The 115343-nt window shown below is 49.8% G+C and carries 113 protein-coding genes, 1 pseudogene, 1 riboswitch and 1 other annotated feature (2 of these 116 running past the window's edge); of the genes and pseudogenes, 107 read left to right on the top strand and 7 right to left on the bottom strand.

What is annotated here, in order from left to right; genetic code table 11:
* Positions 1 to 211: the 5' portion of a DUF362 domain-containing protein gene (locus NQ502_RS01650; protein WP_028528926.1), read on the bottom strand. Its footprint begins 899 nt before the window's first position; the window shows 211 of its 1110 coding nt (coding positions 1-211); it begins with the start codon at positions 209 to 211; the stop codon falls past the left edge of the window.
* Between the two features lie 127 nt (positions 212 to 338).
* Here NQ502_RS01650 and larB point away from each other — a divergent pair, with 127 nt between their 5' ends.
* The 17 genes from larB (at position 339) to pgeF (ending at position 13422) form a co-directional block, all read left to right on the top strand.
* A complete protein-coding gene (gene larB, locus NQ502_RS01645) occupies positions 339 to 1088 on the top strand; it encodes a nickel pincer cofactor biosynthesis protein LarB (protein ID WP_028528927.1) in 750 nt (249 codons plus the stop codon).
* Between the two features lie 17 nt (positions 1089 to 1105).
* On the top strand, positions 1106 to 2287 hold the full coding sequence (gene larC / locus NQ502_RS01640) for a nickel pincer cofactor biosynthesis protein LarC (protein WP_044983306.1): 1182 nt from the start codon (positions 1106 to 1108) through the stop codon (positions 2285 to 2287).
* Positions 2274 to 3077, top strand: coding sequence for an ATP-dependent sacrificial sulfur transferase LarE (gene larE, locus NQ502_RS01635; RefSeq protein ID WP_242830273.1), 804 nt, complete (start codon positions 2274 to 2276; stop codon positions 3075 to 3077). The genes larC and larE overlap by 14 nt, the downstream gene beginning before the upstream one ends.
* 129 nt (positions 3078 to 3206) lie before the next feature.
* Positions 3207 to 3551, top strand: coding sequence for a YlxM family DNA-binding protein (ylxM, locus tag NQ502_RS01630; protein ID WP_028528929.1), 345 nt, complete (start codon positions 3207 to 3209; stop codon positions 3549 to 3551).
* Positions 3552 to 3554: 3 nt separating this feature from the next.
* Entirely contained in the window at positions 3555 to 4901 is a 1347-nt protein-coding gene (ffh, locus tag NQ502_RS01625) for a signal recognition particle protein (RefSeq protein ID WP_028528930.1), read from the top strand.
* A gap of 37 nt (positions 4902 to 4938) precedes the next feature.
* On the top strand, positions 4939 to 5184 hold the full coding sequence (rpsP, locus tag NQ502_RS01620) for a 30S ribosomal protein S16 (protein ID WP_028528931.1): 246 nt from the start codon (positions 4939 to 4941) through the stop codon (positions 5182 to 5184).
* 52 nt (positions 5185 to 5236) lie between these two features.
* Positions 5237 to 5464: a KH domain-containing protein gene (locus tag NQ502_RS01615; RefSeq protein ID WP_028528932.1), complete on the top strand. Its 228-nt coding sequence runs from the start codon at positions 5237 to 5239 to the stop codon at positions 5462 to 5464.
* Positions 5465 to 5578: 114 nt separating this feature from the next.
* Positions 5579 to 6085, top strand: a complete 507-nt coding sequence (gene rimM / locus NQ502_RS01610) for a ribosome maturation factor RimM (protein WP_028528933.1) — start codon at positions 5579 to 5581, stop codon at positions 6083 to 6085.
* Positions 6086 to 6094: 9 nt separating this feature from the next.
* Positions 6095 to 6784 carry a tRNA (guanosine(37)-N1)-methyltransferase TrmD gene (gene trmD / locus NQ502_RS01605; RefSeq protein ID WP_044983307.1) on the top strand — a complete coding sequence of 230 codons (690 nt, stop codon included), beginning with the start codon at positions 6095 to 6097 and terminating at the stop codon, positions 6782 to 6784.
* Between the two features lie 181 nt (positions 6785 to 6965).
* Positions 6966 to 7334: a LytR/AlgR family response regulator transcription factor gene (locus NQ502_RS01600; RefSeq protein ID WP_028528934.1), complete on the top strand. Its 369-nt coding sequence runs from the start codon at positions 6966 to 6968 to the stop codon at positions 7332 to 7334.
* Positions 7335 to 7484: 150 nt separating this feature from the next.
* A complete protein-coding gene (locus NQ502_RS01595; protein ID WP_028528935.1) occupies positions 7485 to 9410 on the top strand; it encodes a chitobiase/beta-hexosaminidase C-terminal domain-containing protein in 1926 nt (641 codons plus the stop codon).
* Positions 9411 to 9548: 138 nt separating this feature from the next.
* The gene (rplS, locus tag NQ502_RS01590) at positions 9549 to 9896 is read left to right on the top strand and encodes a 50S ribosomal protein L19 (RefSeq protein WP_028528936.1); all 348 of its coding nucleotides are present in this window, start codon (positions 9549 to 9551) and stop codon (positions 9894 to 9896) included.
* Positions 9897 to 9965: 69 nt separating this feature from the next.
* Positions 9966 to 10532: a signal peptidase I gene (gene lepB, locus NQ502_RS01585; RefSeq protein ID WP_028528937.1), complete on the top strand. Its 567-nt coding sequence runs from the start codon at positions 9966 to 9968 to the stop codon at positions 10530 to 10532.
* A gap of 15 nt (positions 10533 to 10547) precedes the next feature.
* On the top strand, positions 10548 to 11414 hold the full coding sequence (gene ylqF, locus NQ502_RS01580; protein WP_028528938.1) for a ribosome biogenesis GTPase YlqF: 867 nt from the start codon (positions 10548 to 10550) through the stop codon (positions 11412 to 11414).
* Positions 11386 to 12153, top strand: coding sequence for a ribonuclease HII (locus NQ502_RS01575; RefSeq protein ID WP_456115052.1), 768 nt, complete (start codon positions 11386 to 11388; stop codon positions 12151 to 12153). Before ylqF ends, NQ502_RS01575 begins: the two co-directional genes overlap by 29 nt.
* 40 nt (positions 12154 to 12193) lie before the next feature.
* On the top strand, positions 12194 to 12547 hold the full coding sequence (locus NQ502_RS01570; protein WP_028528940.1) for a YraN family protein: 354 nt from the start codon (positions 12194 to 12196) through the stop codon (positions 12545 to 12547).
* A 5-nt stretch (positions 12548 to 12552) separates the two neighbouring features.
* Positions 12553 to 13422 (top strand): peptidoglycan editing factor PgeF, encoded by an 870-nt coding sequence (gene pgeF / locus NQ502_RS01565; protein ID WP_044983308.1) that lies wholly within the window; start codon positions 12553 to 12555, stop codon positions 13420 to 13422.
* A 48-nt stretch (positions 13423 to 13470) separates the two neighbouring features.
* On the opposite strand, the gene NQ502_RS01560 is transcribed toward pgeF, so the two are convergent.
* Positions 13471 to 14643: a ribose-phosphate pyrophosphokinase gene (locus NQ502_RS01560; RefSeq protein ID WP_028528942.1), complete on the bottom strand. Its 1173-nt coding sequence runs from the start codon at positions 14641 to 14643 to the stop codon at positions 13471 to 13473.
* A 295-nt stretch (positions 14644 to 14938) separates the two neighbouring features.
* On the opposite strand from NQ502_RS01560, the gene NQ502_RS01555 reads away from it, so the two are divergent.
* The 4 genes from NQ502_RS01555 to NQ502_RS01540 are packed head-to-tail and all read left to right on the top strand — an operon-like array spanning position 14939 to position 19313.
* Positions 14939 to 16345, top strand: a complete 1407-nt coding sequence (locus NQ502_RS01555; RefSeq protein ID WP_028528943.1) for a DUF512 domain-containing protein — start codon at positions 14939 to 14941, stop codon at positions 16343 to 16345.
* Complete coding sequence (gene der, locus NQ502_RS01550) at positions 16284 to 17609, top strand: ribosome biogenesis GTPase Der (RefSeq protein WP_028528944.1); 1326 nt, start codon at positions 16284 to 16286, stop codon at positions 17607 to 17609. The genes NQ502_RS01555 and der overlap by 62 nt, the downstream gene beginning before the upstream one ends.
* A 5-nt stretch (positions 17610 to 17614) precedes the next feature.
* Entirely contained in the window at positions 17615 to 18262 is a 648-nt protein-coding gene (gene plsY / locus NQ502_RS01545) for a glycerol-3-phosphate 1-O-acyltransferase PlsY (RefSeq protein ID WP_028528945.1), read from the top strand.
* Between the two features lie 40 nt (positions 18263 to 18302).
* On the top strand, positions 18303 to 19313 hold the full coding sequence (locus tag NQ502_RS01540) for an NAD(P)H-dependent glycerol-3-phosphate dehydrogenase (protein WP_028528946.1): 1011 nt from the start codon (positions 18303 to 18305) through the stop codon (positions 19311 to 19313).
* Positions 19314 to 19420: 107 nt separating this feature from the next.
* On the opposite strand, the gene NQ502_RS01535 is transcribed toward NQ502_RS01540, so the two are convergent.
* A complete protein-coding gene (locus NQ502_RS01535) occupies positions 19421 to 20242 on the bottom strand; it encodes an aldo/keto reductase (protein ID WP_028528947.1) in 822 nt (273 codons plus the stop codon).
* Positions 20243 to 20554: 312 nt separating this feature from the next.
* Between NQ502_RS01535 and NQ502_RS01530 the strand changes: the two genes are divergently transcribed.
* The 42 genes from NQ502_RS01530 (at position 20555) to NQ502_RS01325 (ending at position 66982) form a co-directional block, all read left to right on the top strand.
* The gene (locus NQ502_RS01530; RefSeq protein WP_028528948.1) at positions 20555 to 20905 is read left to right on the top strand and encodes a cobalt transporter; all 351 of its coding nucleotides are present in this window, start codon (positions 20555 to 20557) and stop codon (positions 20903 to 20905) included.
* Positions 20906 to 20907: 2 nt separating this feature from the next.
* Positions 20908 to 21090 carry a CooT family nickel-binding protein gene (locus NQ502_RS01525; RefSeq protein WP_028528949.1) on the top strand — a complete coding sequence of 61 codons (183 nt, stop codon included), beginning with the start codon at positions 20908 to 20910 and terminating at the stop codon, positions 21088 to 21090.
* A 67-nt stretch (positions 21091 to 21157) separates the two neighbouring features.
* Complete coding sequence (locus NQ502_RS01520) at positions 21158 to 22087, top strand: methylenetetrahydrofolate reductase (RefSeq protein ID WP_028528950.1); 930 nt, start codon at positions 21158 to 21160, stop codon at positions 22085 to 22087.
* Positions 22088 to 22128: 41 nt separating this feature from the next.
* A complete protein-coding gene (locus tag NQ502_RS01515; protein ID WP_028528951.1) occupies positions 22129 to 22899 on the top strand; it encodes an ATP-binding protein in 771 nt (256 codons plus the stop codon).
* 166 nt (positions 22900 to 23065) lie between these two features.
* Positions 23066 to 24958, top strand: a complete 1893-nt coding sequence (gene cooS / locus NQ502_RS01510; RefSeq protein ID WP_028528952.1) for an anaerobic carbon-monoxide dehydrogenase catalytic subunit — start codon at positions 23066 to 23068, stop codon at positions 24956 to 24958.
* Positions 24959 to 24988: 30 nt separating this feature from the next.
* On the top strand, positions 24989 to 25759 hold the full coding sequence (locus NQ502_RS01505; RefSeq protein WP_028528953.1) for an ATP-binding protein: 771 nt from the start codon (positions 24989 to 24991) through the stop codon (positions 25757 to 25759).
* 14 nt (positions 25760 to 25773) lie between these two features.
* The gene (acsB, locus tag NQ502_RS01500) at positions 25774 to 27903 is read left to right on the top strand and encodes an acetyl-CoA decarbonylase/synthase complex subunit alpha/beta (protein ID WP_028528954.1); all 2130 of its coding nucleotides are present in this window, start codon (positions 25774 to 25776) and stop codon (positions 27901 to 27903) included.
* 75 nt (positions 27904 to 27978) lie between these two features.
* Positions 27979 to 28920 (top strand): acetyl-CoA decarbonylase/synthase complex subunit delta, encoded by a 942-nt coding sequence (gene acsD, locus NQ502_RS01495; protein ID WP_028528955.1) that lies wholly within the window; start codon positions 27979 to 27981, stop codon positions 28918 to 28920.
* A gap of 27 nt (positions 28921 to 28947) precedes the next feature.
* The gene (acsC, locus tag NQ502_RS01490; RefSeq protein ID WP_028528956.1) at positions 28948 to 30306 is read left to right on the top strand and encodes an acetyl-CoA decarbonylase/synthase complex subunit gamma; all 1359 of its coding nucleotides are present in this window, start codon (positions 28948 to 28950) and stop codon (positions 30304 to 30306) included.
* 79 nt (positions 30307 to 30385) lie between these two features.
* Positions 30386 to 31171, top strand: coding sequence for a carbon monoxide dehydrogenase/acetyl-CoA synthase methytransferase subunit (acsE, locus tag NQ502_RS01485; protein WP_028528957.1), 786 nt, complete (start codon positions 30386 to 30388; stop codon positions 31169 to 31171).
* A gap of 31 nt (positions 31172 to 31202) precedes the next feature.
* Positions 31203 to 33134, top strand: coding sequence for a corrinoid activation/regeneration protein AcsV (acsV, locus tag NQ502_RS01480; RefSeq protein WP_028528958.1), 1932 nt, complete (start codon positions 31203 to 31205; stop codon positions 33132 to 33134).
* A gap of 15 nt (positions 33135 to 33149) precedes the next feature.
* The gene (locus NQ502_RS01475) at positions 33150 to 33794 is read left to right on the top strand and encodes a DUF3786 domain-containing protein (RefSeq protein WP_028528959.1); all 645 of its coding nucleotides are present in this window, start codon (positions 33150 to 33152) and stop codon (positions 33792 to 33794) included.
* A gap of 228 nt (positions 33795 to 34022) precedes the next feature.
* Positions 34023 to 34652, top strand: a complete 630-nt coding sequence (locus NQ502_RS01470; RefSeq protein WP_028528960.1) for a cyclodeaminase/cyclohydrolase family protein — start codon at positions 34023 to 34025, stop codon at positions 34650 to 34652.
* Positions 34653 to 34697: 45 nt separating this feature from the next.
* Positions 34698 to 35549: a bifunctional 5,10-methylenetetrahydrofolate dehydrogenase/5,10-methenyltetrahydrofolate cyclohydrolase gene (locus NQ502_RS01465; RefSeq protein ID WP_028528961.1), complete on the top strand. Its 852-nt coding sequence runs from the start codon at positions 34698 to 34700 to the stop codon at positions 35547 to 35549.
* Positions 35550 to 35712: 163 nt separating this feature from the next.
* Positions 35713 to 36192 (top strand): complex I 24 kDa subunit family protein, encoded by a 480-nt coding sequence (locus NQ502_RS01460; protein ID WP_028528962.1) that lies wholly within the window; start codon positions 35713 to 35715, stop codon positions 36190 to 36192.
* A complete protein-coding gene (locus NQ502_RS01455; protein ID WP_028528963.1) occupies positions 36189 to 38069 on the top strand; it encodes an NADH-ubiquinone oxidoreductase-F iron-sulfur binding region domain-containing protein in 1881 nt (626 codons plus the stop codon). Before NQ502_RS01460 ends, NQ502_RS01455 begins: the two co-directional genes overlap by 4 nt.
* Before the next feature lie 12 nt (positions 38070 to 38081).
* On the top strand, positions 38082 to 40778 hold the full coding sequence (gene fdhF, locus NQ502_RS01450) for a formate dehydrogenase subunit alpha (protein WP_028528964.1): 2697 nt from the start codon (positions 38082 to 38084) through the stop codon (positions 40776 to 40778).
* A 15-nt stretch (positions 40779 to 40793) separates the two neighbouring features.
* Complete coding sequence (locus NQ502_RS01445; RefSeq protein WP_028528965.1) at positions 40794 to 42026, top strand: molybdopterin molybdotransferase MoeA; 1233 nt, start codon at positions 40794 to 40796, stop codon at positions 42024 to 42026.
* A gap of 100 nt (positions 42027 to 42126) precedes the next feature.
* Positions 42127 to 42717, top strand: coding sequence for a molybdenum cofactor guanylyltransferase (mobA, locus tag NQ502_RS01440; RefSeq protein ID WP_028528966.1), 591 nt, complete (start codon positions 42127 to 42129; stop codon positions 42715 to 42717).
* A 2-nt stretch (positions 42718 to 42719) separates the two neighbouring features.
* Complete coding sequence (locus NQ502_RS01435; RefSeq protein ID WP_044983309.1) at positions 42720 to 43385, top strand: alkaline phosphatase family protein; 666 nt, start codon at positions 42720 to 42722, stop codon at positions 43383 to 43385.
* Positions 43382 to 43738, top strand: coding sequence for a hypothetical protein (locus NQ502_RS01430; protein WP_148511932.1), 357 nt, complete (start codon positions 43382 to 43384; stop codon positions 43736 to 43738). The genes NQ502_RS01435 and NQ502_RS01430 overlap by 4 nt, the downstream gene beginning before the upstream one ends.
* Positions 43735 to 44889 carry a molybdopterin-guanine dinucleotide biosynthesis protein MobB gene (locus NQ502_RS01425; RefSeq protein ID WP_028528969.1) on the top strand — a complete coding sequence of 385 codons (1155 nt, stop codon included), beginning with the start codon at positions 43735 to 43737 and terminating at the stop codon, positions 44887 to 44889. Before NQ502_RS01430 ends, NQ502_RS01425 begins: the two co-directional genes overlap by 4 nt.
* 117 nt (positions 44890 to 45006) lie before the next feature.
* Positions 45007 to 46476 carry a stage IV sporulation protein A gene (gene spoIVA, locus NQ502_RS01420; protein WP_028528970.1) on the top strand — a complete coding sequence of 490 codons (1470 nt, stop codon included), beginning with the start codon at positions 45007 to 45009 and terminating at the stop codon, positions 46474 to 46476.
* Between the two features lie 230 nt (positions 46477 to 46706).
* Complete coding sequence (locus NQ502_RS01415; RefSeq protein WP_049898188.1) at positions 46707 to 48257, top strand: glucosaminidase domain-containing protein; 1551 nt, start codon at positions 46707 to 46709, stop codon at positions 48255 to 48257.
* Between the two features lie 84 nt (positions 48258 to 48341).
* Positions 48342 to 50528: a cell wall hydrolase gene (locus NQ502_RS01410; RefSeq protein WP_028528971.1), complete on the top strand. Its 2187-nt coding sequence runs from the start codon at positions 48342 to 48344 to the stop codon at positions 50526 to 50528.
* A gap of 254 nt (positions 50529 to 50782) precedes the next feature.
* Positions 50783 to 51940 (top strand): cobalt-precorrin-5B (C(1))-methyltransferase CbiD, encoded by a 1158-nt coding sequence (gene cbiD, locus NQ502_RS01405; protein WP_028528972.1) that lies wholly within the window; start codon positions 50783 to 50785, stop codon positions 51938 to 51940.
* A gap of 46 nt (positions 51941 to 51986) precedes the next feature.
* A complete protein-coding gene (cobI, locus tag NQ502_RS01400; protein ID WP_028528973.1) occupies positions 51987 to 52673 on the top strand; it encodes a precorrin-2 C(20)-methyltransferase in 687 nt (228 codons plus the stop codon).
* A gap of 4 nt (positions 52674 to 52677) precedes the next feature.
* Positions 52678 to 53436, top strand: a complete 759-nt coding sequence (gene cobM, locus NQ502_RS01395; protein ID WP_028528974.1) for a precorrin-4 C(11)-methyltransferase — start codon at positions 52678 to 52680, stop codon at positions 53434 to 53436.
* An 11-nt stretch (positions 53437 to 53447) separates the two neighbouring features.
* Positions 53448 to 54491 (top strand): cobalt-precorrin 5A hydrolase, encoded by a 1044-nt coding sequence (locus tag NQ502_RS01390; RefSeq protein ID WP_028528975.1) that lies wholly within the window; start codon positions 53448 to 53450, stop codon positions 54489 to 54491.
* Complete coding sequence (cobJ, locus tag NQ502_RS01385; protein WP_028528976.1) at positions 54484 to 55215, top strand: precorrin-3B C(17)-methyltransferase; 732 nt, start codon at positions 54484 to 54486, stop codon at positions 55213 to 55215. The genes NQ502_RS01390 and cobJ overlap by 8 nt, the downstream gene beginning before the upstream one ends.
* Positions 55208 to 57181, top strand: coding sequence for a bifunctional cobalt-precorrin-7 (C(5))-methyltransferase/cobalt-precorrin-6B (C(15))-methyltransferase (locus tag NQ502_RS01380; protein WP_028528977.1), 1974 nt, complete (start codon positions 55208 to 55210; stop codon positions 57179 to 57181). The genes cobJ and NQ502_RS01380 overlap by 8 nt, the downstream gene beginning before the upstream one ends.
* Positions 57178 to 58539 (top strand): cobyrinate a,c-diamide synthase, encoded by a 1362-nt coding sequence (locus NQ502_RS01375; protein ID WP_028528978.1) that lies wholly within the window; start codon positions 57178 to 57180, stop codon positions 58537 to 58539. The genes NQ502_RS01380 and NQ502_RS01375 overlap by 4 nt, the downstream gene beginning before the upstream one ends.
* Complete coding sequence (gene cobT / locus NQ502_RS01370; RefSeq protein ID WP_028528979.1) at positions 58536 to 59585, top strand: nicotinate-nucleotide--dimethylbenzimidazole phosphoribosyltransferase; 1050 nt, start codon at positions 58536 to 58538, stop codon at positions 59583 to 59585. Before NQ502_RS01375 ends, cobT begins: the two co-directional genes overlap by 4 nt.
* A 33-nt stretch (positions 59586 to 59618) precedes the next feature.
* On the top strand, positions 59619 to 60161 hold the full coding sequence (locus NQ502_RS01365; RefSeq protein ID WP_028528980.1) for a bifunctional adenosylcobinamide kinase/adenosylcobinamide-phosphate guanylyltransferase: 543 nt from the start codon (positions 59619 to 59621) through the stop codon (positions 60159 to 60161).
* Positions 60145 to 60921 carry an adenosylcobinamide-GDP ribazoletransferase gene (gene cobS / locus NQ502_RS01360; protein ID WP_028528981.1) on the top strand — a complete coding sequence of 259 codons (777 nt, stop codon included), beginning with the start codon at positions 60145 to 60147 and terminating at the stop codon, positions 60919 to 60921. The genes NQ502_RS01365 and cobS overlap by 17 nt, the downstream gene beginning before the upstream one ends.
* Positions 60918 to 61295 carry a bifunctional adenosylcobinamide kinase/adenosylcobinamide-phosphate guanylyltransferase gene (locus tag NQ502_RS01355; protein ID WP_028528982.1) on the top strand — a complete coding sequence of 126 codons (378 nt, stop codon included), beginning with the start codon at positions 60918 to 60920 and terminating at the stop codon, positions 61293 to 61295. The genes cobS and NQ502_RS01355 overlap by 4 nt, the downstream gene beginning before the upstream one ends.
* Positions 61292 to 61912 (top strand): histidine phosphatase family protein, encoded by a 621-nt coding sequence (locus NQ502_RS01350; RefSeq protein ID WP_044983310.1) that lies wholly within the window; start codon positions 61292 to 61294, stop codon positions 61910 to 61912. The genes NQ502_RS01355 and NQ502_RS01350 overlap by 4 nt, the downstream gene beginning before the upstream one ends.
* Positions 61909 to 62886: an adenosylcobinamide-phosphate synthase CbiB gene (gene cbiB, locus NQ502_RS01345; protein WP_028528984.1), complete on the top strand. Its 978-nt coding sequence runs from the start codon at positions 61909 to 61911 to the stop codon at positions 62884 to 62886. The genes NQ502_RS01350 and cbiB overlap by 4 nt, the downstream gene beginning before the upstream one ends.
* 13 nt (positions 62887 to 62899) lie before the next feature.
* Positions 62900 to 63925: a threonine-phosphate decarboxylase CobD gene (gene cobD, locus NQ502_RS01340; RefSeq protein WP_028528985.1), complete on the top strand. Its 1026-nt coding sequence runs from the start codon at positions 62900 to 62902 to the stop codon at positions 63923 to 63925.
* Positions 63926 to 63942: 17 nt separating this feature from the next.
* Entirely contained in the window at positions 63943 to 65454 is a 1512-nt protein-coding gene (locus NQ502_RS01335; protein ID WP_028528986.1) for a cobyric acid synthase, read from the top strand.
* Positions 65455 to 65464: 10 nt separating this feature from the next.
* Entirely contained in the window at positions 65465 to 66106 is a 642-nt protein-coding gene (locus NQ502_RS01330) for a precorrin-8X methylmutase (RefSeq protein WP_028528987.1), read from the top strand.
* Between the two features lie 6 nt (positions 66107 to 66112).
* Positions 66113 to 66982 carry an amidohydrolase family protein gene (locus tag NQ502_RS01325; protein WP_028528988.1) on the top strand — a complete coding sequence of 290 codons (870 nt, stop codon included), beginning with the start codon at positions 66113 to 66115 and terminating at the stop codon, positions 66980 to 66982.
* Positions 66983 to 67040: 58 nt separating this feature from the next.
* On the opposite strand, the gene NQ502_RS01320 is transcribed toward NQ502_RS01325, so the two are convergent.
* The 3 genes from NQ502_RS01320 to NQ502_RS01310 are packed head-to-tail and all read right to left on the bottom strand — an operon-like array spanning position 67041 to position 68938.
* A complete protein-coding gene (locus tag NQ502_RS01320) occupies positions 67041 to 67832 on the bottom strand; it encodes a sirohydrochlorin cobaltochelatase (protein ID WP_028528989.1) in 792 nt (263 codons plus the stop codon).
* 57 nt (positions 67833 to 67889) lie between these two features.
* Positions 67890 to 68186: an energy-coupling factor ABC transporter substrate-binding protein gene (locus NQ502_RS01315; RefSeq protein WP_028528990.1), complete on the bottom strand. Its 297-nt coding sequence runs from the start codon at positions 68184 to 68186 to the stop codon at positions 67890 to 67892.
* The gene (locus NQ502_RS01310) at positions 68186 to 68938 is read right to left on the bottom strand and encodes an energy-coupling factor ABC transporter permease (RefSeq protein ID WP_028528991.1); all 753 of its coding nucleotides are present in this window, start codon (positions 68936 to 68938) and stop codon (positions 68186 to 68188) included. Before NQ502_RS01310 ends, NQ502_RS01315 begins: the two co-directional genes overlap by 1 nt.
* 138 nt (positions 68939 to 69076) lie before the next feature.
* A riboswitch (cobalamin riboswitch) is annotated at positions 69077 to 69265 on the bottom strand.
* Between the two features lie 226 nt (positions 69266 to 69491).
* Here NQ502_RS01310 and hemA point away from each other — a divergent pair.
* The 35 genes and pseudogenes from hemA to rpsA all read left to right on the top strand — a co-directional run bounded on the left by hemA (position 69492) and on the right by rpsA (position 107015).
* A complete protein-coding gene (gene hemA / locus NQ502_RS01305; RefSeq protein WP_341349416.1) occupies positions 69492 to 70724 on the top strand; it encodes a glutamyl-tRNA reductase in 1233 nt (410 codons plus the stop codon).
* Positions 70714 to 71190: pseudogene (locus NQ502_RS01300) on the top strand (precorrin-2 dehydrogenase/sirohydrochlorin ferrochelatase family protein); the annotation flags it as partial. The gene hemA and the pseudogene NQ502_RS01300, both read left to right, overlap by 11 nt.
* Before the next feature lie 6 nt (positions 71191 to 71196).
* Entirely contained in the window at positions 71197 to 72090 is an 894-nt protein-coding gene (gene hemC, locus NQ502_RS01295) for a hydroxymethylbilane synthase (protein WP_044983314.1), read from the top strand.
* Positions 72091 to 72098: 8 nt separating this feature from the next.
* On the top strand, positions 72099 to 73622 hold the full coding sequence (cobA, locus tag NQ502_RS01290) for a uroporphyrinogen-III C-methyltransferase (RefSeq protein ID WP_028528994.1): 1524 nt from the start codon (positions 72099 to 72101) through the stop codon (positions 73620 to 73622).
* Positions 73613 to 74596 carry a porphobilinogen synthase gene (hemB, locus tag NQ502_RS01285; protein WP_028528995.1) on the top strand — a complete coding sequence of 328 codons (984 nt, stop codon included), beginning with the start codon at positions 73613 to 73615 and terminating at the stop codon, positions 74594 to 74596. The genes cobA and hemB overlap by 10 nt, the downstream gene beginning before the upstream one ends.
* Positions 74596 to 75879 carry a glutamate-1-semialdehyde 2,1-aminomutase gene (gene hemL, locus NQ502_RS01280; protein ID WP_028528996.1) on the top strand — a complete coding sequence of 428 codons (1284 nt, stop codon included), beginning with the start codon at positions 74596 to 74598 and terminating at the stop codon, positions 75877 to 75879. The genes hemB and hemL overlap by 1 nt, the downstream gene beginning before the upstream one ends.
* Before the next feature lie 3 nt (positions 75880 to 75882).
* Positions 75883 to 76362: a ribonuclease HI gene (gene rnhA / locus NQ502_RS01275; protein ID WP_028528997.1), complete on the top strand. Its 480-nt coding sequence runs from the start codon at positions 75883 to 75885 to the stop codon at positions 76360 to 76362.
* Between the two features lie 88 nt (positions 76363 to 76450).
* Positions 76451 to 76696, top strand: a binding site (T-box leader).
* Positions 76697 to 77081: 385 nt separating this feature from the next.
* Positions 77082 to 78305 carry a tyrosine--tRNA ligase gene (gene tyrS, locus NQ502_RS01270; RefSeq protein ID WP_028528413.1) on the top strand — a complete coding sequence of 408 codons (1224 nt, stop codon included), beginning with the start codon at positions 77082 to 77084 and terminating at the stop codon, positions 78303 to 78305.
* A gap of 173 nt (positions 78306 to 78478) precedes the next feature.
* Positions 78479 to 81118, top strand: a complete 2640-nt coding sequence (gene alaS / locus NQ502_RS01265) for an alanine--tRNA ligase (protein ID WP_028528412.1) — start codon at positions 78479 to 78481, stop codon at positions 81116 to 81118.
* Between the two features lie 144 nt (positions 81119 to 81262).
* Positions 81263 to 81439 (top strand): 30S ribosomal protein S21, encoded by a 177-nt coding sequence (rpsU, locus tag NQ502_RS01260; protein ID WP_004222305.1) that lies wholly within the window; start codon positions 81263 to 81265, stop codon positions 81437 to 81439.
* A gap of 87 nt (positions 81440 to 81526) precedes the next feature.
* Complete coding sequence (locus NQ502_RS01255; RefSeq protein WP_028528411.1) at positions 81527 to 82108, top strand: putative ABC transporter permease; 582 nt, start codon at positions 81527 to 81529, stop codon at positions 82106 to 82108.
* Positions 82109 to 82243: 135 nt separating this feature from the next.
* Positions 82244 to 83479: a D-alanyl-D-alanine carboxypeptidase family protein gene (locus NQ502_RS01250; protein ID WP_044983190.1), complete on the top strand. Its 1236-nt coding sequence runs from the start codon at positions 82244 to 82246 to the stop codon at positions 83477 to 83479.
* Between the two features lie 57 nt (positions 83480 to 83536).
* Complete coding sequence (locus tag NQ502_RS01245) at positions 83537 to 84334, top strand: metallophosphoesterase (RefSeq protein WP_028528410.1); 798 nt, start codon at positions 83537 to 83539, stop codon at positions 84332 to 84334.
* Between the two features lie 17 nt (positions 84335 to 84351).
* Positions 84352 to 85107: a segregation and condensation protein A gene (locus NQ502_RS01240; protein ID WP_028528409.1), complete on the top strand. Its 756-nt coding sequence runs from the start codon at positions 84352 to 84354 to the stop codon at positions 85105 to 85107.
* The gene (gene scpB, locus NQ502_RS01235; RefSeq protein WP_028528408.1) at positions 85104 to 85673 is read left to right on the top strand and encodes an SMC-Scp complex subunit ScpB; all 570 of its coding nucleotides are present in this window, start codon (positions 85104 to 85106) and stop codon (positions 85671 to 85673) included. Before NQ502_RS01240 ends, scpB begins: the two co-directional genes overlap by 4 nt.
* A 146-nt stretch (positions 85674 to 85819) precedes the next feature.
* Entirely contained in the window at positions 85820 to 87028 is a 1209-nt protein-coding gene (locus tag NQ502_RS01230) for a D-alanyl-D-alanine carboxypeptidase family protein (protein ID WP_044983189.1), read from the top strand.
* Positions 87029 to 87032: 4 nt separating this feature from the next.
* Positions 87033 to 88064, top strand: coding sequence for a DUF2804 domain-containing protein (locus NQ502_RS01225; protein WP_028528407.1), 1032 nt, complete (start codon positions 87033 to 87035; stop codon positions 88062 to 88064).
* 23 nt (positions 88065 to 88087) lie between these two features.
* Positions 88088 to 89530: an NAD(P)/FAD-dependent oxidoreductase gene (locus NQ502_RS01220; RefSeq protein ID WP_028528406.1), complete on the top strand. Its 1443-nt coding sequence runs from the start codon at positions 88088 to 88090 to the stop codon at positions 89528 to 89530.
* A complete protein-coding gene (locus tag NQ502_RS01215) occupies positions 89527 to 90522 on the top strand; it encodes an NAD(P)/FAD-dependent oxidoreductase (RefSeq protein ID WP_028528405.1) in 996 nt (331 codons plus the stop codon). The genes NQ502_RS01220 and NQ502_RS01215 overlap by 4 nt, the downstream gene beginning before the upstream one ends.
* Positions 90519 to 90896, top strand: coding sequence for a DUF1667 domain-containing protein (locus NQ502_RS01210; protein WP_028528404.1), 378 nt, complete (start codon positions 90519 to 90521; stop codon positions 90894 to 90896). The genes NQ502_RS01215 and NQ502_RS01210 overlap by 4 nt, the downstream gene beginning before the upstream one ends.
* Positions 90897 to 90899: 3 nt before the next feature.
* On the top strand, positions 90900 to 92399 hold the full coding sequence (glpK, locus tag NQ502_RS01205; protein WP_028528403.1) for a glycerol kinase GlpK: 1500 nt from the start codon (positions 90900 to 90902) through the stop codon (positions 92397 to 92399).
* A gap of 16 nt (positions 92400 to 92415) precedes the next feature.
* Positions 92416 to 93477, top strand: coding sequence for an alpha/beta hydrolase (locus NQ502_RS01200; RefSeq protein ID WP_044983187.1), 1062 nt, complete (start codon positions 92416 to 92418; stop codon positions 93475 to 93477).
* Complete coding sequence (locus NQ502_RS01195; RefSeq protein WP_028528402.1) at positions 93404 to 95242, top strand: DUF6320 domain-containing protein; 1839 nt, start codon at positions 93404 to 93406, stop codon at positions 95240 to 95242. The genes NQ502_RS01200 and NQ502_RS01195 overlap by 74 nt, the downstream gene beginning before the upstream one ends.
* Positions 95239 to 95907, top strand: coding sequence for an HD domain-containing protein (locus NQ502_RS01190; protein WP_044983186.1), 669 nt, complete (start codon positions 95239 to 95241; stop codon positions 95905 to 95907). The genes NQ502_RS01195 and NQ502_RS01190 overlap by 4 nt, the downstream gene beginning before the upstream one ends.
* 153 nt (positions 95908 to 96060) lie before the next feature.
* The gene (locus NQ502_RS01185; RefSeq protein WP_028528400.1) at positions 96061 to 97497 is read left to right on the top strand and encodes an acyl-CoA carboxylase subunit beta; all 1437 of its coding nucleotides are present in this window, start codon (positions 96061 to 96063) and stop codon (positions 97495 to 97497) included.
* 13 nt (positions 97498 to 97510) lie between these two features.
* Entirely contained in the window at positions 97511 to 98260 is a 750-nt protein-coding gene (locus NQ502_RS01180; RefSeq protein ID WP_049898106.1) for an OadG family protein, read from the top strand.
* A gap of 11 nt (positions 98261 to 98271) precedes the next feature.
* Complete coding sequence (locus NQ502_RS01175) at positions 98272 to 98643, top strand: biotin/lipoyl-binding carrier protein (protein ID WP_028528399.1); 372 nt, start codon at positions 98272 to 98274, stop codon at positions 98641 to 98643.
* Positions 98644 to 98659: 16 nt separating this feature from the next.
* Positions 98660 to 99808 carry a sodium ion-translocating decarboxylase subunit beta gene (locus tag NQ502_RS01170; protein ID WP_044983184.1) on the top strand — a complete coding sequence of 383 codons (1149 nt, stop codon included), beginning with the start codon at positions 98660 to 98662 and terminating at the stop codon, positions 99806 to 99808.
* 10 nt (positions 99809 to 99818) lie between these two features.
* Entirely contained in the window at positions 99819 to 101231 is a 1413-nt protein-coding gene (locus NQ502_RS01165) for an oxaloacetate decarboxylase subunit alpha (protein WP_028528397.1), read from the top strand.
* An 83-nt stretch (positions 101232 to 101314) separates the two neighbouring features.
* A complete protein-coding gene (locus NQ502_RS01160) occupies positions 101315 to 102121 on the top strand; it encodes a M15 family metallopeptidase (protein WP_083963255.1) in 807 nt (268 codons plus the stop codon).
* A 126-nt stretch (positions 102122 to 102247) separates the two neighbouring features.
* Positions 102248 to 103174, top strand: coding sequence for a MurR/RpiR family transcriptional regulator (locus tag NQ502_RS01155; protein WP_028528395.1), 927 nt, complete (start codon positions 102248 to 102250; stop codon positions 103172 to 103174).
* Positions 103167 to 104396 carry a BaiN/RdsA family NAD(P)/FAD-dependent oxidoreductase gene (locus tag NQ502_RS01150; protein WP_028528394.1) on the top strand — a complete coding sequence of 410 codons (1230 nt, stop codon included), beginning with the start codon at positions 103167 to 103169 and terminating at the stop codon, positions 104394 to 104396. The genes NQ502_RS01155 and NQ502_RS01150 overlap by 8 nt, the downstream gene beginning before the upstream one ends.
* Before the next feature lie 29 nt (positions 104397 to 104425).
* Positions 104426 to 105097 (top strand): (d)CMP kinase, encoded by a 672-nt coding sequence (gene cmk, locus NQ502_RS01145; protein ID WP_028528393.1) that lies wholly within the window; start codon positions 104426 to 104428, stop codon positions 105095 to 105097.
* A gap of 3 nt (positions 105098 to 105100) precedes the next feature.
* Positions 105101 to 105952 (top strand): 4-hydroxy-3-methylbut-2-enyl diphosphate reductase, encoded by an 852-nt coding sequence (gene ispH, locus NQ502_RS01140; RefSeq protein ID WP_028528392.1) that lies wholly within the window; start codon positions 105101 to 105103, stop codon positions 105950 to 105952.
* Positions 105933 to 107015 carry a 30S ribosomal protein S1 gene (gene rpsA, locus NQ502_RS01135; protein ID WP_028528391.1) on the top strand — a complete coding sequence of 361 codons (1083 nt, stop codon included), beginning with the start codon at positions 105933 to 105935 and terminating at the stop codon, positions 107013 to 107015. Before ispH ends, rpsA begins: the two co-directional genes overlap by 20 nt.
* A 195-nt stretch (positions 107016 to 107210) precedes the next feature.
* On the opposite strand, the gene NQ502_RS01130 is transcribed toward rpsA, so the two are convergent.
* Complete coding sequence (locus NQ502_RS01130) at positions 107211 to 108317, bottom strand: ribonuclease H-like domain-containing protein (protein WP_083963254.1); 1107 nt, start codon at positions 108315 to 108317, stop codon at positions 107211 to 107213.
* 155 nt (positions 108318 to 108472) lie between these two features.
* Between NQ502_RS01130 and rsxC the strand changes: the two genes are divergently transcribed.
* From rsxC to NQ502_RS01085, 9 genes are all read left to right on the top strand, one after another.
* Entirely contained in the window at positions 108473 to 109792 is a 1320-nt protein-coding gene (gene rsxC / locus NQ502_RS01125; RefSeq protein WP_028528390.1) for an electron transport complex subunit RsxC, read from the top strand.
* Between the two features lie 18 nt (positions 109793 to 109810).
* A complete protein-coding gene (locus NQ502_RS01120; protein ID WP_028528389.1) occupies positions 109811 to 110782 on the top strand; it encodes an RnfABCDGE type electron transport complex subunit D in 972 nt (323 codons plus the stop codon).
* On the top strand, positions 110775 to 111377 hold the full coding sequence (locus tag NQ502_RS01115; protein ID WP_028528388.1) for an RnfABCDGE type electron transport complex subunit G: 603 nt from the start codon (positions 110775 to 110777) through the stop codon (positions 111375 to 111377). Before NQ502_RS01120 ends, NQ502_RS01115 begins: the two co-directional genes overlap by 8 nt.
* Position 111378: 1 nt before the next feature.
* On the top strand, positions 111379 to 112089 hold the full coding sequence (rsxE, locus tag NQ502_RS01110) for an electron transport complex subunit RsxE (protein WP_028528387.1): 711 nt from the start codon (positions 111379 to 111381) through the stop codon (positions 112087 to 112089).
* Between the two features lie 22 nt (positions 112090 to 112111).
* Positions 112112 to 112687 carry an electron transport complex subunit RsxA gene (gene rsxA, locus NQ502_RS01105; protein WP_028528386.1) on the top strand — a complete coding sequence of 192 codons (576 nt, stop codon included), beginning with the start codon at positions 112112 to 112114 and terminating at the stop codon, positions 112685 to 112687.
* 15 nt (positions 112688 to 112702) lie between these two features.
* Entirely contained in the window at positions 112703 to 113497 is a 795-nt protein-coding gene (locus tag NQ502_RS01100; RefSeq protein WP_028528385.1) for an RnfABCDGE type electron transport complex subunit B, read from the top strand.
* The gene (locus NQ502_RS01095; RefSeq protein WP_242830257.1) at positions 113412 to 114476 is read left to right on the top strand and encodes an FAD:protein FMN transferase; all 1065 of its coding nucleotides are present in this window, start codon (positions 113412 to 113414) and stop codon (positions 114474 to 114476) included. The genes NQ502_RS01100 and NQ502_RS01095 overlap by 86 nt, the downstream gene beginning before the upstream one ends.
* A gap of 160 nt (positions 114477 to 114636) precedes the next feature.
* Positions 114637 to 114999 (top strand): NusG domain II-containing protein, encoded by a 363-nt coding sequence (locus NQ502_RS01090; RefSeq protein WP_028528383.1) that lies wholly within the window; start codon positions 114637 to 114639, stop codon positions 114997 to 114999.
* A gap of 12 nt (positions 115000 to 115011) precedes the next feature.
* Positions 115012 to 115343, top strand: partial view of a Gx transporter family protein gene (locus NQ502_RS01085; protein ID WP_028528382.1) — the 5' portion only. The gene runs 166 nt beyond the window's last position; the window shows 332 of its 498 coding nt (coding positions 1-332); the start codon lies at positions 115012 to 115014; its stop codon lies beyond the right edge, outside the window.

Here is a 115343-nt window from a genome sequence, read left to right as displayed (position 1 = left end):
CACGGACGATATCGACTACAGTTTTTGCATAATTGGGACGTAGATACGCCAGGTTTCCGGGTTCTCCGAAATGCATCTTGATGGCGGTGTAGCGCCTGTCAAAATTAATATTTTCGATGCCGGCGGCTTTGATCAGTTTTGCGAGCTTTTGCTGGCGGTTGGATTTCATGGTGGTTCGAAGATTGGTATAGTAGACTTTTGAAGCTTCCATTATGATACCTCCGTATGTAAGTGAATTAGTATACTGTCAGGGTTCACATGTCTTTTGCCCCTGATATCTTTACATAATTGTATCATAGATGCTATAATATCGAAAGATGAAAAAGAGGGTTGAACATATGGATACATATAAATTATTGGAACAGGTGAAAAATGGAGAGCTTTCCATCGCGGAAGCCGAAGAGCAGCTGAAGAAGCTTCCTTATGAAGATATCGGCTGCGCCAAGATCGATCACCACCGAAGTCTTCGAAGCGGGTTCGGGGAAGTGATCTACAGCGCCGGGAAGACAGTGGAACAGATGCGGGCGATCTACCGCAGTTTTTATGAGCGGCGGGAAAACGTGATGGGTACGAGAGCCAGCCGGGATCAGTATCTCGCGCTGAGTCAGGAATTTCCGGAGATAGAATACGATGAGACCGCTCGGATTCTGGGACTGTATTTCAACCGTCCCAGGCAGACGGGGTGTGTGGCGGTGTGCACCGGAGGGACATCGGATATTCCGGTGGCTGAGGAGGCGGCGCAGACGGCGGAGTATTTCGGGTGCCGCGTAAACCGGATCTATGATGTGGGCGTGGCGGGAATCCACCGTCTGATATCCAAACTGGATGACATTCGCGGGGCAAACTGTGTGATCGCGGTCGCAGGCATGGAAGGAGCGCTTCCGGGTGTGGTTGCAGGACTCGTGGAACGCCCGGTGATCGCAGTGCCGACTTCGATCGGATACGGGGCAAACTTTCAGGGAATCGCACCGCTGCTGACGATGCTCAATTCGTGTGCAGAGGGGATTGCAACCGTGAATATAGACAATGGATTCGGTGCCGGTTATCTGGCGGCACAGATGAACCGCCTGGCGGGATCAAAATCATAGAGATGGAGGCTGATACAATGGAAGACAGAATACTATATCTGGAAGGGTCGTCCGGAATCAGCGGCGATATGACAGTGGGCGCCCTGCTGGACCTGGGTGCGGATGAAGCTCATCTGAGGAATGAACTGTCCAAACTTCCGCTTTCACATTATGAGATTGTGGTCGGAAGAGTGAAAAAGAATGGTATTGACAGCTGTGCATTCCGGGTCGCGGTGGCGGAGGAACATCAGCCTCACCGTTCCTATGGAGACATCGAGCAGATGATCATGGAGTCGGAACTGGAGGAAAAGGTAAAGAGACTGGCGGTAAAAATATTTTATGTGCTGGCTAAGGCCGAGGCGAAGGTTCACGGTGTGACTACGGATACGGTACATTTTCATGAAGTCGGTGCCGTGGATTCCATTATCGATATCGTTGCCGCGGCAATCTGCATCTGTGATCTTGGAATCACGCAGACGGCAGTGGGAACGCTTAGGGAGGGCTGCGGGACGACGCGGTGCCAGCATGGGGAGATCCCCGTCCCGGTTCCCGCCACCGCTGAGCTGATCGCTCAGTATGGCCTGCCGGTATCACTCACAGATACGAAAGGCGAGATGATCACACCGACCGGTGCTGCGATAGCGGCAGCGCTTAGAAGCAGAGAGCTGCTTCCGGAAGAGATGGTGATCAGAGATATCGGAATCGGTGCCGGTACAAAGGAGTTCCCGCATGCAAACATTCTGCGTGCGATGATCGTGTCGGAAATCAGAAAACCGGAGGATGTGTGGGTGCTGGAAACCAACGTCGATGACTGCAGCGGCGAACAGCTTGGTTTTCTGCAGGAAGAACTTTTCAGACTGGGGGTGAAGGATGCGGTGTATCTTCCGGCCTATATGAAGAAAAACAGACCGGCATATCTGCTGCAGGTGCTCTGCCAGGAGGAGATGGCGGAGGCGGCGGAGGACATGATTTTCCGGGAATCTACGAGCATCGGCATCCGCAGGTACCGGGCGGGAAGAAATGTACTGGAACGGAGAATGGAGAGGATACCTACAAAATACGGGGAAATCCGGATGAAAATCTGTTACCGGAGCAATCATGTATACACATATCCTGAATATGAAGACATCAGACGCGCGGCGACAAAAGAAGGGATCGGCTACCGGGAAGTGTATGAGGCGGCGGTCCGGGAAGCGGGTGAGCTGCTTGACAGAAAATAGGGAAAAAGTCCGTGAGATGCTGGCGGACCTTACCAGAGAAGATGTGTGTGTGGCATTTTCGGGAGGTGTGGACAGCAGTCTCCTGCTGAAACTTGCACTGACCGAGGCAAAAAGGCATGGCACTGCCGTGTATGCCGTAACCTTTGACACGCAGCTGCATCCAATCTGCGATATTCAGATCGCCCGTGAGGTCGCCGGACAGATGGGGGCCAGGCATCAGGTGATCGAGGTGGATGAACTTGCAAATCCTGAGATACTAAAGAATCCGGTCAATCGGTGTTATCTCTGCAAAAAAGAATTGTTTGGAAAACTCCTGGCGTTTGCTGAGAGTAAAAATATCCGGCGCGTGCTGGAAGGGACCAACCGGGACGATGATTTTCAGTACCGCCCGGGTAACCGTGCCGTGGAGGAACTGGGAGTGTTAAGCCCGCTGCGTGTATGCGGACTATCAAAGCGGGAAATACGCACATGGGCAAAAGAGCTTGGGATAACGGTGGCGGACAGACCCTCGACGCCCTGTATGGCAACGCGGCTGCCGTACGGAACTGTCATCACCGCAGAGATTCTGAAACGTATCGAGTGCGGTGAGTCATTTTTAAAAACGCTCGGTTTTCGGAACGTGCGTCTCCGCGTACACGGAGACATCGCAAGGGTGGAGCTGGACAGAGAATCATTTCCCGAGGCGGCGAACCGTGCAGAGGAGATTCTGACAGCGCTCAAAGAGCTCGGATTTACTTATATTACACTGGATCTGGAAGGCTTCCGGTCGGGCAGCATGGACAGGATCTAATAAGCAAGCTTAACGCTCGTTTCAGCATAAATTTTCCCGGCGTCTTAATTGTTACAAAAAAGCTGTGATGTCAAGAAAAAGTACTTGACAGCGCGGCTTTTCTATTGTATGATTGCAAAGGTGATTTGAATGGAAAAGATAGTAGAACAGGCATTATTATATGACTTTTACGGTGAATTGCTGACGGATCACCAGAGACAGATCTATGAAGCAGTCGCATTAAATGACTATTCACTCAGTGAAGTCGCACAGGACCTGGGCATCAGCCGTCAGGGCGTGCATGATATGATCAAACGCTGCAGCAGGATTCTCGCAGAGTATGAGGAAAAACTTCATCTGGTACAGAAGTTTCTGAGTATCAGGGATAAAGTGAATCGGATTCACGCGTTGACCAAAAACTGTGAGGGTGAGACGAAAGAGTCTCTGATGAGGCAGATTGAAGAGATATCGGTAGGTATTCTGGAGGAATTATAATTCATGGCATTTGAGAGTTTATCAGAAAAACTGCAGAATGTATTTAAAAAGCTGAGAAGTAAGGGAAAGCTTACAGAAGAAGATGTGAAGACTGCCCTGAAAGAAGTCAAGATGGCGCTGCTCGAAGCAGATGTCAGTTTTAAAGTGGTAAAACAGTTTATTAAGTCTGTGCAGGAGCGGGCAGTCGGACAGGATGTCATGAACGGTCTGAATCCGGGACAGATGGTGATAAAAATCGTAAATGAAGAGCTGATTACACTGATGGGCAGCGAGACCACGGAGCTTTCGATGAAGCAGGGAAATGCGGTTACAGTCTTTATGATGGCCGGCCTTCAGGGTGCAGGTAAGACGACGACGGTGGCAAAACTTGCCGGAAAGCTGAAGTCAAAAGGGAAACGCCCGCTGCTGGTGGCGTGTGATGTATACCGCCCGGCTGCTATCAAACAGCTGGAAATGAACGGTGAAAAGCAGGGCGTGGAAGTGTTCTCGATGGGAGATAAGCAAAAGCCGGTCAATATCGCAAAGGCTGCGATGGAGCATGCGAAAAACAACGGGCATAACGTTGTGCTGCTGGACACGGCGGGAAGGCTTCACATAGACGAGGATATGATGGCGGAACTGGCAGAGATCAAAGGTGCAGTGGAGATAGATGCCACAGTGCTGGTAGTTGACGCCATGACAGGACAGGATGCGGTCAATGTTGCGCAGATGTTCAATGATAAAATTGGTATCGACGGAGTTATCCTGACGAAGATGGATGGCGATACACGGGGCGGAGCGGCGCTTTCGATTAAAGCGGTCTGCGGAAAACCGATTCTGTATGTCGGTATGGGAGAAAAGCTTTCGGATCTGGAACAGTTTTATCCGGACCGTATGGCATCCAGAATCCTTGGTATGGGAGATGTGATGAGCCTCATCGAGAAGGCACAGGAGAGCATCGACGAAGAAAAAGCCAGGGAAATGGAACAGAAGCTGAAAAAAGCACAGTTTGGATTCGATGATTATCTTGAAAGTATGAATCAGATGAAAAACATGGGCGGACTTTCCAGTGTACTCTCCATGATGCCGGGTATCGGCGGCAAGATGAAAGACCTGGAGGGAATGGTCGACGAGAAAGATATGGCCAGAAAAGAGGCAATGATTCTTTCTATGACGCCAAAGGAGCGCTCGAATCCGGATATTCTGAATGTATCCAGAAAACAGAGGATCGCCAGAGGAGCCGGAGTGGACATCAGTGAGGTGAACCGTCTGGTCAAACAGTTCGAACAGGCGCGCAAGATGATGAAGCAGATGCCCGGGATGATGGGCGGTAAAGGTGGTAAAAGAGGAGGCTTCAAACTTCCTTTTTAACATATAAATGTATTTCATTATGAGGAGGTGAAATCAAATGGCAGTAAAAATCAGATTAAGAAGAATGGGACAGAAAAAAGCTCCTTTCTATAGAATCGTCGTAGCTGATTCCAGATCCCCGAGAGATGGAAGATTCATCGAAGAAATCGGCACATATGATCCGACTCGCGATCCGAGCGTATACAAAATCGATGAAGAAGCAGCTAAAAAATGGCTGGCAAACGGTGCTCAGCCGACAGAAGTAGTTGGAAAACTCTTCAAATTAGCTGGAATCGAAAAATAAGACGCTTTTTGCTACGCTGCTTCCTGCACTCATGCGGGAATGGAGGTATGTGATGAAAGAATTAGTGGAAGTGATTGCAAAGGCTCTGGTGGAACATCCTGAGGAAGTTGCAGTGACAGAGAGAGAAGAAGAGCGTACCATCGTAGTAGAGCTAAAAGTGGCTCCTTCCGATATGGGAAAAGTGATCGGACGTCAGGGACGTATCGCAAAAGCGATCCGTACCGTCGTAAAATCAGCTTCTTCTAAATGTGACAAAAAAGTGATCGTAGATATCATGTAATGCACGTACGGCGCAGCGGACAGGTTTCGAGATAAACGGAGCCGGCCGCTGCGTTTCTTTTTGACGCTCATGGCGGTGCGTGAACGTTACTATCGATAGAATGGAGTTTGAGATATGGAAAATATGCTGCAGGTGGGTGTCATTACTTCCACACATGGTCTGCGCGGTGAGGTCAAGGTGTTTCCGACGACGGATGACGCGGCGCGGTTTAAAACATTAAAAGAAGTGATTCTGGATACCGGGAAAGAGCAGAAGGTCATGAAGATACAGGGAGTGAAATTCTTCAAGCAGTTCGTTATCCTGAAATTCGAGGGGCTGGACCGCATCGAAGACGTGGAGATCTACCGTCAGAAACCATTGTTTGTAACCAGAGAGCATGCTGTGAAATTAAAGAAAAACGAGTATTTTATCGCTGACCTGATAGGGATGAATGTCAGTACGGAGGACGGCAGCGCATTCGGAGTAATCAAAGATGTGCTTCAGACAGGGGCAAATGATGTGTATGTCATAGATTCCCCGGACCACGGCGAAGTTCTGGTACCGGCGATCCGGCAGTGTATCCTGGAAGTGGATGTGGAAGAACACAATATGAAGATCCATCTGATGGATGGGCTGATTTAGGAGGCGCTGATGAACTATCATGTACTGACGCTTTTTCCGGAGATGGTGGAGCAGGGGCTTCACACCAGCATCATCGGAAGGGCCATGGAACAGGGACTGCTCAGTCTATCCTGTGTGAATATCCGTGATTATGCCGGTAACAAGCACATGAAAGTGGACGATTATCCATACGGCGGAGGTGCTGGTATGGTGATGCAGGCGGAGCCTGTATATGCTTCGTATCAGGCGGTGAAAGAGAAGATCGGATATGCGCCGCGTGTCATTTACCTGACGCCCCAGGGCGGTGTTTTCAACCAGAAAATGGCACAGGAGCTGGCACAGGAAGAAGATCTCGTGTTCCTGTGCGGACACTACGAAGGAATCGATGAACGTGTGCTGGAGGAAATCGTGACGGACTATGTATCCATCGGGGATTATGTGCTGACAGGAGGAGAGCTTCCCGCCATGGTGATGATCGATACAATCTCCAGGCTGGTTCCGGGGGTTCTGAGCAATGAGGAGTCGGCGATGACGGAATCATTTTCGGATAATCTGCTGGAATATCCGCAGTATTCCCGACCGGCGGTGTGGCGCGGTAAAGAAGTACCGGAAGTGCTGCTGTCCGGACATCACGCCAACATCGAAAAGTGGCGGCAGGAGCAGTCACTGAAACGGACAAGGGAGCGCCGTCCCGATCTGCTGGAGAACGGTGAGGAATGACAATTAATACTCAATATGATAACCTTTCGGAATGATATGTTCCGGAAGGTTTTTTTGTATATCGTTTTTTAGGTACGGGGGGTGCAAAATATTACAAATGGGATGTTGTTTTTGCGCGAACGGGCAATCAAATAGAAATATTTGTTATAATTTGGTGTAAAATGAATGATGAAGGAGACCGATGAGAGTGATAGAGGATGAAAAAAAGAAGAAACATAACAAACTGTATTTCTCTTTGATTGGCAAAGGCGAAGTCGTATTGATGCCCGGGGATATTTACTATTTTGAGCGAGTAAAACGAGTGACGATCATACATACGGTCTGGGGAGAGTATGAGATTTGGGATAAACTGGACGATATTTATAAAAAGGTGTCCGGTATGGATTTTATCAGATGCCACAACAGTTACATTGTCTATCTGCCGGCAATCAGGGAAAAACAGAAAAACACGTTTATTCTCAGAAATGGTACGAGAATCGGTATCAGCCGGGGATTTGCAAAAGCCACGAGAATTACATTTATGGAATGGGTGGAGGCGCAGACATTATAACGAATGATGACTGTGCCTCCTGAACTGCGCTGTGATGTCTAAAAGTGGTATGCCAGTTTGTATATATCACTTTACGCGGGACTGTTGGGATGATATAATGAAAAAAGCGAGTTGCGATTGAAAAACAAGCATCTGGGGAGGTCAAGAACGATGAAAAAAATGATGAAAAAAATTATGTCGTATATGCTGATTACGGCGGTGCTGATCACGAATCTGGCATTGGTACCGGTGGCAGCGTCACAGGAGAATGCGGCGGAAAAGTCGGATGAGGTTCAAGAAACATCAAAAGAAAATGCTGATGCCGGGGATCTGGACAAGGCAGAGAAGAAAAACATGGAGGATAAATCCAACACAGTGCCTGCCGCTAAGAACAATCAGGCAACGGCGGTTAATGCACCGACAGCTACGCCCGAATCAGCAACATATAAAAATGAGCAGACGATAAAACTTGAATGCAGCACGCCGAATACAGAGATTTATTATACAACAGATGGTAGTGAGCCAAGCAATGACCCTGCGAATACTTCCGCTAAGAAATATGACGCAGAGTTTAAAGTGACCGCAAACACTACAGTGAATCCAACTGTTGCGGCAACGACTACGGTCAAGGCGGTTGCTTACGATCAGGGGAATAAAAGCGAAGTTGCGATATTTGAATATACAATCGACCCGAATTATGTAATTGCAAAGCCAGCAGCGTCGGTGGAACCAGATACATATAAGAATCCGAAAAAAGTCACGTTATCATGCGAGACGAAAAATGTAAAAATATATTATACGGTGGATAACAGTATTCCCGATCCTAAATCTCCAGACAGCGTGTTGTACACTGAAGGCACGGAAATCGACATAGATAACACGACAACGCTGAAGGCGATTGCTTTTGGCGGAGACGTGAAGAGCGAGATGCTGGAAGCAACCTATACAATTGATCCTAATCTGGTGGTAGAGAAACCGACTACATTTTTGGCTGAAGGTACATACCATGAAGATCAGGAGACAACGCTCTTATGCGGGACTGCAGGAGCAGAGGTTTATTATACGACAGATGGAAGCGATCCTGACCGTGATAAGGGCGTCGGTAAAAAATATAATAACGAGAAGATTCCACTTACGGAAACGATGCAGTTAAAAGCAATTGCTTATTTTAGTGACACAAACAGTGGAGTTGTGAGCTTTAATTTTACTATTGAAAAAATAAGGGCTGTTACGGTAAAAGGAGTAACTGCGGCAGTGAGTGGTGAAAAGCCGATATCAAAAGCTAATGTTCCAAAAGATGCAAATTATGAATTTGTCAGAATGGAATGGATGGAAAAAGTAGGGGAATCCAAGACTCTGCAGCCAATGTCGACAGAACGTTTTCAGCCAAATATGAGCTATTATCCATATATTACCCTGAGAGCAAAAGCGGGTTATCAGTTTGATCAAACTACTTTGGACGTGGGATGGAGAACAGGCGTAACGATTGAAGGGTTTGATGGAAAATCTTCCGTTATGAAATTCCAGGATGATGAGATCGTCGTAGCGTCTGTGTATCCAACGGGTGCAGTGAAGACAGCTTCGGCTGATGACAACAAAATCACAGGGATAAAATCAACCTATGCGAAAAATGCAACCGTTACATTCAATGCGATCGGTGCTGGTTCTGCTAATGAAGAAATTCACGGCAATGAGCGTTATATTCCTGTGGAATATCAGGTTGGAAGTTCTGATGCTGTAAAATTAAAAACTAACAAAACGTCTGCGACTGGTTCTTATAAAGTAAAGTCTGCAGGAAAGTATACAATGAAGGTCACATTCCAAAAACAGGTATACGATGCCGATGCAGGAGATGGTGGGGAATGGAAAGACGTTGCAGACGAAATTGATGTAAAAAGTACTTCTTTCAAAGTGACATCCAAATCTCCGGGCGGGACGCCGACACGCAGGACAGCCAAGCCAACCAAGACAAGCAGTACCAGGGCAAAGAACGCCAGAACGGCGGACGAGACTCCGATTGGCACCATGGCTGCGGTATGCCTGCTTGCGGGAACAGCGGCAGTTGTGATGACCGTCCGCAGGAGAAAGAACCGCTAAAACGAAGGGGTGCAGGAGAAAAACACTTGCATAAATTATGATTCTATAGTATAATCTAATTCGTTGTGAGAAAACGAGATGGTCCTCTGTTACGAAACGTATTAAGAACATCCAGAGAATCAAAGGAGAAGAAATATCATGAATGACATTATCAAGAACATTGAAGCGGCACAGATGAAATCCGAAGTTCCGGAATTCCACGTAGGCGATACCGTGAGAGTGCACGGCAAGATCAAAGAGGGAAACCGTGAGAGAATTCAGATTTTCGAAGGTGTTGTGTTGAAACGTCAGGGCGGAAGCAGCCGTGAGACTTTTACGGTTAGAAAAAATTCCAACGGAATCGGCGTTGAAAAGACATGGCCGCTGCACTCACCGAACGTTGAAAAAATCGAGGTCGTAAGACGCGGGAAGGTAAGACGTGCAAAACTGTATTACTTGAGAGGACGTATCGGTAAAGCTGCAAAGGTAAAAGAATTAGTAAAATAATGGAAGTAAGACAGGGACAATTACAGTTGTAGTTTGTCCCTGTTTCCGCATACAAGAGGAAAAGATTTAATGGAAGTCAACTTAAGGTACGTAAGAGATTATTTTGCGCAGACAAAATTAAAAAGAGTTCTGGTCTGGATTCTTGAGATTGTGCTGACGATCGGTCTGGCAGCAGTGCTGTCCATGATGTTTTGTCAGACGGTTGCAATGCAGGAAGGTTCCATGGATCCGACTTTTTCGGCAGGAGATAAGTTTCTTGTAAACAAAGCTGTTTACAGAGTGAGTGCGCCGAAAAGAGGAGATGTGATTGCCTTTCGCACGAGCAGCGATGTAAAGGCGAGTACCCATATTAAGAGAGTGATCGGCGTTCCGGGAGATACGATCCAGATTAATGACGGGACGATTCTGATCAACGGCGAGACATACGTAGAACAGAGAAATCTTCCTGCGATCACGAATCCGGGGCTGGCAGAAGAGGGCATCAAGCTTGCCAGCGATGAGTATTTTGTACTTGGAGATAACAGAAACAGCAGCGTGGACAGCAGGTTTGCAGATATGGGGAATGTAAAACGGGAAAATATTATTGGAGAACTCTGGTTTGTGATATCACCGATGAGCAAGCTGGGTTTTGTATAGAATAGAGGTAGTGATATGAATTTACAGTGGTATCCGGGGCATATGACCAAGGCAAAGCGTATGATGCAGGAAGATATCAAACTGATTGACCTGATCATAGAGCTGGTAGATGCCCGAATCCCGCTTTCGAGCCGAAATCCGGACATTGATGAGCTCGGGAAAAATAAAGCGCGTCTGATACTTTTGAACAAGTCCGATCTGGCAGATGAGCGTTATAATGAACAATGGTCGCAATATTTTAAGAATAAAGGTTATTATGCCGTAAAAGTGAACTCCAGAAGCGGTGGGGGTCTTAAGTCTATCAATGGGGTGATCCAGGAGGCATGCAGGGAAAAGATTGAACGGGACAGGAGAAGAGGAATTAAAAACCGTCCGATCCGTGCCATGGTGGTGGGGATTCCGAATGTCGGGAAATCCACATTCATCAACTCGTTTGCGGGAAAAGCCTGTGCGAAAACCGGCAACAAGCCCGGAGTCACCAAGGGAAAACAGTGGATACGCCTGAATAAGAGTGTGGAGCTTCTCGATACGCCTGGAATTCTCTGGCCGAAATTTGAGGATCAGAGTGTCGGCGTTAAGCTTGCGATGATCGGTTCCATCAAGGATGAAGTGGTCAATGCGGAAGAACTTTCACTGGAACTTTTGAAAATGCTGCACGGACATTATGAAGGTGTTCTGGCAAATCGTTACGAGATTGAAGAAACAGAGGATACTGTAAAGATGCTGGAGCGGATCGCAGTCAAGCGGCAGTGTCTTTTAAAGGGCCATGAGCTCGACTATGAGAAAGCGGCCAGAATCGTACTGGAAGAGTTCCGGAACGGAAAAATCGGTCGTATTACACTGGAGTATCCCGATGGAGCAGATGATGAAAACGATCAGTGAGATAAAACGAGAACTGGAAGCGGCGGCGCCTGGAGAACGGGAGCCGCTTCTTCAAAAATATGAACAGGATCAACGCGCAGGGGTGCAGGCGCTTCTTGCGCGTATCCGCAGACAGCAGGAAAAGCACGTCAAAGAGCTCGCAAGAACTGAGCAGATGAAAGAGTATGAGCACAAATATGAGCACCTCGGCCACGTGTGCGGGATCGACGAGGTAGGCAGAGGCCCGCTGGCGGGACCGGTGGTAGCGGCTGCGGTCATACTGCCGCCGGACTGCCACATACTGTATATCAATGATTCCAAGCAGCTGACCGCGGCAAAGCGTGAGGAACTCTATGAAGTAATCATGCGTGAGGCGGTGGCTGTAGGGATCGGTTATGATTCACCGGCGAGGATCGATGAGATCAATATTCTGCAGGCTACTTATGAGGCGATGCGGGAAGCGATAGGAAAACTCTCCGTCGTCCCGCAGATATTGCTGAACGATGCGGTGACGATACCGGGGATAGAACTGCCGCAGGTCCCCATCATCAAGGGGGACGCCAGGAGCATATCCATAGCGGCGGCGAGTATCGTCGCGAAAGTCACGAGAGACAGGCTGATGACGGAGTATGACAAGGTACTGCCGGGATATGGCTTTGCATCAAATAAGGGGTATGGATCGGCAGTACATATTAAGGCTCTGAAGGAGCTTGGACCGACACCGATTCACAGAAAATCGTTTATTAAGAATTTTATCTGAGTTTTCTATGACCGAAGCCGGGGGAACGGACGGAGGGAATATGAACAGACGGATGCTGGGCAGCCGGTACGAAGAGAAGGCTGCAGAGGAACTGAAACTGCGTGGGTATCAGATTCTGGAGAAAAATTATCGCTGCAGGACAGGCGAGATCGATCTGATCGCCCGGAAAGACGGCATACTGATTTTCGCCGAGGTCAAATACCGGGCAAATGGGAACAGCGGCTATCCGGAAGAGGCGGTGGGAATACAGAAACAGAAAAAAATATCAAAAGCTGCCGCATGGTATCTGACGGAACGTCGGATGTCCCTGGAGACGCCGTGCCGGTTTGACGTGGTGACGATTCTGGGAGAAAATATCAGAATATATGAGAATGCATTTGAATATCAGAGGTGAAAAAAATGCTGAAAATAAAGTGGCATCATGCAGAAGAAGAAAAAATGACAGTCAATCACAGGGGGGCGCTCTGCTATCTGACGTGGCCGATGCTCTCTTCCATACCGTTTGTAAAACATGCGTTTACGACGCGGTTCGGAGGGATCAGTGAGGGTGTGCTCAGTTCTATGAATCTGAGTTTCACGCGGGGAGACCTGGAAGAAAATGTAAGAGAGAATTATCAAAGAATCGCAGAGGCTGTAGGGTTTTGTGTGGAGGACATTGTCTGTTCTGACCAGACACATACGGCGAATGTCCGAATCGTTACGGAGCAGGATCGTGGAAAGGGAATCATAAAAAGCAGGGATTATACGGATGTGGACGGACTCGTCACGAACGTACCGGGGATCATGCTGGCTACATTTTATGCGGACTGTGTGCCGCTTTATCTCGTAGATCCTGTAAATCGGGCGGTGGGACTGTCACATTCCGGGTGGAAGGGGACAGTGTCCAATATTGCAAAAGCGACGCTTGGGACGATGAAGCATGCTTACGGGACAAAGCCAAAAGACGTCATTGCGGCCATCGGACCGTCCATCTGCCAGGACTGTTATGAGATCAGTGAAGACGTTGCGGTTATATTTAAGGACGCGTATCCTGCAGCGCAGTACCGTGATATGATTGTAGATAAGAAGAACGGAAAGTATCAGCTGGATCTGTGGAAAGCATGCAGCTATAATCTTATGCAGGCGGGAGTGCCGAAAGACCATATTGTCGGGCCGAATCTGTGTACCTGCTGCAATCCCGATCTATTGTTTTCTCACCGCGCATCCGCTGGAAAACGCGGCAATCTGGCGGCATTTCTGGGAATCCGTCAGGAAAATGCTGTAAATTAAAAGGTCCGGGAATTCTTCAGGTTTTGCCAGAAGTGTTCCCGGATATTATTATTTTGCCGACTGATGACTTTCGAGCAGCTGAGTGATCTTGGCAGTGGTGGAGCGTACTTTTTCCACGGATACGTCATGGTTCAGAATGTCAATGATACTTGCCAGATATTTACCCATACGGGCCTCCTCGTAGTAAGAACGGGAGAGCAGTTCCGGCGGGCGGTATGTCAGATCGGTCGTGATCACTTTTTCGATCCATCCCTGCCGGTGGTATTCATCGAACTTTTCCAGGCCTTCCGTGAACAGTCCGAAGGTGGTGCAGATAAAGACACGGTTTGCCTTCCTTTGTTTTACCTGTTTAGCAACGTCCAGCATACTCTCTCCGGAAGAGATCATGTCATCGATGATGATAACATCTTTTCCCTCGACAGAATCGCCGAGAAATTCATGGGCGACAATGGGATTCTTGCCGTTTACGACTGTTGAATAATCACGCCTTTTATAAAACATGCCCATATCCACGCCGAGTACGTTGGAAAAATATACAGCCCTGCTCATGGCGCCTTCATCCGGGCTGATAATCATCATATGTTCGTTGTCGAGCAGCAGATCGGGTACGGAACTGACGAGCGCCTGAAGAAACTGGTACGTCGGCATATAATTGTCGAACCCTTTCAGCGGGATTGCGTTCTGGACTCTGGGATCATGTGCATCAAATGTTATGATGTTGGATACACCCATATCGGAGAGTTCTTTCAGAGCGAGTGCGCAGTCCAGGGATTCGCGCTGAGAACGCTTGTGCTGGCGGCTCTCATAAAGGAATGGCATGATGACATTGATGCGGTGCGCCTTTCCTGTTGCGGCAGATATAATACGCTTCAGATTCTGGAAATGGTCGTCCGGTGACATATGGTTTTCATATCCGCAGACCGTATAGGTCATACTGTAGTTCAGGACATCACACATAATGAACAGATCGGTTCCGCGGACCGAGTCCTTGATACGGCCTTTCGCCTCTCCGGTTCCGAAACGGGGACATTCGCATTCGATCAAAAAGGAATCTTCAATATAACCGGCGAAGGGAAGTCCGGATTTTTCCTTTGCGAGGATCTGGCGGTATTCTGCCAGATGCTTATCAACGGTTTCGGATAAACGCTCACAGCCTGGCAGGGCAGCGATCTTCAGCGGTGCGACCGGAATGGATTTTTTCAGTAAATCTAAGTTTACCATGAGTTACCTCCATCTATGTAAACATTCTTTGGTACGTACATGTACTTTATATTTATATCACCTGCCGTGTATCACAGTCAAGGAATTTGAAGAATTATGTAAAAACAAAGTAAACGGATATGACGTCTGACGGCGTCATCACCATAAATGAAAGTTGATTGCTCAGGACGGCGGGATTTTCACAGTAAAAAAGGAGAGGGCAGAAATCACAGCCGGATTGACAGATAAACAATTGGTCTCTATAATGAGAGAGCGGCAGTACGACAGAAACAGCAGGTACTGTATGGAGGAAACTATGAAAAAAACACGTCACATGATCCGCGAAGTCGTCAGAGACAGTATCGCATGGGAACTGCAGATTGAACCGGGGGATGAGCTTCTTGCGGTCAGCGGACAGCCTGTGGAGGATGTCTTTGATTATCACTACCTGACAAATGAAGAAGATCTGGAACTTCTGATCCGCAAGCCGGACGGAGAGGAATGGGAACTCGAAATAGAAAAGGAATATGAAGATGATCTGGGCATCGTATTTGAAAACGAATTCATGGATCAGTATCGTTCCTGCAGCAATCGCTGCGTATTTTGTTTCATCGATCAGATGCCTCCGGGAATGAGGGAGACACTGTATTTTAAAGACGACGATTCCAGGCTGTCATTTTTGCAGGGAAATTACGTGACGCTTACCAATATGTCAGAGGAAGATATTGAACGTGTGATCCGTTATCATCTCTCGCCGATCAATATTTCCTTTCACACGACGAATCCGGGGCTTCGCCGTCAGATGCTGAACAACCGTTTTGCCGGTGACATCTTTGAAAAGGTTCAGAGACTGTATGACGCCGGAATTACGATGAACGGACAGATCGTGCTCTGCAAAGGACTGAATGACGGTGACGAACTGGAACGGAGCATACGCGACCTGACACGCTACCTTCCGCTGCTTGAGAGTGTATCCGTTGTGCCGGTAGGCCTGACAAAGTACCGGGACGGACTGTATCCGCTCGAACCGTTTGAAAAAGAGGATGCGTCTCAGGTGCTCAGAACCGTCCATGCGTGGCAGGAAAAACTCTGGACAGACTATCACACACATTTTGTGCACTGCAGTGACGAGTGGTATATCCTGGCAGGTGAGGAACTGCCGGAAGCAAAGAGATACGACGGTTATCTTCAGCTCGAAAATGGTGTGGGAATGCTGCGGCTGCTGAGGGAAGAAATTGAAGAGACATTAAAGACACGGGAAAAATGCGGAAAAAAACGAAAAATTTCAATTGCAACCGGACAATTACCGTATGAATTCCTGAAAAAATATATTATAATGATACAAGAGAAATATCCGGAAATACAGGTGCAGGTATACCCCGTCCGAAATGATTTCTTTGGAGAAAAGATTACGGTTTCCGGTCTTTTGACGGGACAGGATCTGATGGCGCAGCTTGCAGGACGTGAGCTGGGAGATGAGCTGCTGATTCCGTGCAATATGCTCCGCGCCGGGGAAGACGTATTCCTGGATGACGTGACCGTATCGCAGCTGGGAGAAAAGCTGGGAGTACCTGTGCGTATCGTCGAGGAGAGCGGAGAGGCGTTCGTGAGAGCAGTGCTGGGTGAGACGCCGGATGGCGATAGGAAAGGAAGACAAATATATGAGCAAACCGATTGTAGCAATTGTGGGAAGGCCGAATGTGGGAAAATCAACGCTGTTTAACACACTGGCGGGTGAAAACATTTCCATCGTGAAAGATACGCCCGGTGTTACGAGGGACAGGATCTACGCAGATGTAGACTGGCTGAACTTTCATTTCACGCTGATCGATACCGGCGGAATCGAACCGGAGAGCAGTGATATTATTCTGTCCCAGATGAGAGAACAGGCGCAGATTGCGATCGATACGGCGGACGTGATCATCTTTATCACGGATGTACGTCAGGGGCTTGTCGATTCTGACGCGAAAGTGGCAGATATGCTGCGGCGCAGCGCAAAGCCGGTCGTGCTGGCAGTCAACAAGGTGGACAATTTCGATAAATACATGATGGATGTCTACGAATTTTATAACCTGGGAATCGGGGATCCGATGCCGATCTCTGCGGCATCCAAGCTGGGAATCGGGGATCTGCTGGATGTCGTGACACAGTATTTTGACAGGGAAAGCCTGAAAGAAGAGGAGGATGACATTCCGCATATTGCAATTGTGGGGAAACCAAACGTGGGGAAATCATCCATAGTCAATAAACTTCTGGGGCAGAACCGTGTGATTGTATCGGACGTCGCGGGAACGACGAGGGATGCGATCGATACGAGTGTCATCTGGAACAAAAGAGAATATATTTTCATTGATACCGCGGGGCTTCGGAGGAAGAATAAAATCAGGGAAGAGCTGGAGCGTTACAGCATTATCCGAACGGTTACGGCTGTGGAGCGGGCGGATGTCGTCGTCGTCGTGATCGATGCGCAGGAAGGCGTGACGGAGCAGGACGCAAAAATAGCGGGGATCGCACATGAGCGCGGAAAGGGTATTATCATAGCAGTCAATAAGTGGGATGCCATCGAAAAAGATGATAAAACCATTTACAAATATACGAATAAAGTCCGGGAGGTCCTGGCGTATATGCCGTATGCGGAACTGATGTTTATTTCTGCCGAGACGGGGCAGAGGCTTCCGAAACTGTTTGAAACCATTGATATGGTACTGGAAAATCAGACGCTGCGGGTTCAGACGGGTGTGCTCAATGAGATCATGACAGAAGCGGTTGCGCTGCAGCAGCCCCCCTCGGATAAGGGCAAACGGCTGAAGCTTTATTATATCACGCAGGTTTCTGTGAAACCGCCGACATTTGTGATCTTTGTCAATGACAAGGAGCTGATGCATTTTTCATATACGAGATACCTCGAAAACAGAATCAGGGATGCGTTTGGATTCCGGGGGACTTCACTTAAATTTATTATCAGAGAACGAAAGAATAAGGAGTAGGGGAAATGGTACGGTTATTATGTCTGGCGATAGGCTATCTGTTTGGGTTGTTTCAGACGTCTTATATTTATGGAAGGATGCATGGAATTGATATCCGGGAACATGGGAGCGGCAATGCCGGAACGACGAATGCGCTGCGTACGCTTGGACTGAAAGCAGGGCTGATCACGTTCGCCGGAGATTGTCTGAAGTGCATACTGGCCGTGGTGACTGTAAGACTTCTGTTTGGACAGAGTCATGCGGAATGTATCCGTCTGCTGGGACTTTACGCGGCTGCAGGAACGATTCTTGGACATAATTTTCCGTGTTATCTGAAATTCCGGGGAGGAAAGGGGATCGCAGCGACGGCGGGGCTCATCATATCATTTGACTGGAGACTTCTGATCGCCGGGATCATCGTTTTTTTTACCACGTTTTTTGTGACACATTATGTTTCGCTCGGTTCAATGCTGGTGTACGTTATGTTTATGGGCGGGACGGTGCTTCTCGGCCAGCTCGGAGCCTTCGGGATGGAGCCCGGGTATCTGTATGAAATGTATGCAGTCGCTGCATTTCTGACAGTTATGGCAGTATACCGCCACCGCGCCAATATTGTGAGACTTGTACACGGAAATGAGAATAAAACGTATCTGAGCAGTAAGCATAAAAAGTAACGGAACAGTTAAAATAACAGAATGCGCAGGAGGAATTAAAATGGCTAAAGTAAGTGTTGTGGGTGCGGGTAGCTGGGGAACAGCCCTGGCGCTGCTGCTTCATAAAAATGGACATGAGGTGATCCTCTGGTCCGTCATCAAAGAAGAAGTGGAAATGCTACGCACGAAAAGGGAACATGAGAGCAAACTGCCCGGAGTCAGGATACCGGAAGAGGTTGTTGTGACGGATGACCTTGGTATGACACTGACCGACAGGGACCTTGTGGTGCTGGCAGTGCCTTCGCCGTTTACGCGCAGCACTGCACATTCCATGAAGGAGTTGGTACAGGACGGGCAGATCATAGTAAATGTGGCAAAGGGAATTGAAGAAAATACGCTGATGACACTCAGCGAGATCATTGAGGAAGAGATTCCTCAGGCGAATGTCGCGGTGCTCTCGGGTCCGAGTCACGCGGAGGAAGTGGGAAGAGGGCTTCCGACCACATGTGTCGTGGGAGCCAGGACGAAAGAGACGGCAGAGTATATTCAGGGATTATTCATGTGTCCGGTATTCCGCGTGTATACAAGCCCTGATATTCTCGGGATCGAGCTGGGCGGATCGCTGAAAAATGTCATCGCCCTTGCGGCGGGCATTGCTGACGGACTGGGCTGCGGCGACAATACAAAGGCGGCTCTGATCACCCGCGGCATCGCAGAGATCAAGCGCCTGGGAATTGCCATGGGGGCACATGCCGAGACGCTGACCGGCCTTTCGGGGATCGGCGATCTGATCGTGACCTGCGCAAGCCAGCACAGCCGAAACCGTAAAGCGGGATATCTGATGGGACAGGGTTACACCATGCAGGAAGCCATGGACGAAGTTAAGATGGTTGTTGAAGGAGTATATTCCGCGAAGGCGGCACTGACGCTGTCAGAAAAGTATCGGATAGATATGCCGATCGTAAAAGAAGTCAATAAAGTACTGTTTGAAGGCAAAAAACCTGCAGATGCACTCTCAGAACTTATGATGCGTGTGAAAAAAGATGAGACGGGAGAGAGCCTCTGGAAATAAACAGCAGTCAGGTGTAAACAAAAATCCACCCCTGCGGACAGCATGCGGTTGTGCTGTCTGCAGGGGTTCGCTGCATAATGGATATATAAAACTACCAGCCGAACATTTTAAAGAAGATCCGGCGGAACCGAAGCGCTTCGAAATTTCTCATCCATACCGTCTATAGCCCTCATCTCGTCCTCGGTCAATGAAAAATCAAAAATCTGGGCATTGGCTTCGATACGTTCTTTCTTTGTGGATTTTGGAATCACGGAGATGTTTTTCTGGACAGACCAGCGCAGGCCGACCTGTGATACGCTTTTTCCGTGATTCAGGGCTATTTCAACGAGTTCCGGGCGATCCAGATAAGCTCCGCGTGCCAGGGGTGCATATGCCTGAACAGCAATCCCCCTGGACTGGCAGTAGGAGACGAGCTCTGACTGGTTCCAGAGAGGATGCACCTCGATCTGATTGACAGCCGGAACAACGTCAGAGATTTTCGCCAGTTCTTCCAGTTGATAAATGTCAAAATTGCTGACTCCGATAGAACGGGCTTTACCCGCTGCGTAGAGTTTTTCCATCTGTCTCCAGGTCTCAAGATAACAGCCGGGTACCGGCCAGTGGATCAGATACAGATCAACGTAGTCCAGCTGAAGGCGTTCGAGGCTTCTGTGAAAAGCACCTTCGATATCTCCGATACGCTGCGCGTTATTCCAGATTTTGGTGGTGACAAAAAGTTTCTTCCTGGGGATGGAAGTCTCTTTGAGCGCACGGCCCACACCGTCTTCATTTTTGTAGGCGGAAGCGGTATCGAACAGCCGGTATCCGATGTCAAGAGCGGCTGCGATCGCATCTTCCACCTCGTGTTCTCCTGTTGCTTTGTAGACGCCAAGCCCGAGAAGCGGCATTTTGGCTCCGCTGTTCAGGTCCAGGCATGATATATCAGTCATAAGGATCAATACCTCCCTTTTAAGCATACTGAAAATGATCAATTACAGTATTTTCTTCATCCCAATCGTACCTATTATACCATATAAACGCAAAAAAGATATTAAGAAAATAATAAAAATCGCTTTTGGTACTTTATAATGCTTTTTCGTCATTTTTTACAATTTTTCGAATTGGATAAAAAAAAATACATGATTTTGGACGATAAAACTGGATGATATCTATTGAATATTCAGTGATTATAGGATATAATAAAACATAATTGACAAATAAATGTCATATCGTTTTCTGATATGCCGGAAAGGAGCAAAATCATGCATTTAGTACAAGATGAAAATGGTAATTCAGTAGCGCATGCCCATGGCAGTGAACACTCTCATTGTCATGAGCATTCTCATGAATGCGGACATTCTCATGAGCATGGACATGAATGTTCTTCCTGTGGCGGTGACTGCAAAAACGAGACAGTTGCGCTTTTAACTTATATGCTGCAGCATAATGAGCAGCACGCTGCAGAATTGGAACAGATGGCGGAAAATCTGAAAAAGCTGGGGATGGATGACGCAGCAAAACAGATTTCCGAAGGCGTTTCTGAGTTTCAGAAAGGAAATATGCGCCTCAGCCTGGCGCTGACACTTGTGAAAGAGCAGTTAAAGGAGGCATAATTATGTGTTTAGCTACTGTTTTTAAGGAAAGTGACAATACAGTGATCTGCAAAAATGTCAGCAGACTTGATGTGGACGGTGACAAGATCATTATTCGGGATATCATGGGCGACGAGCGTGTGGTAGAAGGTAAGATCCTCATGGTGGATCTGGCCAACAGCGTGGTAAAGCTTGAATGTAACTGAGAAAATCCCCTGTTTTACAGGAGAAGTAACATAGAGATATCAAATATAAGAAAGTGGAGGTTGCTGCATGAGCAAGAGATTAAGTGAAATTATGGAGGAGCGGACAATACTGTCATTTGAGGTGTTTCCGCCGAAAACAGACAAAGGAATGGAGAAGCTTCCGGATACGCTGGATCATCTTTACAAATACAATCCGGAATATGTTTCCTGTACATATGGCGCAGGCGGTACAAATGTAGGCAAGAATATGGAAGTCTGCAAATTGATCGCTGACGCTGACAATGACACGATTCCTGTGACTCATTTCACCTGTATCGGCAATACCCGTGAAGGAGTAAAGGAACAGCTTCAGAACTACCTGGACAATGGAATTGATCACATGCTTGCTCTGCGCGGTGACCTTCCTTTTGGATGGACAGGCACAGGCGGTGATTTTGCTTACGCAACAGATCTCGTGGCTTACGTTCGCAAAGAATTTGGGGATAAATTTGAGATCGCAGTGGCTGGTTCACCGGAAGGACATATCGCATGCCGTTCACTGGAAGCGGACATCACATTCCTGAAACAAAAACAGGATAACGGGGCAGACTATATCATGACGCAGCTCTGCTGGGATATGGAACAGTTCAAGTACTGGCTGGATGCGATCCGCGAGGCAGGAATCACGATGCCGATCGATGTTGGTATCATGCCGATTCTGGATATGGCGGCTACGATCAACATGGCACTCTCACGCAACGGCTGTGTAATGCCGCGTGAACTTTGCGAGATTATTTCCAAAAACTGGATATTCCCAAATCCGTTCGACAAAGAGCCGTTCGATGCGGCTGCTGACGAAAAGAAAGCTGCATTTAAAGAGGCAGGCAAAGAATATACGATCCGGCAGATTGATGAGTACCGCGCCTGCGGCGTCAACGGTATCCATCTGTATGCACTGAACAAATGGGAAGATGTATCTGAGATTATTGACAGGTCAGGTATCTGTACACTGGTCTGAGCAATATAGACAAACATTGTAATGATTAGGAGGCAGCATAAATGGCACATGTAATTGCAATGGCAGGAAAAGGCGGGGTTGGGAAAACGACACTCACGGGACTGCTGATCCAGGAACTCTGCAGAGAGAAAAAGGGTCCGGTCCTTGCAGTTGACGCTGACGCAAACTCTAACCTGAATGAGGTTCTCGGAGTAGAAGTAGATTACACTCTTGGAGATATCAGGGAAGAAGTTGCACAGGCGGAGATGGCAGTGAAAAGTCCGATTCCGCCAAGTATGAGTAAAGCTGATTATACAGAGATCAAATTCAACTCTGCTTTGATAGAGGAAGATGATTTTGATATGCTGGTTATGGGGCGGACGCAGGGAAAAGGCTGCTACTGTTTTGTGAACGGCCTGCTGCAGGCACAGCTTGCAAAACTGCAGAATCATTATCCGTATATTGTTGTGGACAATGAGGCGGGTATGGAACATATCAGCCGCGGAATCCTGCCGAGTATGCAGACAGCCATTCTGGTAAGTGACTGTTCCAGAAGAGGCGTGCAGGCGGCCGGAAGAATCGCTGAACTGATCAGGGAATGTAATATGAAGCCGAAGACGGTTGGCCTGATTGTAAACAGGGCGCCGAATGGGGAACTGAATGAAGGCACCAGGGAAGAGATCGAGAAACAGGGTCTGACGCTCCTGGGAATCGTGCCGCAGGACGAGACCGTTTATCAGTATGACTGCGATGGGAAACCAACGGTTGAACTTCCGGAAGATTCACCGGTTAAGCAGGCGATGAGAGAAATTATCAGAAAACTTGATCTGTAAGATAATACTTGATACCAGGCTCAAAAAACTTTTGAGCCCAACATCATAACACAGTGTTTTATCCCCTTTTAAAAAAGGGGAAAAAATAAATCATTCAAGAACCCATGGGGGCGGATGGGATGTCACCCCGTGGGGGAAGAAGCAAAAAACTATAAGGAGGCTTATAATGAGTGAATTCAAATTAACAACTGTAGAAGAATTCGAAGCAGCGACTGATCGACTGCTTGAAACAGGTGCAAAGGTAGGTGCGGATTCCTGGCAGCTGCGTGTGAAAAATCAGACACCGCATTGTAAGTTCGGTGAGCAGGGTATCTGCTGCCGTATCTGTTCCATGGGACCTTGCCGTATTACACCAAAGGCCCCGAGAGGAATCTGCGGATGTGACGCACATGGTATCGTAGGAAGAAACTATCTGAAATTCACTGCAGGCGGAGCTGCTACACATTCAGATCATGGCCGCGAGATCTGCCATACTCTGTATGAATCAGCAGCTGACGGAAACTACAAGGTAAAAGATCCGGACAAACTGATCCGTATCGCAAAAGAATGGGGCATCGAGACAGAAGGAAAAGATATCTATGAGCTGGCTCATGAAGTGGCTGAAACCGGTCTGATGGAATACGGTAAACCGTTCGGAACACAGAGATTCTTAAAGAGAGCGCCTCAGACAACTCAGGATATCTGGGAAAAAGAGGAGATCGCTCCGAGAGCAATCGACCGCGAAGTTGCAACTTCCTTACATATGTCACACATGGGATGTTCTTCTCTGCCGGAAGCACTGGTTCGTCAGTCACTGCGTGCAGGTCTTTCTGATGGCTGGGGCGGTTCCATGATGGGAACAGAGTTCTCTGACGTACTGTTCGGAACTCCGAAGCCAATTGACACAGAGGCTAACCTTGGCGTTATGGTAGAGGAAAATGTCAACATCGTTGTACACGGACATGATCCTTCACTGTCAGAGATGATCTGCGAATATGCAGATGATCCGGAAATGATCGCCTATGCAAAAGAAATGGGAGCAAAGGGAATCACCGTATCCGGTGTGTGCTGTACCTCCAATGAAGTGGCAATGCGCCGCGGTATTCCGATGGCAGGTAACTTCCTGCAGCAGGAAAACGTGGTTCTGACAGGTGCATGTGAAGCAATCGTCGTAGACGTACAGTGTATCTTCCCGGCACTTGGTCCTCTGTCCAAATGTTTCCATACCAAATTCATCACAACTTCTCCGATCGCTCAGATGCCGGACTCTGAATTTATCAGATTTAATTCAAAAACAGCTGGTGAGAATGCAAAAGCGATCGTAAAAGCTGCAATCGACAACTTCAAGAACAGAAAACCAGAACTTGTTCATATCCCGGATATGAAACAGAAAGCAACCGTTGGTTACTCTGTGGAAGCAATCGTAAAGGTTCTGGACGGCGTTACCAATACACAGGTTGACGAGACAGGAACAACAAAACCGTTACTGGAATGTATCACATCCGGTGTTATCCGCGGTGCAGTGGCAATGGTTGGATGTAATAACCCGAAGATCAGACCGGATACCGCTCATATCGAACTGATGAAAAAATGTATTGCAAATGATATCATTATCATCGCATCCGGATGTTCCGCACAGGCTGCTGCAAAAGCGGGTCTGATGGACAAGAGTGCGAAAGATCTCTGCGGCGCTGGCTTGAAGAGAGTTTGCGAACTGGCAGATATTCCTCCTGTACTTCATATGGGATCATGCGTTGATATCAGCCGTATGATGATCCTGGCTGCAGAATTGGCAAAAGATTCAGGTCTGAAGATCTCTCAGCTTCCGGTAGTCGGATGTGCTCCTGAGTGGATGTCAGAGAAAGCTGTATCAATCGGTAACTACGTTGTGTCTACCGGTATCGACACATTCCTCGGAGTTGATCCATACGTTTCCGGTTCTTCCGAAATGGCAGAACTGCTGACAGGCGGAATCAGAGATTGGGTAGAAGCTGCTTATACTGTAGAAACAGATATCGAAAAACTGGTTGATCTGATGATCGAGAGAATCGAAGAAAAACGTGAGGCACTTGGAATCTAGTCAATAAGTTTAAAAGGTGGATGAAATAGCATGAAAATTGCAGTAACAGGAAAAGGCGGCGTTGGAAAGACAACATTTTCCGCAACACTCGCCAGATTGTACGCGGATGAAGGAAGAAACGTTTTGGCTGCAGATGTCGATCCCGATGCAAACCTGGGGCTTGCCCTTGGTTTCTCGGAGGAGGAACTGGCCGAGATCGTACCGATCAGCAGAATGCGTAAACTGGTAGAGGAGAGGACTGGAGCAACTCCGGATAATCAGTTTTATAAACTGAATCCCAGGGTTGATGATATTCCGGAAAAATATGGACGGGTATGCAATGGAGTAAGGCTTCTGGTGCTGGGAACAGTGGAAACCGGCGGCGGCGGATGTGTCTGCCCGGAGCACGTGATGCTCAAGAGGATTATCAGCAACCTTGTGCTCAGGCGTGAGGACGTAGTAATCCTGGATATGGAAGCAGGACTCGAACATCTTGGCAGAGGGACGACGGAAGGCGTGGACTGCTTTGTCGTTGTCATTGAACCGGGAGCGAGAAGTGTCCAGACGTACCGTAATGTGAAGCGCCTGGCTGAAGATCTCGGCGTAGCGCAGGTGCGTGTCGTTGCCAATAAAGTACGGGACGAGGAAGATGAGGCATTCATCAGAGAGCGTATTCCGGAAGATGACCTGTTAGGTTTTGTTCATTATAATACCGAAATAATTGATGCAGACCGCAAAGGATGCTCACCGTATGACTTCAGTGAGTCTGCAACAGATGAAATCAGAAAAATTAAAGAGACAATTGATTCGACAATTGCCTAAAGGAGGAAAAAACAGTGACATTATTTGATCGAGTATTTGGTGGAAATGATGCTGTATATGGCTTGACAGAAGGCGCAATCGACGGTGCCATCGCTCAGTACGGCGAAGACAAAGCGGTAAGCTTTCCTAATACCGCATACAGCCTGCCATGTTACTATTCAGTGACAGGTACTAAAGTAACCAACTTAAAAGAACTGAAGGAAGCCCTTGGTGTGGTAAAAACTCTGATGACAAGAAATAAACGTCTGAACGACGCTTTCATGTCAGGTGTTGCAACAGCACTGTGTGCAGAATTCATTGAAGTTCTGAAATATATCGACGGAGCAGAACCGTACGCAGAGCCTTGCTACGGACATCTTGGAGATGCTGTGATCCGTGAACTTGGTGTACCGCTTGTAACAGGCGATATCCCGGGCGTAGCCGTAATCCTCGGCGCAGCTCCTTCTGTTGAAGAAGGCGTAGAACTCGTTAAGAGCTATCAGGCACAGGGTATCCTGGTAACACTTGTCGGCGGCATCATTGACCAGTGTGAAGAGGCAGGATACAAGACAGGTGCAAACGTGCGTGTGATCCCGCTCGGAAAAGACGTGACCAGCGTAATCCACGTAGTATCTGTTGCACTGCGTGCAGCCCTTATCTTCGGTAACATTGCACCTGGAGATGCAGGAAACCTGATGAAATATACATTCGAGCGTGTACCGGCATTCGTAAACGCATTCAAACCTCTGGACGACGTGATTGTTGCATGCGGAGCAGGTGCGATCGCACTTGGATTCCCGGTAGTGACAAATGAGACAGAGAATATCTTCCGCGTACCGAAGAGTCTGATCGTGCAGGAGGATGTCAGCAAATTTAATGCAACTTCTCTTGAAGCCCGCGATATCAAGATCAAGATCACGAAGATCGATATTCCGGTAGCATTCGGTAGTGCCTTCGAAGGCGAGATCATCCGTAAGGGTGATATGCAGGTGGAATTCGACGGCTCCAGAGTGGATTGCTGTGAGCTGGTGCAGACCAAAGAACTGGCTGAAGTGGAAGACCATCACTTTGAGCTGATCGGTAAAGACTTCGATGAATTCGAAGTGGGAAGCAAGCACAGCATCGCATACGTGGTGGAAGTTGCAGGAAAAAATATGCAGCCTGACTTTGAGCCTGTATTTGAGCGTAAATTCCATAACTATGTAAACTGTATCGAGGGCGTTATGCATACAGGACAGAGAGATATGATCCGTGTCCGTATCAGCAAAGATGCATTCAACGCAGGATTCCGTGCAAAAGACCTCGCAGAGGTTCTGTATGCAAGAATCAAGAGTGAATTTGATGCCGTTGTTGACAAATGTCAGGTGAAGATCTACACGAATGATGAAGACTGTACAAAGATCCGTCATGAACTGGCGATCCCTGCATTTGATAAACGTGATGAGAGAATCGGAAATATGACGGATGAATCCGTAGGCGTATACTACAGCTGTATCATGTGCCAGGCATTCTCACCGTCTCACGTATGTGTGGTAACTCCGGAGAGACTGGGACTTTGCGGTGCCGTTTCATGGCTGGATGCGAAAGCAACCAACGAGCTGGATCCTGCAGGACCATGTCAGGTTATCACGAAAGAGAAAGTGATCGATGAGCGTATCGGTGAGTACGAAGACGTCAACGAAGCAGTTCGTAAGTTCTCACAGGGCGCGCTTCAGGATGTATCCCTGTACTCCATCATGGAAAAACCGATGACATCCTGCGGATGCTTCGAGTGTATCTGTGGTATTGAGCCGTTCTCCAACGGCGTATGTATCGCAAACCGTGAGTACGCAGGAATGACTCCTCTCGGAATGACATTCCCTGAACTGGCATCCATGACAGGCGGCGGTGTTCAGACACCAGGCTTCATGGGACATGGTAAACAGTTCATTTCTTCTAAGAAATTCATGAAGGCAGAGGGCGGAATCGAGAGAATCGTATGGATGCCGAAAGAGCTGAAGGATCAGGTTGCGGAGAAACTGAATGCGACAGCGAAAGAGCTTTATGGAATTGACAACTTCACAGATATGATCGGTGACGAGACAATTGCAGAAGATCCGGAAACATTGGTTGCATTTTTGACAGAAAAAGGCCATCCAGCCTTGTCAATGGACCCAATGATGTAGTATAATCAGTGTCAGAAATGCGCATGTACCTAATACGTGCATGCGCATATAAAATTTAAAAGGAGGCTAATGAGAATGCCGTTTAATTCTAAACCACAAAAGTTTAATGCATCTATCAAGACCGTTGAGATCGGATGCGGAGACAAAGCAATCACATTAGGAGGAGAAAGTGTATTTCCTTTCTACACATTTGATGGACCAATCGATAACGCACCGAAAGTTGGTGTTGAAATCACAGATATGGGCCTGATCAATGCAACACCGGAGTTGATTACATACTATGGTGAAAATGCATCCATGGCAGATATGGCAGCAAAGGCTGCAGCTATGGAAGGTGCTGATTTTATTTACCTGAGCCTGGAAGGCGGAGATCCGAACGGAGAAAACAAGTCTATTGAAGAACTCGTTGCAGTCGTGAATGAAGTTGCAGGTGCAACAGATCTTCCGTTGGTAGTTGCAGGATGTAAGAACGTTGAAAAAGATTCAGAACTGCTTCCGAAAGTGGCAGAAGCTCTGCAGGGTAAAAACGTTGTCATCATGCCTGCGAAAGAAGAAAACTACAAAGCAATTGGCGCTGCGGCAGGACTTGCTTACAACCAGAAACTGGGTGCTGAGTCTGCAGTAGATATTAACCTTGCAAAACAGCTGAACGTAGTAACCACACAGCTGGGCGTAAAAGCCGACAGCATCATCATGAATGTTGGTACTGCAACAGCAGGCTACGGTTATGAATATGTAGTTTCTACAATGGACAGAATCAAAGCAGCAGCTTTGTCACAGGATGATGCTATGCTCCAGATGCCAATTCTTACACCGGTTGCTTCCGAGACATGGAACGTAAAAGAATCCATGGCTACCGAAGAAGATATGCCGGAATGGGGTTCTAGAGAGGAAAGAGGAATCTCCATGGAAATTATGACAGCAGCAGCTGACTTAGTATCCGGATCCAATGCTGTAGTTTTACAACATCCTCAATCCGTTGCAACCATTTCAAAAATGATTAAAGAATTAGTGTAATCATATAAGAACAGGAGGATAAAAAACATGGCATTATCAGGTATTCAAATATTTAAAATGACACCAAAGAAAAACTGTAAGGAGTGCGGCAGCCCGACTTGTATGGCTTTCTCCATGAAAGTTGCTCAGGGCGCAGTTGATATTTCTGCATGCCCTTATATGTCAGAAGAAGCGCTTGCTTCCTTATCAGCAGCTACTGCACCGCCAATGAAGACGATCAAGGTTGGTACAGGAGAAGGTGAATATACACTTGGCGGAGAGACAGTTCTCTACAGACATGAAAAAACTTTTGTGAGCAAGACAAGATATGCAGTGGCTCTCTGCAGCTGCATGGATGACGCTGAAATTGATGCTAAGATCGCAGCAATTCCGGTTGTTGATTACGAACGTATCAGTGAAAGAATGCAGGTTGAAATGGTTTATGTAAACTATGATGCAGCTTCAGGCGCTGATAAATACGTTGACCTTGTTAAAAAAGCAGCGGCTACAGGAAAAACTCTCGTTCTGGGATGTGATGATGTGGAAGTTGCCAAAGCTGCTCTTGCAGAATGTAAAGACGGTAAACCAGTATTAAACGGTGCAAATGCTTCCAACTACGAAGCTATGAGCGCAGTAGCCAAAGAGGCTGGTGTTGTTCTCGGTGTATCCGGAGCAGACTTAAACGAACTGTATGATACAGTTGCAGCTCTGGAGAAACTGGACAATAAAGACCTTGTTCTGGATGTAACAGGCGCAAGCATTAAAGAGGCTTTTGCAAATGCAGTTCAGGTAAGACGTGCAGCTCTGAAAGATGAAGACAGAACTTTCGGGTATCCGTCTATCGTTAACACTGTTAAACTTGCAAAAGGTGATAAGTACATGCAGGAAGCTCTGTCTTCTGTATTTACACTGAAATATGGTTCCATCATTGTTATGGAAGAACTGGGATATGCTGAAGCACTGCCGCTGTTCGGACTGCGTCAGAACGTCTTTACAGATCCTCAGAAACCAATGAAAGTTGAACCGGGCATTTATCCGCTGAACGGCGCAGATGAGAACTCGATCTGCCTGACAACAGTTGACTTTGCTCTTACATATTTCATCGTATCCGGTGAGCTGGAGAGATCCGGTGTTCCGATCAATATGCTGATCAGCGATGCAGGCGGACTTTCCGTACTGACCGCATGGGCTGCCGGAAAACTTTCTTCTGCTTCTGTGGCAAAATTCATCACAGAAAACGTTGAAGACAAGATCAAGTCCAGAAAACTGATCATTCCAGGTAAAGTTGCTGTATTGAAAGGCGATATCGAATCCAAGTTACCTGACTGGGAAGTTATCGTTGCACCGAACGAAGCAGTACAGCTGGTTAAATTCCTGAAAGACATGCAGGAGAACGGCCAGTTATAAAATGTAAAAAAGGGGGTTTTTAAAGCCCCCTTTAATTGAACATTATTGAATTATGTATTGAGAGAAAAGGAGAAAAAGTATGGCAAAATTCGTAACTATTGGGGAAAGAATTCACTGTATTTCACCTGCAATCAAAGAAGCAATGGCTACACGTAATCCGGAAGCTATCTTAAAACGTGCGAAAGAACAGCTGGAAGCCGGAGCTACTTATCTTGACGTTAACATCGGACCTGCAGAGAGTGACGGACCGGAACTGATGCAGTGGGCTGTTAAAACAATTCAGGAGAACTTTGACAATGTTCCGCTGGCGCTTGATACAGCTAACAAAGCTGCGATCGAAGCCGGTATCGATGTATACAACAGATCAAAAGGCAAACCGATTGTCAACTCTGCAGATGCAGGCGACAGAATCAGCTATATCGATCTTGCAGCAGCAAACGATGCAATCGTAATTGCACTCTGCTCTGACGGACCGATCGCCGCTGACAATGACGAGCGTATGGTACACTGCCAGACGATGCTGGAACACGGCATGATGCTGGGCATGGAGCCTACAGACCTGTGGTTTGACCCGCTGTTTGTAGTTGTTAAAGGTATGCAGGACAAGCAGATGGAAGTTCTGGAAGCAATCAAAATGTTCAGCGATATGGGACTGAATTCCACAGGCGGACTTTCCAATAACTCCAACGGTATGCCGAAAGACATCAGACCGATCATGGACTCCGCACTCGTTGCTATGTGTATGATGCAGGGTCTTACTTCTGCTATCGTTAACCCATGCGATAAGAGACTGATGGAAACCATCAAATCCTGTGATGTTTTCAAAAACAACACACTGTATGCAGATTCCTATCTGGAACTGTAATTAAAATCGAATTAAAAGAGGCTGAATCTATATGTTCAAAGTAACTTTTCAGTTTGAGAGTGGCGAAGTGGTTGAAACCTTCGCCACTTCCGGTGAAAACCTTCTGGAGGTAGCCAGAAAAACGAATGTAGCTATCGACGCCCCGTGTTCCGGCAATGCGTCCTGTGGGAAGTGCCGTGTAAAGCTTATGGGCGGGGAACTGGATTCCAAAAAGACACGTCATATTTCAGAGGAAGAGTATGAACAGGGATGGCGTCTGGCATGCGTCAGCACCATTGAGGCAGATGTCACGGTGATGGTTCCTGATATTGCTTCGGCTTACCGAAGCAGAATGAAAGTTGCGGATTTAAGTTCACAGGATGAGGTCGCTATTTTTGAAAAGACAAAAGCTGGTATCGAAGAGGCTGGTATTGCACTGCATAACAGTCTTCGAACCATATCCATTACGATGGATATTCCAACGCTGGACGATACTATGCCTGATAATGAAAGGCTGGTTCGTGCGCTGAAAAAAGCGACCGGTGCCGAGCGCGTACAGCTGCCTTATACCGTGATGTGCAAACTGCCGGATGTGCTTCGCGCAAGTGATTTTACTGTCCAGTGCGTACTCCGTACAGCGGCAAATGGTCATATCTTTGTCTATGATGTTTATGAAAAGGATGCAGATGTGGTAATTGGCGGTCTGGCAATCGATATCGGAACGACGACAGTGTCCGGTCTGATCATTAATATGGAGACCGGTGAAATCATCGGGAAAGCGTCGAGCGGGAATGGGCAGATCCGGTATGGTGCTGATGTTATCAACCGGATCATCGAATCACTCAAGCCGGGTGGAAAAGAACGGCTGCAGAATGCAGTGATTCAGGAAACCATCAATCCGATGATTGAGCAGATGTGCCGTGCGAACGGATTTGATCCGAAGCATATTTACCGTATGTGCGTGGCCGGCAACACAACCATGAATCATCTGTTTGCCGGAATCAATGCGGATCCTCTCAGAATGGAACCGTATATTCCTGCTTTCTTTAAGACAAACGCATTCTATGCATCCGATCTTGGCATTAATATCAACCCGGATGCACATCTTATCATAGCGCCGAATATCGGTAGTTATGTGGGCGGCGATATCACTGCGGGCACGTTAGTCAGTATGATCTGGAACAAACCGGAGTTTTCTCTTTTCATTGACCTCGGTACGAACGGCGAGCTCGTATTTGGAAATTCTGATTTTCTTATGAGCTGTGCATGTTCTGCAGGACCGGCGTTTGAAGGCGGTGACATCAGCTGCGGTATGCGTGCAACAGACGGTGCGATCGAAGCGTGTGTCATTGACAGGGATACCATGGAACCGACTTTTGAGATCATCGGCGAATCGGATGAGAAGCCGATCGGCCTGTGCGGTTCCGGGATTATCGATGTGATCAGTGAACTCTACCGCTGCGGCATCATCAATCCAAAAGGAAAATTTGTACGGGAAGGAAAACGGATCCGTCATGATAAGTATGGAATGGGGAGTTATGTCCTGGCATTCCAGGAAGATGCGGCATCGGTAAAAGACATTGAGATCACGGAAGTCGATATCGATAATTTTATCCGTGCCAAGGGAGCTATTTTCTCGGCAATCCGTACCATGCTTTCATCTCTGGATTTTGATATCTCCATGGTGGAAGAAGTCTATGTGGCGGGCGGTATCGGAAGTGGAATCAATATGGAGAACGCGGTGAATATCGGCATGCTGCCGGATATTCCGCTGGACAAATTCCACTATATCGGTAACTCGTCCCTCTCAGGAGCATATGCGATGCTGCTGTCGACGGAGGCGGAAAAGAAGACGTACGAGGTGGCTTCCAACATGACATATCTGGAACTCAGTGCGGTGCCGACTTATATGGACGAGTTTGTTGCATCCTGTTTTATTCCGCACACAGATAACTCCATGTTTCCGTCTGTGACACTGAAGTAGGCGGCAGAGGTGACTATGAATTTTGATTATGAAAAAGACAGCAAGGAACGGATTCCCTATGAGCATTACCTGGAGCGTTTTAAACGGGAGGATCCCCTTGTGATCAGTGGCAGAACACAGATTCCGTATGATGAGGAGAGAAAGATTTTTACACTCCGTCTGATGGGAAGTACGTATGAGATTTCCTGGCCGGAGTACGAGGTTCATGCGAAGGAAGATTCCATCGGACACTATCCGCTGGAACAGGCATCCAATGCCAGGATACTGGTACTGCGTTACCTGCTGGAGGGCAGTGCGGCCCCTTCCTCCGGAAATTTCCTGACTTACCGGGAGGTTCCGTGGGGTGAAGTGTATTTTAAACAGTTTCAGGGACGCTGTATCTTTCGGCTGGCATACGGGTTCGGAGGTAAGATTCCGAAATTTCGGGAAGTGATGGAACGTCTGGGAGCGACAAGGACCAGTTTTGGTGACTGCTCTTATGAATTCGAATTTTTAAATAATCTTTATCTGCGGTTTATCCTGTGGGAAGGGGACGATGAGTTCCCGCCGTCGGCACAGATTTTGTTTTCAGACAATTTCCCGGTGGCGTTTCACGGGGAGGACATGGCTGTGGTGGGTGATATATCGATCGGTATGATCAAGGCACTTTCTGTCATGTAACGAAACGGATATGATAAAAGGACAAGGCGAATCAGTTGCCGTGTCCTTTTGTTTTTTTAAAAGTACAATAAGTAAAAAATTATAAAATATTGAAAAAAGAAAAATCTGATGGAAATTAGAAAAATCTATAGAAAAATAGAAAAATCTAATGGATTTTTAGTGCGGAACGTATTATTATTGAAGAGATGAACGAATGTAAGAAGGAATAAATAAAAAAGGAGATTATCTATGGGATTTTCTAGTCTGCAGTGTGATGAATTTGTTGAGATACTTGCATCCAAATCAGCAGTACCGGGCGGAGGCGGAGCATCTGCACTTGTGGCCGCGATCGGTACGGCGCTTGGCAATATGGTAGGATCTCTGACGGTTGGAAAGAAAAAATATATTGATATCGAAGAAGAAATGCTGGCTCTGAAGGCACGCTGCGATATCATGCAGAATGAGCTTCTGAACCTGGTGGAGAGAGATGCGGAATTCTTTGAACCCCTTTCCAAAGCGTACGGCATGCCTAAGGACACAGAGGAACAGAAGGCGGAAAAAGAGCGGGTGATGGAGAACGCGCTGAAAGTGGCCTGCAGCGTGCCGATGGAAATTATGGCAGCATGCTGCGAAGCGATCGATATCATCGCGGACTTTGCCGGAAAAGGTTCTTCTCTTGCTGTCAGTGACGCCGGCGTGGGTATTGAATTCTGTAAAGCCGCACTGAAAGGTGCGAGCCTGAATGTTTATATTAACACGAAAGCGATGAAGGATCGTGAATACGCGGAGGCGTTGAATGCTAAGTGCGATGCAATGCTGGATTATTATCCGAAAAAAGCAGAAAAGATTTATAACAGTATCTTAAATCGTTTGAAATGAAGAGAACACGGTGATCAGACCGCATCCACTGGAAAGGAGAACGGCATGGCGAAACAGCTGCTGGGAAAAGAAGTGACCGCTGCTTTGAATGAACGAATCAAGGCAGATGTAAAAAAACTGGAAGAAAAAGGGGTGACTCCGACACTCGGTATTGTCCGGGTGGGAGAACGTCCGGATGATGTATCATATGAGCGAGGGGCAGTAAAACGCTGCGAGACGCTCGGCGTGGCTTACCAGAAGTTCCTGCTTCCGGCTGACGTGACGCAGGAGGAACTGATGAAGACAATCGACGAAGTAAACAGCAATGACGGTATTCATGGAGTATTGATTTTCCGTCCTCTCCCGAAACACCTGGATGAAGAAGCCGTTGTCAAGGCGCTCGCCCCGGAGAAAGATGTTGATGGAATCACGGATGGATCTATGGTCGGAGTGTTTACGAGCACGCCGCAGGGATTTCCGCCGTGTACGCCGCAGGCATGCATGGAGATCCTGGACCATTACGGGATCGACTGCACAGGGAAAAAGGCTGTCGTAATCGGAAGAAGCCTTGTCGTGGGAAAACCCGCGGCCATGATGCTGTTGAAGAAAAACGCCACAGTGACGATCTGTCACACGCGGACGAAAGACATGCCCTCTGTCGTGAGAGAGGCGGAGATTGTGATCGTCGCGGCCGGCCGCGCAGGCGTGGTGGACGATACGTATCTTTCCCCTGGTCAGATTGTGATCGATGTCGGTATCAACGTGAACGAAGAGGGCAAACTGTGCGGTGATGTGGATTATGAGAAGGCAGAGCCTGTGGTAGAGGCGATTACGCCTGTTCCGGGCGGGGTGGGCAGTGTCACGACATCTGTCCTGGTCGGACATGTCGTGGAAGCAGCTATGCGTAAAATGCACTGAGATATTAAAAAAGCTGCAGAATGTGAAGATATTTCATGAATCCTGCAGCTTTTTAAACCGCTTTATGGTATCGGCTTGTGCAAATTGACGAATTAAGATACAATACTGATAAAGGGTATAAACGTGCCCTGAGCGAATACGAAAATATTAAGGAGGAATCATTATGCTGGATCAGTCTTATTATGACGTGGCAGATGAGGTGATTGGGCGCTATGGCAAAAAAGCCGGTTCGCTGATCCCGATTATGCAGGATATCCAGGGGGTATACCGTTATCTGCCGGGAGAACTGCTGACATATGTGGCAAAGGAAATTGGGATAAAAGAAGCAAAGGCGTACAGTGTTGCGACCTTTTATGAAAATTTCTCATTTGAGCCAAAAGGAAAATATATTATTAAGGTCTGTGACGGAACAGCCTGTCATGTGAGGAAATCCATGCCGGTACTGGAAGCATTGTACAAAGAGCTTGGGTTAAGCAAAGAGAAACGCACCACGGATGATATGTTATTTACGGTGGAGACGGTATCCTGCCTCGGGGCATGCGGACTGGCGCCGGCGATGACAGTCAATGACGAAGTGCATCCCAAGATGACACCGGAGAAAGCAGTTGCGGTGATTCGTGAATTGAGAGGTGATGGCAAATGATTCTGAAAAACAAAAATGATTTGGAACAGGTCCGCCAGGCGGCACGGAAAGAGATGGAGGCATTTGACTGCAGGATTCTCGTCTGTTCAGGGACAGGATGCGTTGCTTCCGGTGCAGAAAAGATCTATCAGACATTTCAGGATATTGTAAAAGATGCTCCGGGTGTTACGCTGGAATTTGCTCCCCATGATGAAAAGGAACACGTGGGCATCAAGAAGACCGGATGTCAGGGATTCTGTGAACTGGGTCCGCTGGTGCGTATCCAGAAGGGCGACAATGTTATTCAGTACATAAAAGTGCAGCCGGACGACTGTGCAGACATCTTTGAAAAGAGTGTCAGACGTGATGAGGTGATTGAAGAACTGCTGTATAAGCAGAAAGAGAAAGTTTACAGACATCCGGATGAGATTCCGTTTATCGCAAAGCAGACGCGTGTCGTGCTGGAAAACTGCGGCAAGTATGACGCGGTATCCCTGAATGAATATATCGCGTCAGGCGGATTTTCGGCATTTGCCAGGGCGCTGTTTGAGATGAAACCGGAGGACGTTGTCGAGGAGATCGATAAATCTGGACTTCGGGGACGCGGAGGCGGAGGCTTCCCGACAGGAAGAAAATGGAAACAGGTTGCCGGTCAGGCAGAACAGACACGTTACGTTGTGTGCAACGGAGATGAGGGAGACCCGGGTGCGTTTATGGATGGCTCTGTGATGGAAGGCGATCCCTACAAACTGCTGGAAGGCATGATGATTGCGGGATATGCAGTTTCTTCTCAGGAGGGATATATCTATGTGCGTGCAGAGTACCCGCTGTCTGTGGCGCGGCTGCGCTATGCGATCTCCGAACTGGAGTCCTGCGGACTGCTCGGCGACAATATTCTGGGAAGTGATTTTTCCTTCCATATGCATATCAACCGCGGAGCGGGCGCGTTTGTCTGCGGTGAGGGAAGTGCCCTGACGGCATCCATAGAGGGCAACCGCGGGATGCCGAGAACAAAACCGCCGAGAACGGTGGATCAGGGACTGTGGGCAAAACCGACCGTACTTAATAACGTTGAGACATATGCAAATGTACCGAAGATCGTGTTAAACGGCGCTGACTGGTTCCGCACGATCGGTTCCGAGAAGAGCCCGGGAACGAAGACCTTCTCCATCACGGGAGCAATCGAAAATACGGGTCTGATCGAAGTACCGATGGGAAGCACACTCCGTGAGATTATCTATGATATCGGCGGCGGAGTGAAAGACGGTGCAGAATTTAAGGGCGTTCAGATCGGCGGACCGTCCGGCGGATGTCTGACAAAAGAGCATCTGGATGTCGGACTGGATTTTGACTCTGTGAAAAAATATAATGCGATCGTCGGTTCCGGCGGACTTGTTGTGATGGACGAGAATACCTGTATGGTCGAGGTGGCAAGGTTCTTCATGAGCTTTACACAGAGGGAATCCTGCGGCAAATGTACGCCGTGCCGAATCGGTACGAAGCGTATGCTGGAGATTCTGGAACGGATCGTAGAGGGAAAAGGCAAAATGGAAGATCTGGACCGTCTGGAAGAGATCGCTGATTTTGTAAAGACGAATTCGCTTTGCGGACTCGGCAAGAGCGCACCGCTTCCGGTCATCAGTACATTAAAAACATTCCGCGATGAGTATGTGGAACATATTGTGGATAAGAAATGCAAATCTCATACATGCCAGGCGATGAAAGTTTACAGAATTGATGCCGAAAAATGTATCGGATGTACGAAATGTGCTAAGAATTGTCCGGCTGGTGCGATCACCGGGGAAAAGAAGAAAGCACATACGATCGATATGACGAAATGTATCCGCTGTGGTGCCTGTGTAGAGGGCTGTAATTTTGATGCGGTCTGCGTTGAGTAAGGAGGAGAAACTATGATTCATGCAATAATCGATGGGATTCCTGTGGAGGTCGAGAAAGGTACGACGATCCTGCAGGCTGCCGAGGCGGCGGGTATCACAATTCCTACGTTATGTTATATCAAGGGCCTGATGCCGGACGGTTCCTGCCGTATGTGTATGGTGGAAATCGAGAACCGCGGATGGAGCAAGCTGGATACCGCCTGTTCCGCGCATGTGTCGGAAGGCGATGTGATCCAGACGAAGAGTGAGAAAGTCATTGCATCAAGGAGAGGCGTGCTGGATCTGCTGCTTTCCAACCATAAGACAGACTGTTTTTCCTGTCCGTCAAACGGTGCCTGCAAGCTGCAGGATTACTGCTATGAGTACGGCGTGGAAAAGACGTCTTATGAGGGGGAGATGACGGATTTTCCGATCGACGATTCCAACCCGTTTTTCACTTATAATCCAAACCTCTGTATTTTGTGCCACCGCTGTGTCAATACCTGTAATAAGATCGTGGGCAGAGGTGCGATCGATACTGCAGAGCGCGGTTTTAATTCCGTAATCTCTACACCGTTCGGCGTGGACTTAAGAGACAGTTCCTGTGAGTCATGCGGAAACTGCGTGGCTGCCTGTCCGACCGGCGCACTGACGATGAAACGAAGAAAAGAATACCGCCCGTGGCAGGTAGAGCGAAAAGTGCTGACCACCTGTCCGCACTGCGCAACGGGATGCCAGTACTATCTGGTTGTAAAAGATGGAAAAGTGGTGGATACGGAGGCGGCGAACGGCCCGTCCAATCGCGGGCTGCTCTGTGTAAAAGGCCGCTCTGGGTCCTTTGACTTCGTACATTCACCAGAACGCCTGAAATACCCGCTGATCAAGAACAAAGAGACGGGAGAATTTGAGCGTGCAAGCTGGGATGAGGCGCTCGATCTGGTTGCTTCGAAATTCATGGAGATCAAGAAAAAATATGGTCCCGATGCGCTGGCAGGATTTGCCTGTTCGCGTTCACCGAATGAAGACATCTATATGATGCAGAAGCTGGTGCGCTGTGCGTTCGGCACCAACAATGTGGATAACTGTGCACGCGTGTGTCATTCCGCGTCGGTAGCGGGGCTTGCGATGACGCTGGGTTCCGGGGCGATGACAAATCCGATCGCGGATATCACCCAGAATCCGGATGTCATCATGCTGGTCGGGTCCAATCCGGAGGAAGCACATCCGGTAGTAGGAATGCAGATCCGCCAGGCGGTACAGCGCGGATGCAAGATCATCGTAGCAGACCCGCGCGATATCGGGCTTGCACAGCATGCGGATATTCATCTGAAACTTCGTCCGGGAACAAACGTTGCGTTTGCGAACGGCATCATGCACGTGATCATCGAAGAAGGTCTTCAGGATATGAAGTTTATCGAAGAGCGAACGGAAGGCTACGAAAAGATCAGGGAAATTGTAAAAGACTATACACCGGAGAAGGTGGGAGAGATCTGCCATATCGATCCGGAGGACTTGAGAAAAGCGGCGATCATGTATGCGAAGGCTGATAAAGCGCCGATCATCTACTGTCTCGGCGTTACCGAACATTCCACCGGTACAGAGGGTGTTATGTCTATGTCCAACATGGCACTGCTCGTCGGCAAGCTCGGAAGAGAAGGCTGTGGTGTGAACCCGCTGCGCGGTCAGAACAATGTACAGGGTGCCTGCGATATGGGAGCGCTGCCGGGCGACTTCCCGGGTTACCAGAAAGTGAAAAATCCGGAGGTCATCGAGAAGTTCGAGAAGGCCTGGGGGACAAAGCTCAGCACCGAACCGGGACTGCATGCGACAGATGTGTGGCCGAAAGCGATCCAGGGTGAGGTAAAGGGCCTGTACATTTTCGGGGAAGATCCGATCGTAACGGATCCGGATACCAGCCATATCATCAAGGCGCTGGAGACACTGGATTTCGTTGTGATGAACGAGCTGTTTATGACAGAGACGGCACAGTATGCAGATGTGATCCTGCCGGGCGTGAGCTATGCAGAAAAAGAAGGAACATTCACGAATACAGAGAGACGTGTACAGAGAGTCAGAAAGGCAGTGACACTGCCTGGCGAGGCAAGGCTGGACACCGATATTTTCATCGATATCATGAATCGTATGGGATATCCGCAGCCGCATCTGACATCGGCTGAGATCATGGATGAGATCGCATCCGTGACACCGAGCTTCGGAGGCATCAGCCATGCGAGACTGGATGCCGGTGAGACGCTGCAGTGGCCATGCCCCTCCCAGGATCATCCGGGCACGCCGATCATGCATGTCGGCAGGTTCTCGAGAGGACTTGGCTGGTTCTATCCGGCAGAGTATGTGCCTTCTGCAGAACTTCCGGATGAAGATTATCCGATCATCCTGATGACGGGACGTATCCTGTATCATTATACAACCAGGGCGATGACCGGCAAGACTCCGGGACTGATGGAGATCGAGGGCAAATCCTTCATTGAGATGAACTTTAAGGATGCGGACGCACTCGGCATTAAAAACGGAGATAAAGTAAAAGTATCTTCCAGACGGGGACAGATCGAATCGACGGCGCGTGTCGGCAGAAAAGTGTCACAGGGTGAATCCTGGATGCCGTTCCACTTCCCGGATGGAAACTGTAACTGGCTGACGAATCCGGCGCTTGACAAATATGCAAGAATCCCGGAATATAAAGTATGTGCGATAAAGATCGAGAAGGCATAATCACGGAGGCAGAGCATGAGTACGTATCCTGAAAAGGTGACATTGGAAGAAGGGCTTGGGCTGTTACTCCCCTGGGGGAATCCGGTAGGGACGGAATGCGTTCCGGTGGATGAGACAGACGGACGGGTACTGGCCCGGGACATAATTTCAAAGGAGAATATCCCGCCGTTTCGGCGTTCTCCCTATGATGGATATGCACTGCGCGCGGCAGATACCGCGGATGCTTCCAGAGAAACACCGGTGCAGCTGACCGTGACTGAGGAGGTGCCGGCGGGCAGCACTGCGACAAGGGCGATCGGGGAGGGCGAGGCGGTCAAAATCCTGACCGGCGCTCCGGTCCCCGAAGGCGCTGATGCGATCGTGAAATTCGAAGATACTTCATTTACGGAGGATACGGTAACCGTATTTGCACCGTCCAAGGAGGGCAGCAATATCGTTCCGGTCGGTGAAGATGTAAAAGAGGGTGAACTGGTGGTGGAGAAGGGAAGGCTGATTTCGCCTGCCCTTGTCGGTCTGCTTGCGGGACTCGGATACGAGAATGTAAAGGTGCACAGGAAGATCACAGCAGCACTGCTGAGCACCGGAGACGAACTGATTGCCATCGGGGAGAATCTTTCTCCGGGCAAGATCCGCAACAGCAGTATCTATGCGATACATGCCTATCTGGAACAGTGGAATGTGAATACGCGGGTTCTGGGCATCGAGAAGGACAATGCGCAGCGCATTGCAGACCGGATGCTGGAGGGTCTGGCGGACAGTGATATGCTGATCACGACCGGGGGAGTGTCTGTCGGCGACTATGATATGGTCAAGGAGGCGCTCACACGGATCGGAGCGGACATTTTATTCTGGAAAGTGAGAATGAAGCCGGGTATGGCATTTATTGCCGCGGTATATCAGGGCAAGCCCATACTGGCGCTTTCCGGCAATCCGTCGGCGGCAGCCGTTTCCCTGTTCATGCTGGGAAGACCGCTGATTCGCAGGATGTCCGGAATGAAGGATTATCAGACGAAAGAGCTGAAAGTGAAAATGGCCGATGCATTTCCGAAGAAAAGCCCGTCCCGCAGGATGATTCCCGGGACGCTGGAGATCCTGAATGGTGAGGCGTGGATCGTGTTTGCGAAAAAACAGGGGAACGGGATGCTCAATCCGATGAGAGACTGTGAAATTCTCGGAGAGATTGAGGCCGGGAGTCCTCCGCTTCGGAAAGGAAGTATCATCAAGGCGTACCGGTTTTTTGACCGGTGAGTGCAAAATGTGAGAAATATGATAACTGCTGCAGGTTCTATGGCTGTGACGCCCTGGGATTTGCAGCTGTTAATTTTCAGTGATCTTTAAGGAGGCAATTATGCAGATACCAGTCAGTGCCGGCATTCTGGCGGGAGGGAAGAGTTCCCGCATGGGGAAAAACAAAGCGTATCTTGAAATCAAAGCAGAATCATTTCTGAATCATACGATCCGCATCTGCAGCTGTTACGATGACATCTGGATTTCTGTAGACGATCCAAAGAAATATCCGGATCTTCCATATCCGGCAGCGGCAGATGAAAAACTGGGATATGGACCGGTTGAGGGTATCTATCAGCTGCTCAGTCATGTCAAACATCCGTATTGTCTGATCCTGGCTACAGACATGCCGCTGCTGGAACAGGAGCTGCTTAAGGCTTTGGAGCAGCGTCTGACGGGAAGAGAAGACTGCCTGATCCTGCGGGAAGCCGGGAGGATTCATCCGCTGTGCGGGATATACAAAAAGACTGTGATACCGGTACTTGAACAGATGCGTGAGCAGGAGATTCATAAGATCCGGCCGCTGTTTGAGCAGGTGAAAACCACATATATAGATCTGGAAGAGCTGGGGTTTTCTGCTGCTATGGTCGAAAATGTAAATACATGTCAGGAATATGAAGCGCTGAGAGAACGAAGTAAGGTGATCCAATGAGGATGCTGAATGAATTTTCCGGAAAAATGAAGAGATGTCTGATGAAGGGACGGCTGCTTGTCTGGTATCTGGATGGATTTGGGTATCGGATGTACGAGTATGCAAAAGATGCCGGATGTATACCCTATATCGCCGGTGCATTTGATGTCAGTCCGGTATCCAGCGTCAGCCCGCCGCTTACGGCCCCGGCGCTGGCTACGATGCTGACCGGTCTGCTGCCGCAGGAACACGGCGTCACCGACCGCAGCGTAAGGAAGCTTGCGTATCCTACAATCTTTGATGAGATATCGGGAACGGCGGCGTGGCTGGAGGGGGACAGCGTAATCCTGAAAACCCCATTTCGCCCCAGACTCCATACGGATCAGAATGGAGAGGGATGTGATTCATGGATCTGCCGGTCCGTGGAGCGTGAGATCGCTGCCGGGACAGAGTTTATCTTTGCGCATCTGCATCAGATCGACGACTGTGGTCATACTTATGGTCCGTATGGTGCCGGGACATTACATCAGATAAAAGAGACGGACAGCAGGATGGCCCGGATCTGCGAAAACTTTTCGGGACACATGCTGCTCATCAGTGACCATGGCATGCACGCAGAAGCCGGCGGCGGGGAGCACGGGACGGACTGTGAGGAGGATATGCTGGCAGTATGGGGGGAATACCGTTGAAGACAGACAAAACATTGCCGCGCGTTACAATAACAGTAAAGAGGATGAAACACGGGGAGATTCTGCAGGAGCAGTATTCCGGGCATGAGGTGCGTCATCTAAGGGAGAGCTGGCATGGCGTACTGCAGGTGGAATTCGAGTCGGAGGACGGTATGGTGACTGCGGTGCCGGTCAGAGAGATTCTGTCGGATAAACCGGGAGAACGGATCATACTGGCAGACAGAAGGAATAACGCAGCGCTGTGCGCGGCGGATGGCAGTGTGAGGTACCGGCTGGTGGCAGAAGGAGATGCTGCCGGCAGGCGCTGGTGCAGAGATGTTATCAGGGTGGAATTTATGGAGGAATCAGAGTGAAAATATGCAGCATCGTCGGTATCCGCAAGTCAGGCAAGACGACCGTGGTTACTGAACTGACAAAGGAATTAAAAAAACGCGGGCATCGGGTGGGGACGGTAAAAACGGTGTTTTGCCCGAATTTCAGCCTGGACGAGGAGGGCAGCAATACCGACCGCCACAGGAAGGCAGGGGCGGATGTCATCGGAGTTAAGGGAAAGCGGGAGATGAGCCTGATCTATCCGTATGGCATGGATGATAACGTGTTCTTTCCGATGTTTGATGTGGATATTCTGCTGGCGGAGGGCGACTACGAGGCAGGGGTACCGCGGATCGTCTGTGCACATCGCAGGGAAGACGCGGAAGAACGCATAAATCCGCATACCTTTCTGCTCAGCGGCCGTATCGGTGAGAGCAAAGAGCAGTTCGGAGAAACGCCGGTGATAAATATACTGAGGGAAGTGGGCAGGGCTGCGGATCTGATCGAGACGCTTTCCGATGTACAGTTCCCCATCCCGATCCTTGCGGCACCGGATGCGGTATCGACGTTCTGTCAGTGCGGATGCCACAAGGCGGAATCAAAGTGCAGGACAAAAAATCAGAATACGAATATGCGGGTGAGTATCGCAGAAAGAGAGATACTGTCCGGGGAGAAAAAGCATATCTTCCTGACGGGTGAGAAGCAGGTCGGGAAGTCTACGATCTTAAACAGAGTATTGGAGGAACTTGCTGTTACACCGGGCGGTTATCGGACGCTGCCTCTTTTTATAGGCGGCAGGCGGAAAGGCAATTACCTACATGGACTGACCGGGATTGCACCTTACGAAAACGACAGCCCGATCTCCATCCGCGTGGGGGAGCAAAAAAGCGTTCCGCTGACGGAAACGTTTGAGACCCTGGGTGTAAAGATACTGGAAGAGGCTTTGAAGTCAGATACCTGGATGCTCGCAGATGAGATCGGGAAGCTCGAGCGGGATGCGAAAGAGTTTCAGGATGTGTTCTTCCGGTGTCTCGATGAGAAGCCGATCGTGCTGGGCGTGCTGCAGAAGACGGATACGCCGTTTGTCAGAGCGATCATGGAGCGGGAGGATGTGACAGTGCTGGATGTGACGGCAGGAAACAGGGAAAACGTTTATGAGGAGATATTGAAAAGACTACAGACAACAGATTGATGTTACGATGCCAAGTGAGAGACGAAAGTCTCTCATTTTGTTGTTTGTCCGAGGGGTATATGCATGTTCCGCCGATCCTGTGCATATAGTATATCAGTATAGGTAAGGGGGTACGCAATGGACACATTTTCTGTTTACAAAGATATACAAGCCCGTACTGGCGGACAGTTTTTAGTCGGTGTCGTAGGGCCGGTGCGCACAGGAAAATCAACATTTATCCGTCGCTTTATGGAGGTGCTTGCACTTCCCGGGACGGAAGAGGGAAAACAGTCGGAGATTAAAGATACACTTCCGGTAAGCGGTTCCGGGAAGCTGATCACCACAGTGGAGCCGAAATTTGTACCTAAAGAAGCGATTGACGTGACACTCGGAGAAGATGTCCATGTGAAGCTGCGTCTGATCGACTGTGTCGGATATCTCGTGTCAGATGCGGTCGGAAACATGGAAGAGGGAAAAGAACGTATGGTGAAGACACCATGGTACGATTATGAGATTCCGTTCCATCAGGCTGCTGAGATGGGGACTCAGAAAGTAATCCGTGACCATTCCACGATCGGACTGCTTGTGACGTGTGACGGTTCTTTCGGTGAGATTCCGAGGGAGAATTTCGTGCAGAGCGAAGAACGCACGGTGGCGGAGCTCAAGGCATGTAAAAAACCATTTCTTATCATTTTAAATTCACAGATGCCATACAAGGAGGAAACAAAACAGATGGTAACTGCCATGCAGGAGAAGTATCAGACTTCGGTAGTGGCAGTGAACTGTGAACAGCTCAAAAAAGATGATATTATCCGGATTTTGGAAAAAATCCTGTATGAATTTCCAATCCGTCAGATGGAGTTTTACATACCGAAGTGGGTAGAACTGCTTCCTGTCACACATCATCTGAAGGCTGATCTTCTGGAACACATCCGGAGCATCATGAAAAATTTTCGATATATCCGGGATATCTATCAGAATGCAGTCACAATCGACAGTGAGTATGTGAGCGGTCTGGAAATGGCAAATGTTGACCTGGCGACGGGGATCATCAGGCTTCGTGTGGACATTGATGAAAAATACTATTATCAGATTATCAGTGAGATGACAGGCGTGGAGATTGAAGGAGAGTATCAGCTGATCCATATTCTGAAAGAAATGTCCCAGATGAAGAAAGAGTATATGAAAGTACAGCACGCAATCGAATCGGTCCGCGGCTGCGGATACGGCGTTGTGATCCCGGAGAAAGACGAGATTGAGCTGGAAGAACCGGCGATCATTCGTCAGGGCAGTAAGTTCGGAGTCAAGATTAAATCGGCAAGCCCGTCGATTCATATGATCAAGGCAAATATCGAGACCGAGATCGCTCCGATCGTGGGAAGCGAACAGCAGGCGAAAGACCTGATCGCTTATATCAAAGACAGTGCCAATCAGGAGGAAGGAATCTGGCAGACTAATATTTTTGGAAAATCGATCGAACAGCTGGTGGAAGATGGAATCCGGACGAAGATTGCACAGATCAGCGATGAAAGCCAGGTGAAACTTCAGGATACCATGCAGAAAATTGTGAACGACAGCAAGGGCGGGCTGGTCTGCATTATTATCTGACCGGATAGACGGAACGAAAATAAAAGGCTGAAATCTCTCGAAATTCAGAGAGATTCAGCCTTTTTTATGGTAAAATATGGGATTGATTACGATGTTGATAAGAAAAAAGCAGAAAACAATATTGTAAAAGAAATGTAATAATTGTATAATAACGTAGGACTTAATCAAAATACGCAGACTGATGAAATATTTTGCAGATTGAGGGACTGTAAAATAGGAAGGGGAGGACAATGGAACAGCATCATATGAGAAGAGGAAAAAGAATACTGGCGGGAGTACTGATCAGCTGCATGGCATTTTTGATGGTTCCCGGGCAGACATTCGGGGAGGAACTGAATTCTGAGACAGGGGAAGAACCCGAGGTATCTGTCACAACGGAACCAGAAGAGCCGGATATAACCGGGGAACCAGAAATCACCGGAGAACCTGAGGCTACCGAAGAACCGGTTATAACCGGAGAGACAGAGATCACAGAGACACCGGAAATCCAGCAGGAAGAGTCAGAGATCTCCCAGGAGCCGTCAGATCTGATGACGGCAAGAGTGAAAGCCGGATGGGTAACAGCAGCAGACGGACGAATCTGGTACCAAAATCAAGACGGAAGTTATCCAGCCGACGGGTGGAAGCTGATTGATTCTAAATGGTATTATTTTGATGCGGCAGGTTGGATGAAAACGGGCTGGATCACGATCAAAAGCGGTACATATTATCTGACAGAGACGGGAGCTCCGGGTAGCAAAGGCGCGATGAAGACCGGCTGGCAGACTTTGAACAATCGAGTCTATTATTTCCAGAAAGGAAACGCGGATGGAAATATGGGCAAGCTGTATACCGGCTGGAGGCTGATGAATGGAAAAAAATACTATTTCCAGATCGGCGGAGACCTGGGAGAGCGCGGGATGCTGTATACCGGCTGGAGGAATCTTAATGGAAATACCTATTATTTCCAAATGGGTGGAAATGAAGGTGAGAAAGGCCGGATGTATACCGGGTGGAGGACCATGAACAACAGGGTCTATTACTTCCAGATGGGAAACGCGGATGGAAATGTGGGTAAATTGTATACCGGCTGGAGGCTGATGAACGGCAAAAAATACTACTTCCAGATCGGAGGAGGTCCCTCTGAACGAGGGATGATGTATACCGGATGGAGGACACTCGGGGAGAATACCTACTATTTCCAGATGGGAGGAACTGCAGGGGCGAAAGGTCAGATGTATAGCGGCTGGAAAAACATTGCGGGACAGGAATACCTGTTTGACGCAGAAGGTGTTCTGCAGAGCCGGAAGATGACAGAGGCAGAATTTGTCGCATATATCGGTCCCATAGCACATAAAGATATGCAAAAGACGGGCATTCTGGCCTCTGTGACAACGGCACAGGCGATACTGGAGAGCGGTTATGGATCTACGGAGCTTGCCATGCAGGCAAACAATCTGTTCGGTATGAAAGCCTCTTTGTCTGGAAATACCTGGAGTTCGGACTGGAAGGGGACGACATATAAGAAAAAGACGATCGAGTATGATAAGGATGGCAACATGTATACTGAGGTTGCCATATTTCGAAAATACGGGACTCATGCAGCGAGTGTGAAAGATCATTCCGATTATCTGGCTGGTGCAAAGAATGGAAGCCGACTCCGCTATCAGGGGGTCGTCGGCAATAAAAATTATAAAAAAACTGTGGAACTAATAAAAAAAGGCGGTTATGCGACGGATCCGAATTATGTAGACAAGCTGTGTGATATCATAGAACGGTGGGATCTGACGCAGTACGACTGAATGAAATACATTTGAGTTTGAAGATATTGAGACGATGATGAAACATTTTACAGGTTGAGGTCTGTAAAGTAGAAAGGGGAAGACATGGAACAGCATCATACGAGAAGAGGAAAACGAATACTGGCGGCAGTACTGATCTGCTGCATGGCATGTTTGATGGTTCCCGAGCAGATATTCGGCGCACAGAATGAAGATCAGGGCATCGGGGAGCTTCCGGTACAGGGCAGCGCGGACATGCCGAATTCTGAGGAGGCAGAAGAACCTGAAGTACCTGTTACGGGGGAACCGGAAGATCCGGAAATGACAGGGGAACCAGATGCTACGGAGGAGCCTCCGGCCGCTGAAGAACCAGAAGTAACGGAAGAACCAGAAGTAACGGAAGAACCAGAAGTGACAGAAGAACCTGACGCCACAGGAGAACCGGAAACCACTGTGACGCCGGAAAGCCAGGAGACGGAGCCGGAAGATCTAATGACCGCACGGGTGAAAGCCGGATGGGTTACAGAACCGAATGGGGATATCAGATATCGGTTTTCTAATGGAAGTTACTCATCTCCGGGATGGGAGAAAATCGGTAAATACTGGTACTACTTTGATTCCAGGGGCAGGCTTGAAACGGGCTGGATCACGATCCCAAGCGGTACCTATTATCTGACAGAGACAGGGGCCGCAGGCGTCAGGGGCGCAATGAAGACCGGCTGGCAGATGATTGACGGCAGTACATATTATTTCAGGGAGTCAGGCTCGGCAGAAGGCGCGGTGACGACCGGCTGGCAGACATTGAATAACCGGGTCTTTTATTTCCAGAAAAATAATACGGGCGGTCATGTTGGCAAACTAAAGACCGGCTGGCAGGAAATTGACGGCAGGAGGTATTATTTTCAGATGGGAGGCGGTCTTGGAGACCGCGGAAAGATGTATACTGGCTGGCGGACGCTCGGTGAAAATACATATTACTTTCAGATGGGCGGAAATACAGGGGCGAAAGGCCAGATGTACACCGGCTGGCGGACGATGAATAACAGAGTTTATTATTTCCAGAAGGGAAACAGTGATGGAAATATCGGAAAACTGTATACCGGCCGCAGGACGATGAACGGCAACATCTACTATTTCCAGATCGGCGGAGGAGCCGGAGACCGTGGAATGATGTACACCGGCTGGCGAACCCTGGGAGAAAACACCTACTATTTCCAAATGGGTGGAAAAGAAGGAGAAAAGGGCCGGATGTATACCGGCTGGCGAACCATGAACAACAGAGTCTATTACTTTCAGATGGGGAACAGCGACGGAAATATCGGTAAACTGAATACCGGATGGAGGCTGATGAACGGTAAAAGATACTATTTCCAGGTCGGCGGAGGAGCCGGAGACCGTGGAATGATGTATACCGGCTGGCGGACCCTGGGCGGAAATACCTATTATTTCCAGATGGGCGGAAATACCGGAGCAAAAGGTCAGATGTATACCGGCTGGCGCACAATGAACGGCAGAGTCTACTACTTCCAGAAGGGAAACGCCGACGGGAATATCGGTAAAATGTATACCGGCTGGCGTACAATAGACGGAAACAAGTACTTCTTCGAACGCACCGGGGCGTACGGAGTGAAGGGAATGAGATACTCCGGCGGCTACAAGACAATCGATGGCAAAAAATATTATTTTGACAGCGATGGCATCTACCGGGAGATTGCCGGCAAAGATTACGTCTACGCCACAGATCCGCTCAACAACAAGACATATAAAGTGGAACCTCAGCTCTATCTGGATCCGCAGATCGGCTACGGCGCCGATCAGGTGACGCCAATGGAATTTTTGGCGGCTGTGCTCTATACGGAGGCGGGGAATCAGGGACTGGAAGGTCAGATCATGGTTGCGCTCACCATCTATAACCGGATGCTGAGCAGTTCGTTCCCGTCGAGTATGAACTTTGTGGTGTATGCTAATCAGCAGTTTGAAGTGGCCAGAAACGGCAGCCTGACAAATCTTCTGGAAGGCATTCGCGATAATGACAGTGAGGCACTGGGAAAGATTAACAATTACACCAGCATGAAAGCTGCAAAACAGGCGACGACGATTTATAATAACTACAAGAACGGGGTAACCAAAAAACGAATCGTTCCGGGAGTTGACGGATTTGAGGATAAAGACTTTGACTGTCTGTTCTTTATGACTCATGCATCGTTTGAACAATTAAACCTGGACGAGAAGGCCTGCGGCGCCTTCAAATATAAGGGACATACATTCTTCAGAGAGTGGAAATACAACTAAACCGTTCTGAAATGTTGCAGACAAATTGTTGACAGTATTCCCGAAAACAACTATAATGAATTTTGGAAAACTTAACTTTTGTGGATCATGGGGAAGCAGTTGAAACTACTGCGCAAGTCCGTTACTGTATAGCCAGATACCCATGCCATAGAGTAACATATATGTTTGCGGCCACCGAAGATATATGAAGAAACAACACAACCGTTGTCTTTTCGTAGACAACGGTTGTTTTTCGATGATACAAAGGAGAAGTGATGAGTCACAGGACAGGACTGGAAGAACATGTTATCGTCAAGGACAACAAAACACTGCGTCTTGGTTATACCACAGGTTCCTGTGCGGCGGCGGCGGGGAAAGCCGCAGCTATGATGCTGCTGACCGGGAAGACGGTGGAAGAGGTTTCTCTGATGACGCCGAAAGGGATTCTGCTGCATCTTCTGATCGAGGATATCCATATGGAAGACGCACGGGTAAGCTGCGCTGTCAGGAAAGACGGCGGGGATGATCCGGATGCAACGAATGGGGCACTGGTCTATGCCGAAGTTACCAGGTCAGAAGATGCGGGAATACATATCAGCGGCGGACCCGGAGTCGGGCGTGTGACCAGACCCGGACTGCAGCAGCCGGTGGGTGAGGCGGCGATCAACCGGGTTCCGCGCAGCATGATCACGAAAGAGGCAGCTGCAGTGTGCAGGGAGCAGGGATACCGGGGCGGACTGAACATTGTGATATCAGTTCCGAAAGGGGAGGAGATTGCGGTTCGGACATTCAATCCGAGGCTGGGGATCGTCGGAGGCATCTCCATACTCGGAACGAGCGGTATCGTCATACCCATGAGTGAAGCCGCACTGATCGAGAGCATCCGTGTGGAGATGAAAATGCTCTGCGAAGCGGGGGCACGTTATCTCGTGATGACACCGGGAAATTACGGGGAAGTTTTTTCGAAAGAGCAGATGGACCTTGACCTGACATACAGCATGAAATGCAGCAACTATATCGGTGAAACACTGGAGATGGCGGCGGGGCTCGGCGTAAAAGGCATTCTGTTTATCTCTCATATCGGAAAATTCATCAAAGTATCGGGGGGCATCATGAACACCCATTCCCATCACGCGGACAGCCGTGCAGAGTTGATGGCGGCACAGGCCTTGCGTGCGGGTGCAGACCTTACCTGTGTGAAACGCGTGCTGGAGACGATAACGACGGAAGAAGCGCTGGATATTCTGAAAGAGTACGATATTCTGGATGAGACAATGCGTGTTACCATGGAAAAGATACAGTATTATCTGAAGCATCAGATAAAAACGGATCTGGATATTGGAACGATCATATTTTCAAATGTACATGGATCACTTGCAAAATCGGAGAATGCAGACAGTATGATCGATATCATCAACGGACAATGTTCATAGGCGCCGAATGAGCGCATCATGATAGAAGTACAAAAAGGAGAAAAAGATGGCAGGAAAATTGTATGGTTTGGGAGTTGGACCCGGAGATCCGGAACTTCTGACTCTGAAAGCGCTTAGAATGATTCAGGAGAGCGATGTGATCGCAGTGCCGGGCAGAGTGCCGCAGGAGACGATCGCTTATAAGATTGTAGTACAGGCATACCCGGAACTGGCAGAAAAAGAGCTGCTTCCAATCGAGATGCCGATGACGAAAGACGCGGATCTTCTGGAGAAGAGCCACCAGGAGGGGGCGGATAAAATTGCAGCACTGCTGGATACAGGGAAACAGGTTGCATTTCTGACACTTGGAGATACAACCGTCTATTCCACCTATCTGTATGTACACGCACGTGTGCAGGATATGGGATATGAGGTGGAGATTGTGAGCGGTATCACTTCATTCTGCGCCGTTGCGGCACGTCTGAATATGGGGCTGGTTGAAAAGGCGGAACCGCTTCACGTGATACCGGCTTCTTACCAGATTGAGGAAGCGCTGAAACTGCCGGGGACCAAGGTTCTGATGAAAGCCGGGAAGCAGATGCATGAGGTGAAAAGACAGCTGAAGGAACTGAATGCCAACGTGGTGATGATCGAGAACTGCGGTATGGAGAATGAGAAGATTTTCAGGGGAGCAGATGAGATACCGGAAGATGCCGGATATTATTCCCTGATCATAGTAAAGGAGAAAAACTAAAGAGATGATACATTTTGTTGGAGCGGGCTCAGGTGCCCCTGATTTGATCACAATTCGCGGTAAGAAATATCTGGAAGAGGCAGACGTCATCATCTATGCAGGCTCACTGGTCAATCCACAGCTGCTGGATTATGCCAGGGAAGGCTGTGAGATTTATAACAGTGCAAAAATGACTCTGGAGGAAGTACTCGATGTCATGTATGCGGCGGAGGAAAAGGACCTTGTGACCGTACGCCTGCATACGGGCGATCCCTGTCTTTACGGGGCGATCCGGGAGCAGATGGATGTGCTGGATGAGAAAGAGATTGCCTATGATTCCTGTCCCGGCGTCAGTTCTTTCTGTGGTGCGGCTTCCGCACTGAATCTGGAATATACGCTTCCGGACGTGTCACAGAGTGTCGTCATCACAAGGATGGCAGGCCGCACACCGGTGCCGGAAAAGGAGAGCATTGAATCGTTCGCGTCGCATCACGCGACGATGGTTGTGTTTTTGAGTACGGGTATGCTGGAAGAACTGAGCAGCCGTCTGATCGAGGGCGGATATACAGCGGATACACCGGCGGCGATCGTTTACAAGGCTACCTGGGAAGATGAGAAGACAGCTGTCTGCACGGTCGGCACACTGGCGGAGACTGCGAAAAAAGAGAATATCACGAAGACTGCACTGATGATCATTGGGGATGTGGTGACACACAGTCATTATCAGCGCTCTGAACTGTATAATCCGGCGTTTACCACAGAGTTTCGCCAGGCCAGTAAATAAGTAGGAGAGAAATGGACACAGGAATTATCTGTTTTACGATGAACGGATTTGTACTTGCGGAGAAGATTGCGCATCTTCTTGTCAGGCAGGGGCATAACGTCTCTGTATTTGCAAAGAGCCGTTACCTGAAGGAGGTCTCCGCACAGCAGGTGAAAGAACCCCTTCAGCAATGGGCAAAAAGAATGTTCGAGACGAAAGAAGCGGTTGTCTTTATCGGTGCCAGCGGCATTGCAGTGCGCGCAGTCGCACCGTGGGTAGAGGACAAAAAATATGATCCGGCTGTCCTCGTGCTGGATGAGCAGGGGAAATTCTGTATTCCGCTGCTGTCCGGTCATCTGGGCGGCGCCAACGAGCTTGCCGGTCAGATCAGTACGGGACTCGGCGCGACTCCGGTACTGACAACGGCGACGGATGTGAACCAGCGTTTTGCGGTCGATGTCTTTGCGAAGAAGAACAGGCTGTATATTTCCAATATGACACTTGCGAAAGAAATTTCAGCAAAACTTTTAAGCGGGGGTTCGATTGGATTTATCAGTGAACTGCCGGTGGAAGGGGAGCTCCCGGAAGGGCTGTATATGGACAGGGAGTCGCTGCCGCTCGGCATCTATGTGGGCGTGCACTACGACCGCCAGCCGTTTGAACAGACACTGTGGCTGATACCGAGATGCATAACGGCCGGGATCGGGTGCAGGAAAGGCACACAGCGGGAGCAGATCGAGGAGTTGTTTGAGGAAGTCTGCCAGATCAACGGCATTTTTCATGAGGCAGTTACACAGGTGGCAACCATTGATATAAAGAAGGAAGAAGAAGGGCTGGCTGCATTCTGCAGAGAGATGGATCTGCCGCTCATCACGTACACCGCCCGGGAACTGGAGCAGACGGAAGGGGAGTTCTCTCCGTCTGATTTCGTGAAATCCGTGACGGGTGTCGATAACGTGTGTGAGCGCAGTGCGGTTCGCGCGGTGACGGGCGGCAGCCTGATACAGAAAAAAATCGGAAAAAATGGCGTAACCGTCGCGTTCGCCATGGAAGAATGGAGAGTTGGATTTGAATAAATTATATGTGGTGGGTATCGGTCCCGGAGAGTACGAACAGATGACGATCAAGGCAGCGGAGGCGCTTCGCGCCAGCGACACCATTATCGGCTATACGGTGTACGTTGACCTTGTAAAAAATCATTTTCCGGGCAAAGACTTTATGACAACGCCGATGACGAAGGAAGTGGAGCGCTGCGACCTGGCGTTTCAGGAAGCGATGAAAGGAAAGACGGTGTCCATGATCTGCAGCGGGGATGCCGGTGTGTACGGGATGTCCGGACTCATGTATGAGGTCGGGGTGAATTATCCGGAAGTTGAGCTGGAGGTCATACCTGGGGTAACAGCCGCGACGGGCGGCGCTGCCGTGCTGGGAGCACCGCTGATCCATGATTTCTGTCTGATCAGCCTGAGTGACCTGTTGACACCGTGGGAGAAGATCGAAAAACGTCTTCTGAATGCCGCGGAGGCGGATTTTGTGATCTGCCTGTACAATCCTTCCAGCAAAAAAAGACATGATTATCTGCGGAAAGCGTGTGATCTGATGATGCGATTCAAGAAAGAAGACACGGTCTGCGGAATCGTCGGAAATATCGGACGTGACGGAGAAGAGATGAAAGTGATGACGTTAAAAGAGCTTAAGGATACGAGTGTCGATATGTTTACGACGGTATTTATCGGAAACTCACAGACGAAGGAACTGGGCGGAAAAATGGTGACTCCAAGAGGGTATCGGAATGTCTGAAGTCCTGATTTTTGCAGGTACGCTGGAGGGGCGAACCATTGCGGAATTCTTAAGCAAATATCATATTGAGACATACGTCTGTGTTGCAACACAGTACGGCGAAAGTCTGCTTCCAAAAGGAGGAAGCCTGAAGATTTCCCATGAGCGTCTGGATCGGGACCAGATGAAAGCGCTTATGGAGCGGGAAAATCCCCGGGTGGTGATCGACGCAACCCATCCGTATGCGGCGGAAGTGACTGCCAATATCCGTTTGGCCTGTGAGGCGGCCAAGAAGCCGTATCTGCGTCTGCTGCGCAGCGGTCATCAGGTAAATGACAAGGATGTCGTATATGTGGACAGTGTTGCGGATGCGGTTGCTTACCTGCAGAATACGCAGGGAAATGTTCTTGCGACGACGGGAAGTAAAGAGCTGGCAGAATATACGAAGCTTGCGGATTACCGGGAACGCGTCTATGCGAGAGTACTTTCACTCCCTGAAGTTGCGGTATCGTGCGCAGGGCTTGGGTTTGAAGGGAAACACCTGATCTGTATGCAGGGACCTTTTTCGAAGGAGCTCAATATCGCGATGCTCAGACAGCTGGACTGCAGATATCTCGTCACAAAAGAATCCGGGAATACCGGGGGCTTTCTGGAAAAGTATGAGGCTGCACGCCAGACAGGGGCGACTCTGGTGCTGATCGGACGCCCGCTCCGTGAGGAGGGAATGACGCTCGCGCAGTGCAGGCAGCACCTGAGGGAACTATTTTGTATTCCCGTGGAACGCAGGATCACGCTTGTGGGTATCGGCATGGGTCCTGTGAACAATATGACGAAGGAGGCGTACGAGACCTGCAGGGAAGCGCAGCTGCTGATCGGGGCAAGGCGTATGACACAGAAGATCGCAGAAGCGTCACAGGAAGTATTTCATGCATACCGTCCCCAGGAGATTGCCGATTATATTGATGCTCATCCGGAATTCGAAAAGATTGCCATCGCATTGTCGGGGGATGTCGGCTTTTACAGCGGGGCGAAGAAACTGCTGGAAGTATTGCCGGATGGCTGCGAACTGATTCCGGGCGTTTCTTCGATGATCTATTTTCTGGCACAGCTTAAAAAACCGTGGGAGGACGTGACACCCTGCAGTATGCACGGGCGGTCTGTCAACATCGTCAGCATGGTGAAAGAATGCCCGAAGGTATTTGCCATCGTCGGAGACGAGACCGGCATCGGCACATTGTGCACCAGACTGTGCGGATACGGCCTGGGAGATGTGAGAGTCTCTGTCGGAGAACGGCTCGCGTACCCGAATGAACAGATCTGGACAGGCACTGCGGAGGAATTCTCGGGATGTAAGACGGATGCACTCAGCGTTGTGCTGATCGAGAATGAGAAAGCGGCCGATCATATCGTCACACACGGGATACCGGACAGTGAATTCCTTCGTGATAAGGCTCCGATGACGAAAGAAGAGATCCGTGACATTTCCCTGTCAAAGCTGAGGCTGAAGAAAGATTCGGTCATCTATGACGTGGGAGCGGGTACGGGTTCCGTATCGGTGGAAATGGCTTTAAAAGCTGCCTGCGGACATGTCTATGCGATTGAGAAGAAACCGGAGGCGGTAGCGCTGCTTCACAGAAATAAAGAGAAATTTGCGGTGGATCATCTGGAGATCATAGAAGGCCTGGCTCCCCATGCCTGCGAAGAGCTTCCCGCACCGACACATGCATTTATCGGAGGTTCTTCCGGCAATCTGAAAGAGATTATGCAGCAGCTGCTTTCGAAAAATCCGTCTGTGCGTATGGTCATCAACTGTATTACGCTGGAGACGGTTGCCGAGGCGCTCGATGCTGTCAAAACACTTCCGGTGACGGATATTGACATTGCATCGGTGAGCATCGGCAAGTCCAAAAGTGTTGGCAGGTATCATATGATGATGGGACAGAATCCTGTCTATGTCATCTCCTGTGAAGGAGGCGAGGCGCTATGAGACTCCCCAGATTTCTGATCACAGCGGCGGCGAGCGGGAGCGGTAAGACGCTGATCACCTGCGGGATTCTGCAGCTTCTAAAGAACCGCGGATATCAGGTGACTTCCTTCAAGTGCGGACCGGATTATATCGATCCGATGTTTCACAGCAAGGTCATCGGCATGAAAAGCCGGAATCTGGATCCCTTCTTCGCGGACCGCGGGACGCTGCGTGGGCTGATGGAGAAAAATGCACAGGGAAGCGATATCGCAGTGGTGGAAGGCGTGATGGGATATTATGACGGTCTTGCCGGAATCTCGGTGAAGGGCAGCGCATGGGACGTAGCGGATGAGACAGATACTCCCGCTGTGTTTCTGGTGAACTGCAAGGGAATGAGTCTGTCGGTGATACCATATCTCAAGGGCTTTCTCGAATATCAGCGGGACAGCCACATCAAAGGCGTGATTCTGAACCAGCTTTCGCCCATGATGTATGAGCGCCTCAGGGAGCAGATCGAAGAGGAGCTTCCAATCAAAGTGTGCGGCTACGTGCCTTACGTAAAAGACTGTACGCTGGAAAGCCGCCATCTCGGTCTTGTGATGCCGGACGAAATCGATGACCTGCGGCAGAACCTGATGGAACTGGCTGGTATTCTCGAGAAAAGCCTCGATGTCGATGCGCTGCTTTCCATCGCTGGGAGTGCTCCGGAGATATCAGGTAAGGAGCTTCGGCCGCCGGCAGGGGCTGGAGATACGGTCAGGATCGCACTTGCGTCGGATGAAGCGTTTTGCTTTTTCTACGAAGACAACCTGCAGCTTCTGCGGGAGATGGGCGCCGAGCTCGTGCCGTTCTCTCCAATTCATGATAAGGCGCTGCCGGCAGACGTCTGCGGGCTGCTTCTGCATGGAGGGTATCCGGAGCTGTTTGCGGGAGAGCTTTCGGAGAATAAAGGTATGCGCATGCAGATTCGTGATGCTGTACTTGGCGGTCTTCCGTGCATGGCGGAGTGTGGAGGCTTTATGTATCTGCATGACAGGATGCAGGGACATGACGGGAGCTGCCACGACATGGCAGGTGTCATAGAGGGAACTGTATATAAAACATCGCGCCTGCGGCGATTCGGATACATTACGCTGTCGGGGGGGACTGTATTCGGAAAAGATATCGGAACACTCCGTTCTCACGAATTTCATTATTACGATTCTGAAAACTGCGGGGATGCATTTTTAGCGGAGAAACCGCTGTCTGACAGGAGCTTTCGATGCCTCCACAGCACAGACACCCTGTTTGCCGGCTATCCCCATATGTATTATTACAGCAATATAAAGCTGCCGGAGGCATTTCTTGCAACGTGCATGGAAAGGAAGAACAGAGGATGAATTTAAACGAAACACTGTGTGCCGTCGGCACACTGGACAAAACGGCGATGGAAGCTGCCGAGAAGAGATGGTACAGCATCGCGATTCCGCTTCACAGCCTGGGAAGGCTGCAGGACGCAGTTGTACAGATAGCGGGGATCAAACAGACATCGGATGTGAGACTGGATAAAAAAGCATTGGTTGTGATGTGCGCGGACAACGGGGTGGTTGAAGAGGGCGTGACTCAGAGCGGTCAGGATGTCACGCTGATCATTTCGGAGAATTTCCTGAAGGAGAAGGCGACAGCCAGCATTATGTGCAGGACGGTAGGAGCAGATATTTTTCCTGTCGACATCGGGATCGCAGCGGATTCCAGGCTGATTAACCATAAGATCATGTACGGAACCCGTAATATGGCTAAAGAACCGGCCATGACAAGAGAGGAAACCATAGAGGCAATTGAAGTCGGTATTCATATGGTGGAAGAGCTCAAAGAAAAAGGTTATCAGATCATTTCTACCGGAGAGATGGGAATCGGCAATACGACCACCAGCAGCGCAATCACATCGGTACTGCTCGGACAGAGTCCCGAAACAGTGACCGGAAGAGGCGCCGGGCTGTCGAGTGCGGGACTGGAGAAAAAGATTCAGACGATCCGTCATGCAATTGAACTGCACAGACCGGATCCGGATGATGTTATCGACGTACTCTCCAAGGTGGGAGGACTCGATATCGCAGGTCTTGTCGGTGTCTTTCTTGGCGGGGCTGCGTGCAGAGTTCCGATCGTCATCGACGGTTTCATCTCCGGAGCAGCTGCGCTCTGCGCTGCGCGTATGGAACCGAAGACAAAAGATTTTATGATGGCGTCTCATCTGTCCCAGGAACCGGCTTCCGCCATGGTGCTTGAGGCACTTGGACTTTCCGGATGCCTGATGTGCGATATGCGTCTGGGAGAAGGCACAGGGGCGGTCACTCTGTATCCGATTCTGGATATCGCGCTTGCAGTTTATAACGGGATGAGTACGTTCGAGGAAAATGCCATGGAGACTTACGTTCCGCTGACATGACGGACACATACAAAAAGGAAGGGGGTGGCGGCGATGCTGCATTTGATTACGGGGGGAAGCGGCAGCGGAAAGTCTGCATACGCGGAACATTGTATCCTGAGGCTGGGCATTAAGGAACGCATCTATATCGCCACCATGTACCCGTTTGACGGGGAGAGCCACCGGCGGATCGCACGTCACCGTGAGATGAGGAAGGAAAAAAACTTTCAGACGACAGAGTGTTATACCGGGCTGAAATCTCTCACACTTCCCCCGGACAGCAATGTCCTGCTGGAATGTATGTCCAATCTGACGGCGAACGAGATGTATCAGCCGGGCGGAGCCGGGGAACGCACGGTTCATGAGATACTGGAAGGTGTCCGGCAGGTGAAAGAAAGTTGTGCAAACCTGGTGATTGTGTCAAATGAAATCTTTTCAGACGGCATGGATTACGATACGGAAACGAGGCGTTACCAGCGGTATCTTGGAGATATCAACTGTCAGATTGCAGCATGGGCGGACTGTGTGACAGAAGTTGTCTACGGGATACCAATTAAGATAAAAGGAGATTCACTGCAATATGAAACGACTGATTAACAGCTTTATCATTGCTTTTTCCATGTATTCAAAGATTCCGATGCCGCGCTGTGACTGGAGTGAAAATAACATGGCGTATGCCATGTGCTTCTGGCCCTGGGTGGGCGCCGTCATCGGCGGCCTGTGCTGGCTGTGGGGAGTGATCGGTCTTCATGTAACCATGAATCCGGTCTTTTTTACCGTTATACTGCTCCTGATCTCTGTATTTGTCACCGGGGGCATTCATCTGGACGGGCTTCTGGATACAGCGGATGCGATGAGCTCCTATCAGGAACGGGAGCGCAGGCTGGAAATATTGAAGGACTCACATGCGGGCGCCTTTGCGGTGATCACGTGTGTGGTATACTTTACTATGATGTTCGGTGTTTACAGCCAGATGGATCTGGAGGCCTGGAAGGTCATAGCACCGTGCTTCATGCTGTCACGCTCTCTGAGTGCGCTGGCGATCGTGACTTTCCCGAAAGCCAGAAAAGACGGATCGGTTGCGGCGCTGTCCAGAGGCGCGCGTACAAGGAGAGTACGTATTACAATGGCGGTCTATATCGCCGCACTTGCAGGCGTCTTGCTCTGGATCGATCCTATTTTGGGGACCGCTGCGCTTGTAGGGGCCGCACTCGTCTACTGGTATTATCATCATATGGCGATGAAGCATTTCGGAGGAACAACGGGAGATCTTGCGGGCTGGTTTCTATCAGTCTGTGAACTGGTGATGCCGCTGGCAGTTGTGGCGGTGCAGATTGTGATGGGAGTACGGTTATGAAGCTGGTTATCGGTGGAACTTTTCAGGGAAAACTGTCATACGCTAAAGAGCGTTACCGGGTTTCGGAATGGGCGGATGGAAGTACCTGTGATTATGCAAAACTGTTCTCGTGCCGGGGAATTTATCATTTTCATGAATATATCCGCAGGATGCTGAACGATGGTCAGGATGTTGCTTCGCTCGCAGCAAGGATACAGTCTGAGAACCCGGAGGTTGTGATCGTTACGAACGAACTGGGATATGGTGTCGTGCCCGTTGACGCATTTGACCGGAATTTCCGTGAGGCGACAGGGCGTGTCTGTACGCAGCTTGCCGAGGCTGCGGATGAGGTATGCCGGGTAGTATGCGGGATAGGACAGGTGATCAAGGGATGAGAATGTATCTGATACGGCACAGTATCACGTATGGAAATACACTGGGGCGTTATATCGGAACCACGGATGAGCCCCTCTGCCAGGAGGGAGTCGAACTCCTTCAGAAAAAAATATATCCGGGGGTGGATGCCGTCTATGCAAGCCCGCTGAAGCGGTGTACGGAGACGGCAGAGATCATCTATCCGGAAAAACCGGTACATATCATTGAGGATCTGGCAGAATGCGACTTCGGGCTTTTCGAGAATAAAAACTATCTGGAACTGGATGGGAATGCCGAATATCAGCGCTGGATTGACAGCGGGGGAACACTGCCGTTTCCTGGCGGTGAAAGTCAGGAGATCTTTCGCAGCCGCTGTCTCCGCGGTTTTGAACGTGTTGCGTCTGACTGCATCCGTGAGGCTATGAAGTCGGCGGCACTTGTCGTTCATGGAGGGACGATCATGTCGATCCTGGACGGGTTTGCCGTGCCTCACGAAGATTTTTATTTCTGGCAGGTGAAAAATGCCAGGGGTTATGAAATCGAACTGGATGAGCAGCAATGGAATAAAGGAAAAAGAGAGGTGAGCGTCTGCGGCAAACTGAGAGTGCTGGCGGCGGACGCGCGAAAACAACTATGATTAAATGGACATTGGCAGCCGTTATCATCGGCTTTCTCATAGATCTTGCCGTGGGTGATCCCCGGTGGCTTTATCATCCGATCCGGGCGATCGGCAATCTGATCGCACTGCTTGAAAAAATACTGCGGAGATGCTTTCCGAAAGGACGGGCGGGAGAGCGGACCGCGGGGGTGATACTGGTGGTTCTGACCGTTGCCGTGTCGACGGCCGTTCCGCTGTTGATCCTGTATTTTGCCTATCGGATCAATGAATGGCTGGGATTCGTGCTGGAGACTCTGATGTGCTATCAGCTCCTTGCGACAAGGGCACTGAAAGATGAGAGTATGAAAGTCTACGATGCGCTTATGGGCGGCGACATCGAGAAGTCCCGCCATGCCGTTTCCATGATCGTCGGCAGGGATACGAAAGAGCTGACGGAAGAGGGTGTGACGAAAGCAACGGTTGAGACCGTTGCGGAAAATGCATCAGACGGTGTGATTGCACCGCTTTTCTATATGATGATCGGCGGGGCTGTTCTGGGATTTACATACAAATCCATCAATACGATGGACTCCATGGTGGGGTATAAGAATGAACGGTACCGGTATTTCGGCACATGCGCCGCGCTTCTCGACGATGTGGTGAACTATATTCCGGCACGTCTGTCGGGGCTTTTGATGGTGGCCGCATCGGCTGTATCCGGATTTGACGCCAGACAGGCATTTCGAATTTTTAAACGGGACCGCAGGAACCACGCAAGTCCGAACTCTGCACAGACAGAGGCGGTCATGGCGGGGGCGCTGCATGTACAGCTGGCCGGAGATGCGTGGTATTTTGGGAAACTCTATGAAAAACCGACGATCGGGGATGCCGGGCGTCCGGTGGAGCCCCAGGATATCAAAAGGTCTAACCGTCTGCTGTACAGCACGGCGGTGTTATCTGTGATCGTATTTGGACTGATCCGGTTCGCTGTGATGCGGGCATTTCAAATTTGAGGAGGGGTGTGTTATGAAACAGATACATGGAGGTGATGTATACCGTCATCCGGATGCGCTGGACTTTTCATCCAACATCAATCCTCTGGGGACTCCGAAGGCTGTTATTGCTGCCGCCGCTGAAAGTCTTACAAGGCTTTCACACTATCCGGATGTTTTCTACACTGAACTCAGGGAAGCGCTTGCATCTTATGAAGCGGTCGCACAGGAATCTGTCATCTGCGGCAATGGAGCGGCGGAACTGATCTTCTCGCTGGTGCGGGCGGTGGCACCGGAAAAAGCGATGCTGCCGGCACCCACATTCGCGGAGTACAGACAGGCGCTGGAGACGGTGGACTGTGAGATCAATACATATTTCATGAAAGAGTTCCGGGTGGAAGAAGATATTCTGGAAAAGCTGGATGAAAGTTATGATATGCTGTTTCTGTGCAATCCGAATAATCCGACAGGATTTCTGATCGAGCCGCAGCTTCTGGCCCGCATTATGGAGAAGTGCCGCAGATGCGGCATCTTTCTGATGATTGATGAGTGTTTCCTGGATTTTGTTGAGCATGGAGAATTATATTCCATGAAAGCCGGGCTGCCCGATAATCCGGAATTTTTTATATTGAAAGCGTTTACGAAACGGTATGCGATGGCAGGGATTCGTCTTGGCTACGGTTTATGCGGCAGCCGGAAACTGCTGGAGAAGATGGAAAAGATGACACAGCCCTGGAATGTCTCCATTCCGGCACAGGCAGCAGGCTGTGCGGCGTTGAAAGAGACGGAATATGTAAGAATGGCACAGCGGCTTGTAAATGAGCAGCGGGAATATCTGAAGCGCGAGATGCAGAAACTTCCGCTTTCCGTATACGACTCAAAGGCAAATTATATATTTTTCAGGGGGCCGGTGGATTTATACGAGCGATGCCTGGAAAAGGGAATCCTGATCCGCGACTGCAGCAACTATCCGGGACTTGAGAGTGGATTTTTCCGGATTGCAGTCCGGATGCCGGAGGAAAACGAACGATTACTGTCAGTGCTTGGCGAAGTGCTGTAGACAAGGAGGAAAAAGACATGGCAAAGGCGATCATGGTGCAGGGCACGATGTCGAATGCGGGAAAAAGCCTGCTGACAGCAGGATTGTGCCGCATTTTTAAACAGGACGGGTATCGTGTGGCACCGTTTAAATCACAGAATATGGCATTGAATTCTTTTATTACCGAGGAGGGCCTGGAGATGGGGCGTGCACAGGTGATGCAGGCTGAGGCTGCGGGAATCAGTCCCTCCGTGCTGATGAACCCGATTCTGCTGAAGCCTACGAATGAAACGGGATCACAGGTAATCGTGAACGGAGAGGTTGTCGGGAATATGAATGCCCGTGATTATTTTGCGTTTAAGCATGAACTTGTTCCGAGAGTGATGGAGGCATATGAGACTCTTGCTTCCGAACATGATATTATCGTGATCGAGGGGGCGGGAAGTCCGGCGGAGATCAACCTGAAGGATGATGATATCGTCAATATGGGAATGGCGAGAAGAGCCAAGGCTCCGGTGCTGCTCGTGGGCGATATTGACCGCGGCGGAGTGTTTGCGCAGCTGATCGGGACAACCATGCTGCTCGATGAGGAAGAGCGGGGGATGGTAAAGGGATTGATTGTCAATAAGTTCCGCGGGGATAAGACGATCCTGGAGCCGGGACTTGCCATGCTGGAAGAAAAAGCCGGTATCCCGGTTGTCGGGGTTGCTCCATACCTCAATATTGAGGTGGAAGACGAAGACAGTCTGACGGAGCGGTTTGACGGAAATCAGGAGGTCGGTGTGATAGACATTGCCGTGATCCGGGTTCCGAGAATTTCGAACTTCACGGATTTCAACCCGTTTGAGAGTATGCCCGGCGTTTCACTGCGCTATGTTCAGCATGTTTCTGAGTTGAAGAAACCGGATATGATCATCCTCCCGGGAACGAAAAATACGATGGAAGACCTTCTCTGGATGCGTCAGTCCGGGATGGAAGCGACCGTGTTAAAAGCGGCGGCACAGGGAACCGTGATTTTCGGAGTCTGCGGCGGTTATCAGATGCTGGGCGAGAGCCTGAGTGATCCGAGCGGTGTGGAATCAGGGGGATCCATGAAAGGTATGGGCCTGCTTGCGATGGATACGGTATTCGAGGAGGCAAAGACGAGAACGCGTGTGACCGGAACGTTCGGAAGCGTCGGGGGCGTCCTGCAGAATCTCAGCGGCGCTGAGCTTGCGGGCTATGAGATCCATATGGGAGTCTCGACTTTGAAGGCCGGTGCACAGCCGATGACAGATATCGAAGATTTTGTTGAACGGGACGGCGTGAAAAAGGACGGTGCGCATGCGGGAAATGTATACGGAACGTATGTACACGGGGTGTTTGACAAAGAAGGTGTTGCGCGCGCGGTGGTCACAGCGCTCGGAGAGAAAAAAGGAATCGATACCTCCGACATTACCGGTGTGGATTTTCAGGAATTTAAGGAAACGCAGTATGATATTCTTGCACAGGCGCTGCGTGAGCATCTCGATATGAATAAGATTTATGACATTTTAGAGCAGGGATTGTGAGGAAGAGACGATGAAGATTGAATTGGAAAATGTAAAACCGAGAGAAATAGAGAGCCGCAGTTTTGAGATCATCACGGAGGAGCTCGGCGGCAGAGCACTCGGGAAGGACCAGGAACTGATCATTAAAAGATGTATCCACACGAGCGCAGATTTCGATTATGCAGATAATCTCTGCTTCTCAGAGGATGCGGTCTCAAAGGCCGTTGAGGCCATCAAAGGGGGAGCCTGCATCGTGACGGATACTCAGATGGCGAAATCAGGGATCAATAAACGGGCACTGGCACGGTACGGAGGAGAGGTCTTCTGCTTTATGTCGGATGAAGACGTCGCCGGGGCCGCCAAAAAGAACGGAACCACGAGAGCTACAGCCAGCATGGAAAAGGCTGCTGCCATGGATCGCCCGCTCATTTTTGCCATAGGAAATGCACCCACGGCACTGGTGCGTCTGTATGAGCTGATCGAAGAAGGGAATCTGAAGCCGGAGCTGGTCATCGGAGTTCCGGTTGGATTTGTAAACGTGGTTCAGTCCAAGGAACTCATCATGCAGACGGATGTGCCGTATATCGTAGCGCGCGGAAGAAAAGGCGGAAGTAATATTGCTGCCTGCATCGTCAATGCACTGCTGTATATGATTCATGATAACAGGGAGTGATGTTATATGCGGTGTGACTGTCATGTACATGTGTTTATGGATGGGCTGGATTACCGAAAGGCGGCCGGACGGCACAGAGAAGGCGTGGATGAATCGGTGATACGCAGTCATCTGGAAGAATATCAGAAACATCATATTACATATTTAAGAGACGGCGGCGATGCACTTTTGGTATCGCTGCGGGCCAGGGCGATCGCTCCGGAGTATGGGATCACCTACCGTACTCCGGTTTTTGCCATTCACAGGAACGGGCATTACGGAAGCATCGTCGGCAGAGGATTTGATACGATGGAAGAGTATGTACGGCTGGTGAGAGAAGTCCGAAAGCTTGGCGGAGATTTTATCAAGATCATGACGACAGGGATCATGGATTTTACCTGTGCAGGTAAGATCACGGGTGAAGCGCTTCCGTATGCCGATGTGAAAGAGATGGTGCATATTGCCCATGAGGAAGGATTTGCAGTCATGGCACACACGAACGGCGCCGATGCGGTGCGCACGGCTGCGTTGTGCGGTGTGGATTCCATTGAACACGGGAACTATCAGGATGAGGACAGCATCGAGGCGATTGCGGACAGCGGGACTGTCTGGGTGCCGACGCTTGTGACGGTCCGCAATCTTCTGGGAAAAGGGCGTTTTTCAGACGAAGTGATCTGCCGGATAGGCGAAACACAGACAAGCGCTGTACAGATGGCGTATGAAAGAGGTGTACGGATGGCGGCGGGCACCGATGCCGGGGCGTGGATGGTGATGCACGGGGAGTCGCTCGATCAGGAGTATGATGCGTTTTATGAGATTCTGGGCGAGACTGATGACGTGAAGCGGCGGCTTGCGGACGGGGATCGTAAAATATTTAAAGTATTTCAAAGAAATTAAAAAAAGGCAGATTGTTTCCGGGATTTCCAGAAAACAATCTGCCTGTTGTTTTTTGTGATCAGCTGATCACTGTGCGGATATGATCCACGAACAGAGAACGGATCTCTGGGTATTCCCCCAGTCCCTTTAGTATGCATTCCACTTCAAAGCCTGCGTCTTTGAACTGCGTATACCAGGAATCCTCATCATCACCTGCCATATCATTTGTGGCATGGTCACCGGCCACGATCATAAAGGGCGCCAGAATGACCTTTGCTGCTTTGGTTTTTTTGACGGCCTTGAGCAGAGAATCCATGGTCGGATACGCCTCGACAGTTCCCAGGAAGATATTTGAGAAGCCCTCATCCTGAAACTTGAAGTTTAACGCCGCATAAATGGCATTGGAAAAGTGTGTAGTGCCGTGACCCATCAGTACGAGAGCTTCGTGGTCCTCACGGAGGTGGGAGAAATGCGCCGCGATGGTGTGTACTACATGATGATTGTCCTCCTCGGTTGTGAGCAGCGGGTTGCCGAAGGTTATGGATGAGAAGGAAGACTGATACATCAGTGCATCCTCCGTCATCAATTCATTTTCGATACCGTTGATCACGTGAGTCGGCTGAACGATGACATCCGTAATACCGTCATCACGCATTTTCTCCATTGCCTCTCTGACATTCAGGATCTTGATGCCGTCACGCCGTAACAGCTTCGCCATGATCATTTTACTGGTCCAGGCGCGGTAAATCTGATAGTCAGGGAAAGCGTCTGCAATCTCTTTTTCAATAGCGTCAATTGTTTTTTCTCTCGTTTCGGCAAAACTGGTACCAAAGCTGACAACCAGAATTGCTTTTTTGGATGCGTCCGGCATGGGGCGTGTTCCTCCTGTGTTTTCTACTTTCATTTGTGGTGATGATGCCATTAGGCGTCATGTCCGTTTAGGTTCGTGTTTTTTTCTCTCTACCAGGCGTCCCATGACGAATCCGAAGACTCCGGCACCGAGACCGGCCTGAAGGCAGAAGAGAAGACTTTCAATTTCTCCGCTGGCAGGCTCCATGATAGGATCAGCCCAGGTTTCATAACCCGGCTGAATCTCCTCGATCATCTCGGATGCCGCACCGTCGGCACCGCCGAACTCGGCGCCGCTTTTCAGAAATAAAGGTACGACAGCGATCACAACAACGAGCAGCAGAAGTATCAGTACAGTTTTTGTGTTTTTAGTCATTATGCATTCCTCCCTCTTAAAAATCCAAGATCTGAAAGTTCAGACTTGGCGTAAGATTCCAGACCGATGATCACGATAGCGGTCAGGATACCTTCTATGATTGCAAGCGGTATCTGAGTGGCCGCAAAGATAGCCAGGAATTTCCCGAGGGAAGCGCCGAATCCGCCGTCAGCGGATGGATATGCGATTGCCAGCTGGACGCTGGTGACCACGTATGTAAACAGATCTCCGAGGAAGGCTGCCAGAAATACAGACACCAGCTTCGGTACTTTCAGTTTATTGCAAAGCTTGTAGATTCCATAGGACACCAGAGGACCGGCGATCGCCATGGAAAATGTATTTGCGCCAAGAGTGGTAAGACCTCCGTGTGCGAGCAGAATTGCCTGGAAGACCAGAACGATCAGTCCGACAATGCTGACAGCGGCGGGACCAAAGAGGATCGCACCGAGACCGGTTCCTGTCATGTGTGAACAGCTTCCTGTAACAGACGGAATCTTAAGTGAGGACAGGACGAAGGCATACGCTCCCACCATGGCCAGGATCATGATCAGTTTCCGGTTTCCGGAAAGTGTTTTCTTTATGGAGAAGAAACCTGCGATTAAGAATGGTACGCAGACAACTCCCCAGGCAATGCAAAACTTGGCCGGGAGATAGCCCTCCATAATGTGCATCGCGTTTGCAGCCGGCAGAATTCCAAACGAGAGTGCAAAAACTGCGGCGATTAAAACAATTGTTCTTTGTGACTTTGTCATAATTTTCTCCTTTCTCATTTTTACAAAAAAAGAACGCCGTATCTAAGGAATCCCACTTCACATAGACAGGCGCACTGAAACGGCAGCATGTTAGAATTTGCCGTTTCCTTACACCAGGCCATCGTTCGTAACCGGGGTGTAAATCGCTTGTGAAGGGCAGGCTTTCTGACTCAGGCGTCACCACCGTATCTTGCCTTCCCAGTTTTCACCAGTGACATCATAAGATACGGCTCTTCCATTACAGCGGCGGGACCGTGTGAGACTTGCACTCACTTTCCTCTTACCCTGCGGAGAAATACGCAGGCTCCACTTCACATTCAATTCTATGATAAATTTTATCGCGTTGTCCGTCTAATGTCAAATGAATTTTTTAAAACAGTTCAGGACGGCGGGAAAATAGGTGTAAAAACATCCGATGCTTCTTGCCGGGCTGTTAGCCGGGCAAGAAGATGCACCGTCCTGAATAGTTACGAATTTCTTAAAATTAGAAAATAGATTTTGCATTTTTAAAAGTATGTGCTATGATGGGGAGGAATAAATTCTGGAGGAACAAATGATGAGTATTTGTATGGTGGGTATTGATCATAACAAGGCATCTGTGGATGTAAGGGCATTATTCTCCTTTACGAAGAAGAATGCAGCTGCTGCCATGGAACAGCTGAAATGCAGCGACGGCATATTGGGATGCATCATACTTTCAACTTGCAATCGTATGGAAATCTGGGCCAGTGTGGAAGAAGAGTGGGAAGGTTCACTCGTGGAAGAACTGTGCATCATCAAGAAAGTGGATCCGACACAGTTTGGTCAGTATTTTGTCATGCGTGAGAGAAAAGACGCGGTGAACCACCTGTTCCATCTGACCTGCGGGCTGAAATCCCAGATCCTCGGGGAGGATCAGATCATTACCCAGGTAAAAGATGCACTGTCGCTTGCACGTGAGAATTATATGACTGACAGTGTACTGGAAGTATTGTTCCGCATGGCGGTGACGGCGGCAAAAAAAGTAAAAACGGATGTTACCTTCTCAAGAGCAAACGTTACGGCGATGGACCGTGCAGTTTCCATGCTGAAAGAGCAGGGCTATGAGATACAGGGAAAAACATGCATGGTGATCGGAAATGGAGAGATGGGAAAACTGGCTGCACAGACAATGCAGAGGGCAGGTGCTGCGGTGACTGTCACAGTACGGCAGTATCGGAGCGGCATGGTAACGATTCCGAAGGGATGTGCCCGGATCAATTACGGAGAGCGTATGGATCTGCTGCCAAAATGCCATGTGGTAGTCAGTGCGACAGCAAGTCCCAATTTTACACTGACACGGGAACTGCTCGGGGAAGCGGATCTTACGCATGATATTATTTTCATCGATCTTGCTGTGCCCAGGGACATCGAACCGGCCATCGGTGAGATGGAACATGTGACGCTGTATGACATCGATGATTTTCAGATCACGGCGGTCGGTGACTATCTGAAGGATTCCTTTGACCAGGCTGAGGCGATTCTTCTGGAACAGCAGAAAGAATTCTATGACTGGTATGACGGCAGGGATTTGATCCCGAGGATTCAGGAAATCCAGGAGGACGCGGCGACTGATCTGGAGCTGCGCATACATAAGATCCTTGGCAAACTTCCGCTGGAGGACAAAGAGAGGGAGACACTCAGAAAGTCAATCGAACTGGCGGCAGGGAAAGTAGTCGGAAAAATGATCTTCGGACTGCGGGATTCGCTGGAAAAAGAAACATTTTTAGCCTGTGTGGAAGGGTTGGAAAAGCTGTATGAAGAGTAATGGACAGGCGTATTTTCCGCTTTTTGTGGATTTGTCAGAGAAAAAGATCGTAGTGATCGGTGCAGGAAAGATCGCGTCGCGCAGGATCGGGACACTGTCGGAATTCACACGGAACATTGTCGTGGTTGCACCCCGTTTTGATGAGCGTGTGCTGACACTGGCAAAAGAAGGACGGATAAAAATATGTGAGAAGAAGTATGAGAGAGAGGATCTATACGGGGCCGATATTGTGATTGCCGGCACGGATGACGAGGGGCTGAACGAAGACATTTACAGTGTATGCAAATGCCTGGGCATATTGGTAAATGTCATCAGCGACCGGACGAAATGTGATTTTCATTTTCCCGGCATTGTCAAAAGAGATACGCTGGTGGCGGGGGTCAATGCGGGAGGCAGGGACCACGGCAGGGCAAAACGCGCCAGGCAGGCGATAGAAAAAGCACTCGACGATTTTACAGGAGGACGAATAACTATGGCAGCACCGGAAAAATTTTGTGTTGGCAGCCGGGAGAGCAAACTCGCGGTGATTCAAAGCGAGATGGTGATCTCATATATAAAAGAAACGTGCCCGGAAACAGAAGTTTCGCTGTTGACGATGAAGACGACCGGCGATATCATTCTGGACCGGACGCTCGATAAGGTGGGAGGAAAAGGGTTGTTTGTCAAGGAGCTGGACAAAGCTCTGCTGGACAGGCGCAGCGACCTCTCCGTACACAGCCTTAAGGATATGCCGATGGAAGTTCCGGATGAACTTCCGGTCGTTGCATTTTCGAAGAGGGAAGACCCGAGAGATGTTCTCGTATTGCCGCAGGGGGCAGAAGAAATCGATTTCTCAAAACCTGTCGGCTGTTCCAGCCTGAGAAGAATTCTGCAGCTTCGGGAACTGTTTCCGCAGGCAGAGTTCAAAAGTGTGCGAGGAAATGTGATTACCCGCCTGGCAAAACTGGACAGCGGGGAGTATTCTGCGCTTGTGCTCGCTGCGGCAGGCCTTAAACGGCTCGGACTCGCGGGTAGAATCAGCAGATATTTTGAACCGGAAGAGATCATTCCTTCGGCGGGACAGGGGATCCTTGCGCTTCAGGGCAGAGCAGGTGAGGATTACTCGTTTCTGGAAGGATTTTCAGATCTGGACGGAACGTATGCGGCATTAGCAGAACGTGCGTTTGTGCGGTACCTGGATGGAGGGTGTTCCTCGCCGGTGGCGGCACATGCGGTCATTGAAGACAGGATGATTCGCCTGACGGGACTCTATTATAAAGAGGAGACGGGGGAATACATAAAAGGCAGCAGAGAGGGATCCGCAGAGGATGCCGAATTGCTCGGCGAAGAGCTTGCCAGAGAATTAAAAGAAAAGCTGGAAGGGTAGGGTAAGACATGCAGACAGGAAAAGTTTGGCTGGTGGGTGCCGGCCCCGGAGATATCGGATTATTTACATTAAAGGGACAGAAAGTACTGAAACAGGCGGAAGTCGTGGTATATGACAGCCTCGTGGGCGACGGTGTTCTTGCCATGATACCGGACAGTGCGCGGACGATCGATGTCGGGAAACGCGCAGGTAACCATACGATGCCCCAGGAGCAGATCAATCAGGTCCTGCTTGAGGAGGCGAAGAAGGGGTATCGTGTTGTGCGCCTGAAGGGCGGGGATCCGTTTCTGTTTGGACGGGGCGGCGAGGAGCTGGAGCTTTTGAGCGATGAGAACATTCCCTATGAGGTGGTGCCCGGCGTGACATCGCCGATGGCAGTACCCGCGTATAACGGGATCCCGGTGACGCACCGCGATTACTGTTCTTCCATGCATATTATCACCGGCCATAAGAGAGCAGGGGAAGAGTATAATATTAATTTCAGGGCGCTCGTCGAGACACAGGGTACGCTTGTATTCCTGATGGGAGTGACTGCGCTGCCGGATATCTGCAGAAATCTGATGGAATCAGGGATGGATGCGTCGATGCCGGCAGCGATTCTTCAGAAAGGGACGACGGCCGGACAGAAAAGGATTGTTGCGACCGTTTCCACGCTGGAGGAAGAAGTAAAGCGTCAGGGCATCGAGACGCCCGCTATTATCGTCGTCGGGAAGGTGTGCGAACTCTCCGAACGTTTTGCGTGGTATGAAAAACTGCCGCTTGCAGGCAGGAAGATACTGGTGACAAGACCGCGCGACCTGATATCAAAAATGGCCGAAAAGCTGAGGGTGCAGGGGGCGGAGGTGCTGGAACTTCCGGCAATCACAACCTCGGCGATCGAAGAGAACGAAGGGCTGCATGACAGCCTTCAAAGACTGCAGGAATACCAGTGGATCGCCTTTACAAGTCCGACCGGTGTGCGCGTGTTCTTTGAAGAGATGGAGAGGTGTTCTGTCGATATCCGTAAAATGGCCGGCGTGAAGATCGCAGCGATCGGTGAAGGCACGAAAAAAGAATTGAAAAACCATGGATTATTCGCCGATCTTGTTCCGGAAATCTATGACGGAAAGTCGCTCGGGGAACTGATGGCCGGGACGTGTGAGAAGGGTGCGGGCATTTTGATTCCGCGCGCGGCGATCGGGAATCAGGAGATCATAGAGGCTCTGAGCGTCAGGAAGGATCTGAGGGTAGACGACGTTGCCACGTATGATACGGCGTATACACAGCAGTTGGTTGTGGACGAGACAGGAAAATTCATGAGGCAGGAGATCGACTGTGCCGTATTTACGAGCGCGTCGACGGTTCGCGGATTTGTGGAGGCGACACCGGGACTGGATTATACGAAAGTGACGGCCGCCTGTATCGGAAAACAGACGAAAGCGGCGGCAGACGCTTACGGTATGAAGACATACATGGCGGAAAGAGCCACCATTGACAGTGTTGTGGAACTTGTAATCAGGATGTATAAAAAGGAGAGAGGAACATGGAACTGATAAAGAGACCGAGAAGACTTCGCGGAGGAGAGACCGTCAGAAGGATGGTGCGTGAGACGAGAATGGATAAGTCGTCTCTGATCTATCCGCTGTTTGCGATCGACGGGGAAAACATTGAAGAAGAGATCCCGTCCATGGAGGGACAGTACCGCTACAGTGTGGACCGGCTGCCGTATGAACTGGAACGCCTTTCAAAGGCCGGAGTATCGAGTGTCATGCTGTTTGGGATACCGGAGCATAAAGATGAGGTGGGAAGCCAGGCGTATGCCCAGGACGGAATCGTACAGCGCGCGCTTCGCGAGGCGAGAAAACAGTTCCCGGACCTCTATTACATCACCGACGTCTGTATGTGTGAATATACGTCGCACGGGCACTGCGGCGTGCTGTGCGGCCACGATGTGGAAAATGACGGCACTCTGGAGCTCCTGAGCAAGACTGCACTGTCTCATGTGCAGGCGGGAGCTGATATGGTAGCGCCTTCCGATATGATGGACGGCAGAGTTGCCGCCATCCGCCGTCTTCTCGATAAAAACGGATACAAGGAAATCCCGATCATGTCGTACGCGGTAAAATATGCATCCGCATTTTACGGACCCTTCCGTGACGCGGCAGGCTCCGCACCGTCGTTTGGCGATCGGAAATCTTACCAGATGGATCCCCACAATTCGCGGGAAGGCATCAAAGAGGCACTGATGGATGTGGAAGAGGGTGCTGATATTATTATGGTAAAACCTGCGATGTCTTATCTGGATCTCGTTACGCGGGTAAAAGAGGCGACCAACGTACCGGTGGCGGCGTACAGCGTGAGCGGAGAGTATGCGATGGTGAAGGCTGCAGCGAAGATGGACTGGATCGATGAAGAGCGCATCATGTGCGAGATGGCAGTGAGCGCCTACCGCGCAGGGGCGCAGATCTACCTGACATATTACGCGAAAGAGCTGGCAAAATGTATGGATGAAGGGAGAATCGGGTGATGACAAGATCAGAGACGCTGTTTCAGGAAGCGGTGCAGTACATTCCGGGAGGTGTCAACAGCCCGGTGCGTGCTTATGGCTCTGTCGGCATGACGCCGCGTTTTATCAGGCAGGCCAAAGGACCATACGTGACAGATGTGGATGACAACCGCTATATTGATTACATCGGTTCCTGGGGACCGATGATCCTGGGACATAATCACCCCGCGGTTCTGGAAGCGGTGACGAAGACGGCGATGGACGGATTGAGCTTCGGGGCAGCTACTGAGATCGAAGTGGAGATGGCGGAATATATCTGCGGGAATGTGCCGTCCGTCGACATGGTGCGCATGGTGAACTCCGGTACCGAGGCAGTGATGAGTGCCATCCGGGTTGCGAGGGGATACACCAGAAAAAACAAGATTATAAAATTTGCAGGCTGCTATCACGGACACTGTGATGCCATGCTGGTGAAAGCCGGTTCCGGTGTGATGACGGCGGGAATCCCGGACAGTGCAGGGGTCCCTGCGGGATGTACACAGGATACGCTGACGGCGGTCTATAATGATATCGACAGTGTGAAAGCCATATTTGCGGAGTTTGATGGTCAGGTTGCAGCTGTGATCGTGGAGGCGGTCGCTGCCAACATGGGTGTGGTTCTGCCGAAAGCAGAATTTCTGAGGGAGCTGCGCAGACTCTGCACCGAGCACGGTGCACTGCTGATCTTTGACGAGGTAATCACGGGATTCCGTCTGGCGTTCGGCGGAGCACAGGAGTATTTTGGGATTTCCGCCGACCTGGTGACGTACGGCAAGATCATCGGTGCGGGAATGCCGGTCGGTGCGTACGGCGGAAGAAGAGATATCATGCAGCAGGTGGCCCCTGTCGGTCCTGTCTATCAGGCGGGCACACTTTCCGGTAATCCGGTCGCGATGGCAGCGGGACTCACTCAGCTGAAGATACTGAAAGAAACCCCCGGTATCTACAGTCATATGGCGTCGATGGGTGAGCGCCTGTTCGGAGGCATGAAGGCTCTGCTCCGGACCTATGGTAAGAATCAGCCGCTGAATCATACGGCTTCGCTTGGCTGTATGTATTTTACGGATCAGGAAGTCTATAATTATGAGACAGCAAAGACGTCCGACACGGAGGCATTTGCAGGCTATTTCCGATTCATGCTGGAGCATGGAATCCATCTGGGACCATCCCAGTTTGAAGCGATGTTTGTCTCAAATGCGCACACCGAAGAGGTCATTGACCAGACGTTAGACGTGGTGAAACAATATTTGGAAAGCAGAGTGTAAATCATGTTGGTGAAAATTTATACGGATGGTTCAGCGAGGGGGAACCCCGACGGGCCAGGCGGATACGGCTGTGTCCTGCACTATACGGACGGACAGGGGAAGCTGCATACACGGGAATACAGCGCCGGTTATGAAAAAACGACGAACAACCGGATGGAGCTGATGGCGGCGATCGCCGGGCTGGAAGCGCTGACCCGTCCATGTCAGGTGGAACTGTATTCGGATTCTAAATATCTCGTGGATGCCTTTAATCAGCACTGGATCGACAGCTGGCTGAAAAAGGGGTGGAAACGCGGAAAAAATGAGCCTGTGAAAAATGTAGACCTCTGGAAACGGCTGCTGAAGGCGAAGGAAATGCACCAGGTCACCTTTCACTGGGTGAAAGGACACGACGGTCATCCGGAGAATGAACGCTGTGATGAACTCGCGACATCGGCGGCGGACGGCAGCAGCCTGCTGGTGGATACGGTGGAAGAAAATTAATCCATTTTCAATTAAAGAATATAAAATACCGAAAACGGCTTGACAAACGAAACTTCCGTTTGTATACTAGGCATCAATGAAATAAATTATACAGGCTATGACGGGAACAAGTAGAACCTATACGATGTAGACAGAGAGCTGCCGGCTGGTGAAAGGCGCATACGGACATAGGATTCGAATACATCCCTGAGCTTCACACCGAATATGAGTAGGCTGTGACGTGCTGACAGACGTTATCCATGTCAAAGTATTGAAAGCAGTACTTATGAAGGCAGACGGTGTGAACCGGATGTGAACAAAGGTGGTAACACGGGAATGAACTCTCGTCCTTTCTGGAGAAATCCAGGATGGACGGGAGTTTTTTATTACATAGGAAATTTCTTCGGAATCTCCTATGTAATAAAATGCACTTCGTGCATAGATGCGCAGCTCGCGGAAAGGAAACTACTGCTTTGCAGTCCGTTCGCGCGCGGAGATTGCGCGAGAGCGCAATCTTTTTTATGTTAATAAAAATGGCGATGCCATTTTTATTAGTTACAAAAGGGAGAAATCCCGATTTGCTCGTGCAAGGGCCAAAAGGCCCCTACAAATCGGGATTTCTGCACTGCGGTGGAAGTGAATTCCGCCTTCGTGATTGGAGTTCGAGAGGGGAACCCTCGAGCTCCCCGTAAAATCCCGGATATGGAAGATGAAAACAAATATGAAAGGAGAATAATGGTATGAAGATTTATGAGGAACTTAAGGCGAGAGGACTGATCGCTCAGGTTACGGACGAGGAAGAGATCCGTGAGCTTGTGAATAATGGGAAGGCAACATTCTATATCGGATTTGATCCGACGGCGGACAGCCTGCATGTCGGACACTTTATGGCGTTGTGCCTGATGAAACGGCTGCAGATGGCGGGCAATAAGCCGATCGCGCTGCTCGGCGGAGGGACCGGCATGATCGGGGACCCGTCCGGCAGAAGTGACATGCGCCAGATGATGACGGTGGAGACGATTCAGCATAACTGTGACTGCTTTAAACAGCAGATGAGCCGCTTTATTGACTTTTCGGAGGACAGGGCGCTCATGGTCAACAATGCGGACTGGCTGATGGACCTGAACTATGTGGAGCTTCTGCGCGAAGTGGGACCGCATTTTTCCGTGAACCGTATGCTGACGGCAGAGTGTTACAGGCAGCGGATGGAAAAAGGCCTGAGCTTCCTGGAATTTAACTACATGATCATGCAGAGCTATGATTTCTACGCACTGTACCAGAAATACGGCTGTAACATGCAGTTCGGAGGCGATGATCAGTGGAGCAACATGCTTGGCGGTACGGAGCTAATCCGCAGAAAACTCGGAAAAGATGCGTATGCGATGACGATCACCCTGCTGATGAATTCCGAAGGAAAGAAGATGGGCAAGACACAGTCAGGTGCCGTATGGCTGGATCCGAACAAGACGTCACCATTTGATTTCTATCAGTACTGGAGAAACGTGGGGGATGCGGATGTGCTGAAATGTCTTCGCATGCTGACCTTCCTGCCGATCGAACAGATCGATGAGATGGACAGGTGGGAAGGCAGCCAGCTGAACCAGGCGAAAGAAATACTTGCCTATGAACTCACAGAACTGGTTCACGGAGAAGAAGAGGCGAAAAAAGCTCAGGAAGGCGCGAGGGCACTTTTTTCCAGCGGAAATGCTGAAAATATGCCGGTGGCCGAACTGACGGAGGAAGACTTAACGGAAGGCTCGATCGATGTGATCTCCATGCTGGTAAAAGCGGAGCTTGTCACAAGCCGTTCGGAGGGAAGGCGTGCCATTGAACAGGGCGGAGTCTCTGTGGACGGTGAAAAGATCACGGATATTCACCATGAGATACCAAAGGAAGTTCTCGCGGGTGACGGAGTCGTGCTTAAGCGGGGAAAGAAGAAATTCAAAAAAGTTTGCCTGAAATAGGGAAATGTGATAAAATTATTATCTGTGAAAATTTAGTATGTCAGGAGAAAACACTCCGGCATCCCTGAAGATAGGCCGCAGCAGGTGCGGCAAAGGAGGAACGCCTGAAAGGAAACTTTCATGCATCCCAGATTAAAAGCCGCAGCGAGTGCGGCAAAGGAGGAAATGGAAACGTGAAGAAATATGGAGTAAATGAACTTCGTCAGATGTTCCTGGATTTTTTCGAGAGCAAGGGCCATCTGATCATGAAGAGTTTTTCTCTGGTTCCCCAGAATGATAAGAGCCTTTTGCTCATCAATGCGGGAATGGCGCCGCTCAAGCCATATTTTACGGGGGCAGAGATCCCGCCGTGCAATCGGGTGGCAACGTGCCAGAAATGTATCCGTACCGGTGATATCGAGAATGTCGGAAAAACAGCGCGCCATGGAACATTTTTCGAGATGCTCGGCAATTTTTCGTTCGGCGATTATTTTAAGAAAGAGTCCCTGGCATGGTCCTGGGAGTTTCTGACGGAGGTGGTGGGCCTGGACCCCGACCGTCTCTATCCGTCTGTCTATCTCGAAGATGATGAAGCGTTTGATATCTGGAATAAAGAGATCGGCATCGCTCCGGAGAGGATCTACCGGTTTGGGAAAGAGGACAATTTCTGGGAACACGGTGCAGGTCCGTGCGGACCGTGTTCCGAGGTCTATTATGACAGAGGTGAACAGTATGGCTGCGGAAGTCCTGACTGTACGGTCGGATGTGAATGCGACCGTTATATTGAAGTTTGGAATAACGTGTTTACACAGTTTGAAAATGACGGAAACGGCAATTATGTGACACTGGAACATAAGAATATTGACACCGGAATGGGGCTGGAACGTCTCGCGGTTGTCGTACAGGAGGTGGACTCGATCTTTGATGTGGATACCATCTGTGCACTTCGTGAAAAAGTCTGCGGGATTGCGGGAAAGAAATACAAAGAGGATGCGGATGATGATGTATCCATCCGTCTGATCACCGACCATATACGCTCCGCAACGTTCATGATCTCCGACGGTATCATGCCGACGAATGAGGGCAGAGGCTATGTGCTGCGCCGCCTGATCCGACGTGCTGCCAGGCATGGGCGTCTGCTCGGCATCAGGGGGCAGTTCCTGGCAACCTTGAGCGCCACCGTGATCGAGGGCTCAAAAGACGGATATCCGGAGCTTGCAGAAAAGAAAGACTTTATCTTCAATGTGCTGACAAATGAAGAGAGCCAGTTCAACAAGACGATCGATCAGGGACTTTTGATTCTTGCGGATATGGAACGCGAGATGCAGGAAAAGGGTGAAAAGGTGCTGGACGGACAGCAGGCATTCAAGCTGTATGATACGTATGGCTTCCCGGTCGACCTGACGAAAGAGATCCTGGAGGAAAAGGGATACGCCGTAGACGAAGACGGTTTCCGCAGGGAAATGGAAGAGCAGCGTGAACGTGCGAGAAAGAGCCGGGAAGTGACAAACTACATGGGTGCGGATGCGACAGTGTACGACGGCATTGATCCGTCTGTCACGTCGGAATTTGACGGCTATGGAACGCTTGCGCTGGACTCGGCGATCTCTGTGATGACGACGGAGACTGACATCGTGGACAGCCTGATGGAAGGACAGAAGGGCACGATCATCGCGGAAAAGACCCCGTTTTACGGGACGATGGGCGGCCAGCAGGGGGATGTCGGAGTGATCGTAAGTCCGGACGGCGAGTTCCGGGTGGAGGATACGATTCACCTGCGCGGCGGGAAGATCGGACATGTCGGTGAGATGATTTCCGGTATTCTGAAAACGGGCCAGACGGTAACGCTGAAGGTGGATGATAAGAAGCGCTGCGATACGGAGAAGAACCACAGCGCCACACATCTGCTGCAGAAAGCGCTGAAAACCGTACTGGGCGCTCATGTAGAGCAGAAGGGGTCACTTGTGACGCCGGGACGTCTTCGATTTGACTTTGCGCATTTCCAGGCGATGACACCGGAGGAACTGGAGCAGACAGAAAAACTGGTGAATCAGGAAATTCAGGCGAATCTCCCTGTCGAAACAAATGTCATGACCATTGAAGAAGCTAAGAAATCAGGGGCAATGGCACTGTTTGGGGAAAAATACGGTGAAGAGGTGCGCGTGGTTACCATGGGGGACTTTTCAAAAGAACTCTGCGGCGGTACGCACGTAAAGAATACGGCGTCCATCTCCCTGTTTAAGATCGTGTCGGAGTCGGGAATCGCTGCCGGCGTGCGCAGGATCGAGGCACTGACAGGCGATGGGGTCCTTGCATATTATAAAGAGCTGGAAGACAAAATATCATCCATCGCGAAGGCATTGAAGACTTCTTCTGCTGAGATTCTTGACAAGATCGCACATCTGCAGACGGAGATGAAAACGCTTCAGAGTGAAAACGAGTCTCTGAAGAGTAAAATGGCTCAGGAATCCCTGGGAGATGTCATGGATCAGGTTGTGGAAGTCAAAGGCGTCAAGGTGCTTGCGAGTGCATTGAACGACGTTGATATGAACGGACTGCGTGATCTCGGCGATCAGCTGAAAGAGAAGCTGGGCGAAGGTGTCGTTGTGCTGGCGTCCGCATGCGGCGGCAAAGTCAGCCTGATGGCAATGGTGACTCCTGAGGCTATGAAAAAAGGAGCACACGCCGGTAATCTGATCAAGGCTGTGGCCGCTGTCGTCGGCGGAGGCGGAGGCGGACGTCCGAATATGGCTCAGGCTGGAGGAAAAGACGTATCCAGGATCCCACAGGCGATCGAAGCTGTAGTGTCTGTCGTGGAAGAGCAGATAAAGTAAATATAAGGTAATTTTTTTCTGAAAATGATCAAAAGCAGTTGACGTATGGAAAAAATCTGTTATAATTACTATTAGTGCAGTAAAATATACCCAAACAGTTGTGTATGCACAATCTACAACTGGAGGGAGGTTAGGTGTGAGTCTATGTCAAACGTTATCGTAAAAGAGAACGAAACTCTGGACAGCGCTTTACGCAGATTTAAACGTAGTTGCGCAAAGGCTGGAATTCAGCAGGAGATCCGTAAAAGAGAGCATTACGAGAAACCAAGTGTTCGTCGTAAGAAAAAATCGGAAGCTGCCAGAAAACGTAAATATAATTAATGTGCCAAAAAATCCTTGACGTTTCGTCAGGGATTTTTTAGTATAGAGAGTGGGAGATAAATAACAGAGAAGAAGGGAGAAGATACGATGTGGACGATACCGATGTTCGGAACCGATTTATATCATATCATTCATTGGTTTTTAATATACAGTCTGATGGGGTGGATCGTAGAATCTATCTACATGTCACTGTGTAACCGCAAGCTGACGAACAGGGGATTCATGAGCAGTCCGATCTGTCCGATTTATGGTGTTGGGGCTTTGACGCTCTACTTTATCTTAAGACCGTTGGATGGAAATTACATAGCTCTGTATTTTGCCGGATGTATTCTGGCAACACTTCTGGAACTGGTGACAGGATATCTGATGCGTTATATGTTCGGGGCTGTGTGGTGGGACTACCATGACAAACCGCTGAATTTTGATGGATTGATCTGTCTGGAGAGTACTCTTGCATGGGGGCTCTACACAGTTCTGATGTTTGCGTTCCTGCAGAAATTTGTTGTTCGGATCGTGGACAGCTACTCGTATAATACGGGTGCGATTGTCGGCACGGTTGCGATCATAGTGTTTGGATTTGATTTTCTGGTGCACCTGTATTCGGCGAAGAAGGGATCTCTGAGTGAAGGGATTGCGGAAATCAGAGAGATGATCAGGAGTATCCGTTAAATATTAGAAACAATACGAACCGCGGGTCTGGACCCGCGGTTTTTTAGCGTACAGGAAACTTTTTCATTACAACGGAATCATATTTATCCGCTTTGCATCGTACATTAGAGAAGGAACAGATGTGGGGGGACAAAGATGAGGAAAAAGATTGGGATCATATTGATCTGTATGCTGATGCTGATTCAGTTGTTGTCCGGAACATACGCCGTATGGGCGGAACCGGCATCAGAAGGAGAGCAGAATACACAGGAGGAAGGCACACAGCCGGAGGGCGAAGCGGTTTCGGTAGATGCGCCTTCTGTTATTTTAATGGAATCGTCTACCGGTCAGGTTCTCTACGAGAAGAATGCAGACGAGCAGAGAAGCCCGGCCAGCATCACGAAGATTATGACGCTGCTGCTGATTTTTGATGAGCTGGAGAAGGGAACCATAAAGCTCACGGATGAGGCAGTCACGAGCGCCCATGCAAAGAGTATGGGGGGATCGCAGGTGTTTCTGGAAGAGGGAGAGAAACAGACGGTGGAGACGCTGATCAAATGCATTGTGATAGCGTCGGGGAATGATGCGTCGGTCGTGATGGCAGAGCATATTGCCGGGAGCGAGGAAGAATTCGTCAAGAGGATGAATCAGAAGGCGGAGGAACTGGGACTGAAAGATACACGCTTTGAGGACTGCTGCGGCCTGACCGATTCGGCGGGGCACTATACGACAGCCCACGATGTCGCGGTCATGTCAAAGGAGCTTATCACGAATCATCCGGAAATTCTTACATATTCTTCAATCTGGATGGAAAACATTACTCATGTGACCAGACAGGGGAGTAAAGAATTCGGGCTGACAAACACAAACAAGCTGATCAGGGGGTATGACGGCTGTGTGGGGCTTAAGACAGGGAGCACATCCGTTGCAAAGTACTGTGTGTCGGCAGTGGCTTCCAGAAATGACATCACGCTGATATCTGTCGTGATGGGGGCGCCGGATGTGAAGGCGAGGTTCCGGGATGCAGCCACCATGCTGAACTATGGGTTTGGTATCTGCAGCCTGTATGTGGACGACAATCAGGAAAAGCTTCCCAAGGTGCCTGTGGCATTTTCAATAGAGAAAGAGGGAGCCTGTGCGTACGAAGAGGAGTTCAGGTATCTGGATACAGAAGGTGTGAATACTGAAAATATTGAAAAAGAGACGCAGTTTAAGACGGATGCCAGGGCGCCGGTGCAGAAGGGCGACGTCGCCGGCCGTGCGGTGTATTACCTGGACGGAAAAGAGATTGGAAGCGTCAATCTTGTGTTTACGGAGGATATAGAAAAAGCAACCTATCCGGATTATCTGTATCAGGCATGGATGCGGTTCTTAAACGGAGGAAAAACTTGAACTTGACAGAAATTTATTGTAGTATAGAGAAGATGTGAAAAGAGGAATGAAACAACCATGACAAAATGCGTGATAAAATACTATGGGATTCACAGCAGGAAGGCAGTATCGGCGGAGGACAGCATACGGCTTGTTTTTGTGAGTGACCTGCATAACGTATCGTACGGTAAGGGGAACCGGGGACTGGCAGAAAAGATACTGGCACTGCATCCGGATGTCGTATTGATCGGGGGGGATCTGATCGTCGGAAAGCCGGAACAGCCGATGGATGCCGCGCTGGCATTTATTCGGAATCTTTCCGGCCGGGTCCCGGTCTATGCGGCAAACGGGAACCATGAGTATCGCCTACGTATTTATCCGGAGACGTACGGCGATATGTATGATACGTACCGCAGGGGATTGACTGAGAACCATGTGACACTGCTGGAAAATGAGAGCAGTGTATTCTCAGTCAGAGGCATGAAGGTCGCGCTGTACGGGTATGAGCTGAAGCGGGAATATTATGACCGCTTCGCACATATGGAGCTGCCGCTGTCTGAGATAACGGATGTTTTTCCGGCACCCGCAGAGGATGCGTATAATATTCTGCTTGCTCATTATCCAAAATATTTTCCGACGTATGTCAGGTGGAAGCCCGATCTGATTCTCTCCGGGCATTATCACGGTGGAGTCGTACGGATGGGAAAAAGACGGCCGCTGATCGGAAATGATCTCACATTTTTTCCGAAGTACGGGTATGGAAGCCATACAGAAGGGGACACAACCATGATTGTGAGCTCAGGGCTCGGTGATCACACGATACCTTTTCGGCTGCATAATCCAAGAGAACTTGTCGTAGTAGACATCAGAAAGTAAGGAACAGAGGTTTGCATATGGGGATTCCCGTAAAACTGCAGGTGTTTGAAGGTCCGCTGGACCTTTTGCTGCATTTGATCGATAAGAATAAAATAGATATTTACGACATACCGATTGTGGAGATTACCAATCAGTATCTGGACTATATCCGTCAGATGCAGAGACAGGACCTGAACATCATGAGTGAATTCATGGTTATGGCGGCCACGCTGATTGATATCAAATGCCGGATGCTTCTCCCGAAGGAAATCAATGAAGAGGGAGAGGAGGAAGACCCGCGGGATGAGCTTGTACAGCAGCTGCTTGAATATAAAATGTACAAGTATATGTCATATGAACTGAGAGAGCGGATGGCGGCTGCGTCCAGGAGTATCTACAGGAAGAATACGATGCCGGCGGAGGTGATTTCCTACCGGCCTCCGATAGACACCAGGGAGCTTGTGGGCGATATGAATCTTGAAAAGCTGCACGCTGTCTTTTTGTCTGTGATGCGGCGTCAGGAGGACAAGCTGGATCCGATTCGAAGCAAATTCGGAAGAATAGAACAGGAGGAGGTAAGCCTGCCTGATAAAATGACATATGTGGAGACGTTTGCGCGCAGCCGTAAGAAGTTTTCCTTTCGTGAACTGCTGGAACGGCAGTGCAGTAAAACACAGGTTGTGGTGACGTTTCTGGCGATATTGGAGTTGATGAAGACAGGACTGATCAGAATCAGTCAGGAATATATATTTGACGAGATACAGATCGAGACAGTGGGGATTGGTGAATCATGAACATAAAAAATACGGAAGCTGCCATTGAAGCAATTTTGTTTGCCATGGGTGAATCTGTAGAACTTTCCAGGATAGCGAAGGCGATCGGATGCGATGCGGCTACCACGCAGAAACTTATTCGCGACATGATGCTGCGGTACGAGCAGGAAGACCGTGGAATTAAGATCATTGAACTGGAAAATGCTTATCAGCTGTGTACAAAACAGGAATATTACGATAACCTGGTACAGATAGCTCTGCAGCCGAAGAAGGCGGTGCTGACGGATGTGATGCTGGAGACGCTGTCCATAATTGCGTACAAACAGCCGGTCACACGGCTGGAGATAGAGAAGATCCGCGGTGTGAAGTGTGACCATGCCGTCAATAAACTGGTAGAGTATAATCTGGTACAGGAGGTCGGACGTCTTGACGCCCCCGGCCGTCCGATCCTGCTGGGTACGACAGAAGAATTTCTGAGGAGTTTCGGAGTAGAATCGACAGAGGAACTGCCGTCCATCAGCCCGGTACAGCTGGAAGACTTTAAAGCAGAGGCAGAAGAGGAGGTCCAGCTGAAACTGAATATTTAGATAACTGCATATTGCGTCATCGGTGAAAGATGTCCGTGAGGGTCCGGCTTGCCGGGCCCTTTCTTAATTTCCTGAAGGTGATAATAAATTATATTTTTCCTCATAGAATAAAAGGAGGACATACACAAAACGGATGAGTGAATCACATGAAAAAAAGGATTGTTTTGATGGGAGTTCTTTTGGCGGTCATTTGGGGAGGGCAGGCCGTCTATGCACAGGAAGAGCCGGCGGACAGTGAACTGTATGCCCGTTCAGCATGTCTGATGGATGCCGATTCCGGGCGGGTGCTGTATGAAAAAGACGGGGAGGAAAAACGGCCCAATGCCAGTACAACGAAGATTATGACATGCATCCTGGCTCTTGAGAACGGTAATCCTGACGATACGGTGACAGCGACAAAACGCGCGGCAGGTCAGCCCAAGGTACATCTCGGGGTACATGAAGGAGACCAGTTCAGGCTGAATGACCTTCTCTATTCCCTGATGCTGGAGTCACACAATGACAGCGCTGTGATGATAGCGGAACATATCGCAGGGAGTGTGGAAGATTTTGCGGGTATGATGAATCAGAAGGCTCAGGAGATTGGGTGTGAAAACACCTATTTTATAACGCCGAACGGTCTGGATGATCAGAATGAACAGGGAGTACACGGGACAACGGCGCAGGATCTGGCAAGGATCATGAGGTATTGTATCATGCAGTCCCCCAAACGGGAGGAATTTCTGGCGATCACACAGACGGCGTCGTATACTTTCTGGAATATGGAAGAGACGGTCATTTATAACTGCTATAATCACAACGCATTTCTGTCGATGATGGAGGGCGCACTAAGCGGAAAGACGGGATTTACGGCAGATGCGGGATACTGTTATGTGGGAGCCCTTGAGCAGGATGGCAAAACATTCATTGTCTCACTTCTCGCCTGCGGGTGGCCCAATAACAAGAGCTATAAATGGTCAGATACGAAGAAGCTGATGACTTACGGCCTCGAACATTATTCCATACAGGATGTTTTGATACGAGAGCTTCCGGCTGCACAGCTGGAGGTACTGGAAGGACAGCACGGCGGAAGACTCTCTGAAGAAGCCGTGGTGCCCCTGAGCTACCGCTGTGACATGGAGCAGCAGTCTCTGAAGGTACTGCTGGGTGCAGATGAGGAGGTTCAGGTAGAGAAAAGTCTGCCGGATGCGCTTCAGGCGCCGGTCAAAGCCGGGACAGTGGTGGGGAAAGTGTCATATCTTCTGGATGGGGAGGTTCTGAAAACATATCCGGTGTATGCCGATGACAGTGTAAAGAAGATTGATTTTATCTGGTGTTTTGATATAATAAAACAAAAGTATCTGATGAGGGGGTGAGGTCATGCAGAAACGGCTGATGCCGGGAAGACTTCTGGATGATAACGGATGTCTGCAGGAGGCCGGCTATGCTACGTGTCCCGTGAAAGAATACAGGAGGGCTGAAGTCCGCCAGGGGACACTGCGTATCAAAGAATGGGACTATTATCTGATCTGCAACGAACATTTTGGAGTTGCGCTCACGGTGGCGGACAACAGTTATATGGGGCTGGTAAGCATTTCGTTTCTTGATTTTGAGCAGAAGAGGGAGACGACGGTAAGCCCGATGACTCTGCTTCCGATGGGCAGGACGGGGATGCCGTCCTCCTCGGAGGCGGGCGACGTCAGGTTTGGCAGCCGCCGATGTCAGTTTTCATTCGTGAAAGAAAAAGACCGCCGGATTCTGACTGCAGGGATGAAAAACTTTAAGGACGGACTGCCGATCCGTATGAAAATCCATCTGACCCGGGAACCGGAGGACAGTATGGTGATCGCCGTTCCGTTCCGGGAGAATCCCAGGGCATTTTACTATAACCGGAAGATCATCGGGATGCGTGCGAAGGGGATCGTGGAAATCGGAAGCCAGAGGTTTTATTTTCAGCCGGAGGACAGTTTTGGGCTGCTGGACTGGGGACGCGGTGTATGGCCATATGATAATACCTGGTACTGGGGCGCGGCGCAGGCGCTGTTGGGAGACCGCGTATTTGGTTTTAATCTGGGTTACGGTTTTGGAGATAACAGCCGCGCTACGGAAAACATGCTGTTTTTTGACGGGCGCGCTCATAAACTGGAGAGCGTCCGCTTCCTGATTCCGGGAGAAGAAGAGGGACAGACGGAATACATGAAGCAGTGGAAGATTGTGTCTGATGACGGACGGCTTGCGCTCACCTTTACTCCGATTCTGGACAGGAGTGCACGAACTTCTGCAGGGATTATCTTAAGTGACCAGCATCAGGTGTTCGGACATTTCGACGGAACCGCGGTGCTTGACGACGGAACCAGGGTACCAGTAGAACACATGCAGGGATTTGCAGAAAAAGTACATAATAAGTGGTAATTTCAAAACAGGAGGATATGTCTGTGTATGATGCCGTAATCATAGGTGCGGGTGTGACGGGGTGTGCAGCGGCGCGGGAGCTGTCGCGGTACAGGCTGCATGTCTGTGTGCTGGATAAAGAGGAAGATATCTGTACAGGCACGTCCAAGGCCAACAGCGGACTGGTTCATGCAGGTTATGATGCCGTTCCGGGCACATTAAAAGCCAGGATGAATGTTCTGGGAAACAGGAAGATGGATGTCCTGGCAGAGGAGCTTGATATACCGTTTCGAAGGAACGGCGCAGTTGTGCTGTGCCGGGAAGGTCAGAACGAAGCAGAGCTTGTAAGGCTCATGGAGCAGGGGTATAAAAATGGCGTGCCTGGTCTGCGGCTGCTGAGAGGGGAGGAGCTGCACAGGATGATCCCTGTGGCCGCAGACGATGTAAAGGCAGCGCTGCTGGCGCCGGGTGCCGGAATCATCTGTCCGTTTCGGCTGACGGCGGGGCTTGCGGAGAATGCCTGCACCAATGGCGTGGAGTTCTGGATGGACTGTCCCGTCAGACAAATCGATAAACAGGAGGACGGGTACTGCCTGCATACCGGGAAAGGAAAGATACGGACCCGCTGCGTGATCAACGCGGCAGGAATCTATGCGGATGTGTTCAACAATATGGTGAGTGAAGAGCAGCTTCGCATTACGCCGCGCCGCGGGGAATACCTCCTGTTGGACAAGCGGGCGGGTTCTTATACGCAGCACACGATTTTTCAGATGCCCGGTCCGATGGGAAAGGGAGTGCTGATCACGCCCACCGTCCACGGCAATCTGCTGGTGGGGCCGACAGCGCAGGATGTACCGGACAGAGACGCCGTCTGCACGACGGCGGAGGGACTTTCACAGGTGCAAAAAAAAAGCATGGACGGTATCAAAGCCCTGCCGCTTCACGAGACCATCACATCCTTTGCAGGACTTCGGGCACATGAGGACGGCGGGGATTTTGTGATCGGTGAGGCGAAGGGGGCGCCGGGATTTTTCAACGCTGCGGGTATCGAATCACCGGGGCTGTCAGCTGCTCCGGCGATAGGGTGTGAGCTGGCCGGGATGACGGCGGCCTATTTGAATGCACGGGAGAAGCAGGAGTTTACAGCGGTTCAGAAAAATATCTTTTCGGCTGCGCAGGCAAGTGCAGAAGAACTCCGCATGAAGATCAAAGAGAATCCGGCGTATGGCAATGTGATCTGCAGATGTGAGACCGTGACGGAGGGAGAGATCGTCGAGGCGATCCGAAGAAAACCGGGCGCGCGCTCTCTGGACGGTGTGAAGCGGCGGACGAGAACGGGAATGGGCAGATGCCAGTCGGGATTCTGTATGCCGAAGGTGATGGAGATTCTCTGCAGGGAACTCGGACTAACCCCTTCTCAGGTGACAAAAGCCGGAGGTACTTCGTATTTGCTGAATGGAGACAGCGGGAAGGCGGGTGGACGATGAAAACGGATGAACCAAAGCATTACGATGCAGTGATCATCGGAGGCGGTCCTGCGGGCATGGCGGCGGCTGTTGCCATGAAACGAGAGGGCATCGATCGCCTTTTAATCCTGGAACGGGATGCTGAACTCGGCGGTATTTTGAATCAATGTATTCACAGCGGTTTTGGTCTGCATACCTTCCATGAAGAGCTGACCGGGCCCGAATATGCAGCGCGTTATGTGGAGATGGTCGACACGCTTGGTATCGCATATGAGCTGGAGAGTATGGTTACAGATATCACACAGGAACGAATTGTGACGGTTATGAGCAGCAGAAAAGGACTTCAGCGGATCACAGGGCGTGCCGTGATCCTGGCAATGGGATGCAGGGAACGTCCGCGCGGATCGCTTGGCATCCCCGGATACCGGCCCGCCGGCATCTATACAGCGGGTACGGCACAGAGGCTTGTGAACCGGGACGGGCTGATTCCCGGCAGAGAAGTCGTGATCCTGGGATCGGGAGACATCGGTCTGATCATGGCGCGCCGCATGACGCTCGAGGGGGCGCATGTTAAAATGGTGGTGGAAATGAAGGACAGACCGGGAGGACTGCAGCGAAATATTGTTCAGTGCCTGGATGATTTCGAAATACCGCTCAGGCTTAACAGTACTGTCACGGAGATACACGGCAGACAGCGGATCTCCGGTGTAACGGTTGCAGAGATTGATCAGAACGGACAGAGGGTGAACGGCACCGGGACATACGTTGCCTGTGACACGCTGCTGCTGTCGGTGGGGCTGATTCCGGAAAATGAACTGACTGAGAAACTCGGGGCCAGGATGGATGAGACGACGCGAGGGCCGAAGACGGATAAAGACTGCCGTACCAGTGCAGAGGGGGTATATGCGTGCGGAAATGTACGCCGTGTCCATGATCTGGCTGATCATGTGAGCCGTGAGGCGGAAAGGGCCGGGATGGCTGCGGCAGCTTACCTGAAAGGACACGGCATATGAAAAGAACATTAATATGTATCTGCTGTCCGAAGGGATGTACGCTGCAGGTGACGGCGGAAGAAAATGGACAGGTATCCGGGATCAGCGGATACGAATGTGAAAATGGCAGAGAATATGGGATAAAGGAATGCACACGGCCTTCCAGGACGGTGACATCCACGGTGCCGGTTGCAGGCGGAGCGGTGAAAAGGGTTCCTGTCAAAACGGCGCGGGAGATCCCAAAGGAACGGATACCGAAATGCATGGAGGAAATCCATCAGACCGTGGCGCAGGCACCGGTGAGGATCGGAGATATCCTGATCCGGCGTACGGCAGGGACAGATGTTGATGTGATTGCTGCCGGAAATGCAGCCGTGAAAGAGACAGGGGGATGACAGATGGAACAGTACATGATGGCCCTGGACCAGGGCACGACAAGTTCGCGCTGTATTTTATTTGACAGAGCGGGAACGATGAGGAGTGTGGCACAGAAAGAATTTACACAGTATTACCCAAAGCCGGGATGGGTGGAGCATGATCCGATGGAAATATGGTCCTCACAGCTGAGTGTGGCTACAGAGGCCATGGGAAAAATCGGAATTGACGCCAGAAATATTGCGGCGATCGGTATTACGAATCAGCGGGAAACTACGATCGTTTGGGACAGAAACACCGGAAAGCCGGTATATCCAGCCATTGTGTGGCAGTGCCGGAGAACAGCGGAGATGATAGATGCCATAAAAGCGGATGGGAAAGAAGCCTGTATCCGGGAACGCACCGGTCTGATTCCGGATGCGTATTTTTCGGGAAGCAAGCTGGCATGGATCCTGGATCATGTGGATGGTGCAAGGCAGCGGGCGGCGAACGGTGAACTGCTGTTTGGAACGGTTGATACCTGGCTGATCTGGCAGCTGACTCAGGGCAAGGTGCATGTGACGGATGTGACGAATGCGTCGCGGACGATGTTATATGATATTCACAGGATGCGGTGGGACGAAGAGATTCTGGAGATGTTTGGGATCCCGGGCTGTATGCTGCCGCAGGTAAAGCCGAGCAGCTGTGTCTATGGCTGTACAGACAGGAATGTGATGGGCGGCGAGATCCCCATCGCGGGGGCTGCGGGTGACCAGCAGTCCGCACTGTTCGGACAGTGCTGTTTTGAAGCCGGAGACATTAAAAACACGTATGGAACGGGCTGCTTTCTGCTGATGAATACGGGAGAACAGGCGGTACGGTCAAAGTCGGGGCTATTGACAACCGTGGCGGCAAGCGTGGGCGATACGGTGCAGTATGCACTGGAGGGAAGCGTGTTTGTTGCGGGGGCCGCGATTCAGTGGCTGCGGGATGAACTGAAGATACTGGACAGCGCACCGCAGTCTGAGGAATACTGCCGGGCGGTGGAGGATACAGGGGGCGTCTATGTGGTGCCCGCATTTACCGGGCTTGGCGCTCCTTACTGGGATCCGTATGCCCGCGGAACCATCGTCGGACTGACGCGCGGGACGGGACGCGCACATCTGATCCGGGCCACGGTGGAATCTCTTGCCTATCAGGTATCAGATGTGATTGAGGCGATGCAGAGAGATTCCGGTATCCGGACCAGAACGATCAAAGTGGACGGCGGTGCGTGTGCAAATGACTTTCTGATGCAGTTTCAGTCGGATCTGCTGAATGCAGAGGTAGAAAGGCCGCGCTGTATCGAGACGACTGCACTCGGGGCTTCTTATCTGGCCGGGCTGGCGGTGGGGTATTGGAGTGACCGGGAAGACATTCGGAAAAACTGGGCGCTGGAACACACGTTTATTCCGGAGATGAAGGAAGAGGAACGTAAGAAAAAACTGAAAAACTGGAAACGGGCAGTCCGCTGCTCCCGGAATTGGGAGAAAGAAGAGGACTGACACAGGAGGAAAATACATGAATAAGGCACTGCAGGTGCTGCTGAAGGCGCTGTCAGAACCGGAAGCCGACATGAACTTGAGAAGAACAAGGTATCTGATGAATTTGAAGTCCATTGACGTGTTTAAACGGTTTTACCGCACGATCGATGATAAGATATACAACAATGGGGTGGAGGTTCCGCTGCGCATCTATTTTCCGGATGAAGATTCTTTCGATACGGTGGATATTGATGCCTACTGCAGAAAACATAAAGACATTGACAGGAGAAAAATGGTAGACAACACGTATCCCGTGCTGTTGTTTTTTCATGGAGGAGGATTTGTGACGGAGAGTGTGGAGACGTATAACAGGATCTGCTGGAATATGTCCAGAAATACACAGCACGTAGTCGTCTCCGTTGACTACAGGCTGGCTCCGGAACACCGTTTCCCCACGCCGTTTGATGACTGTTATGCGGTGGCGAAGGCTATCTTTACGGACCAGACCATACTCCATGTGAAACCGGAGCGCATAACGATTATCGGCGACAGTGCGGGAGGAAATCTGACGGCTGCGGTCTGCCAGAAAGCCAGGGATACGGGGGACTTTAAGGTGCACAGGCAGATACTGATCTATCCTTGTACCGGTAATGACTATTCGGACAGTACGCCGTTTGCATCCGTGAAGGAAAACGGTTTTGATTATCTGCTGACGCAGAAAAACCTGCAGGACTATATGAATCTTTATCAGAGCAGGGAGGAGGACCGCTTAAGTCCATATTTTTCCCCGCTGCAGGCGGAGGATTACAGTGATCTTCCCGCGGCGCTTGTGATCACAGGGGAATACGACCCGCTGCGCGATGAGGGTGAAGAATATGCCAGGCGGATGCGGGCTGCGGGGGTGCCTGTCAGCCTGCACCGGATCAGGGATGCGGTCCATGGATTTTTTCTGCTGACGACGCTTTATCCGGCGGTAAAAGAAACGTATGAATATATCAACGATTTTTTGAGAGAGGTAGATAACGGTGTTTCAGGAAAAGAAAACACGGTGGAGAAGTCTGGAGAATACGGCCAAGATCTTTCCTGCTACGAGCGGTAAAAAAGATGAGCGGGTGTTTCGGTTTGCCTGTGTGCTGAAAGAGCCGGTGATCGGGGAAACACTGCAGGAGGCGCTGGATTTGGCGCTCGAGGAATTTTCGATGTTCCGGTGTGTGCTGCGAAAGGGTTTCTTCTGGAATTACCTGGAGGAATCGGAGGAGAATGCGATCGTCCGCAGGGAGTATAAGCGGCCTTGCAGTCAGATTTATGTCAGAGACCAGAAGAGTCTGCTGTTTGAAGTGACGTATTATAAAAACAGAATTAATTTTGAGACCTATCACGCGCTCACGGATGGGACGGGAGCCCTGCATTTTCTGCGCGCGCTTGTCTATCACTATCTGTCTCTGCTGTATCCGGGTCAGATCGATTATGATGCCGGAAAACTGCAGCTGATTCAGACAGAGGAAGACAAAGAGGAAGACAGCTTCTGGAAATACTACGACCGCGATACCAGGCGCCAGAAAATCAAAAAATATAAGGCCTGTCAGCTCCACGGCAGAAAAATGGATTATGGACAGATGCAGCTGACGGAGGGAATCGTGTCCACGAAACAACTGCTTGCGGAAGCGAGAAAACGGGGGACGACAGTGACCGTGCTGCTGACAGCTCTGTATCTGAAAGCGATCGCACAGGACATGACGGTCAGACAGAAGAAAAAACCGGTGGTCCTAATGATACCGGTGAATCTCAGAAATTACTATCCGTCAGAATCCATGCGCAACTTTTTTGGATGGATTGATATCGGCTATTCATTTTCAGAATCCAGTGATGATCTGGGAGAGGTGATCAAAGCCGTAGATGAGATGTTTAAAAAAGAGCTGCAGCCGGATAAGATCGCGGCCCGCATGTACGGGCTGATGGATTTTGAGATGAATCCGCTTGTACGCGCGCTGCCGCTGGAATTAAAGCTCTATTCCATGCAGGTGGGGGCATTTGCCAGCAAAAACACGGTGACGGCAATTTTTTCGAATGTCGGAAAAGTGGATATGCCCAGGGAGTGCATGCCACATATTGATTTCTTCGATGTGTTTACCAGTACGCCCAAACAGGAGCTTGCGATGTGTTCCTACGGAGACAAGATGGTATTCAGCTTCACGTCCGCATACGCGAATCAGAGAGTGGAAGCATGCTTTTTTAAGGGGCTGGAGGCTCTTGGAGTACCCGTTAGCATGATTGATGAGAGGGAGAGCTTCCCGGATCTGAAAAAGGAAAACTCCAGGCAGGACGTGCTTCTGAAGTGTTTCAATTTTTTCTGCGTTGCGGCAGCGGTGATCTGCGGAGTCCTCAACGGAATCATAAATCCGGATTTTAAATGGAGTCTCTATGTATTCGGGGCGCTGCTGTGCGGCTGGGTGCTGACGACGGTGGCAGTGCGCAAGCGGCGGGATATGATGAAAAATATCGTCTGGCAGACGGTACTCATTTCCATCGGACTGGTGATCTGGGATTTGGCGACGGGGTGGCGAGGCTGGTCCGTCAATATAGGATTTCCGGCCGCGGTGGGAGCAGCACTGGTGGCCATGCTGATCGTAACGGCGGTCTTCAGGCTTCCGTCACCGCGTTATATGATCTACTTTTTTATGATATGTCTGCTGGGCATGCTGCCGTTTCTTCTGCTGGCTGCAGGAATCCTTACAATGCGCATACCGGCTATGATATGCAGCGGGGCGAGCCTTCTGGTCCTGCTGGCGCTTCTGATCTTTCAAAGAGAGGCGTTGTTTAATGAACTTGCCAAAAAATTTCACATTAACCGCATGAAAGGATGAATCTTTTGATCAAATACCAGGATATTAAAAACAACGAGACAGTCAGGACATATATCACGAAAGCGGATGAATCACTGATTGCACTTGGCTTTACCGAACACAGCTTTGCCCATGTCACAAAAGTTGCGCAGACAGCTTCCTATATACTGGAAACTCTGGGGTTTGGCGAACGAGACTGTGAACTTGCAAAAATCGCCGGATTTCTTCACGATATCGGTAATCTGGTGAACAGGACGGACCATGCCCAGAGCGGGGCGCTTATCGCTTTCAGGCTGCTGGACCATATGGGAATGGAGGCACAGGAGATCGCGACGATCGTCACGGCGATCGGCAATCACGATGAAGGAACGGCGGAAGCAGTGAATCCGATCGCTGCGGCACTGATCCTGGCGGATAAAACAGATGTACGGCGCAGCCGTGTAAGGAATAAGGACAAGACGACATTCGATATCCATGACAGGGTGAATTACTCTGTCAAACGGTCCGTGGTTAAGATCAATGAAGACAGGACGCTGATTAAACTGAAACTGACGGTTGATCTTCACTACGGTTCGATTATGGATTACTTTGAGATCTTTATGGTGCGCATGCTGCTCTGCCGGAAGGCAGCGGAATCGCTTGGAATGGGATTTCGCCTGATAATTAACGAACAGCAGGTGGTATAAGGGTGAATTTTTCAGATTCATCCTTTTTTTATACCGAATTTGAAAGTTTTAATTCAACATGATATTGAAATAAAGTGAAAGTTGCAGTACAATTATTTACAGTGGATCTGCAGCTTACTGCAGACAATTTTATAGAAAACGGAGGGGCTTATCATGAGTAACACTACAGTGAGCGCTGCGATGGGCAGAATTAACGCGCTGCTCGACGCAAACAGCTTTGTGGAAATCGGCGGACAGATCACGGCGCGCAGCACAGATTTCAACTTATCTGAAACAGAAACGCCTTCCGACGGCGTCATCACAGGATACGGTGTGATCGAGGGAAGTATGGTCTATGTTTACAGCCAGGACGCGTCGGTATTAAAGGGAACCATCGGTGAAATGCATGCCGGGAAAATCGTGCGTTTGTATGAGCTTGCCATGAAGACCGGAGCTCCTGTCCTGGGATTTCTGGATTGCGCGGGGATGCGTCTGCAGGAGGCGACGGATGCATTGCATGCGCTTGGAGAAATTTACAGAAGCCAGGTCATGGCGTCCGGAGTCATCCCGCAGATCACGGGGATTTTCGGCAGCTGCGGAGGCGGTCTGGCGATCGTCCCGGGACTTACCGATTTTACTTTTATGGAAAAAGAAACCGGGCACCTGTTTGTCAATTCACCGAATGCCATTGACGGCAATGAAAAATCAAAGTGCGATACATCATCCGCTGTCTTTCAGGGTGAAGAGACAGGGCTTGCGGACAAAGTGGGAACAGAGGCGGAAATCCTCAGTGAGATGAGACGGCTCATTGTAATGCTTCCGGAGAATAATGAGGACGATTCTTCTTATATTGAATGTACGGATGATCTGAACAGGATCTGTGAGCAGTTGGAGAACAGTGCAGGCGATGCGGCGCTGATGCTCACGCAGCTGGCGGATGCTCACGAGTTTCTTGAACTGAAGAAAGATTACGGTAAAGACATGACCATCGGCTTTCTGCGGCTGAACGGGATGACTGTCGGCGCGGTTGCGAACCGAAGCGAAGAGTATGATGCTGACGGAAATCTGAAAGAATCTTTTGGTACAGTTCTTTCCGCCAGAGGGGCCAGAAAAGCTGCAGACTTCATAAGGTTCTGCGATGCATTCCAGATACCGCTTTTGACGGTGACAAACGTGACCGGGTTCAAGGCGACGAAGTGTGCAGAAACACATATGGCGAAATCTGTTGCTGCGATGACGTATGCGTTTACCGAGGCGACTGTTCCGAAAGTCAACGTGATCACCAGGAAGGCATACGGAAGCGCGTACGTTGCGATGAACAGCAGAGCACTTGGAGCTGACATGGTATTTGCGTGGCGGGATGCGAAGATCGGCATGATGGATGCAAGGGCTGCGGCAAAGCTGATGTATATCGATGAGGGTATCGATGTTATTGACCGGAAAGCGGCGGAATATGAGGCGCTTCAGGACAGCGCTGCTTCTGCGGCAAGACGGGGATATGTAGATGCGGTCATTGATCCGAAGGACACACGGAAACATGTGATCGCCGCGTTTGAGATGCTGTTTACAAAACGGGAAGACCGGCCGGGGAAAAAACATGGAACGGTATAAGAGAGGTGGACGTATGAAACAGTCATTAAGAAAATGTATAAGTGTGCTGTTGCTGTTGTTCTGTACAATCACCCTGTGTGCCTGCGGATCCCGAAACAATACATCCGGACTCACCGATGAGGAGTCGGAGAGCTGGAAGACGCAGACCGTCAGTTTTGTGAGCCAGATGACAACGATGTCTGATGAAGATCTGGAAAGCCTTCTGCAGTACGGGAAATTCTATGAGAGTGCTGTTTCAGCCTGGAAGGATAACCGCGATGTACTCGGGGCATACAAGGACGCGGGACAGACGAAATGTACACTGGATGGGCAAATTATAACGGTGACCTCCAAAATGCAGTTTGAGAAGAAAGATGCGACGGTTACCCTGACGATCAACAGGGAAGAAAATACACCGACTTATCTGTCCGTGGAGGTGAGCAGGACACTCGGGGAAAAGATGAAGGAGGCCGGGGGAAACACCGTACTTGGGATTCTGATCGTATTTGTCGTGCTGTTTTTCCTGAGCTTTTTGATTTACCTGTTTAAATATATTAACCTGTGGGTTGCGAAGCGCGAGCAGAAAAAGGGCGGGCAGCAGAAACCGGCTGCGGAGGCCGCAATGGCTCCGCGGGTGGAGAGACAACAGGAGGATGTGACGGACGATACGGAGCTTGTCGCGGTGATTACAGCGGCGATTGCGGCACTGGAACAGACACCGGCAGACAGCTTTGTGGTTCGTTCTGTAAAAAAAGTCCATAGAAACAACTGGAAGAGAGCATAGGAGGATTCGATATGAAAAGCTATACGATCACTGTAAACGGAAATGTATATGATGTCACTGTGGAGGAACGCACAGACGGTCCGGCAGCTGCCCCGAAGCCGGTAGCGGCTGCAGCGCCAAAAGCTCCGGCTGCCCGGCCTGCGGCAAAACCGGCAGGCGGATCGGCAGGTGCCGTTCAGATCACGGCTTCTGTTCCGGGGAAAGTATTTAAAGTGGAGGCGAGTGCCGGCCAGAGCGTGAAAGCGGGGGATACGATCGTGATCCTGGAGGCAATGAAGATGGAGATCCCGGTTGTCGCTCCGCAGGACGGAACGATAGCGGGTATCGATGTAGCTGTAGGCGATACGGTAGAATCTGGAGATGCACTGGCATCCATGGATTAGGACAGGGGGTCATGAAATGTTAGAAACATTATCAAACCTGCTTCACCAGACGGCGTTTTTCAACCTGACCGGCGGAAACCTGGTGATGATACTGATCGCCTGCGTGTTCCTGTTTCTGGCGATAAAAAAAGGCTTTGAGCCGCTTCTGCTGGTTCCGATCGCCTTCGGTATGCTGCTGGTCAATATCTATCCGGATATCATGGCGGGACCGTACGTGGATGCACAGGGGGTAGAGCACGCAGCAGGTCTTCTGCATTATTTTTATAAGCTTGACGAATGGAGCATTCTGCCCTCTCTGATCTTTATGGGAGTCGGTGCGATGACAGACTTTGGCCCGCTGATCGCGAACCCCAGGAGTTTCATCATGGGAGCGGCAGCTCAGGTAGGAATCTATGTTGCGTATTTTCTGGCTATTCTTCTTGGCTTCGGACCGGCGGCGGCAGCGGCGATCTCGATCATCGGAGGCGCAGACGGACCGACGTCCATCTTCCTGGCGGGTAAGCTGGGACAGACTGCACTGCTCGGACCGATCGCGGTGGCGGCTTACTCCTATATGTCGCTGGTACCGATCATACAGCCTCCGATCATGAAGCTGCTGACGACAGAAAAAGAGCGGAAAATCAAGATGGAACAGCTTCGCCCGGTGTCGAAACTGGAAAAAATACTCTTCCCGATCATTATCACGATCGTCGTCTGTATGATTCTCCCGACAACTGCACCGCTTGTCGGAATGCTGATGCTGGGAAACCTGTTCAGGGAGTGCGGCGTTGTCAAACAGCTGACGGAGACGGCTTCGAATGCATTGATGTACATCGTAGTCATTCTGCTTGGAACTTCTGTGGGTGCGACGACCAGTGCGGAACGTTTCCTGAACTGGGATACGATTAAGATTGTGATACTGGGACTCATAGCGTTCATATTTGGAACGGCGGGCGGCGTTCTGCTGGGCAAACTGATGTGCAAACTTACAAAAGGAAAGATCAATCCGCTGATTGGATCAGCAGGTGTGTCAGCGGTGCCGATGGCGGCACGCGTCTCCCAGAAAGTGGGGGCGGAAGCGGATCCTACGAATTTCCTGCTGATGCATGCCATGGGTCCTAACGTGGCCGGCGTGATCGGAACGGCTGTTGCGGCGGGAACTTTTATGGCAATATTTGGAGTATAGGAGGGATAACATGGCGGATATAGAAAAGAAACCAATCAAGATAACAGAAACGATCCTGCGTGACGCACATCAGTCTCTGATCGCGACAAGAATGACGACGGAGCAGATGCTTCCGATCGTCGATAAATTGGACAAAGTCGGTTACCATTCCGTGGAGTGCTGGGGAGGCGCGACATTTGACGCGTCACTTCGTTTTCTGAAGGAGGATCCATGGGAACGGCTTCGCAGGTTCCGCGACGGATTCAAGAACACGAAACTTCAGATGCTCTTCCGAGGGCAGAATATTCTCGGATACCGTCCGTATGCGGATGACGTCGTGGAATATTTTGTACAGAAATCGATCGCGAACGGCATCGATATCATCCGTATCTTCGACTGTATGAATGATCTGCGAAATCTTCAGACGGCCGTGAGTGCCGCAAACAGGGAAAAAGGCCATGCACAGGTGGCACTGTCTTACACTATCGGAGACGCGTATACGCTGGAATACTGGACCGGGATGGCAAAGCAGGTGGAAGCGATGGGGGCAAATTCGATCTGCATCAAGGATATGGCGGGACTGCTGCTTCCCTATCAGGCGACAGAGCTGGTGACTGCACTGAAACAGGCGACATCGATTCCCATTCAGCTTCATACGCACTACACGTCCGGCGTTGCATCCATGACGTATATGAAGGCGGTTGAGGCCGGCGTCGATGTGATCGACACTGCGATGTCACCGTTTGCACTCGGCACTTCCCAGCCTGCGACAGAGGTTATGGTGGAAACGTTCAAGGGAACACCCTATGACACCGGTTTTGATCAGAATCTTCTGGCGGAGATTGCTGATTATTTCCGTCCGATCCGTGACGAAGCGCTGGACAGCGGCCTGCTGAATCCTAAAAATCTGGGTGTGAACATCAAGACGCTGCTGTACCAGGTACCGGGAGGCATGCTCTCGAATCTGACCTCGCAGCTGAAGGAGCAGCATGCGGAAGACAAATACTATGAGGTGCTGGAAGAGGTACCGCGTGTCCGAAAAGACCTTGGGGAATGCCCGCTTGTCACGCCTTCCTCACAGATTGTCGGTACTCAGGCTGTGTTCAACGTGATCATGGGAGAACGGTATAAGATGGTTACAAAGGAGACGAAGGCTGTTTTGTCCGGGCAGTATGGGGCAACCATCAAACCGTTCAATCCCGAAGTCCAGAAAAAATGTATTGGAGATACGGAACCGATCACCTGCAGGCCGGCGGATCTGATCGAGGATGAACTGGATACCCTGGAAAAAGAGGTGGCCCCGTGGAAGGAACAGGATGAGGACGTGCTTACGTACGCACTGTTCCCGCAGGTGGCTACGGATTTCTTCAAGTACAGGGAGGCTCAGGAAAAAAAGATTGATGCGGCGGCGGCTGACAGGGAAAACAAGGCTTACCCGGTATAAGTAACAGAATATGTCCATGATGCGTGAAAGACGTGTTGTGGGCGTATTCTTTTTTGCCGCAGTCTGCGGCAGAGGAGGTAAAAATGAAGAGGAGTGTGAAACGTGTGCTTGCGGCTGCCGCAGTCTGTGCGGCCGGAGCGGTTTTTCTGGTTTACCGCTTTACAGAAAACCAGAAGCCGGAAGAGGAAAACGCACCGGATCAGAGTGCGGAAAAGGATGAGGAGACTGCAGTGCCTGTATCGGCTGGGGATATCCGGCAGATGACTGCAGAGACAGTGCTCACAGAGGAACAGATTGCCGCTGTCGGGGTGGACTCCTTATTTTACCAGGAAGAGATATCAGATGTTGTATTTGGACGGATGTATGGAAAATCTTTTAAAGAGGACTGTACCGTGCCGAGAGAAGAACTGAGGTATGTAAGAGTTCTGCATACTGGTTTTGACGGTGAGACACGTATCGGCGAACTGGTCGTCAATCAGGCGATCGCAGACGACGTGACAGCGGTCTTCAGAGAGCTTTATCAGGCAGGGTATCCGATTGAGAAAATCCGGCTGATCGACGACTATGACGCAGATGATGAGCGGTCAATGGCGGACAACAACAGCTCTGCATTTAATTTCCGCTTTATCTCCCACAGTACTACGCTGTCCAATCATGCCAGAGGGATGGCGGTTGATATGAATCCAAAATATAATCCGTATGTGAAGACTGTGGACGGGCGGGAAAACTGTGAGCCTGCGAATGCCTGGGAATATGTGGACCGCACGGCGGAATTTGCATACAAAATAGACACAGAGGACCTGTGTTATCAGGTGTTCACAAAATACGGATTTTCATGGGGAGGAAGCTGGACGGGAGCGAAGGATTATCAGCATTTTGAAAAAGTGTGAGGTCAGAAGTCTTTGGGAGATTGCGTCTTGACGCAATCCATTCTTGTGTTATACTGGACAGATGAAAGTATGCAAAGAGGGATATGGCTCCTCTGTGATGCATACCGCTTAGGAGAAAACAAAAGTATGGAACAATCAGAGAATTTATTGACGAGAATCAACCAGCAGTATGGAAAACTCAGCAAGGGGCAGAAGCGTCTGGCGGCGTATATTACGGATAATTATGACAAGGCGGTGTTTCTGACGGCGGCGAAACTCGGAAGTGAAGTCGGGGTGAGTGAATCCACAACGGTCCGGTTCGCAGCACAGCTTGGATACCGGGGATTTCCGGAATTCCACCGTGCGCTTGAGGAGCTGGTGATCAACAAGCTGAATTCCATCCAGAGGATGGAAGTGACCTACGGGAGGGTGCCGCAGGCGGAAATTCTGGATAAAGTACTTCAGGCTGATATCGACAAGATCAAATTGACCATGGAACATCTGGATCACGAGATCTTTGACCAGGCAGTTGAGACGATCCTGCAGGCAAAGACGATCTATATCATAGGGATCAGAAGCTGTGCACCGCTCGCACATTTTCTGAGTTTTTATCTGAATCTTGTTGTGGATGATGTCCGCCTGATCCAGACGAATTCCGCAAGCGAGATTTTTGAGCAGATGATCCGCATCAATGAGAAGGATGTGATCATCGGCATCAGTTTTCCGCGGTATTCCATGCATACACTCAAGGCCATGGAATTTGCGAATAACCGGAATGCAAAAGTGATCACGCTCACGGACAGTATTCATTCGCCGATGAACCTGTATTCCTCATGCAATCTGATCGCCAGAAGCGATATGGCGTCGATTGTGGATTCTCTGGTTGCGCCTCTGAGCGTGATCAATGCACTGGTCGTCGCGCTTTGTATGAAAAAACAGCAGGAAGTCGTCGATACACTGGAGTCCATGGAAAAAATCTGGGACGAATATAAGGTTTACAGCAGCGATGAGATCAACTCAATTGATGATTCAGTGAAACTGAGCTTTGCAGGTCTGGGGGAAGATGATGTCTAAGGTATTGATCATAGGAGGAGGAGCGGCCGGAATGGCAGCAGCGGTGTTTGCTGCTGAGGCAGGGCATCTCGTTCACCTGTTTGAAAGGAACGAAAAGCTGGGGAAAAAAGTTTATATCACAGGAAAAGGCCGCTGCAATTTTACGAATGCCTGTTCCATGGAGGAATTATTTGACAGTGTAATTCGCAATCCAAAGTTTTTATACAGTGCATTTTATGGGTATAATAATTTTGATGCCATTGATTTCTTTGAGCGTCTCGGGGTCAGAACGAAGATTGAGAGGGGAAACCGTGCGTTTCCGGCTTCCGACCACGCATCGGATATCATTCTTGCCATGGAGCGGAGAATGAAAGAACTGGATGTGAAGATTCATCTGAGAAGCGGCGTGAAAAAGGTGCTGGCGGATGAAAATGGTGTCACGGGTATTTTGCTGGAGAATGATGCAGTTATCGCGGGGGATGCCGTGCTTGTTGCCACGGGAGGGCTGTCTTATTCTACGACAGGATCGACGGGTGACGGATACCGGTTCGCCGGAGAATGCGGGCATGATGTGACCGGACTCAGGCCATCGCTCGTTCCCATGGAGACCGGGGAAGATTATATTGCCGGGATGCAGGGACTCTCGCTTCGGAATGTAACGCTTCGGATGTATACTGGCGGGAAGTGCTGTTTTGAGGATTTCGGTGAGATGATGTTCACGCATTTCGGCATTACAGGGCCGCTGGTTCTGACAGCAAGCGCGCGGGTGGGAGACAGTCTGCAGCAGGGTCCGCTTGCGTGCGAAATCGACTGGAAGCCGGCACTTTCTGAGGAACAGCTCGATGACCGTCTTCTTCGGGATTTCACAAAAAATCAGAATAAACAATTCAAAACGGTGGCGCAGGGGCTGGTGCCGTCAAAAGCCATGTCAGCGCTCCTGGAATTGTGGGGAAGCTCTCCGGAAAAGAAGATCCATGAGATATCGAGGGAGGAGCGTCTTGCCTTTGTCAGGCTTTTAAAACATTTTCCGTTCACAGTTACCGGACTTCGCGGATACAGCGAAGCAGTTGTGACAGCCGGAGGAGTTGCTGTCAGAGAAATCAATCCGAAGACAATGGAATCGAAAAAGGTAAAAGGACTCTATTTTATTGGAGAAGTACTGGATACGGATGCGCTCACCGGCGGTTTCAATCTGCAGATTGCGTGGTCGACCGCATATGCCGCCGCCAGTGCAGTCATATGAGACCAGGAACATTACGACAGGAGGAAAACATGAGTTTTAATATAGCAATCGACGGACCGGCGGGAGCGGGAAAGAGTACGATCGCTCGTCAGGTGGCAAAGAAACTGGGATATATTTATGTGGATACCGGGGCCATGTACCGGGCAATGGCGTATTATCTGCTGATGCAGGGGGTATCGCCGGATGATGCTGATGAGACGGAGCGGGTGTGTGAATTTGCAGATATTTCGATCGTCTATGAGAATGGAGAACAGCAGGTGATACTGAACGGGGAAAATGTGACGGGGTATCTCAGGACGGAAGAAGTAGGAAATATGGCGTCCGTGAGTTCCGCCAATCCTGCAGTGCGCAGGAAACTCGTAGAACTGCAGCAGCGGATGGCCGCTGTCAATGACGTTGTGATGGACGGGCGTGACATCGGCACACAGGTGCTCCCGGGCGCCCAGGTGAAAATTTACCTGACAGCGGGGGCCAGGATAAGAGCGCTCAGGAGATACGAGGAACTGAAGAAAAAGGGGATTCAGGGAGACCTGGAACAGATTCAGAGTGATATTGAGCAGAGAGATTACCGGGATATGCACCGGGAGATTTCACCGCTTGTGCAGGCGGAAGATGCTGTTTATCTGGATACCTCCCATCTGAGTATACCGGAAGTTGTGGAGGCGGTTCTTAAACTATGTACAGAGAGGCAGAACGGATAGAAGATGAGAGTGACAGTGGCAAAGTCTGCAGGATTCTGTTTCGGAGTGAAACGGGCTGTAGAGCGGGTGTACGAACAGGTAGCGTGTTCAGGAGATAACGTATATACGTATGGACCCATTATACATAACGAACAGGTTGTGGCTGATCTGGAATCCAGAGGCGTCCGCGTGATAGAAACGGCAGAAGAACTTAAAGCTCTGACGGAAGGTACTGTGGTCATACGTTCCCATGGAGTGCCGAAAGAGATCTATCGGATCATCGAAGAGCGGGGACTCACATGTGTTGACGCAACCTGTCCGTTTGTAAAAAAGATTCATGACATTGTGGAGAGGGAAAGCCGGGAGGGAAAACAGATCGTTATCGTTGGAAATGATCTTCATCCGGAAGTAGAGGGTATCAAAGGCTGGTGTGAGACGCCTGCCATTGTTATCAATACTGAACAGGAAGCTGAGAAACTGTACGTTAAACCGGACACAAAATTATGTATTGTATCCCAAACGACATTTAATTACAACAAATTTAAAGATTTAGTTGAAATTCTTGCCAAAAAGGGTTATGATAGAATTGTTTTAAATACGATTTGCAATGCCACCCAGGAGAGACAGGAAGAAGCAAGGGTCCTGGCAAGCGAGGTGGATGCTATGATTGTCATTGGTGGCAGACATAGTTCAAATACGCAAAAACTGTATGATATATGCAGAAACGAATGTAAAAATACTTACTATATACAGACACTCGTTGATTTGGAAACCAAGCCTTTTCAATCTATCAGTCATGTAGGTATTACAGCAGGGGCATCGACCCCAAATAATATAATTGAGGAGGTTCAAAAACATGTCAGAATTAAGTTTTGAACAAATGCTGGAAGAATCATTTAAAACTATCAGAAACGGAGAAGTGGTTGAAGGTACAGTCATCGACGTTAAGCCGGATGAAATTATCTTGAACATTGGCTATAAAGCAGATGGTATCCTTACAAGAAGCGAATACACGAACGAACCAAACGTTGATCTCACGACCATCGCCCAGCCGGGTGACACCATGGAAGTAAAGGTTCTGAAGGTAAACGACGGAGAGGGACAGGTTCTGCTTACCTATAAAAGGCTGGCAGCAGAAAAAGGAAACAAGAGACTGGAAGAAGCTTATGAAAATCATGAGATCCTCAAAGCGAAAGTTGCGCAGGTATTAAACGGCGGTCTGAGCGTTGTGATTGATGAAGCCAGAATCTTTATCCCTGCAAGTCTTGTCTCTGATTCCTATGAGAAAGATCTTTCCAAGTATGCGGATCAGGAAATTGAGTTTGTCATCAGCGAGTTCAATCCCAGAAGAAGACGTGTCATTGGTGACAGAAAACAGCTTCTGGTAGCTGAAAAAGCAGAGAAGCAAAAAGAACTGTTTGAGAGAATCCACGCAGGTGATGTAGTAGAAGGTACAATCAAAAACGTTACAGATTTCGGTGCATTTATCGATCTCGGAGGCGCTGACGGTCTTCTTCATATTTCTGAAATGTCATGGGGAAGAGTTGAAAACCCGAAAAAGGTTTTCAAGGTCGGTGAAGCGATCACCGTTCTCATCAAGGAGATCAACGGTGACAAGATTGCGCTCAGCCTGAAGTTCGAAGATCAGAATCCATGGCTTGCAGCCGCTGAAAATTATGCGGTAGGAAATGTTGTGACAGGCAGAATTGCCCGTATGACAGACTTCGGAGCTTTTGTTGAACTGGAACCGGGTGTTGATGCACTGCTCCATGTTTCACAGATTTCCAAAGAGCATGTAGAAAAACCGTCGGATGTTCTGAATGTCGGAATGGAGATTACTGCGAAAGTCGTTGACTTCAACGGCGAAGAGAAAAAAATCAGCCTGAGCATGAAAGCAATGGAACAGACAGAAGATATGGCTGAAGAGACAGAAGAATAAAATAACGTAACAGTTCAGGACGGCGGGGAATTGGTGCAGAAAGCTGCGTCAAGCTTGCTTGAAAGCCGCTTTCTGCACCAATTCCCACATCGGATGAACATCCGATGCTTCTTGACCGGTTTTTTCGGTCAAGAAGATGCGCCGTCCTGAACTGTTACAAAATAACAATAAGTATTAAAAAAATGGACGGACATTTCAGATGTCTGTCCATTTTTTAGGTGCCTGCTGTTTTCCGGGCCGCACATATTGTAATGCGGCATGTGCATATGATTTAAAGTCTGAGAGTTTCGAAAAGTCTTCATAGAGGCACCAGCGCCGTTCCATCCGGTGATCCTGCCCGAAAACAGGATTTTCGCACGCGTATCCGGGAGGCAGCAGTACATAGCTTCCGCTTTTTTTCTGATAACAGTTTTTCTTCGTGGCCTGTACTCTGTGCCCGCGTTCCACATAACATCCGATGCTCTTGTGAACCGCGGTGTCTTCGTCCGGCAGATAATAGTAATTTTTGCAGTCTGGAAAAAAGAATTTCAGTGAACCGTCAAATCGCCCGGCAGACAGAGAAAGACTGTCCGGTCCGCCGGATAGGCAGAAGCCTTCTCTTGAGCAGGTAAAAGAGACGGGGAGCGGATGTTCTGTCTGCAGCGGCAGAGTGATTGTTCGTTCCTGCTCTGTCATGCCGAGAACTTCGAAATCACCCTCGAATAACCGGTCAATTGTAAGAAGAGGCAGGATCCATGTCATGCCGGCCAAGTCTTCCCGGTTATGCCGAAGCAGCATTTCCAGAAAACGGTGATCGGCTGTCCCCAGGTACTCACGGTAAATGCTGATCAGCTCTTTTCCAGATTTGTCGTCGGTGCGGTCACTTCCGGCAAGGAGCTCCAGGTCTTGCTGTTTCATGGAAGCTGCGGGAAGCATGGACCGGTACGGGCGAAGTGCGGCATAGAGATCCAGTTCCGGTATCTGTGACAGAAAATCGCAAAGGCCGTAGTGCACACATTTATGTTTCAGGTACGGGATGTCAAATGACCTTCCGTTAAAATGGATGAGGCAGGAGACTTCCGGGAGCGCTTCGGCAAATGCGCCGATGGCATGTTTCTCATCGAGGGGAGAGTCACAGAACCACTGTGTCAGCTGCCAGGAACCGCACTCTTTTTTCAGTATGCCGATCAGATAGAGGTAGCTTCTGTCGGGGGAGAGACCGGTAGTCTCAATGTCGAACAGACAGAATCCATCAGGCAGCGTGTTGGATATTTTGTCAAAATAAGGTGCAGTTTTTACGGGGAATTTGTGTATTTGCATCATTGCTTGCTCCTTTCCTCGAATTGCATTTAATTATATACTTCTTTTTTGAAAAAAAATAGTGATTTTTATAAAAATTTAGTTTATAGTATAAGTTATGATTTTATGCCTGAGGCAGTTTTACTGTGACAGGCATTAATGATGAAGGAGGTTTAGGAATGGGAATTTTAACATTTAAGGGTGGTGTTCATCCTTATGATGGGAAAGAATTGTCGAAAGACAAACCGATCCAGACGCTGAATCCGACGGGAGATCTGGTTTATCCATTGTCGCAGCATATCGGTGCTCCGGCAAAACCCATCGTGCAAAAGGGTGACCATGTCCTGATGGGACAGAAGATCGCGGAAGCGGGTGGTTTCGTTTCGGCGCCGATCTATGCCAGTGTGTCGGGAACTGTGAAGGGAATTGAACCGCATCTGACAACCGTTGGTTCTGTTGTGGATGCCATCGTAGTGGAAAATGATGAGAAATATGAGACCGTAGAGTTTCAGGGAATTGCATCACTGGATGAACTTTCAAAGGATGACATCCTGAAGCGCATTTCGGAAGGCGGCGTTGTGGGAATGGGCGGGGCCGGTTTTCCGACGCATGTGAAGCTTGCGCCTAAGGATCCGGATAAGATCGAGTATGTACTTGTCAACGGAGCGGAATGTGAACCTTATCTGACGAGTGATTACCGCAGAATGCTGGAGGAGCCTGACAAGGTGATCGGCGGTCTGAAGGTGATCCTGAAATTATTCGATCATGCAAAGGGATACATATGCATCGAGGACAACAAACCGGACTGTATCGCAAAAATGAGTGAGATGGTGAAGGAAGAACCTCGGATTGAAGTAAAGGCATTAAAGACGAAATATCCGCAGGGTGCGGAGCGTATGCTGATCTATGCGACGACGAAACGGAAGATCAATTCTTCTATGCTGCCGGCTGATGCGGGCTGTGTGGTGGATAATATTGATACAGTCGTAGCTGTTTATAAATCTGTGATGCTGGGTACACCGCTGATGCACAGGATTGTCACGGTTACCGGAGATGCGATCACAAATCCTCAGAACTATTATGTGGCGATCGGAACAAACTACCGGGAGCTGGTGGATGCTTCGGGTGGTTTTAAGACGGAGCCGAAGAAACTGATCTCCGGAGGTCCGATGATGGGATTTTCCATGTTCGATATGAATGTTCCGGTGACAAAGACGACCTCTTCGCTCTTATGTCTGTCAAATGATGATATTGCTGACAGTCCGACAACGGCGTGTATCAACTGTGGACGGTGTGTCACGGATTGTCCGGAGAACCTGGTGCCGTCAAGACTTGCGACAATCGCAGATCATCATGATATTGAAAAATTTGAAAAAATGAACGGCGCGGAGTGTTGTGAATGCGGCTGCTGCAGTTATGTCTGTCCGGCTAAACGTCCGCTCGCTCAGTCGATCAAGTCAATGCGCAAGGAAGTATTGGCAAGCCGCAGGAAGAAATAAGAGGAGAGGGATAAGAAAATGAGTGAATTATTACATGTGTCGTCATCACCGCATGCGCGTTCCAGGGTAAAGACGGATTATATCATGCTGATGGTAGTGATCGCATTACTGCCGGCAAGTATTTTCGGTATCTATAATTTTGGATTCCGTGCGCTGATGCTTATCTGTGTCAGTATCGCAGCCTGTGTGCTGACAGAATTTATCTATGAGAAACTGATGAAGCTGCCGGTTACGATCGGAGACTTCAGTGCCGTTCTGACCGGGCTTTTGCTGGCGCTGAATCTTCCCGCCAGTGTATCCTGGTGGATTCCTGTTCTCGGCGGAGTGTTTGCGATCCTGATCGTCAAACAGCTGTTCGGCGGCCTGGGACAGAATTTCATGAACCCTGCACTCGCGGCCAGATGTTTTCTGCTGATCTCATTTGCGGGCCAGATGACGAACTATGCCGTACCTGGCGGTGCATTTGGGAATATCGCTGTGGATACCGTATCCGGGGCAACCCCGCTGCTGGCTCTGAAGACGGGCGGAAGTGTTGACCTGATGAGCATGTTTGTCGGCAATGTTCAGGGAACGATTGGTGAGACATCCGTGATCGCACTTCTGATCGGAGCGATTTTCCTGGTCTGTCTGCGCGTGATCGATCTTCGGATTCCGCTTACATATATTGTTACGCTTCTGATCTTTGCAGCAGTTTTCGGAGGACACGGACTGGATCCCACATATCTTCTCGGGCAGCTGTTCGGCGGCGGTCTGATGCTTGGTGCATGGTTCATGGCGACCGACTACGTAACTTCACCGATCACAAAAAAGGGAAAGATTGTCTATGGTATTATTCTCGGTATTCTGACAGGAATTTTCCGCCTTTTTGGAGGTACAGCAGAGGGTGTATCTTATGCGATCATCTTTGGCAACCTTCTTGTTCCGCTGATTGAACGTGTGACGATGCCTGTTGCATTCGGTCTGGAAAAAGGAGGGAAGCGTAATGGGTAAAATTATCAAAGATGCCGGTGCACTGCTGGCGATCACTCTTGTTGCGGGATTTCTGCTGGGGCTGGTGTATGATGTGACGCTGGAACCGATACAGGTTCAGGAAGAACTTGCAAAAAAAGAAGCATGTCAGGAAGTATTCGCAGATGCCGCTGATTTCAGGGAAAGCGATGCGGATCTGGATGCGGTCACTGCCAGTAACATCGAAAACGGCTGGGATAAACAGACGATTGATGAAGTCATGGAGGCGGTTAATGAGAGCGGTGAAATCATCGGATATGTCATCACAGTGACGGATTCTGAAGGGTACGGCGGAGACATCACATTCTCCATGGGTGTACAGATGGACGGAATGCTGAATGGTATTTCGATTCTTTCCATCAGTGAGACCGCTGGTCTCGGCATGAAGGCTGACACCGATGAATTCAAAAACCAGTTCAAAGGCAAAAATGTGGAGAAATTCGAGTATACAAAAACCGGTGCAGCAAGTGATGAGCAGATTGATGCGCTGAGCGGTGCAACGATCACGACAAATGCTGTTACGAACGGTGTGAATGCCGGTCTGGCGGCATTCCAGTATCTGAAGGGAGGTAACTAAGATGAAAACGAATTCACCGGTGGAACGTCTGTATAACGGTATAATCAAAGAAAACCCGACCTTCGTACTGATGCTTGGTATGTGTCCGACACTTGCAGTTACCACTTCGGCTATGAACGGACTGGGAATGGGGCTGACCACAGCGGTCATTCTTACCCTGTCCAACCTGATGATCTCGCTGCTGCGAAAGGTGATACCGGATGGTGTCCGCATGCCGGCTTATATTGTTGTGGTAGCGTCATTTGTAACGATTGTGGAACTGCTGCTGGAGGGATTTATCCCGAGTCTGTATTCTGCGCTCGGCATTTATATTCCTTTGATTGTAGTAAACTGTATCATCCTTGGCCGTGCAGAATCCTACGCATCCAAGAATAAGATCGTGTCGTCTGTCTTTGACGGTATCGGAATGGGACTTGGGTTTACAGTAGCGCTGACCCTGATCGGTCTGTTCAGAGAATTACTCGGCGCGGGACAGATCTTCGGTTTTCAGATCATGCCGGCTTCGTATCAGCCTATCACAATATTTATCCTGGCACCGGGAGCATTCTTCGTGCTTGCAATGCTGGTAGCCTTCCAGAATAAGTTTAAAATCGGAAGTGCGCGTGTTAAAGAAGACGGTACGAAGGCATGTTCCAAAGACAGCTGTATGAACTGCACAAATACAATTTGCGGTGGTAAAGCACTGTCGGAGCAGACACGGGATAAAGAATAGGAGGTAGTGCGAAATGGAAGGTTTGAAAGAATTATTAATCATTGCCATCGGCGCTGCCATGGTAAATAACGTTGTTCTGAGTCAGTTCCTGGGCCTGTGTCCGTTTCTTGGCGTATCCAAAAAGACGGATACGGCTGCCGGAATGGGCGGTGCGGTTATTTTCGTTATTACGATTGCATCACTGTGCACCAGCCTGATCTACAAATTCATACTGGTACCGCTGGATATGACATATCTGAAGACGATCGCATTCATTCTTGTGATCGCAGCACTCGTTCAGCTTGTGGAGATGATCCTGAAGAAAACCATGCCGTCCCTGTATCAGGCGCTCGGTGTGTATCTTCCGCTGATCACCACCAACTGTGCCGTGCTGGGTGTTGCGCTTACGAATGTTCAGAATGGTTATGGTGTGTTGGAAGGTACTGTCTGCGGGATCGCCACTGCTGTCGGTTTTACGATCGCGATCGTGCTGATGGCCGGTCTTCGGGAGAAGATCGAATACAATGATATTCCGGAAGCTTTCCAGGGAATGCCGATCGTTCTTCTGACGGCGGGACTGATGTCCATCGCATTCTTTGGATTTGCCGGACTGGTTTAAGGAGGCTCGGGTGATATGGAAATTATTATAATATCGGCAGTCATCATCGGCGGCATCGGCCTCGTGATTGGTCTGCTGCTGGGACTTGCAGGAAAGAAATTTGCGGTTGAGGTAGACGAAAGAGAAGTAGCCGTGCGGGATGCGCTTCCGGGAAACAACTGCGGAGGCTGCGGCTATCCCGGATGTGATGGTCTGGCTGCGGCAATTGTAAAAGGTGAAGCGGCTGTGAATGCATGTCCGGTGGGCGGGGCAGAAGCTGCCGCCGTCATCGGAAAAGTAATGGGGCAGGAAGTCTCCGAAACTACGAGACAGGTTGCGTTTGTGCGCTGCGGCGGAAGCTGTTCCAAGGCCAAGAACGAATATGAGTATTACGGCGTGGAAGACTGTAACATGATGATCTATGTGCCGAACGGAGGCGCTAAAATCTGTAACGAGGGATGTCTCGGCTTTGGAAGCTGCGTGAAGGCGTGTGCTTTTGACGCACTTCATATTGAGGACGGAATCGCAGTCGTAGACCGTGAGAAATGTAAGGCATGCGGTAAATGTATCACGGCATGTCCGCAGCATCTGATTGACCTTGTACCTTATGAGCAGAAAACACTTGTGAAGTGTAAATGTGAGCAAAAAGGCAAAGCAGTCATCACGGGATGTGACGCAGGATGTATCAGCTGTATGAAATGCGTGAAAAACTGTCCTGCTGATGCGATTACAATGGAGAACAACGTTGCAAAAATTGATTTTGAAAAATGCACGAACTGCGGCACATGTCAGGAAGTCTGCCCGCGCCACTGTATTGTCAGTGAATTTTAAAACAATCATAAAAACCGGAGTACTGGCGGCATTGCTGCTGGTACCTGGTTTTCTCATTTCCGGCTGCGGCAGTAAGCAGCCGGAAATGGTTTCCAGGCAGGGATTTTATTTCGATACCGTCATCGGTATTGAGGCGTATGGGAGCCCGGACGACGTAAGGGATGCCATCGAGCATGCGTTTGCGCTATGCCAGGATATGGAAAAGACGTTCAGCCGCACGCGCAGTGACAGTGAACTCTATGCACTGAATCACCGCACAGAACAGTCTGTTGAAGTATCAGACGAGCTTGCAGATGTGATCAGCGCCGGGCTTTCCTACTATGAACTCTCGGAAGGAAGATTTGACATTACGATAGCCCCCGTCAGTGAGCTCTGGGACTTTAAGAGTGAAAATCCCCGGGTGCCGGATGCGGATGCGATCGCGGAAGCTGTGAAAAAAGTGGATGCGCGCAAAGTCCATGTACAGGGGAATACCGTAACGTTTGACAGCCCCGATACGATGATCGATCTGGGTGCCATCGTAAAGGGATATGCGGCTGACAGGCTGAAGGAACATATGGAGGAAGACGGCATCACGTCCGGAATGATCAATCTCGGAGGAAATGTCATGACGATCGGCAGAAAACCGGACGGAACTGACTGGGGTGTGGGAATCCAGAAGCCGTTTGCAGAACGGAATGAGACGATTGCTACCCTCCGGGCTCCGGACTGCTCTGTTGTCAGCTCCGGAGTGTATGAACGCTATTTTGAAACAGACGGCATCCGGTATTCACATATTCTGGATGCGTCGACGGGCTATCCCGCAGACACAGACCTGTGGCAGGCCACGGTAGTGACAGATTCCTCCATGCAGGGGGATGCACTCAGCACGGTCTGCATGCTGCTGGGCTATGAGAAGGCAAGACAGCTGACAGATCAGCTGGATGGAGTGCAGCAGGTACTGTTTGTGGGAGACGACGGCTCCCTTATGGAACCGTAATTGATCAGATGGAAGAAGGAGATGCCAAAACACGGGGTATCTCCTTTTTCCATTCCTCCTGTGACGACCGAATAGGTGTTTGCATTTTAAGAGCCCCTATGATATGATAGAACAAGTTCCTGAAACTGGAGTACATAGTCTGCACTGCAGGGAGGTTACGATGAAAAAAAGAGATATGATCTTAATCGGAGCTGTTCTGGCATCGGCCCTCGTATTATGGATGGTTTCACGTGCACTGATACCGGACGAGGGCAGTATGCTTCGTATCACGGTGGACAACGAAGTGTACGGGGAATATCCGCTGGACCAGGATCAGACGATTGCGATCAATGATACGAATATATGTGAGATAAGAGATGGAAAGGCAAAGATGATAAAGGCTGACTGTCCGGATCATCTCTGCATAAAGACAGCGGCTGTGACAAAAAACGGCGGGACGATCGTATGCCTGCCGAACCGGGTATTTCTGGAGGTCGTACATCCGGCGGATTCGGATGCAGTTCCGGATGCAGTCGCATCCTGATGGAGAAAGGTTATGAAGAATAAAACGGCAGTACTCGGACTGTTCGCAGCCCTGGCGATTCTGCTTGGATATGTGGAGTCTCTGATTCCGTTTTTTGCCGGAGTGTACGGCGTAAAGATCGGGCTGTCCAACCTGATGATCGTTTTTCTGCTGTATCTGTACGGATGGAGGGAGGCGATCCTGATTTCTGTCATACGGATTCTGGTGATCGGTTTTCTGTTTGGCAATCTGTTCAGTATTCTGTTCAGTCTTGCGGGCGCATCTTTAAGCCTGCTTGTGATGGGACTGCTCAAAAGAGCTCCGGGATTTACAGTGATCGGCGTGAGTGTCGCCGGAGGTGTGGC

Origin of the sequence: Ruminococcus gauvreauii (assembly GCF_025151995.1) — a bacterium.
In the GTDB taxonomy this organism is placed as follows: Bacteria; Bacillota; Clostridia; order Lachnospirales; family Lachnospiraceae; genus Ruminococcus_G; species Ruminococcus_G gauvreauii.
The sequence above is the reverse complement of the archived record's forward strand: the minus strand, read 5'-3'. Positions and strand labels throughout refer to the sequence as shown.

Excerpts from the sequence above, each read along its gene's own strand:
- larB (WP_028528927.1), top strand. The coding sequence starts at position 339 with ATGGATACATATAAATTATTGGAACAGGTGAAAAATGGAGAGCTTTCC.
- larC (WP_044983306.1), top strand. The coding sequence starts at position 1,106 with ATGGAAGACAGAATACTATATCTGGAAGGGTCGTCCGGAATCAGCGGC.
- ylxM (WP_028528929.1), top strand. The coding sequence starts at position 3,207 with ATGGAAAAGATAGTAGAACAGGCATTATTATATGACTTTTACGGTGAA.
- ffh (WP_028528930.1), top strand. The coding sequence starts at position 3,555 with ATGGCATTTGAGAGTTTATCAGAAAAACTGCAGAATGTATTTAAAAAG.
- rpsP (WP_028528931.1), top strand. The coding sequence starts at position 4,939 with ATGGCAGTAAAAATCAGATTAAGAAGAATGGGACAGAAAAAAGCTCCT.
- NQ502_RS01615 (WP_028528932.1), top strand. The coding sequence starts at position 5,237 with ATGAAAGAATTAGTGGAAGTGATTGCAAAGGCTCTGGTGGAACATCCT.
- rimM (WP_028528933.1), top strand. The coding sequence starts at position 5,579 with ATGGAAAATATGCTGCAGGTGGGTGTCATTACTTCCACACATGGTCTG.
- trmD (WP_044983307.1), top strand. The coding sequence starts at position 6,095 with ATGAACTATCATGTACTGACGCTTTTTCCGGAGATGGTGGAGCAGGGG.
- NQ502_RS01600 (WP_028528934.1), top strand. The coding sequence starts at position 6,966 with ATGAGAGTGATAGAGGATGAAAAAAAGAAGAAACATAACAAACTGTAT.
- NQ502_RS01595 (WP_028528935.1), top strand. The coding sequence starts at position 7,485 with ATGAAAAAAATGATGAAAAAAATTATGTCGTATATGCTGATTACGGCG.
- rplS (WP_028528936.1), top strand. The coding sequence starts at position 9,549 with ATGAATGACATTATCAAGAACATTGAAGCGGCACAGATGAAATCCGAA.
- lepB (WP_028528937.1), top strand. The coding sequence starts at position 9,966 with ATGGAAGTCAACTTAAGGTACGTAAGAGATTATTTTGCGCAGACAAAA.
- ylqF (WP_028528938.1), top strand. The coding sequence starts at position 10,548 with ATGAATTTACAGTGGTATCCGGGGCATATGACCAAGGCAAAGCGTATG.
- NQ502_RS01575 (WP_456115052.1), top strand. The coding sequence starts at position 11,386 with ATGGAGCAGATGATGAAAACGATCAGTGAGATAAAACGAGAACTGGAA.
- NQ502_RS01570 (WP_028528940.1), top strand. The coding sequence starts at position 12,194 with ATGAACAGACGGATGCTGGGCAGCCGGTACGAAGAGAAGGCTGCAGAG.
- pgeF (WP_044983308.1), top strand. The coding sequence starts at position 12,553 with ATGCTGAAAATAAAGTGGCATCATGCAGAAGAAGAAAAAATGACAGTC.
- NQ502_RS01560 (WP_028528942.1), bottom strand. The coding sequence starts at position 14,643 with ATGGTAAACTTAGATTTACTGAAAAAATCCATTCCGGTCGCACCGCTG.
- NQ502_RS01555 (WP_028528943.1), top strand. The coding sequence starts at position 14,939 with ATGAAAAAAACACGTCACATGATCCGCGAAGTCGTCAGAGACAGTATC.
- der (WP_028528944.1), top strand. The coding sequence starts at position 16,284 with ATGAGCAAACCGATTGTAGCAATTGTGGGAAGGCCGAATGTGGGAAAA.
- plsY (WP_028528945.1), top strand. The coding sequence starts at position 17,615 with ATGGTACGGTTATTATGTCTGGCGATAGGCTATCTGTTTGGGTTGTTT.
- NQ502_RS01540 (WP_028528946.1), top strand. The coding sequence starts at position 18,303 with ATGGCTAAAGTAAGTGTTGTGGGTGCGGGTAGCTGGGGAACAGCCCTG.
- NQ502_RS01535 (WP_028528947.1), bottom strand. The coding sequence starts at position 20,242 with ATGACTGATATATCATGCCTGGACCTGAACAGCGGAGCCAAAATGCCG.
- NQ502_RS01530 (WP_028528948.1), top strand. The coding sequence starts at position 20,555 with ATGCATTTAGTACAAGATGAAAATGGTAATTCAGTAGCGCATGCCCAT.
- NQ502_RS01525 (WP_028528949.1), top strand. The coding sequence starts at position 20,908 with ATGTGTTTAGCTACTGTTTTTAAGGAAAGTGACAATACAGTGATCTGC.
- NQ502_RS01520 (WP_028528950.1), top strand. The coding sequence starts at position 21,158 with ATGAGCAAGAGATTAAGTGAAATTATGGAGGAGCGGACAATACTGTCA.
- NQ502_RS01515 (WP_028528951.1), top strand. The coding sequence starts at position 22,129 with ATGGCACATGTAATTGCAATGGCAGGAAAAGGCGGGGTTGGGAAAACG.
- cooS (WP_028528952.1), top strand. The coding sequence starts at position 23,066 with ATGAGTGAATTCAAATTAACAACTGTAGAAGAATTCGAAGCAGCGACT.
- NQ502_RS01505 (WP_028528953.1), top strand. The coding sequence starts at position 24,989 with ATGAAAATTGCAGTAACAGGAAAAGGCGGCGTTGGAAAGACAACATTT.
- acsD (WP_028528955.1), top strand. The coding sequence starts at position 27,979 with ATGCCGTTTAATTCTAAACCACAAAAGTTTAATGCATCTATCAAGACC.
- acsC (WP_028528956.1), top strand. The coding sequence starts at position 28,948 with ATGGCATTATCAGGTATTCAAATATTTAAAATGACACCAAAGAAAAAC.
- acsE (WP_028528957.1), top strand. The coding sequence starts at position 30,386 with ATGGCAAAATTCGTAACTATTGGGGAAAGAATTCACTGTATTTCACCT.
- acsV (WP_028528958.1), top strand. The coding sequence starts at position 31,203 with ATGTTCAAAGTAACTTTTCAGTTTGAGAGTGGCGAAGTGGTTGAAACC.
- NQ502_RS01475 (WP_028528959.1), top strand. The coding sequence starts at position 33,150 with ATGAATTTTGATTATGAAAAAGACAGCAAGGAACGGATTCCCTATGAG.
- NQ502_RS01470 (WP_028528960.1), top strand. The coding sequence starts at position 34,023 with ATGGGATTTTCTAGTCTGCAGTGTGATGAATTTGTTGAGATACTTGCA.
- NQ502_RS01465 (WP_028528961.1), top strand. The coding sequence starts at position 34,698 with ATGGCGAAACAGCTGCTGGGAAAAGAAGTGACCGCTGCTTTGAATGAA.
- NQ502_RS01460 (WP_028528962.1), top strand. The coding sequence starts at position 35,713 with ATGCTGGATCAGTCTTATTATGACGTGGCAGATGAGGTGATTGGGCGC.
- NQ502_RS01455 (WP_028528963.1), top strand. The coding sequence starts at position 36,189 with ATGATTCTGAAAAACAAAAATGATTTGGAACAGGTCCGCCAGGCGGCA.
- fdhF (WP_028528964.1), top strand. The coding sequence starts at position 38,082 with ATGATTCATGCAATAATCGATGGGATTCCTGTGGAGGTCGAGAAAGGT.
- NQ502_RS01445 (WP_028528965.1), top strand. The coding sequence starts at position 40,794 with ATGAGTACGTATCCTGAAAAGGTGACATTGGAAGAAGGGCTTGGGCTG.
- mobA (WP_028528966.1), top strand. The coding sequence starts at position 42,127 with ATGCAGATACCAGTCAGTGCCGGCATTCTGGCGGGAGGGAAGAGTTCC.
- NQ502_RS01435 (WP_044983309.1), top strand. The coding sequence starts at position 42,720 with ATGCTGAATGAATTTTCCGGAAAAATGAAGAGATGTCTGATGAAGGGA.
- spoIVA (WP_028528970.1), top strand. The coding sequence starts at position 45,007 with ATGGACACATTTTCTGTTTACAAAGATATACAAGCCCGTACTGGCGGA.
- NQ502_RS01415 (WP_049898188.1), top strand. The coding sequence starts at position 46,707 with ATGGAACAGCATCATATGAGAAGAGGAAAAAGAATACTGGCGGGAGTA.
- NQ502_RS01410 (WP_028528971.1), top strand. The coding sequence starts at position 48,342 with ATGGAACAGCATCATACGAGAAGAGGAAAACGAATACTGGCGGCAGTA.
- cbiD (WP_028528972.1), top strand. The coding sequence starts at position 50,783 with ATGAGTCACAGGACAGGACTGGAAGAACATGTTATCGTCAAGGACAAC.
- cobI (WP_028528973.1), top strand. The coding sequence starts at position 51,987 with ATGGCAGGAAAATTGTATGGTTTGGGAGTTGGACCCGGAGATCCGGAA.
- cobM (WP_028528974.1), top strand. The coding sequence starts at position 52,678 with ATGATACATTTTGTTGGAGCGGGCTCAGGTGCCCCTGATTTGATCACA.
- NQ502_RS01390 (WP_028528975.1), top strand. The coding sequence starts at position 53,448 with ATGGACACAGGAATTATCTGTTTTACGATGAACGGATTTGTACTTGCG.
- NQ502_RS01380 (WP_028528977.1), top strand. The coding sequence starts at position 55,208 with ATGTCTGAAGTCCTGATTTTTGCAGGTACGCTGGAGGGGCGAACCATT.
- NQ502_RS01375 (WP_028528978.1), top strand. The coding sequence starts at position 57,178 with ATGAGACTCCCCAGATTTCTGATCACAGCGGCGGCGAGCGGGAGCGGT.
- cobT (WP_028528979.1), top strand. The coding sequence starts at position 58,536 with ATGAATTTAAACGAAACACTGTGTGCCGTCGGCACACTGGACAAAACG.
- NQ502_RS01365 (WP_028528980.1), top strand. The coding sequence starts at position 59,619 with ATGCTGCATTTGATTACGGGGGGAAGCGGCAGCGGAAAGTCTGCATAC.
- cobS (WP_028528981.1), top strand. The coding sequence starts at position 60,145 with ATGAAACGACTGATTAACAGCTTTATCATTGCTTTTTCCATGTATTCA.
- NQ502_RS01355 (WP_028528982.1), top strand. The coding sequence starts at position 60,918 with ATGAAGCTGGTTATCGGTGGAACTTTTCAGGGAAAACTGTCATACGCT.
- NQ502_RS01350 (WP_044983310.1), top strand. The coding sequence starts at position 61,292 with ATGAGAATGTATCTGATACGGCACAGTATCACGTATGGAAATACACTG.
- cbiB (WP_028528984.1), top strand. The coding sequence starts at position 61,909 with ATGATTAAATGGACATTGGCAGCCGTTATCATCGGCTTTCTCATAGAT.
- cobD (WP_028528985.1), top strand. The coding sequence starts at position 62,900 with ATGAAACAGATACATGGAGGTGATGTATACCGTCATCCGGATGCGCTG.
- NQ502_RS01335 (WP_028528986.1), top strand. The coding sequence starts at position 63,943 with ATGGCAAAGGCGATCATGGTGCAGGGCACGATGTCGAATGCGGGAAAA.
- NQ502_RS01330 (WP_028528987.1), top strand. The coding sequence starts at position 65,465 with ATGAAGATTGAATTGGAAAATGTAAAACCGAGAGAAATAGAGAGCCGC.
- NQ502_RS01325 (WP_028528988.1), top strand. The coding sequence starts at position 66,113 with ATGCGGTGTGACTGTCATGTACATGTGTTTATGGATGGGCTGGATTAC.
- NQ502_RS01320 (WP_028528989.1), bottom strand. The coding sequence starts at position 67,832 with ATGCCGGACGCATCCAAAAAAGCAATTCTGGTTGTCAGCTTTGGTACC.
- NQ502_RS01315 (WP_028528990.1), bottom strand. The coding sequence starts at position 68,186 with ATGACTAAAAACACAAAAACTGTACTGATACTTCTGCTGCTCGTTGTT.
- NQ502_RS01310 (WP_028528991.1), bottom strand. The coding sequence starts at position 68,938 with ATGACAAAGTCACAAAGAACAATTGTTTTAATCGCCGCAGTTTTTGCA.
- hemA (WP_341349416.1), top strand. The coding sequence starts at position 69,492 with ATGATGAGTATTTGTATGGTGGGTATTGATCATAACAAGGCATCTGTG.
- hemC (WP_044983314.1), top strand. The coding sequence starts at position 71,197 with ATGGCAGCACCGGAAAAATTTTGTGTTGGCAGCCGGGAGAGCAAACTC.
- cobA (WP_028528994.1), top strand. The coding sequence starts at position 72,099 with ATGCAGACAGGAAAAGTTTGGCTGGTGGGTGCCGGCCCCGGAGATATC.
- hemB (WP_028528995.1), top strand. The coding sequence starts at position 73,613 with ATGGAACTGATAAAGAGACCGAGAAGACTTCGCGGAGGAGAGACCGTC.
- hemL (WP_028528996.1), top strand. The coding sequence starts at position 74,596 with ATGACAAGATCAGAGACGCTGTTTCAGGAAGCGGTGCAGTACATTCCG.
- rnhA (WP_028528997.1), top strand. The coding sequence starts at position 75,883 with ATGTTGGTGAAAATTTATACGGATGGTTCAGCGAGGGGGAACCCCGAC.
- tyrS (WP_028528413.1), top strand. The coding sequence starts at position 77,082 with ATGAAGATTTATGAGGAACTTAAGGCGAGAGGACTGATCGCTCAGGTT.
- rpsU (WP_004222305.1), top strand. The coding sequence starts at position 81,263 with ATGTCAAACGTTATCGTAAAAGAGAACGAAACTCTGGACAGCGCTTTA.
- NQ502_RS01255 (WP_028528411.1), top strand. The coding sequence starts at position 81,527 with ATGTGGACGATACCGATGTTCGGAACCGATTTATATCATATCATTCAT.
- NQ502_RS01250 (WP_044983190.1), top strand. The coding sequence starts at position 82,244 with ATGAGGAAAAAGATTGGGATCATATTGATCTGTATGCTGATGCTGATT.
- NQ502_RS01245 (WP_028528410.1), top strand. The coding sequence starts at position 83,537 with ATGACAAAATGCGTGATAAAATACTATGGGATTCACAGCAGGAAGGCA.
- NQ502_RS01240 (WP_028528409.1), top strand. The coding sequence starts at position 84,352 with ATGGGGATTCCCGTAAAACTGCAGGTGTTTGAAGGTCCGCTGGACCTT.
- scpB (WP_028528408.1), top strand. The coding sequence starts at position 85,104 with ATGAACATAAAAAATACGGAAGCTGCCATTGAAGCAATTTTGTTTGCC.
- NQ502_RS01230 (WP_044983189.1), top strand. The coding sequence starts at position 85,820 with ATGAAAAAAAGGATTGTTTTGATGGGAGTTCTTTTGGCGGTCATTTGG.
- NQ502_RS01225 (WP_028528407.1), top strand. The coding sequence starts at position 87,033 with ATGCAGAAACGGCTGATGCCGGGAAGACTTCTGGATGATAACGGATGT.
- NQ502_RS01215 (WP_028528405.1), top strand. The coding sequence starts at position 89,527 with ATGAAAACGGATGAACCAAAGCATTACGATGCAGTGATCATCGGAGGC.
- NQ502_RS01210 (WP_028528404.1), top strand. The coding sequence starts at position 90,519 with ATGAAAAGAACATTAATATGTATCTGCTGTCCGAAGGGATGTACGCTG.
- glpK (WP_028528403.1), top strand. The coding sequence starts at position 90,900 with ATGGAACAGTACATGATGGCCCTGGACCAGGGCACGACAAGTTCGCGC.
- NQ502_RS01200 (WP_044983187.1), top strand. The coding sequence starts at position 92,416 with ATGAATAAGGCACTGCAGGTGCTGCTGAAGGCGCTGTCAGAACCGGAA.
- NQ502_RS01190 (WP_044983186.1), top strand. The coding sequence starts at position 95,239 with ATGAATCTTTTGATCAAATACCAGGATATTAAAAACAACGAGACAGTC.
- NQ502_RS01185 (WP_028528400.1), top strand. The coding sequence starts at position 96,061 with ATGAGTAACACTACAGTGAGCGCTGCGATGGGCAGAATTAACGCGCTG.
- NQ502_RS01180 (WP_049898106.1), top strand. The coding sequence starts at position 97,511 with ATGAAACAGTCATTAAGAAAATGTATAAGTGTGCTGTTGCTGTTGTTC.
- NQ502_RS01175 (WP_028528399.1), top strand. The coding sequence starts at position 98,272 with ATGAAAAGCTATACGATCACTGTAAACGGAAATGTATATGATGTCACT.
- NQ502_RS01170 (WP_044983184.1), top strand. The coding sequence starts at position 98,660 with ATGTTAGAAACATTATCAAACCTGCTTCACCAGACGGCGTTTTTCAAC.
- NQ502_RS01165 (WP_028528397.1), top strand. The coding sequence starts at position 99,819 with ATGGCGGATATAGAAAAGAAACCAATCAAGATAACAGAAACGATCCTG.
- NQ502_RS01160 (WP_083963255.1), top strand. The coding sequence starts at position 101,315 with ATGAAGAGGAGTGTGAAACGTGTGCTTGCGGCTGCCGCAGTCTGTGCG.
- NQ502_RS01155 (WP_028528395.1), top strand. The coding sequence starts at position 102,248 with ATGGAACAATCAGAGAATTTATTGACGAGAATCAACCAGCAGTATGGA.
- NQ502_RS01150 (WP_028528394.1), top strand. The coding sequence starts at position 103,167 with ATGTCTAAGGTATTGATCATAGGAGGAGGAGCGGCCGGAATGGCAGCA.
- cmk (WP_028528393.1), top strand. The coding sequence starts at position 104,426 with ATGAGTTTTAATATAGCAATCGACGGACCGGCGGGAGCGGGAAAGAGT.
- ispH (WP_028528392.1), top strand. The coding sequence starts at position 105,101 with ATGAGAGTGACAGTGGCAAAGTCTGCAGGATTCTGTTTCGGAGTGAAA.
- rpsA (WP_028528391.1), top strand. The coding sequence starts at position 105,933 with ATGTCAGAATTAAGTTTTGAACAAATGCTGGAAGAATCATTTAAAACT.
- NQ502_RS01130 (WP_083963254.1), bottom strand. The coding sequence starts at position 108,317 with ATGATGCAAATACACAAATTCCCCGTAAAAACTGCACCTTATTTTGAC.
- rsxC (WP_028528390.1), top strand. The coding sequence starts at position 108,473 with ATGGGAATTTTAACATTTAAGGGTGGTGTTCATCCTTATGATGGGAAA.
- NQ502_RS01120 (WP_028528389.1), top strand. The coding sequence starts at position 109,811 with ATGAGTGAATTATTACATGTGTCGTCATCACCGCATGCGCGTTCCAGG.
- NQ502_RS01115 (WP_028528388.1), top strand. The coding sequence starts at position 110,775 with ATGGGTAAAATTATCAAAGATGCCGGTGCACTGCTGGCGATCACTCTT.
- rsxE (WP_028528387.1), top strand. The coding sequence starts at position 111,379 with ATGAAAACGAATTCACCGGTGGAACGTCTGTATAACGGTATAATCAAA.
- NQ502_RS01100 (WP_028528385.1), top strand. The coding sequence starts at position 112,703 with ATGGAAATTATTATAATATCGGCAGTCATCATCGGCGGCATCGGCCTC.
- NQ502_RS01090 (WP_028528383.1), top strand. The coding sequence starts at position 114,637 with ATGAAAAAAAGAGATATGATCTTAATCGGAGCTGTTCTGGCATCGGCC.